Origin of the sequence: Nostoc sp. JL23, from assembly GCF_017115065.1 — a bacterium.
Taxonomy (GTDB): Bacteria; Cyanobacteriota; Cyanobacteriia; order Cyanobacteriales; family Nostocaceae; genus Nostoc; species Nostoc punctiforme_A.
This window is the reverse complement of sequence record NZ_JABXKN010000072.1, coordinates 1-115,343: the sequence shown is the minus strand read 5'-3', so window position 1 is coordinate 115,343 and position 115,343 is coordinate 1. Positions and strand designations below refer to the sequence as shown.

99 protein-coding genes and 3 pseudogenes (1 of these 102 running past the window's edge) are annotated in these 115,343 nt (G+C 42.2%); 61 read left to right on the top strand and 41 right to left on the bottom strand.

The window, feature by feature from the left end:
* A protein-coding gene (locus tag HWQ42_RS15215; protein WP_292813427.1) for an HAD family hydrolase crosses the window boundary here: on the bottom strand, positions 1 to 382 show its 5' portion. 284 nt of this gene lie to the left of the window's left edge; 382 of the gene's 666 nt are visible here — the first part of the coding sequence; its start codon is at positions 380 to 382; its stop codon lies off the left edge, out of view.
* Complete coding sequence (locus HWQ42_RS15210) at positions 383 to 1,384, bottom strand: ROK family protein (protein ID WP_292813425.1); 1,002 nt, start codon at positions 1,382 to 1,384, stop codon at positions 383 to 385.
* A 111-nt stretch (positions 1,385 to 1,495) separates the two neighbouring features.
* On the opposite strand from HWQ42_RS15210, the gene HWQ42_RS15205 reads away from it, so the two are divergent.
* Positions 1,496 to 1,717 carry a hypothetical protein gene (locus HWQ42_RS15205; RefSeq protein WP_292813422.1) on the top strand — a complete coding sequence of 74 codons (222 nt, stop codon included), beginning with the start codon at positions 1,496 to 1,498 and terminating at the stop codon, positions 1,715 to 1,717.
* 4 nt (positions 1,718 to 1,721) lie between these two features.
* On the opposite strand, the gene HWQ42_RS15200 is transcribed toward HWQ42_RS15205, so the two are convergent.
* Positions 1,722 to 2,474 carry a Mut7-C RNAse domain-containing protein gene (locus HWQ42_RS15200; protein ID WP_292813419.1) on the bottom strand — a complete coding sequence of 251 codons (753 nt, stop codon included), beginning with the start codon at positions 2,472 to 2,474 and terminating at the stop codon, positions 1,722 to 1,724.
* 406 nt (positions 2,475 to 2,880) lie between these two features.
* Between HWQ42_RS15200 and HWQ42_RS15195 the strand changes: the two genes are divergently transcribed.
* Both HWQ42_RS15195 and HWQ42_RS15190 read left to right on the top strand, forming a co-directional pair.
* Entirely contained in the window at positions 2,881 to 3,168 is a 288-nt protein-coding gene (locus HWQ42_RS15195) for a hypothetical protein (RefSeq protein WP_292813416.1), read from the top strand.
* Positions 3,169 to 3,509: 341 nt separating this feature from the next.
* The gene (locus tag HWQ42_RS15190) at positions 3,510 to 4,487 is read left to right on the top strand and encodes a sucrase ferredoxin (protein WP_292739638.1); all 978 of its coding nucleotides are present in this window, start codon (positions 3,510 to 3,512) and stop codon (positions 4,485 to 4,487) included.
* 167 nt (positions 4,488 to 4,654) lie between these two features.
* Here the strand turns inward: HWQ42_RS15190 and HWQ42_RS15185 are convergent, their stop codons facing one another.
* Positions 4,655 to 6,250, bottom strand: a complete 1,596-nt coding sequence (locus HWQ42_RS15185) for a helix-turn-helix domain-containing protein (protein ID WP_292739725.1) — start codon at positions 6,248 to 6,250, stop codon at positions 4,655 to 4,657.
* Between the two features lie 1,069 nt (positions 6,251 to 7,319).
* Here HWQ42_RS15185 and fdxB point away from each other — a divergent pair.
* The 7 genes from fdxB (at position 7,320) to HWQ42_RS15150 (ending at position 14,233) form a co-directional block, all read left to right on the top strand.
* A complete protein-coding gene (fdxB, locus tag HWQ42_RS15180) occupies positions 7,320 to 7,613 on the top strand; it encodes a ferredoxin III, nif-specific (RefSeq protein WP_292813413.1) in 294 nt (97 codons plus the stop codon).
* Between the two features lie 544 nt (positions 7,614 to 8,157).
* Positions 8,158 to 9,147, top strand: a complete 990-nt coding sequence (locus tag HWQ42_RS15175) for a cytochrome c oxidase subunit II (RefSeq protein ID WP_292813410.1) — start codon at positions 8,158 to 8,160, stop codon at positions 9,145 to 9,147.
* Positions 9,148 to 9,301: 154 nt separating this feature from the next.
* On the top strand, positions 9,302 to 10,990 hold the full coding sequence (ctaD, locus tag HWQ42_RS15170; protein ID WP_292739633.1) for a cytochrome c oxidase subunit I: 1,689 nt from the start codon (positions 9,302 to 9,304) through the stop codon (positions 10,988 to 10,990).
* Between the two features lie 427 nt (positions 10,991 to 11,417).
* Complete coding sequence (locus HWQ42_RS15165) at positions 11,418 to 12,017, top strand: heme-copper oxidase subunit III (protein WP_292813501.1); 600 nt, start codon at positions 11,418 to 11,420, stop codon at positions 12,015 to 12,017.
* Between the two features lie 107 nt (positions 12,018 to 12,124).
* Positions 12,125 to 12,610, top strand: coding sequence for a hypothetical protein (locus tag HWQ42_RS15160; RefSeq protein ID WP_292813408.1), 486 nt, complete (start codon positions 12,125 to 12,127; stop codon positions 12,608 to 12,610).
* A 283-nt stretch (positions 12,611 to 12,893) separates the two neighbouring features.
* Positions 12,894 to 13,505 carry a cupin domain-containing protein gene (locus tag HWQ42_RS15155; protein ID WP_292813405.1) on the top strand — a complete coding sequence of 204 codons (612 nt, stop codon included), beginning with the start codon at positions 12,894 to 12,896 and terminating at the stop codon, positions 13,503 to 13,505.
* 278 nt (positions 13,506 to 13,783) lie between these two features.
* The gene (locus HWQ42_RS15150; protein WP_094352666.1) at positions 13,784 to 14,233 is read left to right on the top strand and encodes an ArsC/Spx/MgsR family protein; all 450 of its coding nucleotides are present in this window, start codon (positions 13,784 to 13,786) and stop codon (positions 14,231 to 14,233) included.
* Between the two features lie 117 nt (positions 14,234 to 14,350).
* Here the strand turns inward: HWQ42_RS15150 and HWQ42_RS15145 are convergent, their stop codons facing one another.
* The 3 genes from HWQ42_RS15145 to HWQ42_RS15135 form a co-directional block, all read right to left on the bottom strand.
* Positions 14,351 to 15,430 carry a fatty acid desaturase gene (locus tag HWQ42_RS15145; RefSeq protein WP_292813400.1) on the bottom strand — a complete coding sequence of 360 codons (1,080 nt, stop codon included), beginning with the start codon at positions 15,428 to 15,430 and terminating at the stop codon, positions 14,351 to 14,353.
* Positions 15,431 to 15,651: 221 nt separating this feature from the next.
* The gene (locus HWQ42_RS15140) at positions 15,652 to 16,704 is read right to left on the bottom strand and encodes a fatty acid desaturase (protein WP_292813397.1); all 1,053 of its coding nucleotides are present in this window, start codon (positions 16,702 to 16,704) and stop codon (positions 15,652 to 15,654) included.
* A 198-nt stretch (positions 16,705 to 16,902) separates the two neighbouring features.
* Positions 16,903 to 17,724, bottom strand: a complete 822-nt coding sequence (locus HWQ42_RS15135) for an acyl-CoA desaturase (RefSeq protein WP_292813394.1) — start codon at positions 17,722 to 17,724, stop codon at positions 16,903 to 16,905.
* A gap of 88 nt (positions 17,725 to 17,812) precedes the next feature.
* On the opposite strand from HWQ42_RS15135, the gene HWQ42_RS15130 reads away from it, so the two are divergent.
* Positions 17,813 to 19,045, top strand: a complete 1,233-nt coding sequence (locus HWQ42_RS15130; RefSeq protein WP_292739615.1) for a methionine gamma-lyase family protein — start codon at positions 17,813 to 17,815, stop codon at positions 19,043 to 19,045.
* Positions 19,046 to 19,111: 66 nt separating this feature from the next.
* Here HWQ42_RS15130 and HWQ42_RS15125 read toward each other — a convergent pair.
* Positions 19,112 to 19,394 (bottom strand): annotated as a pseudogene (locus tag HWQ42_RS15125) (transposase family protein); the annotation flags it as partial.
* Here HWQ42_RS15125 and HWQ42_RS15120 point away from each other — a divergent pair.
* Positions 19,392 to 19,565, top strand: a pseudogene (locus HWQ42_RS15120) (IS5/IS1182 family transposase); the annotation flags it as partial. The pseudogenes HWQ42_RS15125 and HWQ42_RS15120 overlap by 3 nt on opposite strands.
* 205 nt (positions 19,566 to 19,770) lie before the next feature.
* On the opposite strand, the gene HWQ42_RS15115 reads toward HWQ42_RS15120, so the two are convergent.
* Complete coding sequence (locus HWQ42_RS15115) at positions 19,771 to 20,937, bottom strand: AI-2E family transporter (protein WP_292813392.1); 1,167 nt, start codon at positions 20,935 to 20,937, stop codon at positions 19,771 to 19,773.
* Positions 20,938 to 21,197: 260 nt separating this feature from the next.
* Between HWQ42_RS15115 and HWQ42_RS15110 the strand changes: the two genes are divergently transcribed.
* The gene (locus tag HWQ42_RS15110; protein WP_292739611.1) at positions 21,198 to 21,539 is read left to right on the top strand and encodes a hypothetical protein; all 342 of its coding nucleotides are present in this window, start codon (positions 21,198 to 21,200) and stop codon (positions 21,537 to 21,539) included.
* A 286-nt stretch (positions 21,540 to 21,825) separates the two neighbouring features.
* Positions 21,826 to 23,250: an LCP family protein gene (locus tag HWQ42_RS15105; protein WP_292739608.1), complete on the top strand. Its 1,425-nt coding sequence runs from the start codon at positions 21,826 to 21,828 to the stop codon at positions 23,248 to 23,250.
* Here the strand turns inward: HWQ42_RS15105 and HWQ42_RS15100 are convergent.
* The gene (locus HWQ42_RS15100) at positions 23,222 to 24,316 is read right to left on the bottom strand and encodes an anthranilate phosphoribosyltransferase family protein (protein ID WP_292813389.1); all 1,095 of its coding nucleotides are present in this window, start codon (positions 24,314 to 24,316) and stop codon (positions 23,222 to 23,224) included. The two genes, HWQ42_RS15105 and HWQ42_RS15100, sit on opposite strands and share 29 nt — an antisense overlap.
* Positions 24,317 to 24,766: 450 nt before the next feature.
* Here HWQ42_RS15100 and HWQ42_RS15095 point away from each other — a divergent pair, with 450 nt between their 5' ends.
* A complete protein-coding gene (locus HWQ42_RS15095; RefSeq protein ID WP_292813387.1) occupies positions 24,767 to 25,123 on the top strand; it encodes a tetratricopeptide repeat protein in 357 nt (118 codons plus the stop codon).
* A 205-nt stretch (positions 25,124 to 25,328) separates the two neighbouring features.
* Here HWQ42_RS15095 and HWQ42_RS15090 read toward each other — a convergent pair whose 3' ends face one another.
* From HWQ42_RS15090 to HWQ42_RS15075, 4 genes are all read right to left on the bottom strand, one after another.
* Complete coding sequence (locus HWQ42_RS15090) at positions 25,329 to 25,970, bottom strand: FHA domain-containing protein (RefSeq protein WP_292813384.1); 642 nt, start codon at positions 25,968 to 25,970, stop codon at positions 25,329 to 25,331.
* Positions 25,948 to 28,137: a substrate-binding domain-containing protein gene (locus HWQ42_RS15085; protein ID WP_292813381.1), complete on the bottom strand. Its 2,190-nt coding sequence runs from the start codon at positions 28,135 to 28,137 to the stop codon at positions 25,948 to 25,950. The genes HWQ42_RS15090 and HWQ42_RS15085 overlap by 23 nt, the downstream gene beginning before the upstream one ends.
* The gene (locus HWQ42_RS15080) at positions 28,130 to 28,810 is read right to left on the bottom strand and encodes a response regulator transcription factor (RefSeq protein ID WP_292813379.1); all 681 of its coding nucleotides are present in this window, start codon (positions 28,808 to 28,810) and stop codon (positions 28,130 to 28,132) included. The genes HWQ42_RS15085 and HWQ42_RS15080 overlap by 8 nt, the downstream gene beginning before the upstream one ends.
* 115 nt (positions 28,811 to 28,925) lie before the next feature.
* Entirely contained in the window at positions 28,926 to 30,047 is a 1,122-nt protein-coding gene (locus HWQ42_RS15075; RefSeq protein WP_292813376.1) for an ATP-binding protein, read from the bottom strand.
* Between the two features lie 838 nt (positions 30,048 to 30,885).
* Between HWQ42_RS15075 and HWQ42_RS15070 the strand changes: the two genes are divergently transcribed.
* From HWQ42_RS15070 to HWQ42_RS15035, 9 genes are all read left to right on the top strand, one after another.
* Positions 30,886 to 31,725, top strand: coding sequence for a Pvc16 family protein (locus tag HWQ42_RS15070; RefSeq protein WP_099100382.1), 840 nt, complete (start codon positions 30,886 to 30,888; stop codon positions 31,723 to 31,725).
* Positions 31,726 to 31,754: 29 nt separating this feature from the next.
* Positions 31,755 to 33,416, top strand: coding sequence for a phage tail sheath C-terminal domain-containing protein (locus HWQ42_RS15065; RefSeq protein WP_292739593.1), 1,662 nt, complete (start codon positions 31,755 to 31,757; stop codon positions 33,414 to 33,416).
* Between the two features lie 92 nt (positions 33,417 to 33,508).
* Complete coding sequence (locus tag HWQ42_RS15060) at positions 33,509 to 33,964, top strand: phage tail protein (protein WP_094331970.1); 456 nt, start codon at positions 33,509 to 33,511, stop codon at positions 33,962 to 33,964.
* Between the two features lie 22 nt (positions 33,965 to 33,986).
* Positions 33,987 to 34,481, top strand: a complete 495-nt coding sequence (locus HWQ42_RS15055; protein WP_292739591.1) for a phage tail protein — start codon at positions 33,987 to 33,989, stop codon at positions 34,479 to 34,481.
* Between the two features lie 11 nt (positions 34,482 to 34,492).
* Positions 34,493 to 34,840 (top strand): hypothetical protein, encoded by a 348-nt coding sequence (locus HWQ42_RS15050; RefSeq protein WP_292813374.1) that lies wholly within the window; start codon positions 34,493 to 34,495, stop codon positions 34,838 to 34,840.
* Between the two features lie 316 nt (positions 34,841 to 35,156).
* Positions 35,157 to 35,540 carry a phage tail assembly protein gene (locus HWQ42_RS15045; protein ID WP_292813371.1) on the top strand — a complete coding sequence of 128 codons (384 nt, stop codon included), beginning with the start codon at positions 35,157 to 35,159 and terminating at the stop codon, positions 35,538 to 35,540.
* The gene (locus tag HWQ42_RS35560; RefSeq protein ID WP_313931140.1) at positions 35,483 to 35,686 is read left to right on the top strand and encodes a DUF6760 family protein; all 204 of its coding nucleotides are present in this window, start codon (positions 35,483 to 35,485) and stop codon (positions 35,684 to 35,686) included. Before HWQ42_RS15045 ends, HWQ42_RS35560 begins: the two co-directional genes overlap by 58 nt.
* Positions 35,683 to 37,683, top strand: coding sequence for an FHA domain-containing protein (locus HWQ42_RS15040; RefSeq protein WP_292813368.1), 2,001 nt, complete (start codon positions 35,683 to 35,685; stop codon positions 37,681 to 37,683). The genes HWQ42_RS35560 and HWQ42_RS15040 overlap by 4 nt, the downstream gene beginning before the upstream one ends.
* A 193-nt stretch (positions 37,684 to 37,876) precedes the next feature.
* Positions 37,877 to 40,057, top strand: coding sequence for a CHASE2 domain-containing serine/threonine-protein kinase (locus HWQ42_RS15035; RefSeq protein WP_292813365.1), 2,181 nt, complete (start codon positions 37,877 to 37,879; stop codon positions 40,055 to 40,057).
* A 123-nt stretch (positions 40,058 to 40,180) separates the two neighbouring features.
* Here HWQ42_RS15035 and HWQ42_RS15030 read toward each other — a convergent pair whose 3' ends face one another.
* Positions 40,181 to 40,621: an Hsp20/alpha crystallin family protein gene (locus tag HWQ42_RS15030; protein ID WP_292813363.1), complete on the bottom strand. Its 441-nt coding sequence runs from the start codon at positions 40,619 to 40,621 to the stop codon at positions 40,181 to 40,183.
* An 852-nt stretch (positions 40,622 to 41,473) separates the two neighbouring features.
* Between HWQ42_RS15030 and HWQ42_RS15025 the strand changes: the two genes are divergently transcribed.
* Together HWQ42_RS15025 and HWQ42_RS15020 are read left to right on the top strand one after the other, a co-directional pair.
* Complete coding sequence (locus HWQ42_RS15025; RefSeq protein ID WP_292813361.1) at positions 41,474 to 41,869, top strand: hypothetical protein; 396 nt, start codon at positions 41,474 to 41,476, stop codon at positions 41,867 to 41,869.
* Between the two features lie 395 nt (positions 41,870 to 42,264).
* Positions 42,265 to 42,993, top strand: a complete 729-nt coding sequence (locus HWQ42_RS15020) for a hypothetical protein (RefSeq protein WP_292813358.1) — start codon at positions 42,265 to 42,267, stop codon at positions 42,991 to 42,993.
* 139 nt (positions 42,994 to 43,132) lie between these two features.
* On the opposite strand, the pseudogene HWQ42_RS15015 reads toward HWQ42_RS15020, so the two are convergent.
* The 3 genes and pseudogenes from HWQ42_RS15015 to HWQ42_RS15005 form a co-directional block, all read right to left on the bottom strand.
* A pseudogene (locus HWQ42_RS15015) lies at positions 43,133 to 43,873 on the bottom strand (transposase); the annotation flags it as partial.
* A 118-nt stretch (positions 43,874 to 43,991) separates the two neighbouring features.
* Positions 43,992 to 44,759, bottom strand: a complete 768-nt coding sequence (locus HWQ42_RS15010) for a circadian clock KaiB family protein (RefSeq protein ID WP_292739576.1) — start codon at positions 44,757 to 44,759, stop codon at positions 43,992 to 43,994.
* A gap of 167 nt (positions 44,760 to 44,926) precedes the next feature.
* On the bottom strand, positions 44,927 to 46,201 hold the full coding sequence (locus HWQ42_RS15005; protein WP_292813356.1) for a type IV pilus twitching motility protein PilT: 1,275 nt from the start codon (positions 46,199 to 46,201) through the stop codon (positions 44,927 to 44,929).
* Between the two features lie 734 nt (positions 46,202 to 46,935).
* Here HWQ42_RS15005 and HWQ42_RS15000 point away from each other — a divergent pair.
* Together HWQ42_RS15000 and wecB are read left to right on the top strand one after the other, a co-directional pair.
* Entirely contained in the window at positions 46,936 to 47,307 is a 372-nt protein-coding gene (locus tag HWQ42_RS15000; RefSeq protein ID WP_292813498.1) for a hypothetical protein, read from the top strand.
* Positions 47,308 to 47,568: 261 nt separating this feature from the next.
* Positions 47,569 to 48,681 (top strand): non-hydrolyzing UDP-N-acetylglucosamine 2-epimerase, encoded by a 1,113-nt coding sequence (gene wecB / locus HWQ42_RS14995; protein WP_292813353.1) that lies wholly within the window; start codon positions 47,569 to 47,571, stop codon positions 48,679 to 48,681.
* A 121-nt stretch (positions 48,682 to 48,802) separates the two neighbouring features.
* Here wecB and HWQ42_RS14990 read toward each other — a convergent pair whose 3' ends face one another.
* From HWQ42_RS14990 to HWQ42_RS14970, 5 genes are all read right to left on the bottom strand, one after another.
* Positions 48,803 to 49,393, bottom strand: a complete 591-nt coding sequence (locus HWQ42_RS14990) for a peptidoglycan-binding protein (RefSeq protein WP_292813351.1) — start codon at positions 49,391 to 49,393, stop codon at positions 48,803 to 48,805.
* A gap of 269 nt (positions 49,394 to 49,662) precedes the next feature.
* Positions 49,663 to 50,073, bottom strand: coding sequence for a response regulator (locus tag HWQ42_RS14985; RefSeq protein WP_292813348.1), 411 nt, complete (start codon positions 50,071 to 50,073; stop codon positions 49,663 to 49,665).
* 153 nt (positions 50,074 to 50,226) lie between these two features.
* Positions 50,227 to 50,979, bottom strand: a complete 753-nt coding sequence (locus HWQ42_RS14980) for a Crp/Fnr family transcriptional regulator (protein WP_292813346.1) — start codon at positions 50,977 to 50,979, stop codon at positions 50,227 to 50,229.
* Between the two features lie 80 nt (positions 50,980 to 51,059).
* On the bottom strand, positions 51,060 to 51,806 hold the full coding sequence (locus tag HWQ42_RS14975) for a Crp/Fnr family transcriptional regulator (protein WP_292813342.1): 747 nt from the start codon (positions 51,804 to 51,806) through the stop codon (positions 51,060 to 51,062).
* Positions 51,807 to 51,996: 190 nt separating this feature from the next.
* Entirely contained in the window at positions 51,997 to 52,734 is a 738-nt protein-coding gene (locus tag HWQ42_RS14970; protein WP_292813340.1) for a Crp/Fnr family transcriptional regulator, read from the bottom strand.
* Between the two features lie 822 nt (positions 52,735 to 53,556).
* On the opposite strand from HWQ42_RS14970, the gene HWQ42_RS14965 reads away from it, so the two are divergent.
* The 3 genes from HWQ42_RS14965 (at position 53,557) to HWQ42_RS14955 (ending at position 56,862) form a co-directional block, all read left to right on the top strand.
* On the top strand, positions 53,557 to 54,594 hold the full coding sequence (locus HWQ42_RS14965) for an NADP(H)-dependent aldo-keto reductase (protein WP_292813337.1): 1,038 nt from the start codon (positions 53,557 to 53,559) through the stop codon (positions 54,592 to 54,594).
* A 110-nt stretch (positions 54,595 to 54,704) separates the two neighbouring features.
* Positions 54,705 to 55,832: an aryl-sulfate sulfotransferase gene (locus HWQ42_RS14960; protein WP_292813334.1), complete on the top strand. Its 1,128-nt coding sequence runs from the start codon at positions 54,705 to 54,707 to the stop codon at positions 55,830 to 55,832.
* 358 nt (positions 55,833 to 56,190) lie between these two features.
* Positions 56,191 to 56,862 (top strand): glutathione S-transferase family protein, encoded by a 672-nt coding sequence (locus tag HWQ42_RS14955; RefSeq protein ID WP_292813332.1) that lies wholly within the window; start codon positions 56,191 to 56,193, stop codon positions 56,860 to 56,862.
* 83 nt (positions 56,863 to 56,945) lie between these two features.
* Here HWQ42_RS14955 and HWQ42_RS14950 read toward each other — a convergent pair whose 3' ends face one another.
* Positions 56,946 to 57,959, bottom strand: coding sequence for an NAD(P)-dependent alcohol dehydrogenase (locus HWQ42_RS14950; protein ID WP_292813329.1), 1,014 nt, complete (start codon positions 57,957 to 57,959; stop codon positions 56,946 to 56,948).
* A 368-nt stretch (positions 57,960 to 58,327) separates the two neighbouring features.
* On the bottom strand, positions 58,328 to 59,350 hold the full coding sequence (locus HWQ42_RS14945; protein ID WP_292813327.1) for a tetratricopeptide repeat protein: 1,023 nt from the start codon (positions 59,348 to 59,350) through the stop codon (positions 58,328 to 58,330).
* 253 nt (positions 59,351 to 59,603) lie between these two features.
* Here HWQ42_RS14945 and HWQ42_RS14940 point away from each other — a divergent pair, with 253 nt between their 5' ends.
* The gene (locus tag HWQ42_RS14940; RefSeq protein WP_292813324.1) at positions 59,604 to 59,738 is read left to right on the top strand and encodes a hypothetical protein; all 135 of its coding nucleotides are present in this window, start codon (positions 59,604 to 59,606) and stop codon (positions 59,736 to 59,738) included.
* 210 nt (positions 59,739 to 59,948) lie between these two features.
* Positions 59,949 to 61,829 carry an ABC transporter ATP-binding protein gene (locus tag HWQ42_RS14935; RefSeq protein WP_292732664.1) on the top strand — a complete coding sequence of 627 codons (1,881 nt, stop codon included), beginning with the start codon at positions 59,949 to 59,951 and terminating at the stop codon, positions 61,827 to 61,829.
* A gap of 291 nt (positions 61,830 to 62,120) precedes the next feature.
* Here the strand turns inward: HWQ42_RS14935 and HWQ42_RS14930 are convergent, their stop codons facing one another.
* The 3 genes from HWQ42_RS14930 to HWQ42_RS14920 form a co-directional block, all read right to left on the bottom strand.
* The gene (locus HWQ42_RS14930; RefSeq protein ID WP_292813321.1) at positions 62,121 to 62,822 is read right to left on the bottom strand and encodes an acetoacetate decarboxylase family protein; all 702 of its coding nucleotides are present in this window, start codon (positions 62,820 to 62,822) and stop codon (positions 62,121 to 62,123) included.
* A gap of 199 nt (positions 62,823 to 63,021) precedes the next feature.
* Positions 63,022 to 64,944, bottom strand: coding sequence for a molecular chaperone DnaK (gene dnaK, locus HWQ42_RS14925; protein ID WP_292732668.1), 1,923 nt, complete (start codon positions 64,942 to 64,944; stop codon positions 63,022 to 63,024).
* 448 nt (positions 64,945 to 65,392) lie between these two features.
* Positions 65,393 to 66,211 carry an SDR family oxidoreductase gene (locus HWQ42_RS14920; RefSeq protein WP_292732671.1) on the bottom strand — a complete coding sequence of 273 codons (819 nt, stop codon included), beginning with the start codon at positions 66,209 to 66,211 and terminating at the stop codon, positions 65,393 to 65,395.
* A gap of 698 nt (positions 66,212 to 66,909) precedes the next feature.
* Between HWQ42_RS14920 and HWQ42_RS14915 the strand changes: the two genes are divergently transcribed.
* The 4 genes from HWQ42_RS14915 (at position 66,910) to HWQ42_RS14900 (ending at position 76,139) form a co-directional block, all read left to right on the top strand.
* Complete coding sequence (locus HWQ42_RS14915) at positions 66,910 to 67,971, top strand: TIGR03032 family protein (RefSeq protein WP_292813319.1); 1,062 nt, start codon at positions 66,910 to 66,912, stop codon at positions 67,969 to 67,971.
* 5 nt (positions 67,972 to 67,976) lie between these two features.
* Positions 67,977 to 72,587 (top strand): tandem-95 repeat protein, encoded by a 4,611-nt coding sequence (locus HWQ42_RS14910; protein WP_334813499.1) that lies wholly within the window; start codon positions 67,977 to 67,979, stop codon positions 72,585 to 72,587.
* A 160-nt stretch (positions 72,588 to 72,747) separates the two neighbouring features.
* The gene (locus HWQ42_RS14905; RefSeq protein WP_292813316.1) at positions 72,748 to 74,433 is read left to right on the top strand and encodes an ATP-binding protein; all 1,686 of its coding nucleotides are present in this window, start codon (positions 72,748 to 72,750) and stop codon (positions 74,431 to 74,433) included.
* Between the two features lie 224 nt (positions 74,434 to 74,657).
* Positions 74,658 to 76,139 (top strand): HAMP domain-containing sensor histidine kinase, encoded by a 1,482-nt coding sequence (locus tag HWQ42_RS14900; RefSeq protein ID WP_292813314.1) that lies wholly within the window; start codon positions 74,658 to 74,660, stop codon positions 76,137 to 76,139.
* Positions 76,140 to 76,390: 251 nt separating this feature from the next.
* Here HWQ42_RS14900 and HWQ42_RS14895 read toward each other — a convergent pair whose 3' ends face one another.
* The 4 genes from HWQ42_RS14895 to HWQ42_RS14880 form a co-directional block, all read right to left on the bottom strand.
* Complete coding sequence (locus HWQ42_RS14895; RefSeq protein ID WP_292813311.1) at positions 76,391 to 77,632, bottom strand: amidohydrolase; 1,242 nt, start codon at positions 77,630 to 77,632, stop codon at positions 76,391 to 76,393.
* Positions 77,633 to 77,862: 230 nt separating this feature from the next.
* Complete coding sequence (locus HWQ42_RS14890; protein ID WP_292813308.1) at positions 77,863 to 78,630, bottom strand: phycoerythrobilin:ferredoxin oxidoreductase; 768 nt, start codon at positions 78,628 to 78,630, stop codon at positions 77,863 to 77,865.
* A gap of 50 nt (positions 78,631 to 78,680) precedes the next feature.
* Entirely contained in the window at positions 78,681 to 79,415 is a 735-nt protein-coding gene (locus HWQ42_RS14885) for a 15,16-dihydrobiliverdin:ferredoxin oxidoreductase (RefSeq protein ID WP_292732685.1), read from the bottom strand.
* 163 nt (positions 79,416 to 79,578) lie between these two features.
* The gene (locus tag HWQ42_RS14880; protein ID WP_292813305.1) at positions 79,579 to 80,157 is read right to left on the bottom strand and encodes a phycobiliprotein lyase; all 579 of its coding nucleotides are present in this window, start codon (positions 80,155 to 80,157) and stop codon (positions 79,579 to 79,581) included.
* 114 nt (positions 80,158 to 80,271) lie between these two features.
* Here HWQ42_RS14880 and HWQ42_RS14875 point away from each other — a divergent pair, with 114 nt between their 5' ends.
* Entirely contained in the window at positions 80,272 to 81,111 is an 840-nt protein-coding gene (locus tag HWQ42_RS14875) for a pentapeptide repeat-containing protein (protein ID WP_292813303.1), read from the top strand.
* A 207-nt stretch (positions 81,112 to 81,318) separates the two neighbouring features.
* Here HWQ42_RS14875 and HWQ42_RS14870 read toward each other — a convergent pair whose 3' ends face one another.
* A complete protein-coding gene (locus tag HWQ42_RS14870) occupies positions 81,319 to 81,981 on the bottom strand; it encodes a HEAT repeat domain-containing protein (RefSeq protein ID WP_292732691.1) in 663 nt (220 codons plus the stop codon).
* A 156-nt stretch (positions 81,982 to 82,137) separates the two neighbouring features.
* Between HWQ42_RS14870 and HWQ42_RS14865 the strand changes: the two genes are divergently transcribed.
* The 7 genes from HWQ42_RS14865 (at position 82,138) to HWQ42_RS14835 (ending at position 88,545) form a co-directional block, all read left to right on the top strand.
* Complete coding sequence (locus tag HWQ42_RS14865; protein WP_292813301.1) at positions 82,138 to 82,716, top strand: phycobilisome protein; 579 nt, start codon at positions 82,138 to 82,140, stop codon at positions 82,714 to 82,716.
* A gap of 546 nt (positions 82,717 to 83,262) precedes the next feature.
* Positions 83,263 to 84,126 carry a phycobilisome linker polypeptide gene (locus HWQ42_RS14860; RefSeq protein WP_292813298.1) on the top strand — a complete coding sequence of 288 codons (864 nt, stop codon included), beginning with the start codon at positions 83,263 to 83,265 and terminating at the stop codon, positions 84,124 to 84,126.
* A gap of 455 nt (positions 84,127 to 84,581) precedes the next feature.
* Positions 84,582 to 85,340: a phycobilisome rod-core linker polypeptide gene (locus HWQ42_RS14855; protein ID WP_292813296.1), complete on the top strand. Its 759-nt coding sequence runs from the start codon at positions 84,582 to 84,584 to the stop codon at positions 85,338 to 85,340.
* 255 nt (positions 85,341 to 85,595) lie between these two features.
* Positions 85,596 to 86,132 (top strand): phycobiliprotein lyase, encoded by a 537-nt coding sequence (locus HWQ42_RS14850; RefSeq protein ID WP_292732697.1) that lies wholly within the window; start codon positions 85,596 to 85,598, stop codon positions 86,130 to 86,132.
* Between the two features lie 99 nt (positions 86,133 to 86,231).
* Positions 86,232 to 86,861, top strand: a complete 630-nt coding sequence (locus tag HWQ42_RS14845) for a chromophore lyase CpcT/CpeT (protein WP_334813495.1) — start codon at positions 86,232 to 86,234, stop codon at positions 86,859 to 86,861.
* Positions 86,855 to 87,193 (top strand): CpeR family transcriptional regulator, encoded by a 339-nt coding sequence (locus HWQ42_RS14840; protein WP_292813294.1) that lies wholly within the window; start codon positions 86,855 to 86,857, stop codon positions 87,191 to 87,193. Before HWQ42_RS14845 ends, HWQ42_RS14840 begins: the two co-directional genes overlap by 7 nt.
* A gap of 344 nt (positions 87,194 to 87,537) precedes the next feature.
* Complete coding sequence (locus HWQ42_RS14835; protein ID WP_292813292.1) at positions 87,538 to 88,545, top strand: phycobilisome rod-core linker polypeptide; 1,008 nt, start codon at positions 87,538 to 87,540, stop codon at positions 88,543 to 88,545.
* 231 nt (positions 88,546 to 88,776) lie between these two features.
* Here HWQ42_RS14835 and HWQ42_RS14830 read toward each other — a convergent pair whose 3' ends face one another.
* On the bottom strand, positions 88,777 to 89,535 hold the full coding sequence (locus HWQ42_RS14830; protein ID WP_292813289.1) for a glutathione S-transferase family protein: 759 nt from the start codon (positions 89,533 to 89,535) through the stop codon (positions 88,777 to 88,779).
* A 188-nt stretch (positions 89,536 to 89,723) separates the two neighbouring features.
* Between HWQ42_RS14830 and HWQ42_RS14825 the strand changes: the two genes are divergently transcribed.
* Positions 89,724 to 90,638 carry a M23 family metallopeptidase gene (locus HWQ42_RS14825; RefSeq protein WP_292813286.1) on the top strand — a complete coding sequence of 305 codons (915 nt, stop codon included), beginning with the start codon at positions 89,724 to 89,726 and terminating at the stop codon, positions 90,636 to 90,638.
* Positions 90,639 to 90,906: 268 nt separating this feature from the next.
* On the opposite strand, the gene HWQ42_RS14820 is transcribed toward HWQ42_RS14825, so the two are convergent.
* Together HWQ42_RS14820 and HWQ42_RS14815 are read right to left on the bottom strand one after the other, a co-directional pair.
* Positions 90,907 to 91,761 (bottom strand): cyanophycinase, encoded by an 855-nt coding sequence (locus tag HWQ42_RS14820; protein WP_292813284.1) that lies wholly within the window; start codon positions 91,759 to 91,761, stop codon positions 90,907 to 90,909.
* A 425-nt stretch (positions 91,762 to 92,186) separates the two neighbouring features.
* Positions 92,187 to 92,390, bottom strand: a complete 204-nt coding sequence (locus tag HWQ42_RS14815; RefSeq protein ID WP_292813283.1) for a hypothetical protein — start codon at positions 92,388 to 92,390, stop codon at positions 92,187 to 92,189.
* A 331-nt stretch (positions 92,391 to 92,721) separates the two neighbouring features.
* Here HWQ42_RS14815 and HWQ42_RS14810 point away from each other — a divergent pair, with 331 nt between their 5' ends.
* On the top strand, positions 92,722 to 94,629 hold the full coding sequence (locus HWQ42_RS14810) for an acetate--CoA ligase family protein (RefSeq protein ID WP_292813281.1): 1,908 nt from the start codon (positions 92,722 to 92,724) through the stop codon (positions 94,627 to 94,629).
* A gap of 212 nt (positions 94,630 to 94,841) precedes the next feature.
* Positions 94,842 to 95,432: a thioredoxin family protein gene (locus tag HWQ42_RS14805; protein ID WP_292813278.1), complete on the top strand. Its 591-nt coding sequence runs from the start codon at positions 94,842 to 94,844 to the stop codon at positions 95,430 to 95,432.
* A gap of 89 nt (positions 95,433 to 95,521) precedes the next feature.
* Here HWQ42_RS14805 and HWQ42_RS14800 read toward each other — a convergent pair whose 3' ends face one another.
* The 3 genes from HWQ42_RS14800 to HWQ42_RS14790 form a co-directional block, all read right to left on the bottom strand.
* The gene (locus tag HWQ42_RS14800; protein ID WP_292813275.1) at positions 95,522 to 96,637 is read right to left on the bottom strand and encodes a sensor domain-containing diguanylate cyclase; all 1,116 of its coding nucleotides are present in this window, start codon (positions 96,635 to 96,637) and stop codon (positions 95,522 to 95,524) included.
* Positions 96,638 to 97,105: 468 nt separating this feature from the next.
* Complete coding sequence (locus tag HWQ42_RS14795) at positions 97,106 to 97,336, bottom strand: DUF6737 family protein (protein WP_292732713.1); 231 nt, start codon at positions 97,334 to 97,336, stop codon at positions 97,106 to 97,108.
* A gap of 58 nt (positions 97,337 to 97,394) precedes the next feature.
* Positions 97,395 to 99,014 (bottom strand): cyclic peptide export ABC transporter, encoded by a 1,620-nt coding sequence (locus tag HWQ42_RS14790; RefSeq protein ID WP_292813272.1) that lies wholly within the window; start codon positions 99,012 to 99,014, stop codon positions 97,395 to 97,397.
* A 339-nt stretch (positions 99,015 to 99,353) separates the two neighbouring features.
* On the opposite strand from HWQ42_RS14790, the gene HWQ42_RS14785 reads away from it, so the two are divergent.
* The 10 genes from HWQ42_RS14785 (at position 99,354) to HWQ42_RS14740 (ending at position 110,143) form a co-directional block, all read left to right on the top strand.
* A complete protein-coding gene (locus HWQ42_RS14785) occupies positions 99,354 to 101,009 on the top strand; it encodes a B12-binding domain-containing radical SAM protein (protein WP_292813269.1) in 1,656 nt (551 codons plus the stop codon).
* A gap of 233 nt (positions 101,010 to 101,242) precedes the next feature.
* Complete coding sequence (locus tag HWQ42_RS14780) at positions 101,243 to 102,046, top strand: SDR family oxidoreductase (RefSeq protein ID WP_292813266.1); 804 nt, start codon at positions 101,243 to 101,245, stop codon at positions 102,044 to 102,046.
* 126 nt (positions 102,047 to 102,172) lie between these two features.
* A complete protein-coding gene (locus HWQ42_RS14775) occupies positions 102,173 to 103,075 on the top strand; it encodes an MBL fold metallo-hydrolase (RefSeq protein ID WP_367119058.1) in 903 nt (300 codons plus the stop codon).
* 78 nt (positions 103,076 to 103,153) lie between these two features.
* Positions 103,154 to 103,759 (top strand): CDP-alcohol phosphatidyltransferase family protein, encoded by a 606-nt coding sequence (locus tag HWQ42_RS14770; RefSeq protein WP_292813263.1) that lies wholly within the window; start codon positions 103,154 to 103,156, stop codon positions 103,757 to 103,759.
* A 99-nt stretch (positions 103,760 to 103,858) separates the two neighbouring features.
* Positions 103,859 to 104,572 (top strand): 2OG-Fe(II) oxygenase, encoded by a 714-nt coding sequence (locus HWQ42_RS14765; RefSeq protein ID WP_292813261.1) that lies wholly within the window; start codon positions 103,859 to 103,861, stop codon positions 104,570 to 104,572.
* Between the two features lie 142 nt (positions 104,573 to 104,714).
* Positions 104,715 to 105,470: a phosphocholine cytidylyltransferase family protein gene (locus HWQ42_RS14760; protein ID WP_292813258.1), complete on the top strand. Its 756-nt coding sequence runs from the start codon at positions 104,715 to 104,717 to the stop codon at positions 105,468 to 105,470.
* Positions 105,471 to 105,668: 198 nt separating this feature from the next.
* Positions 105,669 to 107,324: a phosphoenolpyruvate mutase gene (gene aepX, locus HWQ42_RS14755; RefSeq protein WP_292813256.1), complete on the top strand. Its 1,656-nt coding sequence runs from the start codon at positions 105,669 to 105,671 to the stop codon at positions 107,322 to 107,324.
* A gap of 23 nt (positions 107,325 to 107,347) precedes the next feature.
* Entirely contained in the window at positions 107,348 to 107,788 is a 441-nt protein-coding gene (locus tag HWQ42_RS14750; protein ID WP_292813253.1) for a hypothetical protein, read from the top strand.
* 1 nt (position 107,789) lies between these two features.
* Complete coding sequence (aepY, locus tag HWQ42_RS14745; protein ID WP_292813250.1) at positions 107,790 to 108,950, top strand: phosphonopyruvate decarboxylase; 1,161 nt, start codon at positions 107,790 to 107,792, stop codon at positions 108,948 to 108,950.
* A 98-nt stretch (positions 108,951 to 109,048) separates the two neighbouring features.
* Entirely contained in the window at positions 109,049 to 110,143 is a 1,095-nt protein-coding gene (locus HWQ42_RS14740; RefSeq protein WP_292813247.1) for a 2-aminoethylphosphonate aminotransferase, read from the top strand.
* A gap of 71 nt (positions 110,144 to 110,214) precedes the next feature.
* Here HWQ42_RS14740 and HWQ42_RS14735 read toward each other — a convergent pair whose 3' ends face one another.
* Both HWQ42_RS14735 and HWQ42_RS14730 read right to left on the bottom strand, forming a co-directional pair.
* Positions 110,215 to 110,667 carry a cupin domain-containing protein gene (locus tag HWQ42_RS14735; protein WP_292813246.1) on the bottom strand — a complete coding sequence of 151 codons (453 nt, stop codon included), beginning with the start codon at positions 110,665 to 110,667 and terminating at the stop codon, positions 110,215 to 110,217.
* 321 nt (positions 110,668 to 110,988) lie between these two features.
* Positions 110,989 to 111,768 carry a cysteine hydrolase family protein gene (locus HWQ42_RS14730; protein ID WP_292813244.1) on the bottom strand — a complete coding sequence of 260 codons (780 nt, stop codon included), beginning with the start codon at positions 111,766 to 111,768 and terminating at the stop codon, positions 110,989 to 110,991.
* Positions 111,769 to 111,849: 81 nt separating this feature from the next.
* Between HWQ42_RS14730 and HWQ42_RS14725 the strand changes: the two genes are divergently transcribed.
* From HWQ42_RS14725 to HWQ42_RS14715, 3 genes are all read left to right on the top strand, one after another.
* Positions 111,850 to 113,250: an amidohydrolase gene (locus tag HWQ42_RS14725; protein ID WP_292813241.1), complete on the top strand. Its 1,401-nt coding sequence runs from the start codon at positions 111,850 to 111,852 to the stop codon at positions 113,248 to 113,250.
* A 129-nt stretch (positions 113,251 to 113,379) separates the two neighbouring features.
* Positions 113,380 to 114,906, top strand: a complete 1,527-nt coding sequence (locus HWQ42_RS14720) for a WD40 repeat domain-containing protein (RefSeq protein ID WP_292813239.1) — start codon at positions 113,380 to 113,382, stop codon at positions 114,904 to 114,906.
* A 101-nt stretch (positions 114,907 to 115,007) separates the two neighbouring features.
* Positions 115,008 to 115,304, top strand: coding sequence for a hypothetical protein (locus tag HWQ42_RS14715; protein WP_292813237.1), 297 nt, complete (start codon positions 115,008 to 115,010; stop codon positions 115,302 to 115,304).
* Positions 115,305 to 115,343 lie beyond the last annotated feature (39 nt).

The following is a 115,343-nucleotide window of genomic DNA, read 5'->3' as shown; positions in this document are numbered from 1 at the left end:
TGACACGCAAAGCTAACTTAATCTTTTTGGGTGGGCCACTGGAAGCAACGCAAATAGGTAGATTAATCTTGTCTAAAGCTGCTTCTATTCCTTCTACAGGAAGTAATTCACGCTCGAATGCTTCAGCAGTACGGGTACGAAGCTGAGTTACAAAATCTTGTGGCATCTTCTTACCAAGTCTTTGCTCAATGACAGCAACACAATCAGCCATTTTGCAACCCTTAAATAACAAAATAGCTTCTTCAAGTTTCATTGCAAGCCCAAACTCAGCGACAAATTTTACAAGAACGCGATTACCCAATCCTTCGCTGTCTACTAACACTCCATCACAATCAAAAATAACTAATTCTGTTTGCACTGATACACTCCACGCCTCACTCATTTACAAATTCGGAATTGTCATAGAAGCGATCGCCACAGCCCCCCACAAAGGCGCATCATCACCCAGCACCGCCGGCACAATTTCAAAATCAACCTCCGGTAAAGCCGTCTCCCGCGCCACCTGACGCACCACCCGCCAAAAATCCTCCCCCGCCTTCGTCACACCGCCTCCTAACACAAAGCGCTGCGGATTCATCAAGTTCGCCACATTGCCAATACCCACACCCAGCGCCCAAGCAGCCTTGTGTAAAACTTCCTTAGCCAAATCATCCCCAGCCGCCGCCGCTTCACTTACCAACTGTCCCGTCAGCAAAGTTAAATCTCCCCCCACTAAACCCCTCAAAATCTCTCCATCTCTGAGTCCTCCGCGCCTCTGCGGTACCCTCCGGGAAGCCGCTGGCGCGTCTACGTTTTCCAAAATTTCTCTAGCATTTTGCGCCATATAAGGCCCCGAAGCCAAACGTTCCACACATCCCCGCTTACCACACAAACAAACTGGCCCAGCCGGATCTACAACGATATGTCCAATTTCGCCAGCCATCCCACCAGCACCCCGCCAAGGCTGGCCATTGAGTATCCAACCACCACCTACGCCAGTGCTGACAGTTATATAAAACAGGCTATCGTATCCTTGACCAGCACCAAAGCGATGTTCTCCCAAAGCAGCAATATTAGCGTCATTATCTACATCAACAGGAACACCAAACTCCTCCTCTAATAAGGCTTTGAGAGGAATATTTTCCCATCCAGCCACATGATGAGATAGCCGCACCGTCCCCGTGGAAGCATCAACCGGGCCGCCAAAACTGACACCGATCGCAGCAGGTTTTGCGTCTTCTAGCAACGAGTAAATGAGCGATCGCATAATTTCCAAGTCAGTGCTAGCATTTGCACCTACTGGCGATAGACGACGTTCATAACGCAACCACTTTCTCGAACCAACATTTACCAATGCTGCCGCCAGCTTAGTTCCGCCAAAATCGAGAGCTAAAATTAATGTCATTCACTCACCTTTTATTACACCATCACACAACATAGTTTCTTTCTGAAGAAAGATGTTTGCACTCAAGATACATTTAACACTAGAAAAAACTACACTATTTTTTAATAACTCATGACACCCGATCAAACCGATCCACTTATCGATTTCTCTCACGCCAAAGAACCTCCTCGCTCTATTGATATCGATAAAGCTCAAGAGGCAGATCCTATTGAACCAGAAGAAGTTACTGGAGAGAGTAAGCAAAACCCTACTCCTGATGATTTGAATGGCGAAGATGAAGATCCTAGAATCGGAGGTAGTCAAATAATCAGTGGGAATATCTCAGCTGGGTAAATAGTTACTCACCTTTTTGTGAATTGAGTACTCCATCAATAAAGTGTTGCAATCGTTCATAATGTGAACCTTTCCAATAAATGCGATCGCAGTCTTGACAACGCTGGAATTGATCGATCTGCGATCGCACTTTTTCTGGCACTTGTTCAATAATGGATTGTTTATCTACACATTCTAATAATCCATTGCAACGCAAACACCGTTTAAATGGTGCAATTAATTTAAATAAGTCGAAGCGTTGTAGTACTTCTATAATTTGTTCTTGAGGGTTAGTGTTTCTAACGTAATACCCATGCGTTACCAAACTACGCATCAATAGACCCTTATCACGAGTCAAGAGAATCCGCTCTTGGCTAGAGGATATTTGGGCTAATTTCTCATCCTCGTAGTCATTGCGGTATAAGGTATCAAAACCTAAAAGTCGTAACGATGTCGCCAGCTTCCCCAAATGAATATCTAACACAAAGCGGATAATATTGAGCGGTTTTGGCAAAACAGAAATGCTTGGTATAATGACACTCCTAGCTGAAATTGGATAAACATTGATAGTATCTCCATCCGAAACTATGTAAGAAAAATTTACATATTCACCATTAACATTTATAAAATCAACTTCGGGATGAGGGACACCTAACGACTCAATCATGTCCTTAATTGAAGCTTTCTCCTCAAAAAAATGAGATATTTTCACCTGCTTGTGATGCCGTGGTAAAAAATGATTCAATTCTGCATGGAAGTAGAAATATGCGATCGCCATAGCCACAGATATTTGGATTACCCTACTGGCAACAATTTGTCACAATTGCAAAACTCTATCTATTGTATTGAAAAATCAATACTTGTTAAAGTGAGGTATATCTACTATAAAATGCCCATTTACCTTAATTGAAACCATAAAGATTCTCAAATACTTGCATTTATTATTGAGTTCAGTTACAGTCAAATCAGATGCCTATCATCAAACTCTGACATGAGCTTCAGGAAGTTAGATTAGGTAAAAAGGTAAATAACAAGATTGTCAATGTTGATGTCAGTGACGCTGTTAATAATTGGTCACTAGTTTTCAACATTGATTTATAGTGCATGAAATATGGGGCACTAAAGCATTTACCCCTAATTGGGTTGTTTTTATTTTTCCAATTTAATTGAGAATAATTCGCAATATGTATAAACTTATAGATATATTCAAAGCAGATAGGGGAGAAAGATTTTTAAACTCGTATTGGCTGATTCCGCATCGCTCTTTAGGAATATCTTCTTCAAAAGAAAGACAAAAAACTAGATTTTTATATGTAAAAACAGGATTGCTAACTAACTATATAAATAACTTTAGCAAAACTTTAAACAAGTATCTTATTGCCAGCAATGTTTTTGGTTGTAGTATCAGCTACATTGATATTGTCAGCAAGTTAATCCTTGGTAACTCTCCAAGTAGGTTTGCGTTTATCTAAAAAATTGAATTTATTTGATTTTACTCAAGAAAGCAAGTTCATAAAAACCGAGTTTCAGCAAGTGAAAATTTATAAAATACCAAAGAACAATAAAACTAGATACAAAATTAACGTCGCTCATACGGAAAAATCTATCTTGACACTATTTATCTTTATTGTGGAGAATTTATTAACCGGAAAGACCTCGATCAATAATGATGTTATAAAGTGGCTACCTAGTTTTAATAGGGAAATGAATATTGTTCTTTTTTATCTCCTTTAGCCAAGGATATTGTAGTGAAGAACACAAATGTATTTGGTAATACCTTTTGTCCATAAAATACGCTAATGAGTACAGCGAGATGAATACTTTTTTTTGTTCTGACGATTCACGGCAAATAGGAGAAGATGTTATTGGTAGCGCCACCAATTATCAAACTTATATTTTAGTTGAGTGTCCTTTACCTTGGACATCAGAAGCCTTTAATTCCAAATGGGTACCCCAGAATTTGAGGATTTTGGTAGAAGAAGTGAAGCGTACTAAACTACCGATTAGATTTCTTTTAATTGCTAATGATGTATCACACAAGGTAAATCACACTACACTTTTGATTTATCAAAAAGAAGAGGGTCTAAGTAATGGATACCATAAGCAAGAGTTTAAGCTAGCAAATATTGAGCAAGTAGCAGGAGTTGTCCAAAAGTGGATATGGGGTATCGATTCTAATTTTGAAGTCGAAACTAGTACAACTAGAGATATTTTAGTTTGTACCCACGGTAGCCATGATAAGTGTTGTGCGAGATATGGCGCTCCTTTTTACTTCCATGTGACAGCGAGTAATGCTGATTTGTGCTTAGATAATGTGCGAATTTGGAAATCATCGCACTTTGGTGGACATCGGTTTGCACCAACAGTCATAGACTTGCCAGAAGGAAGATACTACGGTCGTCTAGATCGAGATTCGTTTAGATCGATTTTGACTCGTACTGGTGATATTCAATGCTTAAATCAAGTCTATCGAGGCTGGGGAATTCTACCTGCTGCACTTCAGGTTTTGGAAAGAGAGTTAATCCTCTGTAAAGGATGGGATTGGTTTAACTACAAAGTTGCAGGCAAAATTTTAGAGCAAAGTTTAGACAATAGTACTATCTTAGCTGAACTTAGTTTTGAACAACCTTGTGGTTCTCTCTACACTTACCAGGCTAAACTTGTGAAAGATGAAACCAAGACTCAACAACTGAAGAGTTCATGTAATGCTACACGAGAGTTGGTAGTTACTAAATATGCTGTTGGTAGTTTTTGGATTACCTCTAGTAAGGTAATGAGTTATAGTACATAAAAGTAGAGAGAGAGTTTTTAAACGCAGAGGGACGCAAAGGGAAGCGCAGAGGAACGCAGAGTATTAATAAGTTTAGTTCGCTACGAATTAATTAAATACTGTATTTAGTATAACGCTACACAAATTCGTAATAAAATCTTTGTGTCCTTCTGCGTTTAAATTCCAAATCAAGATGAAGTCATATTTAAGACTTTTCGTAATAGTACTTGGTCTTCTAATTTGGCTTTTAAACGGCCATTTTCAATATCTCGAATCCAACTTTGGCTTTTACCTGTGAGTTTTGCCAATTCTCTTTGGGAAAGATTCAAATTTTTTCGCGCCTGCAAAATCTGTTCACCCAGTAAATCGTTTGTAGCTTTGGGCTTCTTTTTGGCTTTAGCAGTTCGCCGTTGCTTTTTTTCCGATTCTGAGATTTGCTGTTCCCATTCTGGTGGGAGTTCAAAAGCTAAAATCCGCGCATTCATTAGTAGATTCCACTTACCACGGGGGCCTGTGTCTGTGAGGCGAGTTTCAGCACCACCGTCATTAGTCCAAAATTCTAATGCTTCATCTGGATCTTCGGGAAGATCAATTAATTTCGCCCACAAAGGTTGAATTTCTGGTGGGTAAGTAACTGGATCGAAAAGCGGTTTCATTCCATAGTGATTGAGGATTTCCAAGTCGCTTTCAAAGGTTCGCAGTAGACGTTTGCGTTCTTCCCGTTGTCTGGATGCAAGGGCGACTTTTTCTTCACCGTAAGCAATACGTAGCAAGGTAGGAATGGTAATGCGTTGTTCTTTGCCCATTTTGGTTTTAAACAGCAACCACAGCATTAACCGAACTGCGCCTTCATGTTGCTGCCAAATACTCATAACTGTGGTTAGCAGCGTTTTAGGGAGACTGCCGTATTGATAGAATGCGGTTCGTTCCTTACATGCTTGTTTATTTAAGAAATATTGTGCCCATAAGCCTGCTTTTACTTTAAAAGTTAGCCCAATCAGATATTTGCATCCATGATTGTCTTCTTGGAAGTGGTGCTGAATATCTACTAAGTGCCATAAGCGGCTGCTGACAAGAGAGAATCCGTTAATTCGACCTTGTTGCGGCCAGTCAATGGAGATAATCAGGGAGCAAGCTTGCTGGACAAGATTTTTCATTAAAGCTAGCTTGGCAGCTTTGCTCAAGTCTTTGCGTTTCTCCATCCCCAAATATTTCTCGATTTGTCGTTCATCGATCGCAAATTCTTGCTCCCAAGGTTGCTCTAAAGCTGTGGCATAACCTGCAAAAATTAGATGTATGCAAGCGGCTCTGATATCAAGCCCTTCAATTGCTGCTATATCGGTGGCTTTGTCATTAACTTGGAATGGATCTTGGATGTGAAAAGCGATCGCACCTCGTCCTTGATTGACTTGTCGGCTGTAACTGATATAGCCTTCTTCATCGGTTTCCCAATGTAGGGATGTGCGTTGCGCTAGTACATTACAAGCTTCCCAAATTGCGATCGCTGAAGCAAATGGATTATTCTTACCATTAGAAAACAAGTCTAAGCTGCTAGCATCTCTTGGTTCAACTTTGCATCTCCCCTTTTTCGCCTGCCAAGGAATAGGAGAATTAGTTGGACAAGCTATTACACATTGTGGTTCTGAATAATAGCCCTCACAATTATTACAAAGACCAGGATCAACCCAGTATTCATTGTCCTCTATTCTGATTGCACCCGTAGGACATTGGGGGCGGCAGTTGTCACATCCAACGCAACTGTTGTTAGGAATTGTATAAGGCATTTGGCTCTTTTCCCACTCTAATCGTTGAGATGTCTGGCTCAGGTCTCCCCTAGATGAGTCCTGTTTATTCATGACTCCCTACCACATGATCTTTCTAGTGAGAATAATCTTTTCTCACTACGTTCGATTCCCACATCCACTTGTTAAAATCGCATCTTATTGCCAGCTATTTAAGACTTTGAAAACAGCCTAATAAAACTTCTTATTAACTATACATTTCATGAAAAAAATGATTATTTTGTTCGTCTTGAGCTTAGGAAAAAATCTTAACATTTATTTAATTAGGTAATTAATGAACATTTTAGCTTTGACCATAAAACCTTATGCAAAGTATTTTTAGGAAATGTTTAAGCCTCCTGCAATTGAACGCCCTCTGATTTGTTAATAATTTTAATATTTAAGGCATCATAATATTCTGCCATAAAGTTTACAGTTCCTTTATAAATTAATTCTGTGTATTCAGATGAAATAAGAATATTGCTTTTGTCACCATTTAACTAAATATTTAAATCAAAATAAATTGAAAATTGTTGCTTTCTAAAATACATATTGCATATATCAAAATGTAACTGACGAACATTTATTATGGTATATATGTATACTGTTTATATAATTTTATTTGCCTAAATCAAAAAATATTTGAAAAAGAATATCATTACTCTTAGAGATATAGTTGCATTTGCTGGAAATAATAGTTAAATCAGCAGCTATAAATCAGATAGACATGAAGCTTTACGGGAGCATCTCAATGAGTGTAAAAACACGCCTGCCCTGGCGAATGGAATTCGCTACTCATGGGCTGCTACCTATAGTCAGACATTAAGCCTCTGACTCAATGAATGCGTTTATATGTAGAGCATGGGAACCAGGAATACTAAATATTCATAAGAATGATTTGCAATAAATTTTATCTATAAATTGAAATAAAAAACAATTCAGCATTGTGTTCAAAGTCATCGAAAATTTATATGATAAAAGTAATTTTTGAATACAAAAAAATAAAAGATTAGGATAATATGATGATTAATGCACAAACAGATTGACAGGCAAAATTGCTGAGGATTTATTCATGGCACAACTAACAGGTTTGACATTTGGCGGTAAGGCTTGGACACCAAAATTTGCTCAGGAAATCGACAAGGATAAATGTATCGGCTGTGGCAGATGCGTTAAAGTATGTGGCTACAATGTGCTTGGTTTGAAAGCACTCAATGAAGAAGGCGAATTTGTGCAAGATGAAGATGATGAAGAAATTGAACGGAAAGTAATGGCAGTTACTTCTCCAGAAAACTGTATTGGTTGTGAAGCGTGTTCACGGATTTGTCCGAAGAATTGCTACACCCATGTTGCAGTAAATAATTAAGGTATTTGGAGTTAGTCAAAATTTTTGTTAATTCAAGGAGGCACTGTTTGTAAAAAGCGAAAATGCGCTAGGCAAGGTAACTTGAGGGGAATACTAAGTGTTTACTGCAACTAATAAATAGTTCACGGTAAACAATCCGTAAATCGGAAAATGTTAACTATTAACAAATTTAAACTTGCTGCTAATATAGCCTAATCAATATTAGGTCAACAGTGCCCTCTTGGAATAACTAGCTTTTTTGAAAGCAGGGGGCTAACTTTTTCATAGGAGTTGAAATATAATTTGTAATTTTCTGGGGGAAAGATATGGAAAAAATCTGGAATTTTCCCCCTTTTTTTATGGCTGCACGTTAGAAAGTTAATAAGTGAAAAGGAAATAGGAAATGGGGAATAGGGAATGGGGAGTAGGTAACAATGCCCAATGCCTAGTGACGGCAGTTGCTCCACTTGGGGAGACCCCAAGACCGCACTGCCTACCCAATGCCCAATGCCCAATTCTCAGAAAATAACACCTCAAAAGACGGTTTACAAAGCAGGTAGCATGTATGCAACAAGTTCCTGTTTCACTATGGACTCTGGTTGCTGGGATAGTAGTTACAGCAATCAGCATTTGGATTGGTCAAAACCACACTCTCATGCCGGTGCAGGCATCGTTACAAGCGCCTTTGGTAGACGGTTTTTTCAACGTCATGTTTACCATTGCGATCGCACTCTTCTTGGTGGTAGAAGGAACAATTGTAATGTTTTTGATTCAGTTTCGTCGCCGTCGGGGTGACGATACCGATGGCGTGCGAGTGGAAGGCAACGTTCCCTTAGAAATCTTTTGGACAGCAATTCCCACAGTGATTGTCCTCGGCTTGGGCATCTACAGTGTAGATGTTTTTAATCGAATGGGCGGCTTTGAGCCTGCCGGTCATCCTCATTCAGCAGCTCATGTTGCTCATATACCGGGAAGTGCGATTGCTGCTACACTCAGCGATACTTCTGAAGCAACAACTGCCCCGACAATCGCCCCGACAATTGGTATCGGTGCGTCTCCTCAAACCCTAAACAAACCAGCTGATTTAGTTGTTGATGTCAAAGGGATACAGTACGCCTGGATATTTAATTATCCCGATAGTGGCATTACCTCTGGGGAATTGCACATACCCGTCGGTGCTGATGTGCAACTCAACCTTTCAGCACAAGATGTAATTCATTCATTCTGGGTGCCAAACTTTAGGCTGAAGCAAGATGCGCTTCCTGGTATCCCTACCGAACTGCGATTTGTCGCCACCAAGCCAGGTACATATCCCGTAGTTTGTGCTGAGTTGTGCGGTGGTTATCACGGTTCAATGCGGACACAGGTAATTGTCCACACACCAGAAGAATATGATAGCTGGCGGACAGAAAACCAGATTGCTCAACAGCAAAACCTAAATCAAGTCGTTGCAGTTAATCCAGCCGACTTATCAACATCAGAGTTTCTCGCGCCCCACACCCATGAGATGGGAATTAGTGCAGCAACTTTAGAGTCATTGGTCATTGGTCATTAGTTATTGGTCATTGGTCATTAGTCATTGGTCATTGCTCATTGGTCATTAGTCATTGGTAACTGACAAATGACAACGGACAAATGACAACGGACAAATGACGAAGAACAAATGACAAAGAACAAATGACAAATGACAAACGACAAAGGATAAAAATATGACGCAGGTAGAATTTCCACGAAATACTCCACCAGAAGAAAATAAACCGAAAATGGTGACTGGCCACACCTCCCATCCGAAGGCGTGGAAATGGCAGGACTATTTTACATTTAATGTTGACCACAAGGTTATTGGTATCCAATACCTGGTGACGGCGTTTGTGTTCTATCTCATCGGCGGACTGATGGCTGTTGCTCTCCGTGTGGAATTAGCAACACCAGATGCAGACGTACTCGACCCCAATCTGTATAACGCTTTCATGACCAATCACGGGACGATCATGATCTTCCTGTGGATTGTCCCAAGCGCCATTGGGGGATTTGGTAACTATTTAGTGCCCTTGATGGTTGGTGCCAGGGATATGGCGTTTCCAAAGCTGAACGCGATCGCCTTTTGGTTAAATCCACCAGCAGGTGCACTCATTTTAGGTAGTTTCATTTTTGGTGGTTCGCAATCTGGTTGGACAGCTTACCCACCTTTGAGCTTGGTGACAGCACCAATCGCTCAAACTATGTGGATATTAGCGATCGTTTTGGTAGGAACTTCTTCAATTTTGGGTTCACTGAACTTTGTGATCACCATTTTGATGATGAAGGTTCCCAGCATGAAATGGGATCAAGTACCCCTATTTTGCTGGGCAATCTTGGCTACCTCACTGTTGGCACTTCTCTCCACACCTGTATTAGCAGCCGGTTTAGTTCTGCTGTTGTTTGACCTCAACTTTGGCACCTCCTTCTTTAAACCAGATGCAGGCGGTAACGTTGTAATTTATCAACACTTGTTCTGGTTTTATTCTCACCCGGCAGTGTATTTAATGATTCTGCCCATCTTCGGCATCATGTCGGAGGTAATTCCAGTTCACGCCCGCAAACCAATCTTTGGTTATAAAGCGATCGCTTATTCTAGTGTAGCCATCTGCGTTGTCGGTTTGTTCGTCTGGGTACACCACATGTTCACCAGTGGCACACCCGGCTGGATGCGGATGTTCTTCACTATCTCCACTCTTATAGTTGCAGTTCCCACTGGCGTGAAGATTTTTGCTTGGGTTGCTACCCTTTGGGGTGGTAAAATCCGCTTCACAGGTGCGATGCTTTTCGCCATTGGCTTGTTATCAATGTTTGTCATGGGCGGCTTAAGCGGTGTGACGATGGGAACAGCCCCCTTTGATGTTCATGTCCACGACACATATTATGTAGTAGGACATTTCCATTACGTTCTGTTTGGCGGTTCCGTGTTTGGCATCTACGCCGGTATTTATCACTGGTTCCCCAAAATGACCGGACGAATGCTGAATGAAAACTTGGCACGCATTCACTTTGCCCTTACCTTCATCGGTACTAATCTAACCTTTTTACCCATGCACGAGTTGGGTTTAAAAGGAATGCCGCGAAGAGTGGCAATGTATGACCCCCAATTTATCGACCTTAATCAAATTTGTACCTTTGGTTCATTTGTTTTGGCGATATCGGTAATTCCTTTCACCATCAACATGATCTACAGTTGGCTGAAGGGGCCTTTGGCTGGTGATAATCCTTGGCAAGCTTTGACCTTAGAATGGACAACTAGCTCACCACCCGCAATTGAAAACTGGGAAGTATTGCCTGTTGTGACTCATGGCCCTTATGACTACGGTCATGGTCATAGTACAGAAGTACAGCCATCTGCAACACCGGAAGCTAGTGCTTAGTTCGTAGAGTGAGTGATGCGATCGCTCTCAAGGTGACTGCAAGTTTTATTCATTTGAGTTCAGAACATGAAAGGCCGAGTTCAGAACTCGAAAGGCCGAATTCAGAATATGAAAGGCCGAGTTCAGAACATGAAAGGCCGAGCTTAGAACTCGAAAGGCCGAGCTTGGAACTCGGAACTCCGAGCTTAGAACTCGAAAGGCCGAGTTCAGAACTCAAAACTCCGAGCTTGGAACTCGAAACTCCGAGCTTGGAACTCAAAACTTGAGCTTCAGAACTCGAAACTCGGAATTTTGAGAATTCCTGAACAAGTCAAGAGTTAAGTTAAACAAGGATTTTGGATGAAGAATGAAAATTTTGCCGCTTCAGACTTCATTCTTCATTCAAGCTTCCACAACAGACACAGTAGATAATATTGTCAAAAAATCTATGACTATAGCTACAACCACAAGCGAAGATCACAGTGCAGGACACGAAGAACATCCAGATTTAAGGGTTTGGGGACTTTTGACATTCCTCGCCTCTGAATCCCTGATGTTTGGAGGATTTTTTGCCACCTATTTATTTTTCCGTGGTACTACAGCGGTTTGGCCTCCAGAAGGAAGTGAAGTAGAACTACTTGTACCGACCATTAACACCATTATTTTGGTGTCTAGTAGTTTCGTGATTCACTTCGGTGATACAGCAATTAAAAAGAATAACCTCAAGGGAATGCAATTGTGGTATGCAATTACTGCAATCATGGGGGCAATTTTCTTAGGTGGTCAGGTTTATGAGTATTCAACATTAGGATACGGAATGACTACCAACGTCTTCGCCAACTGCTTTTATATCATGACTGGGTTCCACGGTTTGCACGTTTTTGTGGGACTGTTATTGATATTACGTGCATTGTGGCGATCGCGTCTTCCCGGTGAATATTCTGCAACCAATCATACTTTCATCGAAATGACAGAAATTTACTGGCACTTCGTAGACATTATTTGGATTGTTTTATTCACCTTGGTGTACGTTCTTACTTTGTTTTAACAAAAGTTAGGAGTGAGGAGTGAAGAGTTAAGAATTTATAACTTCTAACTCGTAATTCACAACTTCTAACTCCTAACTCCTAACTCCTAACTCTCCAGGACTTTATTATGCAAGCTAATACAAACCAATTCTCATGGTTCCAGGTTCCAGAAGACATTAAAAACTTATTAGTTTTAGCTGCACAAAACTGGGAAAATACATCAGAATCAGAAAAATATATTCAACAAGCTTTAGCACAAACTGGTGAAAATACAGATGTCTTGGTAGCAGCATATAGATTTTTCTATTATAAAAATAATTATTCTCTTGCATTACAAACAACAGCCAAATTATTAGATAAAATTAAAGAACTAGAAAAGTTTCCTGATGACTGGGAGCAACTTAAGCCGATACTAGTCAGTCGCAAAGAAGAACCACAAATTCGATTGTACTTAAATGCTTATGCTGCTTCTGGATTAGTACTAGCAAATTTAGGAGAAATTGAGGAAGCAAAAGAAATCAGCACCAAAGTCAAAGAAATAGACGAAAAGCATGATTTTGGTGCCGGAATTCTCCTGGATATTTTGACACGTCCAGCAGAAGAAGATGATTAATTAGTCAATGCACTTCTCTACAAGAAAGAGTGGGGGTGCGTAGAGACGCGATTAATCGCGTCTGTAAAACAACCAATGCCCAATGAATGCCCTTTTTGTGAAAAATCATGAACAATTGGTTATCTACCAGATCGTATTCCTCTTACTCCCTATTAGGAGCAGCTACTGATAGTAACTCTATCTTTCCTCCTATCATTATACCTACTAAACTTCCTGTAGGTAATATTCCTAATGTCTCTCCGATCCTGATCGTCCAATCTTCTCCGTTATCAATTTAAAAGTTATGAAAGGTAGGGATTGGCTGCTAACGGGGGATGGTCAGTATCAAGCTTGTAAATCTGTAAGAGCCTGGGATTTATTGAGAGAAAATTATCGCCTTTATCGGTTTTTAACTGAGGTGGAAGATGTTCTCAATAGCGGGGATGATGAAGTCAGTTGTCTGCCAGAAATTCGGATGCTCGTAAGGCGCTTGATAGTAAATTCCTACTGGGTACGAAGTCAACGTTTAGAGCCTTCACCCAAAACGGGAACCTCTGTTTTACTCCTATACGATGAATTGGGTTTTCCCTTGACTGTGCAAACAGTAACATTTGCACCGGGAACCCAATCAAACATTCATAATCATGGGACATGGGGAATAGTCGCGGTGCTAAAAGGTCAGGAAAAAAATACTTTTTGGCGACGCACTAATAGCCCCGAATTTCAGGACAAAATTGAAGCAACGGGAGAGGTAACTCTATCCCCAGGAGACATTATTAGCTTTACTCCCGATGCAATTCACTGTGTAGAAGCAGTGGGTGATGAACCAACTGTGACTTTTAATATCTACGGTGAAACCGATCCGAATCAGAGATTTGAGTTTGACCCGATTAAGTATAGTGCTAAAAACTTTTAGCATCACGCAGTAGGGGCGCACAGCCGTGTATTGGTGTCAACTTAAGCTGAAACTGAAACTTCTTTAAAAACTCGTTTCTAGCCTCTGCTGGAAATGCAACTCAAAAGCGGCTCTGCCGCCAGCAAGAGAGGCGGAGCCTCAAGAACGAGCATTCCCAGTCGGAGACTGGGAACGAGGCAATCTAAAAGCTAGTTCTAGACTTGCTTTCACGTTAAGTTGACACCAATGATAGCCGTGCGTCCCTAGAAACGAATCGTATTCTACTAAGAGGTAGTTAAATGGCAAGAGTAATTTTCTATAGCAAACCAGGCTGTAAAGGTGGTACTAAGCAAAAAGTTTTGCTCACAGCTGCTGGTCATGAGGTGATACCACAGAACCTGCTAACAGAACCTTGGACAGTTGAACGGTTGCGCTCATTTTTTGGCGATCGCCCCGTAGCCGAATGGTTTAATCCTTCCGCCCCAAAAGTAAAATCTGGTGAGGTGGTTCCTGAAAAAGTGGATGAACAAACGGCTTTGGCGCTGATGCTGAAAGAACCACTGCTAATTCGCCGTCCTTTGTTAGAAGTAGGCGAACAGCGTGAGGTAGGATTTGATGTCCAAAAGATTGATACTTGGATTGGCTTACAAGCTGTGGATGAATCTTTGCAAGAAATCAGCGACAAGCTTTTGAAGCAAGATTTGCAAAACTGTTCCCACGGTCATGGTCATCATCACCATAATCATTAGGATGGCTGTAACCATCATGATGAACAACATCAAAAGCAAGCCAGCTTAAGTTATTAGACTTCTTGCATGAATCAAAAGCCCTCTCCCAAGCTTGGGAGAGGGCTTTTGAAATTGGCTCTAGTCTTTAGCTAACTTGTTGTTGGATGTGTAGTAAACCCTACTACCACTATCAGGTACAAAATGGCAGCTGACACATGAACGCCATAATGACTTCCAAATTGGTTCTTCCGATTTGTGGAAATACTCACCCATCACTGGTTTTATTGCCTCAGTTGCCTTCAGCAAATTGTAGTGAGGGATGTTAAGGAATATATGGTGAGCAACATGAGTACCAATATCGTGATGGATATGATTAACCAAACCATAATCACGGTCAATACTAGAAATTGCGCCTTTCAGGAAAGTCCAATCTTCTCCACGATACCAGGGAAGCTCTGGCTCAGTGTGGTGCAAGAATGTCACCAAATCTAGCCAAACTATGAATACAAGGTAGGGCACAGCATAATATTTCAGCAACCACATCCAACCCCATTGGTAGGTGAGGAAACCTAGCAAGCCTACCATGCCAATCAAAAGTACAGTACTAGTGATGACATCCCATTTTTCCGATGGCTTGAAAAGCGAACTGCTGGGCATAAAGTGCGAGCCTTCTTTATTAGGAGAACGCTTAAACAGATACACAGGATAAGCCAAGAGAAAAACATAATACCTGCCTATCTTTTGGGCTAAAGGCATCTCCTTATATTGTGATTCCGTCACAGGATACCAGCTTTCATCGTTATCGATATTGCCAGTATTTTTGTGATGGGTTCTGTGGCTGATCCGCCAACCATGATAAGGAACAAGTATTGGTGTGTGAGAAAGATGTCCAATCAAATCATTGAGCCATTTCTGCTTAGAAAAAGATTGGTGTCCGCAGTCATGCCCGACTACAAACAAAGCCCAAAACATCGTTCCTTGCATTAGCCAGAAAATCGGGAAGAAAAGCCAAGAATCCAGGTAATTAGCTACTGCATAAAGCAGACCGATAATCAGGATGTCACGAAAGAAGTAAAAAAGTGATTTTGTTACATTGGGCTGAAAGCATTCAGCAGGGATTGCAGATTTTAAATCTTGAAGAGTGAAAGGTAATTTAGTTGTATCCTCAGACGTTTCACCGCTAAGAGGATTGTTGAAACTGATGGTATCTAATTGCACTGAATTCTTTTGTTAGATATAAATCGGAACTTGATTTTGAGACAAGATAATCTAACCTCTAGGATGCCCACGAAACTAGCGATCGCTAACACCAAAGAAGATAAATTTTGGCAATTTACCTAACAATTTTTAGTTAGTAAAAAGTCGCCAAATTCTATTTAAACACAGCATAATAAACGCTCTCGTTGAGTTCAAGAGCGTGAGTGTAGTCACAGCGCTATTTATCGCTCTGTATAATGTTCGTCGAAAGTCTTATAGCCAATATCAGTTGTGTATAGTTGACACTGGTCTGTAATCTGTTTCATTAAAGGCCAAGAAAACTGACACTCATCATGTAGATAAGGCTCCCAATTTTCTTTGATGCTGCTGTAAGCTAGCCGCAAATTATAAGAAGGAATCGCAGTGGAAATATGATGAGGGACATGAACATTAATATCGTGGCACAGGACTTCTACCCAACGTGGATAATCACAATGAATAGTTCCAGATAGCTGTGCTAGAGCCTCGTTCCACTTGTTCGCTGTCGCAAAAGGAACATCTGCGGCAGTGTGATGAACAATAGTAAAAGTACTCATCCAAAAATGGTAAATCATCCAGGGTACTAGCCAAAACTTGACAAATCCCCAGATACCAGTTGTAGCGACCAGAAGCGGGAAAGCGATCGCTGCAAATACAACTACTACAGCCACAGACAGCTTGATACTCGATTGGTCTTTCGTTTTGAAGTTCCGCCAATCAAAATGCACCACAGCCCAATGTCCAATGGAACCTACCCACCAGAAGCGTTTACGCATGAATAGTTCAAAAGCAGACTGTCGGGTTTTATCCCAATTTTCAAACACTTCTGGTCTAATTGGATGCCAAGCGTTATCCTCATCCAGCTTGTTGGTATGAGTATGGTGGTAATTATGCTTAATCCGCCAACTATGAAAAGGGTAAATCAACGGCATCATGAACAAATGCCCCACCAAATCATTTACCCAACGACGTTTGGCAAAAGACCTGTGACCACAATCATGGCCAATTACAAAAAAACCTGTTAAAGCAGTGCCCGTAAAAATCCAAGCTAGGGGCAAAAGAAACCAAGGAGTGATAATCAGGCTGTAATAGCCCAAGGCGACTGCCAAGACACTCAGCAGGACTTGTGTCCAAGCTTTGCGACGGTTCTGCTGAAAACATTCGCGTGGCAGGGTTTTGACAATATCTTTGAGCCGAAAGTCGGAATTACTAGGCTCGTCACTTAGTTTCTGGCTATTAATTATTGATGTAGTCATGGACACCTAAAAAACAACAAACTCCTCCACCAAGTCACCAAAAAGTAACTTGCCGTAAAAATTCTTCACATTAGCGCTTCGGATTATAGCAACCTAACCGACACAAGCGCACCCGTAAGTAAATAGCTTTTTGAAAAGTTAGGAGTTAGAAGTGATGAATTATGAGTTAAAAAGGCTACACATCCTAACTCCTAACTCTTAACTAACTTTTGTTGGGGCCAACTTCACATTAGTAGCCAGACCAACTGCTTGTAGCAATTGAACTGTCATCCAGGTTAAATCGATTTCCCACCATTCCAGCCCATGACGAGCTGAGTATTGAAAAGCATGATGGTTATTATGCCAGCCTTCACCGAAAACTAGTACGGCTACCCACCAGCAATTAGTCGATCTATCACCAGAATCATAGCTCCGATAGCCAAATTTATGAGTCGCGCTGTTCACCAACCAAGTGCAGTGGTAAACCCAGACAATGCGAACAAAAATTCCCCAGACAACGAATGACCAGCCACCCAGAAGCAAAAGCAATACACCTAGAGCAACCTGGATCAAAATGAAATATTTTTCTAAAAACTGATAAACTGGGTCTTCGGCAATGTCTTTGGTGAAACGAGGAACATCAGCGTGAGCGGGACAATAGTGAATCAGCCAATCCATGTGGCTCCACCAGAAGCCTTTATTAGAATCATGGGGATCGGCATCAGTATCCGAGTGTAAATGATGGATACGATGTGTCCCTACCCACTCAATTGGGCCTCCTTGACACGAGAGTGTGCCGAAGAAAACCAAGAGATACTCTAGCCACTTGGGAGTTTGAAAGCTGCGGTGGGTGACAAGGCGGTGAAATCCTAGAGTCACTCCTAAGCCACCTGTTATCCAGTACAGCAAGAAACCCACACCAACTGCTGTCCAGCTAAAGTTACCAGGAACAAAGGCAAATAAAGCGCCAATGTGCAGTCCAATGAAAAACAGGGTATTAACCCAGTTAACTTGAGGTTTGGTTGAAGTAGCAATTGTCATGCAGTAACCTGAATTTGAATTTTCCAGCCTAGTCTGTGGGATTTTAAAATCCGCATATCTATAATTTAATTTTTTGAACGAGGAACTGATGAACAGCTTAGAACAGCTGCGGCAAGCAGAACAGGCACTATTAGAAATTTTTTCTGGAATTGACACTCAGGTCAAGCATAATCTAAAACGAGTGCTGGATGCTTTTCGTAATCACCGTGTAGGGGCACACCACTTCGCTGGTGTAAGTGGCTATGGCCATGATGATTTAGGACGAGAAACTTTAGATAAAGTTTTTGCCGAAGTTATGGGTGCTGAAGCTGCGGCTGTACGAGTGCAGTTTGTTTCGGGAACTCATGCGATCGCCTGTGCTTTGTTTGGTGTTCTCCGTCCTGGAGATGAAATGTTAGCAGTGGTCGGTTCTCCTTACGATACGCTTGAAGAAGTCATTGGTTTACGGGGTCAAGGTCAAGGTTCCCTTATCGAGTTTGGCATAAATTACCGCCAATTGGAGCTAACCCTAGAAGGAACTATAGATTGGCAAGCAATAAGAACTAGTGTGGCTGAAAATACTCGTTTAGTCTTAATTCAGCGCTCTTGTGGCTATTCTTGGCGTCCTAGTTTATCAATTGCCGATATTGAAAAAATCGTCCACTTAGTCAAACAGCAAAACCCAAACACCGTTTGCTTTGTAGATAACTGCTACGGCGAATTTATTGAAACCAGGGAACCCACAGATGTAGGTGCTGATTTAATAGCAGGGTCATTGATTAAAAATCCTGGTGGCACCATTGTTAGCGCTGGTGGTTATGTCGCTGGTCGCGCCGACTTAGTAGAAGCATCTGCTTGTCGCCTCACGGCTCCCGGTATTGGTAGTTATGGCGGCGCTACTTTTGACCAAAATCGCCTGCTATTCCAAGGTTTATTTCTGGCGCCGCAGATGGTAGGAGAGGCAATGAAAGGGACTTATCTTACTGGTTATGTATTTGATAAACTCGGTTATCCAGTAAATCCTGCTCCCCTAGCTCCTCGTGGAGATGTGATTCAGGCAATTAAACTCGGTTCTGCTGAAAAGCTAATTGCTTTCTGTAAAGCTATACAACAGCATTCTCCTATAGGTTCCTACTTAGACCCTGTTCCAGATGAAATGCCGGGGTATGAGAGCCAGGTCGTCATGGCTGGGGGGACATTTATTGAAGGGAGTACTTTGGAATTATCAGCAGATGGTCCTTTGCGATCGCCGTATGTAGTTTATTGCCAGGGGGGGACTCATTGGACTCATGTAGCGATCGCACTGGAAGCTGCGATCGATGCAGTTGGCAGTAACGCGTAGCACATATTAGAACTCTTGCATAAATATTTTGTGGTATGATTAAAGGTTCTTCTAATTTCAGTTTTATCGATTAAGTTTTCGATTATATTTCTTCTGGTCTGTTGTTAACTTCTTCCCTTTCGGTTTTTTAATTGGTGTTTCGCTTAATTGATGAATTTTAGTGATTCCTTGATAGCCTTTATCCGCTATCACTTTGAGTAATTCTCCAAATCTTACACCACTGGTTTTAAATAGTTGAAAATCCATGAATTTTCCCAAAACCATGCGCTAAACAAATGATTTGACTACTTTTGTGATGGATAATTACTTGCGTTTTTAACGTATTCTTCAAGAGTTTGCCACTAAAAAAGAATTAGCCAGAATCAGAGTTTTAGGTGAGCATATCAATCGGAAGTTGAAGGTGTTTAAAATTTTGTCCCTTACTTATAGAAATCGCCGAAAAAGATTTAGTTTGAGGTTTAATCTGATTGCTGCTCTCTACAATTACGAGCTTCTTCTCCCCCAAACCCAATCTTCCTGACCGACTTTTGCAAGAGGTCTAATATATGGTTTCTGTTTTGGCAGCTGCTCTCCCAAACTCAACACTCTGCTCAAATCCACCTGTCAATAGGGTTTGAGACGCGCTAACTCTGACCATAAAAGCAATAGCTTTTTGCCCTTTCCCTTGCCCCTTACCGTTTTTTATAAATAACTGATGATACACTTCTTGCTCCTGCCTTCTTGTATTAAGGCAATGTCGGTTCAGAAATGCTCAAAGTTTTGTTGGCGTCAGCTTTCGAGGACTCATTTGCTGGAACGGATGCAGTTATTTCCCCAATGCCGCTGTCGTTTGTCCCACTACCAGGACGCAAGGCACTTAAAGCAGTCTTAATCACAACAGCTGTAGGTACTGCCACAATTACACCCAACAGTCCGCCAATTCTTGCCCCTGTTAAGACCGAAATTAAAATCCAAACTGGATTTAAACCGGTAAAACTGCCTAAAATTCGAGGGGCAATTAAGTTTTCGAGAATTTGCTGTACAATTACCGCTGCGATCAACACTCTCACACCCATTGAAAAATCTTGCAACGCGACCAACAGTGTAGTCAGGGCGATGCCTACAGAACCGCCAAAGGGTACGAGAGCCATTAGACCAATAGTTAGTCCAAATAGCAATCCAAATGGCACTTTCAGCCACAAAAAGGTAGGAATAAGGGCTGAAGCCATACAGGTAGATAAAATCAACTGGGTGATGAAGAAATTTTGGAAGCTTAAGCGGACTGTTTTGGAGAAAGGCTCGCGAAATTTATTAGGTAGCCATTCGACTAAACTTTGCCAGAGTTCACCCCCGTGCTGTAAAAGATAAAAAGTCAAGACCATCGTCAAGAGAATATCTAGCAGACTAGTAACTGTGAGTACAGCCAGATTTAAAACTTGTCCAGCGATCGCTTGTAATTGTCCTTTGACGCGATCGTTGATTTGCACTACCAGAGCATCAAGGTTAATCGGCAAGCCAAAAGTCTCAGCTTTTTCGTTTAATATCATTAACTGAGAGCGTCCAGAGTCGATCAGCTCTGGCAAACGAGCCACCAGTTGTTCAGCTTGGGTAAGAGCCAGGGGAAAAAGTGTCACACCCAACGCCAATAAAATCGATAAAGCCAAGAGAAATACTAAAATAGCAACTTGCTCTCGCTTCGCACCATGATGCTCCATCCAGCTCACGGGGTAGTTGAGCAGAAATGCTAGCACTGAGGCTCCAACTAAAATCACTATGAGAGAATGGAAATAATTAAAGAATACCGAAAGTGCCCAACCATTGAGAACTAGCAGCGGAAGGAATAACGCGATCGCCCCGATTCGCGCTATTGGTGTGAATCTTTGCCACCAGTCGAGTAGCTTGCGTGTCTGCATTTTGAGCTGATTGGAATAGAACTAAATGAAATTTTTCTTTACAGCTTATTATCTCTAACTATATGAGTCTTATTCATCCTTCTAGTTTAGGAGTTAGACTAACCCCAATGAAGAATTTTGAACCAAAAGAGAATGGGGAGTGGGGAATGGGGAACTCGGGGCCCCCTCTGGGGATTAGGAGCAATGGGGAGTGGGGAGCAGGGGAGCAGGGGAGCAGGGGAGCAGGGGAGCAGGGGGAGAATAATAATGCCCCATCCCCAATGCCCAAAACACAGTTGCTTTTACATTTAGTTCCGATCGTCGGCTTTTTTCCATCCTTGTGGACGCTCTATCGGGGCCAGGGTAGTCGGGAACAACTTGCTATTAGTCGTCTGTCTATTGCTTTGGCACTTACTTGGTTGTTGAGTTATCTATTATTAGCTACCGGAGCAGCAGCTTCAGATTTTTTTCCGCTACGTCTATTTATCCTCAATAGCTTTCTCACGTCAGGTTACTTTTTAGTAAGTATTTGGTTGATTTTGCGCCTAATGCAGGGCAAATCTAGTCGTTTACCAGGGTTTAGTAATTTAGCTGAACGAGTGCTTGGCAAGTATTTATCTTAATTTTTTATGGTGATAATTTATCGGTGTTTTTACTGATTTTTGAAAATTTTCTGGCTGATTTCTCTATATATCTAGTCAAATCCAGTTTATTATTGCCATACTTCAGTAAAACATCTCCAGGTTGTCCCAAAAAAAGAATAAATGCTGCTATAAGTGTTGTGGTTGACACTACATTAAAAAAGTTAGCACCGATAATTAAGAGTTAGCTATTATGGGTTGATTTGTTTAGGTGTTTTTAGTCTGCAAAATTACTGAATTTGATTAGTGAGTAAGTGTGAGGAAGTCTGTGACCATTCAAAGAAGTTCGGCGGAAGAAAACCAGTCGGGAAAAGCCTCAAAATCCAATAAAAAAATTCCCCAAAACTCGACATCAGGACGTTGGCTGTGGTTTTGGGTAGGTATGAGTGGTATTGCGATGGTATCAGCAACTGCGGGGGCGCTTTTGGCGGTGTCTTTGACCAGTACGCCTTTGCAACAAGCGCAGCTAACTCCAAAGGATGAGGCGGCTTTTGATAGCGATCGCATTTCTGGAGGTGTGCTGCGATTTTCAGAATTAACTCGTCCAGTGAATCTTTTGGTGATGGGAATGAGCGTACTTCCCCCAGATATCCAAAACCCTCCTGAAGATACCAAAAATCTCAAATACCTACCCCAAGTCAACTCTTTTGATGGTCTTTCCGATGTGATGCTCTTGGTCAAATTTGATCCAGAGACGAAAAAAATAAATATGCTCTCCATTCCCAGAGATACCCGCACACAAATAGAGGGTTATGGAGTGAAAAAAATTAACTCCGCCAACGTTGAAGGCGGGCCAGCTTTGACTGCCAGAACTGTTAGTAATCTCTTAGGAGGAGCGGGAATCGATCGCTATGTCCGAATTAACGTTTTGGGAGTTGCCAAGCTGATTGATGCTTTGGGTGGCGTGACTGTCTACGTCCCTAAAGATATGAAATATCAAGATGATTCTCAGCATTTATACATCAATTTGAAGGCTGGTAAGCAGCATCTCAATGGCGAGCAGACATTGCAATTGCTGCGTTTTCGCCATGACGAACTCGGTGATATTGGTCGGATTCAGCGCCAGCAAATGGTCATGCGTGCTTTGATGGAGCAAACACTCAACCCAGCTACTGTTGCTCAATTACCTAAAGTTCTTGATGTAGTAAAAGAACACATTGATACTAACTTGACGGTTGAAGAGTTAGTGGCGCTAATGGGTTTTGGGGTGCGGACAAATCGCTCTAATATGCAAATGTTAATGCTGCCAGGTCGCTTTAGCGAAAAAGGCGAGTTTGATGCTAGCTATTGGTTGCCCAACAAAGATGGGATTGCGAAACTGATGGCTCAACACTTTGGTTTGGAGTCAGAACAGGAACAGCTGGCAACTACAACTAACCCCCGCTCTTTACGTGTAGCAATTCAAGATAGTACAGGTGGCGATCGCTCTAACCTGCAACCGTTAATTAGAGCCTTGGAAAAATCTGGATATCGCAATATCTATGTGGCCAAGGCATGGGGTGAACCTCTAGACGTAACTCACATTGTCGCCCAACAAGGAGATGGCGACAGTGCCGAATCAATTCGCAGCACATTGGGATTTGGAGAAGTGCGGGTGGAAAGCACTGGCAACCTCGGCTCAGATATCAGTATCCAGGTAGGTAAAGATTGGTTGGAACAAAAATCTATTTTGGAGAAGTCGTTGACACCTTAAAGGGTATATCTGCTGACACTGAATTTACTACTTGGCTCAGTTCTTGGAGTTTAGCTGCTACTACACCATTGGTTAATAATTCTTCTGCTTTAGCTAAACCCTCTGCCATATCTGAACAAATACCACTCCGCCATAGATAAAATCCGCCATTCCACAAGGCTGTTTGCATCAATTCACCTGGTTTACCTGCCAAAACCTCTTGAATATTCGCCACCAGTTCTTCAGTAGTTCCAAGGGGTACGTTTTTGGTAGTAAAGCCGTAATCGCGCGGTACGAGGTGCAATCGTTCTACCTCTTGGGGTGCTACGGATGAAGATAAGCTGATGATTGCAGTGCGATCGCGCGGTAAGTCGCAACTACCTTCTAATCCTTTGACTAATGTAAATTTTGTCACTCCTCGTAGTCCGAGAGCTATCTGAAACATCCCTTCTGTTGGCGGATGGACAAACCCAGCAATTACGTGAGCATCGCCAGCATAAGGACACCAGATTAGCTCCATTGTCGCCAACGGCGGACGTTTGCCAAGTTGGTCGCGGTACTCCCAAATAGTTGTAGTTAAGGGAAAATGCTGAGGTAGATAAATAAAGCCGATTCCCGTTTGCTCAAACACTTGTTGGGTTTGTGCTAAGGGTAAGGTAGTCCAATCGACTCCTAAACCCTGCCAAATATCTATCAGAGGTAAGCCGTACTTCGTGGGTAGGCGATCGCCACCATGCATTACCACTGGTTGTCCAACTGCGGCAAGTAATAAAGCTATGACGGGACTAATTGGTGCTGTACGTGTCCTACCATCATAAGGGATGCCAAGAGCGATCGCAGGTCGCCCAGAGGCTATAGGTTGCAGTTTTGGCCCCAGTTCCTCATAAGCATCCAACATTCCGGCTAACTCTTCTCCCGTTGGACGCTTGATTCGATGAGCAATCAAAAACGCCCCAATTTGGGCTGGTGTGGCTTCACCCAGCAGCATCATTTTAGTAGCGGTGGCTGCTTGGGCGCGAGTTAAATTCTCGGCTGTGTGGTTTCCACTGCCTACTTTTTGCAGAAATTCCCGAAATAGATTGCTCATTTTTCCTTTGTCCTCTGTCCACCGTCATGTGTCCATTGTCCTTTGTCTTTCGTGATAATCGAAAAATGACTCATGACCGAATATTGGATTTTGGATTTAACAAAGAAATGCGAGTTCGACGAACTAAAAATAGCAGGATGTAGAGCAGATAAGTCTTTGGGGTAGATGTCAATAAATGGTTGTTAAGGCAAATAAGTATAAGCAGTCAAACCCGCAATTAAGTTGACAATTATATTGAAAACACTACGATGTCTAAAGTCCGTAAAATGCCTTGAAAATCAGGATTTACAGTCAGGTTTAGCTTCTAATTTCATTATTAAGCCGAAAACGCTAAGAATAACAACTGCTATTATTTCCCAACAAAGGTTTCAAGCGATTTACAGAGGTATTTGGCATACTATCTACTGAAAAACCAAAATTTTTATACTTCTACAGAATCAATGGGAAGCCGTGATCGCACATTACCAAAAATCCCAAGAACTCCAACCTAACTCCATCGAAGCAGAAGTAATTTTGGCAAATGCCCGCTACGCTCAGGGAACATTACCCCCAGATAAGCAGCTGCATTACGCCACCCTCAACTATGAATTGGGTAGCAAACGAAAACAGGTAGGTGATTTCAAGGTTGCGATCGAATACTATCGCCAATCCATCACAATGCAGCCCACTCTAGCAGAAGCTCACTATCACCTCGGCATCGCATTCCAAAAACTAGGAAGCTTGGACGATGCGATCGCACATTACCAAAGCGCCCAAGCCCTTCAGCCCGACTGCCTTGAAGCAAAAGTGAGTTTAGCGAATAGGTAAATACCCCACCCTCCCTTTAGTAACTACGGTGTACATACAAGTCCTAAAAACCTAGCTTAATATTTTTCTCGTTCCCAGTCTCTCAATACGGTTCGGTTCAGGTTTTTTGATGAAAATTTTAGATCGCAAAGATGCGATAAATCGCCGTCTTTACAAAACGACTGATTATTGTAGAGGCGGCGATTCATCGCGTTTCTGTGCAAAACTACACTACATATATAGTGAAATTAACTAGGTTATCTTGACCAAATCGCAGTGAATCGCCGTTGAGTAGGCGATACTGCATACCGGGAGTCAAAGGATTGTTGTTTAAATAAATACCATTTGTACTCATATCAACAATCATATAAGAATTTTGCGACCAGTCCCAATCGACTCGCGCATGACGACGAGAGACTATTCCCTCACTGGGAATACCGGTTAAGTCAATTTCTGGCGGCGCTATTCCTGGACTCTGACTGCGGCGACCAATATAACCGCCTTCTCCAATGAGGTGAAATTCTCTGCCAGTGCTATGAATCAGTTTTAAGGCTGGCGCTCTTTGAGGTGGAGGAGTATAAACAGGTGGTGTTGGTTGATAGGAAACTCGTGGCTGATAGACTGTTGAATAATCAATGGGGGCTTGTTGGGGAGCTTGGTAGTTAGGTTGCTCTGTAGGCGGTCGCTGATACTGAACAGGTGGTTGACTAGGTTGTTGTTGAATAGGCGGAGGTTGACTAGGCGGTTGTGGTGTAGGGGAAACTACATTACCCAGAGGAGTGGAACACCAGGGACAAACCTTAGCATTGTTAGGCAGGGCGCGGTTAAAATATTCGCAACTAGGATTAGGGCACCGATTTGCAGGCATAAGAATTTATATCATCAGGCATAGGTTGTAAAGCTACAAGACCTACTTTACTAAGTAAACACTGACCCTGACGAGTAGTTAGCATCTGGGCAAATGTAGAACCACCAGCTAGGCGGTTGCTGTCTTTAGGGTACACTACAAAAATAGGGTATCCCAAGGGGTAGCTTTGGAAAGTTGTGACATCAACATAATAATCATCATGTTGACACAAATCATCTGAGGGATTTATTGAGCGACGATCGCGCTTTTGAAACAGAGGTTGAATAGCCGACTTTTTAGGATCTGCGATCGCTAGAGGATAGCCAGTACACTGACTCGAAGTTTTACTGATAATCCCAAAACTGATAATACCAGTAGTTCGCCCATCTAAAGTTTCACTACGTATTAGATTTTGGGTTTTTGTTGTATCAAGTTTAGTAACTTTCGCTGCAAATAAAGCTTCGTCTTGAGGGGCATTTTGCAGAACTATTTGTTGAAATTTACTGATTGCTTCCGGTTCAGTTGGGGCAAAAGGTTTCACCGGCAGATTTGGAAGTTTGGGATTAATCTGCTGCCAATTAGTAATTTTACCTGTGTAAATTTGACGCAATTGCTCAATATTGATTTGCCCCCCAAGAGCATTGGCAAGATTTGAGTCTCTTTTATTAAATGCGACAAAAACAAGTAACCCATCATAGGCTACTGCTTTTTTCGCAAGTTTATCTGTAATGTTGTCTACCAAACTAGTAATTGCAAAATCTTTTTTGTTTATTTGGACTTCTTCGATACTTTTAATCGGATTATTTATATTTGATGACAAAACAGATTTATAGTCAAATGTTGCTGTTGCATCTGGCTTTGGTTTGGTCAATAAATCTCCTAAACGACTGTTGTCCACCAATTGCGTTAAAACAAAACTCCATGTACTCTCTTTTTCTCCTGTGTAGGTAAATTGTCCAGAAGGAACGTTGGGTACTTCTGAGAAATTCCGCACAAGTCTAGACCATTGGATATATTGATTAGGATTATCTGTTTTCCTGCCCCAAAGCCAATACCAAATTCCGCCACCAAGTAGTAATAAAAATAGGATTAATAGCAAAATTAAGGGCGTTGGCAAAGGCTTTTTTATTTCTTGATAACCTGGCGATCGCAGTGAACTTGAACTTTTAGCACGATCTTCTTGAGGAAGTTCTAGTATTGCTTTACGAGCCGCTTCTGCACTCTCAAAAGGAGTTTCCAGCCCAATTAAACGATAAAGAAAGTGCTTTAAATTGCTATCGGTATCCGGCCATTGTTGATTATCTCTAGGGTCGAGAGGCTGGTTAGATGAAAAATTAGTTGTTCGCCCTACCCATAAATAAAAGGCTAATAATCCTAATGATTCTATATCTTGGTCAGGTCTGGCGGGAGCAGGTTGAGGAATAATTGGGGGAATAAATAAGTTTTCCCAGATAGCTAAATCACAAAAATATATAGAAAATTTATGATTATTTTCTACTTTAATTAAAGTACTGTCTAAATTGATATTGCCGTGAGTAATACCCAGTTGTGTTTGATTGGAGGGAAAACGCAGCTTTTGAGTGTGGAGAAACTGAAGAGTTTGTAAACCTTGATTTAGTACTTCACGCACCTCAAGAGATGTCATTGCTCCCTTTTCTATGAGATGCTTACCTAAAGTTTGGGATGACTCGATTCCTTGAATAATTAAATAACAACGCTCTCCTTTTTCATCTGCGATCGCTTCTTTAGTTTCCACCAGACGGAAATTTTGAATTCGACTATCGGCTAAACTTACCCCACCCACCCGTTTAAAAGTCTCTTTCCGCTTTTGAGTCTCACTTTCATTAAAAGAACGATTGGGGAGCAGGTATTCTTTGATGATTACAGGTTGTTTGTCTTTAAGCTGAACACCTGAGTATAAACGGCCTAAACCCCGCACACCGACAAAACTAGCTATTTGATAAGTTCCCTGACTTCCTTTAATCTCAGCCTCCTGTGGTAAAGTTGCTGGAAAACCACATTCCAAGCAAAACTTAGCACCCTTGATTTGCTGCGCCGTTTGGAAAGGGCGATCGCAACTTAAGGGAGAATTGTACGAGCAGGGGTATTCTTGATAAAAAGATTCAAATGAAGCCATATCCAAAAAGTTTCGTGAATTGCGCCGACTACTTCCGTCGCGCTCAAGCATGAACTAATCCTAGCTTGAGGGCAGTCACAATCGCTTGAGTCCGGCTAGTAACCTTCAATTTTTCAAAAATACTGGTGAGATGTGCCTTAACAGTAGCAACTGTTACATACAAATGTTTAGCGATTTCTTCATTAGAAGCACCTTGAGTTAACCAGTATAAAACCTCTTGCTCTCTTTCCGTTAAATGCACCTCATGACATGCTTTTACACAAGAGTCTGAATAAGCTTGAAAAAACCGGAAAAATCGACTAGCAACTTCTGAAGGTAGATAAATTTCCGACCTAGTTACAGTGTCAATAGCTTCACACAATTGGGTTGCCACACGATTTTTAAACACATAACCTGCGGCTCCTCCCTGCATCGCTCTAAAAATCCAGTCGTCTTCTTGATGAGCCGACAATACTAAAACTTTGCCAGTGTAACCAGCTTCTTTAAGACGTGCCAGAACTGTAATTCCATCACATCCTTTCAATTGCATATCCAGCAAAATTAAATCTGGACACTTCTGAGTTGTAAATTTTAAAACCTGCTCAACAGAATCTGCATCACCCATCACTTCTACAGGTAATGCAGAATTAATACTATAAAAATTTAGGAGAGTACGTAACCCTTGACGGAAGCGTTCTTCGTCATCTACGAGTAAAACTGAAAGTTTTTTACGATCGTTAATCATATTTTTATGATGTTAGCATTCGCATAGCCTCTCGTAGAGAAGCGGTAGTGATTCTAAGTACTCCTGTAAAGAAGCAAGCTAGCAAGAGCGTCTTCCTAAAGAGCTTTATTATGAATTAATTCACGCTTTTTGGTCGAGGCAAAATCATCGAAAACTGTGCCCCACTTTCTAATAAAACTTGCGCCCAGATACTTCCTTGATGATCTAGAATAATTTTTTTAGCAATAGTTAAACCCAGTCCTGTGCCTCCTTTCCGTCGGGAATAAAATGGGGTAAATATTTTTTGTAAATCCTCTTGAGACAATCCTGGCCCTTGATCGGAGATTTTAATTAAAACTTCATCTTGAAAAATTTGCCAGCTACAGGTAATAGTTCCTGAATTAGGACTAAAATGCGCGGCATTACTGAGGATATTATCAAAAACTTGTTTCATTTGTAATTTGTCTATCTTCAGTATTGTCGATGTATCGGGGATCGATATTTGAAGTTTTTTCTGACTAATTATAGGTTGCAGATTTGTGATACTTTCAGCCACCAAACTTCTTAAATCTTGAAACGTTACCCTTAACTTTGAACTTTGACCGCAATCAATCAGTTCGTTTAAGTTAGTATCTAAATCTTGTATACTTTCGCCGATGATTGTTGCTTGCTCTTGCCAAGGGCTATCCTCTAAACCTAAGCAGAGATTATGTGCATACAATCCTATAAGTCCTAGAGAGTTACGCAATTGATGACCGACTCGATGCAAGATATCTTCTAGGAGTTTAATTTCAGTTTTTTGTCTGCCATAGTCCAAGGAAATATCTACATACTTACTCAGCAGCATAGCAGAGCGTTTTACATATAGTTGTAAACTCGACGAGAGAGGCTCATGAGTAATGATTTGAATATATTCAGGTTTTTGATTTCTATAGGATATGGGGCAAATGTAAGAAATGGATGAAAAGTCTTTAAGTTTAAATTCCTGTAAAGTCAAAGTAGGCGGAAAATCTGTAAGCCATGCTTCTGAACGCAAATAAGCTAAAGTTTTTGAGGAAAAAGGAACTTGGTCTTGGCCATAATTTATCACCTCTTGATTAGCTCTCAATAATGAATCATGATAGACAATCCGAGCGAAAAAAATTGGATACTGACTAGTTAACTGCTCAGACTCAAGCTGACAAAAGCTTTGGATGTCTGAGGAACTCAAATAATTCGAGCCATTGTCTAGTTTTTGGACAGAAAAGCCTAGTGTCATAGCTTCACTCGCTTTTTGCAACCAAATATTTTTACTCTTCTGCTGACCAGTATAAAATTATGCAGTCTCAGGAATGTTTATTTTTTTGTTAAGTTCTCTTTTGAGATAATTCATACAAATAATTATTAAGGTTTGTATTGACATGTGTATCAAGCTAACTTTGCTATGTAAACAAGTTTGTAGTCAGGACTAAAGTCCTGATGTTAAACACTGAAATGCTTACTATGTACCCAAGCTTTCGTTAGCTTAATGGACTACTTGGGTTGGCTTTTCAGCCATTAGTGTCAAGTTAAGATGAAATCACTGGGGTCAACTAGTATAGCTAGGGACTGGGGACTGGATGAAAAGTCTTTTTGTGTTTAGGTTTTATCCTCCTCAAATTAAAATTGAACAAAAATAATAATCGGCTGCTTGAATTCAATAAACGGCTGCCCGAATTCAATAAACGGCTGCCCGAATTCAATAAACGGCTGCCCGAATTCAATAAACGACACCCCGAATTCAATAAACGACACCCCGAATTCAATAAACGACACCCCGAATTCGATGAACAACTGCCCGAATTTAATAAACGACACCCCGAATTCGATGAATATACCTTTGAAATTTGGGCTTCTGTCTTAACTTGACACTAATGCTTTTCAGCCCACCCCACAAGAAAAAATGTAGTGTGTCTAATTAAGAACTGCTCCAGATTAATCTACAAACTGAAGTTGCTGCTTTACGGATTCTTGACCCAATACGCCATTTCAAAATATCGACAAAAGTCTAATTAACTTTAGAAGCCCGATACATATACTGTAGATGCATCTGGATTAGCTACCAGCAGAACACCTTCATGCTTATCTTCGTTCTTCAAACTTTAGCCGAAATTCTAGCTGGAGGAACCTCACTTACTAGTACAGAGCAAATTGACTTTAGCCATCCTGGTAATCGAAGGGAAGAGGGAGCAGGCCCGACTCTCAATTTGTATATTTTTGATATACGTGAGAGTAAGCAGGTACAACATTCTGGCAGGCAAGTAGAACGCAAGCTAACACGCGCTCTACAACCTGCCACTGTAAATTGGGCACCCGCTTGGTTTGATGTTTCGCTGCTATTAACAGCCTGGGATAGAACAGCTTTAGGTGAGCATCACTTTATTAGTGAGGCGTTGACTGTGCTGTTGCGCCATCGCACCTTGGAAGAGGAGTTTTTGGTTCCTGAATTACGGGGCTATGGTAATTTGAACATGACAGTTGCCCTAGAGCCACCAATTGAGATTGGCTCTTTATGGAGCGCTCTCAGTGTGCCATTACGTTCAGCCTTATATTTGACAGTCACAATACCCTTCGAGCCACAACCGACTCCAGTGCCTTTGGTTTGGGAGCGAATTTTCAATTTGCGAAATCAATTGTCTCGCGATAGTGACAGTCTAGTATTAACCAGGCGAGTTGCGATCGCGGGTATTGTCAAAAGTGCGGTGACAAATTTGCCGCTGGTAGCGACAGAAGTGGCTGTGAGAGGAACTGACAAGTCCATATCAACTACTAAAGAAGGGCTGTTCTTCTTTGAAGACCTTCATTTAGGTAATTATGTTTTGACTCTGAATCATCCTGGCTATTTACCCCAAAACGTCAATGCATTGGTAGATAACCAAAGTAATACTTTCAAAGAAATATTTCTAACTCCTGAATAATTAGATTTTTACTGACTTGGAGAAACTTCATGGCTAGACTTGATTACTTTGCTCCTGGTGTTTACATTGAAGAAATTGACCGGGGTAGCCGACCAATTGAAGGTGTTAGCACAGCAGTTGCCGGATTTGTAGGTTTTACAGAAGACGTTCGTGGTGGGGCTGAATTATACAAGCCCATGCTAGTAACCACTTGGACGCAATTTTTAAACTACTTTGCGCGTCCCAACTCTGACGGCTTCACCGACTTCAACGCTTATTTACCCTTTTCAGTCTACGGCTACTTTATGAATGGTGGCGGTCGTTGCTGGGTAACAAGCATCGGAACTCAGTTACCAGGCGCACCCAAACCCGCGACTCCAGAACCAGCTAACTTACGAATCAACGCTCGAGGTAATCGTCCAGCCCTGCGTTTTACTTTGCGCCCTGAGCAAGCAGCAGGCGGATTAGTAAATATCGTTATTATAGATGGTTCACCGCGTGCCCTACCTGAAGGTACTGAAGGAGAAGCACCTCCAAATACGGGCGAGTATTTCACCATCCAAATTCGTCGCGGAGATGAACTTTTAGAGGAATATGAGAATTTGACAATGAACCGCGAGCCTAATGGTCAAACGGCAACTTATGCGCTGGCGGCATTGAGAAATTCGATGTATGTCACTGTAGAAGACATAACTCAAAGTGGACAGCCTTTAGCTCGTCGTCCGGTTAATGGTCAATATGAACTAGCGCCACCCATTGTTGCTGCCACACCCGATAGATTTTCACAAAATTTAGAAGGGGTTCGAGACGATCGCACCGGGGTACGCGGTATCTTTGAAGTTGATGAAATCACAATGCTGGCTTGTCCTGATGTGATGCGGGCTTATCAAGAGCAGGTGCTGAATTTAGATCAAGTTCACGGTATCATCGAACTGATGATTAGTATGTGCGAGGGTTCTGCCAGTGGCGATATTCCCAACCCGCCCAACCGGATGGTTGTACTTGATTCGCCACCGGAAGCCGTCAAACCGCAACAAGTAGTGGAATGGTTGAATAGGTTTAACCGTCGTTCGATGTTTGCGGCCCTTTATTATCCTTGGATTAAAGTACCGAATCCACGCGATCGCGGTAATCCAATTTTAGTACCTCCTTGTGGTCATGTGATGGGTGTTTGGGCCCGCACCGACGAAACCAGAGGAGTTTACAAAGCCCCTGCAAATGAAGTTCCCAGAGGCGTAATTGGTTTGGGTTATGACACCAACTTCCGCGAACAAGAATTATTAAACCCCTTGGGGATAAATTGTATTCGCAGCTTCCCCAATCGAGGTATCCGCATTTGGGGCGCACGCACTTTAGTTGAGCCAGATAAAACAGAGTGGCGTTACATCAGTGTGCGTAGATTAATTAGCTATATCGAAAAATCCCTAGAACTGGGGACTCAGTGGGTAGTTTTTGAACCGAACGACCAAGATTTATGGGCGCGTGTCACCCGCACCGTCAGTAACTTCTTAGAGCGTATCTGGCGTGAAGGTGCTTTATTTGGTGCATCTCCAGCCCAAGCATTTTATGTCAAGTGCGACGAAGAATTGAACCCACCAGAAACCAGAATTTTAGGACGTTTATATATTGAAGTCGGAGTTTGTCCCGTCAGACCAGCTGAATTTGTTGTTTTCCGCATCAGCCAATGGAATGGCATTGAAGATAGCGAATAGACCAAGAATTCTCCTCTTGTAGAGACGCGATTTATCGCGTCTCTCCCCATTGCCCATTTCAAAATTAATTACACACAAAGGAGTCTAAAAGTATGGCAGGCGAATTTTTAACCTCTTGTAAGTTTTACTTTGAAGCTGACGGAATTACTGATAAATTCATTAAAGAAATTAGCGGACTAGGCGTTGAAAATACACCAGCGCAAGAAGTTCACGGTTCATCTAAGGGCGCTAAACTAATGCGTCAAGCTACACCAACTGTTGTTAAATTTACCAACATTACAGTAAAAGTCATCGCCACTGATGATATAGACCTTTATAAATGGTATCAAGACTGTAACGAAGATATGGGAGACCCTCGGAAGTGGGCACAGAATCGTAAGACTGGTTCAGTGGTTGCTTACGACCAACAAGGCTCTGAAAAAGCACGCTGGAACATTGTCAATTGTTATCCCTGTAAATACACCGGGCCTACCTTAACAGCCTCTGGTGGTGATATGGCAAATGAGACTGTTGAATTGGTTCACGAAGGAATTAAACGAATCAAATAATTAGCATTTGCAGTAATTAACAGTGGTACAATCCGCAAGCCGAATTCCAGAAGTTCTGACAGCCCATCGGTTCTATTTAGAACTGACACTAGAAGGTCAAAACGATGCCAATTGTTTCTTTTTGGAGTGTCAAGGCTTTAAAAGAACACAAGAGGTTATTGAAATTACTGAAGTCACTTCTCAAACCTGGGGTACAAAAGGGCAATCAAAAGGTCAGGTGGTGAGAACTAAGCTTCCTAGCAATCCCAAGAGTGGTAATCTGATTCTGCGTAGAGGTACCACCAACTCTATGGATTTTTGGAAGTGGTTTGAGAAAGTCGAAAAGGGTAATTGGTCTGAGCAACGTAGACTTGTTGCTTTGTCTATTTATAATCAGGCAAATCAAGAAGTAGCTAGATTTGAGTTAGCCGGTGCTTGGCCTGCAAGTTACAAGATTGCCGATGTCAACGCCCGCAGCCATGACATCGAAATTGAGGAGGTGGAGGTTGCTTTTGAGGAATTTAAACGCGTGAAGTAATTAGGAGGAGTATGTTTCCTACAGAGTTTGAATTTACATTGCCAAAGGGGTATCTAGACTCTGAAGGCAACCTCCACCGCAAAGGTGTAATGCGGTTATCAACGGCGATAGACGAGATTGCACCCTTGCGTGACCCACGCGTTAAAGCTAATCCCGTTTATGCCACAATTATTATCTTGTCGCGAGTGATTACCCACTTGGGTGCTTTATCAGAAGTGACCCCTGCAATCGTGGAAAACTTTTTTTCTCAAGATTTAAATTATCTCCAAGATTTTTACCGTCGAATCAATGGCTTGGAAGGCGAAACTTCCATACCGGAAGATACAGTAAATGCTCCCGAAGCACTTCTTCATAATTGAATTGGGCATGGGGCATGGGGCATGGGGCATTGGGCATTGGGAGTAGGGAGCAGGAGGCAGGAGAGCAGAGAGCAAAGACTCATTAATGGAGTTCAAAGCCTCATTAATGGAGCTAAAAGACTCATTAATGGAGCTAAAAGACTCATCCCCTATTCTCAATGCCCAATGCCCCATGCCCAATAATCAATGACCCTATTCTCAATACCCAATGCCCAATACTTCTCTACGAGAGGCTGCGCCAACGACTTCGCGGTAGTTGAGCGCAGTCGAAACTCAGTACAAGTGCCCAATGCCCAATGCCCAAATTAAATAACCTATGCGCCGTAAAAAGGATACTCTCTGCACAGAATTTGCTTTTACTCTTCCTAGAGGATTGAGTGATGGCGAACAACGAGTACATCGTCATGGGGTGATGCGTTTAGCCACCGCCAAAGATGAAATTTTGGTGCAACAAGAGCGCAAAGTTCAGGAAAATCCGGCTTACGGTGTCTTGGTAATGCTTGCAAGGGTTATCACTCGCTTGGGCAGTTTCAATTCTGTTAGCCCTGATTTACTTGAAGAACTACTCTTACATGACATTGCCTATCTCCGAGAATTTTACAATCGAATCAATCAACAAGGCAATGTACACATTCCGACACAATGTCCCCACTGCAATACTCAATTTTCAGTGGAGCTAGAACTAGCGGGGGAGTCGTAAGCTACCCCTCTGATACTTTATATGAGGAGGTAGCTTTTATTGCTTATCATTTCCACTGGTCACAAGATGATATTTTAAATTTAGAACATACTACCCGTCAGCGCTGGGTAGCAGAAATCAATAAAATTAACCAAAAATTAATATGAAAGTAAAAGTTAGCTACTCACCAAATCTAAGTGAAGTCAATGAAGTTGACCTGACCACAGAAACCCCAACGAGAGGAGAATGGCTAATAGGTCGTTCTCCTGATTCTGATTTACTCCTAGACAGCCCTGATATCAGTCGGGTACATGCTAAGTTTTTTGTTAAAAATGGAAATTACTACTTTTCTGACCTTGGCAGTAGAAATGGCTCAATATTTAATGGAAAACAAGTCGAAAAAGATCGACCATATTCTTTGAGTGATGGAGATGTTATTCGGATTGCAGATTATGTTTTGATTTTAGAAGCAGTTGCCCCCGTTTATGAGCAACCAGAGACAGTCTTTAGAATTATAGATCCTTCACTGTTTTCTCGGCCGCGATCGCCTGAAAATGTCAGCGCTGCCAATGTTGTTAATCCAGTCCCGGAGGTAGTTAGCGAAGTTCCACCACCAATTAGTCAAGAAGTAGAAACACCTGAAATTAATGCTCCTTCCCCAGAAATTAGCGAAATTGAGGAAGTTGTTGCTACTCAATCTGATGATGTCATCCCAGTTGCTGAGATAATCACCCCTGAAAACATCATTCAGCCACCAGAAGCAGTTAGCGAAGTTCCACACGATGTTCGTAATGAAATTGTGGATTTGCGGACATTAGTTACACCAGAAGTCAGCGCCGATAGTGAGGAAGTAGAGGTTCCAGAAGTCAGCGAAGCCTCAGAAGTTTCTTTGACTGAACCTGATAACGCCATCGCTGCACCTGAAAACATCATTGAAACTCCCGAAAATGAAAGTGTCCTTCCAGAAGCTAACCACGATGAGGCTATAGATTTTGAAGCAACATTGGCAACAGAATCTACTTTCGTGCAACAGCGTGATACAAGTGCTATTCCAGAAACTACCTATGACGAGAATGCAGAGTTAGAGGCAGCACTAGAAGCAGAAGTCACCTTTGTACAGCCACGTGATATTTTCAACGAAGTTCCTGCACAAAGCGCCACTCCAGAAACTACCTACGATGAAAATGCAGAGTTGGAGGCAGCACTAGCAGCAGAAGTTACCTCCGTACAGCCGCGCGATATTTTCCACCCTGTATCTGAGGAGGAGAATAACATTCCCGAAGCTACTCACGATGAAGTAGTAGATTTGGATACGCCAGTCGTAGAAGAAGTCAGTGAAGTTGTTGAAAACGAAGAGATTCAGCCACAAGAAGCATTGAGCCAAGTTACACAGGATATAGATGAAGCGATAGATTGGGATACGTCAGTTACAGCAGCAGACAGCGCAGATGTTGACGAATTAGAACCTACTTCTGCTGTTGATGAAACAGTCAATGAAGTTTCTGAAACATTGACTGCGCCTGATGAGAACATTGCAGAAATTTTCAGCAGTCAAGACATTGATTTGAGTAATACAAGTCCTGAAGAAGTCAGTGTAGATGTTGATGATGTTTCTGCACAAGTAAGTGAAGTTTCTGACTCAGCTGATATTCAATCTTTGGAAACAACAGAAAGTGGAGCTACTGATAGCATCAGTCAAACTATTGAAGAATTTCCTGAAGTAGAAGAAGCTCATTTTGATGAAACTCCAGAAGAAACAAATGTTAGTGAGTCTCCTCAAGCAATCATTGAAAGAAATATAGTACTGATTGCTCATGAAAGCAAAAAATCAGAACTTGCTGAATTGGTTTCTGAACATCAGGAATTTTTCTCGCAGAGCTTTACAATTACTTGGCCATCTGTTAGTGAAGTCTTACATCAACAGGCAGGAATAACGATTAGTCAACAAACCCCCGCACCAACTTCTGGAGGATATCAAACAATTGCTTCATTGGTTGGAGCCGGAGAAATTGTAGCAGTTATTTTCCTGCGAGATTTGCTGCAATCTCAGCCTGGTCAAGCAAATGAAGAAGCACTGTTAAGATTATGCACTATTAATCAAGTTTTATTGGCTACTAATTTGTCAACAGCAGAGGCGATTGTGCATTATCTCAAACACATCTAACAATTCTAAATGAGTTATGAACAAAAATATCCCCGACTTCTTAAAGAAGTCGGGGATTTGAGCATTTTGGTGTTTAAAAGTAAAATATGATTACTATATTTTTTGAAAAGTTGCAAATTGCGTAGAATAATTTCAATATTAAAAATTAATCTCAAAATATACGTATATTTTAAGGTAAAACCTATTTAAAAAAATGGTTGTAACTTTTAAAAGTTTATTTAGACAGCCAGTTATTCTTTCAAGTGCGATCGCAACACTTCTGTTAATAGGCATTCAAAAACTGGGGGTTTTCGAGCCTCTAGAAATGAAAGTCTACGACCAAATGATGCAATTACGTGCCGACTCAGGCCCAGACACTCGTTTATTGATTGTCGCTTTAAGTGAAAAAGATATCCAAAAATGGAATTGGCCCCTGTCTAGCGAACTTCTAGACCGGCTGTTAGGCAAACTTGAAGAATATCAACCGCGAGTCATTGGTCTAGATATTTTTCGTGACTTACCAGTACCGCCTGGTCATGACAAACTACTGCAACGCCTACAACAGAGCGATATCATCATTCCTATTTGCAAACATTCTGGTTCTAACAATCCGGGAATAGCGCCCCCAAAAGGCGTTGAAGCAGAGCGAGTGGGATTTAATGATGTCGTAGAAGATACTGACGCTACAATTCGCCGCAATCTATTATTAGTAAGTGCAGAGGAATCCGATTCTTGTCAAAGTACCTATTCTTTTAGCTTACAACTAGCACTCAAATATTTAGAAGTTGGAGGCATCCAACTAGAATTTACCCCCAAAAAGGAACTACAACTACGTAATACTATATTTAAACCCCTGCAAAGTAGTGCTGGCGGCTATGAAAAAGCAGATACCAATGGCTACCAAATCCTGCTTAATTACCGTTCTGGTCATCAGGTTGCCCAGCAGGTAACTATTACAGAAGTACTTGCAAATCAAGTTAAACCAGATTTAGTTAAAGACCACATCGTTTTGATTGGTTCAACAGCTAATAGTTTAAATGATATTTTTAATACGCCCTTTGCTAGCGGTAAATCAGATAATTCTGGCAAAATGGCCGGAATTGAAATTCATGCCCACAGCGTTAGTCAAATTCTCAGTGCTGTTCTTAACAAACAGCCTCTATTTTGGTTTTTGCCTGAGTGGGGTAAAGTCCTTTGGATATGGGTATGGACTGTAGTTGGTGGGTTGCTAGTATGGCGGATTCAACATCCGCTAGGCTTAGTATTGGCAGCAGCAACAGCCCTTGCAGTGTTATTTGGAGCCAATTTTGTCATTTTTACCCAAGCTGGATGGTTCCCAGTCATACCTCCGGCGTTGGGGTTAGTATTTACCGCCGGCAGTGTCCTTGCCTATAGTGCTTATCAAACCAAGCAAGAGCAAAAAGAAATTACCCAACGGGTTCAAGAACACCAACAATTAATTCTAGAATTGCAAGGTCTTTTACGGCAGCGCGGCAACGCCTCAAATGAGGCACCAACAGTAATTGCTGATTCCATCGGGCAAGAAATTTCACTAGGCACACTACTAAATAACCGCTACAAAATTACTCAACCCTTGGGTTCTGGAGGATTTAGCAATACTTATTTAGCCGACGATATCCAGCGTCCTGGTAATCCGCAGTGTGTGGTCAAACAGTTGCGACCTCCTCGCCAAGATGCAGAATATTTAAATGTTGTCAGACGCCTATTCGACGCTGAAGCAGAAATTTTAGAAACTTTGGGTAAGCACCCACAAATTCCTCAACTCCTAGCTTTTTTTGAAGAAAATCGGCAATTTTCTTTAGTGCAAGAATTTGTTCGAGGACACGCTATGGATAAAGAGTTAACTGCTGGGAAGCAACTAAAACAAGCTGAAGTTGTGGAAATACTCAAAGAAGTTTTAAACGTGCTTGTTTTTGTTCATAGCTATGGCGTAATCCATCGAGATATCAAACCTAGTAACTTAATTAGGCGAGAATCAGATCGGCACATTGTTTTAATTGACTTTGGCGCTGTTAAGCAGATTCAACCTCAGCAGCAAGAAGCTCAAACAATTTCAATTGGCACTCCTAATTATGCACCCTCTGAACAAATGAGTGGGTTGCCAAAACTCAACAGCGATATTTATGCGTTGGGAATTATGGGAATACAAGGTTTAACTGGGGTAGAACCCAGAGAGTTTCGTAGAGACACAAATACTGGTGAAATAATTATCCAAAGTGTAGCTGATGCTAATCAACAGATTTGGCAACATTGGCGCGAATTAACTGATGCTACAGACGAGTTGGTTATGATTTTAAATAAAATGGTACATTTCGACTTCACTCAACGATATCAGTCAGCCGCAGAGGTGCTTAAAAATCTCGAAAGTCTTTAGTACTTTTTTCTCAACACTAAATTACTTAGAAAAAAGCTTGGTCACTCGCATGACCAAGCTCTTAACTATTTCAATCAATCATTGGAGGTAAAGTAGTCTGATCGCAAACCATTAGTTAGCAGGTTATTCTAAATTAACCTTGACAACTTTGTTTTTTTCTTGCTCAGTTTTAGGCAGTATTAGATTCAATATCCCATTTTTATAATCTGCCGTAACCTTAGTGTTTTGAACCCGAACTGATAGAGGAATTACGCGTTTAAATTTCCCGTAATTAAACTCACTTCTAGTAACACCTTTTTCCTCTGTTTTTGTTTCAGACTTCCGCTCACCGCTAATGTGAACAGCGTTTTCTGTGACTTCCACATCCAGGTCTTTAGCTTCCAGCCCTGGCAGTTCTAGCTTCAGATGAATTGCATCTTCAGTTTCTTGGATTTCAGCAGCAGGAACATTGCTTAAGTCTCTGTCCAACAATACAGATGCTAATCCCGTGTCTTGAAATAAACTATTAATTAGATCTTGTACAGTGTCAATTTGATTTGAAGTATTTAAACGAATTAGTGTCATAACTATTCCTCGCAGTAATTAGCTTTTATTTAATCAGTATTGCACTTCAATTCGTGCTTACATATTCATACTATGTAAAATTTAGCTTGATGTAAATTCGGTTATTAGCACTAATTTATTGATGATTACCGTCCTAAATTAGACATACAAAATAGATTACGGTTTACTCTAATTTGTGTGTTCGGGAAACCGAATAGATAAATTAGATTCAATCATCCTTAACTAATAAATCTGCTGTTGAAGGGGATAGTGCAGAAATACGATGCCTCAGTTGGGCTATGCCTACAACTGAGTAACAAGGCTGCAAAAATCAATACAGTTCAGTTAAGCAAAGCGCAACCCAACAAAGCCCAGGAAATGTTAGGTTTCGTTCCTCAACCAACCTACACAGTTTAAGACTTTTGGCGCTAACCCAAGCGTATTGCTGCATAAATTTTTAGATAACCTCAGTTAAATATATATCTGTTCAAGTTTTTCCTGAACTTAACTCTCAATTTATCAACCAACACAGCATCAATAATGAAACTCTTTCCCTTGCTAAATTTTGCGCAACTTCTTAATCCTAGTACAACACGGCGGAAATAAACCACCCCTTCGGGAAGCTACGCACAGCGTCTCGTAAGAGTTGGACGCAAAAGACGCAAAGATAAGAAAGAAGTCCTTAAGCCAAGCGTATTGGGGTCTTAGCAACTTTGAATGAACCGTAGGATGCGCTCGATTAAATCACCCGAATGGGTGAGGAAAAAATCAACCGTTCAGGTGAACTGGGTGCAGGAAGTTAAGACAGATAAAAAATAAGACTCTATTACTCAATAACACTAATTGCACTTTACTATAACTAAGGATAATCCTATGAAACTCTCTATCTTGATAGATTCTGTACTCATTGTTACTTCTATTGCTTTATTGCCTGGAATCGGTAGCACTCAAATAGCTACTAGCAATAGTGGCGAACCTATAGCTATCAATTCTAACAATTCATCTACTCATTCTACTAATGTCAGCTACCTAAAAGATTTTGATGCTGCATTTATAGCTTCTCAAGGTAATCTGAAAACACAGGATATTCCTAGCGGTAGTGCTTTGGTATCTCAATACCAAACAGGAAATGTAACTGCACTAAATGTGATTAAGACCGCTGTCAACGCTAAAAATTTACCACCACAAGCTTTGAATGATAAAGGTTATCTAAACGCTATCGAGTCGCAGCTGACATCAGACGATAGTACTAATGATTTCTCTTACTAAGTATAGACTTGCAGAGGTTCGTAATGGATTTATGAAATGCTGTACTATCATCTGATTGCTTTGACAAGAAAATGCGTAACCGAACAGGAAAAGCTGCTGTCTCCCCCTAATCACCATCCCATTCACAAAAATGACTTTATACCCCTCCAACACCTTGGAGGGGTTTTTAGTTAGTGCTACGGTTGCTACTTGCTCTAGCGTCATCCTATGCACAGTAGCACTGGAATGCTTTCTGCTTCCACAAAAGCGTAACTTATCATACTTTTAGAAAAAAGGGACGGGTCATAAATTATTTACTGTTCTATCAAATTAACGTTGTTAAGTTACTCAGCAGGTGTAGTTTTCACCTCCAGGCTGTGTTAGATATTGTAACGCGAAACAGGAGTATAGATACGTTGCTAAAGCTTTCTCCCGAATCTCCTTTATTTATTGTATTAATCATTATTAGTTTTCTAGTAGTAACTTTGTCAACTTGGTTATCATCTAAACCATTCGTTTTAAAACCATTTGGAGTTAATGATATTGTCCAGTTACTCACATTACAATTATTTATTTCTTTATTGCTAGAGCGTTCTTTAGAAGTTTTTATAACTACTTGGCGTGGCCCATTCGTTGAACAACTAGATATTAGTATTCAGCAAGAAAAGGCTCTAATTTCTGAGAAGATAAGACTTATGGAAGTACAACAGAACCAATTCCCTTCTTTAGAATCAAATCAAATCAGTGGACTTCCACCAGAAGGAATGAGTTTAGAACAGCAAATCATCCAAAATTTTACACAGAATCAACAAGATTCATTAAAAATTTTCCAGCCACAAATGGATGATATAAATGAAAAAGAACGCCAAAGAACAGCCTATAAATCTGATACACGGACAATTGCTCTATGGACATCCCTTTTATTCGGTCTTTTAATGAGTGCAATAGGTGTTCGCTCAATTGAACCACTTGTAGTTATTGATTTAGATAATCCCATACAAGTAGTTATTTTCCGTTGTTTAGATGCACTGCTGACAGGAGGTTTAATTGCAGGAGGTAGCGAGGGAATTCATAAGCTCATAAAAGTTTTTATCGACTTTATGGAAGCTACATCTAAACAAATCAAAAATCAGGGGTCGTCTTGATGAAATTATGAATACGGGATTATATTACCAAAATTATGCTAATGAAAGTAATATCTATTCTAAATATAAAGTACCATCTTCCCATAAATAATCTTTAATTTTTACAAAATTTTTATTTAAGTTTTTTAATAAATCTGTTTTAGATGAAACCTGAACTCCTTCCAGTTTTGGACAGGGGTGTTTTTTCCCGATAACCAATCTCGTAGTCAGCGGCTTGTTGCAATAAAGTTAAGATTTGCTCCTTAATATCTTTGACTAATTCAATAAACTCATAACGCGCCAGAGTGCCATCTCTAACTCGATGCCATAACTCAAATAATTTCTCCTGCTGTTTAATCAGCGCAATCCCTAATCCTGCAAAGACTCCAGAACGTTCTGAGATTTTGATAAATTCCCGTCGTAGATGCGCCCAACATAATTGCCGACGTTCCAGTTCTACCCAGTTGTATGCACCGTGACGGTCGGAATTTAAAATCCTCCCAAAGTTTTCACCCAACAAGTTTTCAGCCGCTTGGGTGCAACGAGTTAGGGCAATTTCAAAAAATGTGACTAGGGGGAGCCACTGCGTTGCGCGGCTTTGCCGACTTGAAGCATGTGGCGTTGTGACAGCAACCCATAGCCAAGCCTTTCTTTGTTGGGGATTACAACCGTCGAGATTAGCTTGATTAAAGCTCGTTTCATCTGCTCCTACAACCTTTGAGCAATGGATGTATTGTTTTGCTTCATCCACATAAGTCGTAACTGCATCGCTAGCTTCAAACCTGAGTTTGTTTACGGTTCCCAGTGATATTGCTATCCCAAACACTTCTTGCATTGCACTTTGTACCATCCTTTGACTATTGCGATACACTCCACTCAGCAATGCGACAAGTGCTACTACTCTTACTCCATAACCACTTGTGACTTCACACTACCAGATTCTGGTTGCAGTTTTTTACGATCGCCCTGCTACCCCCTGAACGCTTACCGCGCACTTGGCAAAAAACTAGTCTGATTACCTAAAATTTTTCCTTAGCAGCTAACATCTGTAAAATCTTTTCTACATGATCCAACTCTCCAACGATTCGCCGAATTGGGTGAGGCCAAACCTTGACAAGGGTAGGAGTTGCAGAAACCTGATTTAGTTCTGCTTGTTCTGGATGACTTAAAACATCAATCACCTTCAGAGTATAAGGATGTCCGAGCGATCGCTCTAACAATTCGTGTAAATTTTGCAGAATGCGTTCAGTAGAACTGCTATGTCCGGCAACAAACAACCGGAGAACATAGCCTTGGGTGATGGCTTCTTTTTTTTGTACAATTACTGGTTGGTGATATTTTGGCACAGGTTCAGAAAGGTCTAGACGGACAATTAAATCGTGATCTTCCCAAAGCTGCCCAAATGATGAACGATAGGTTGTTAACACCATGCGATCGCACAATCCTTCTTGCCAAGGAGCTGCTTGCCATACTAATTCCCCTGTGCCAAAAACAGCATTAAGCAAAGTTTGGTGTCTAATTACAGCCGGATAAGCTTCAGCAAAAGTTCGCACTTGTTGAGTGCGCGGATCTAACCAATTGTCAATAGTTGCAGTATAACAAGGCACTAAAAAGTGCGGTGGCTCTGGTAAATCTAGAATTTCTTGCAAAGCCGAGCACAAATGCAAATGCCATCGACCTTGCTTGCTAGGGTCGATGCAGTAAATTAAATCTCCTCCAGGTGTAAATAGCGCAATGCCTTTAAACAGCTGGGGTGTAGATAGTTTGTTTGTTGTCAAGTTATTCACAGAGGTTAGGTTAGGGAACTAAAAGTAAAAATTCTCTCTTTTACCTTAGCTATAACCTCAACCAGGATCGCAAAGATATTTGAGATTGGGGAGCAGGGGAGAAGAGTTTTCCCCTCTGCCCCGCACACCCTGCTCCTCTGCCTCTTCTCCATCCCCAATCCCCAATCCTAAACTCGACCTCGGAGAAACTGTGCCATTTCGTTAGGAGTTGGTGACATTTCTAAAGCAGTTTCTTCAGTGATTCGTCCGTCTTGATAGAGATTGAGCAATGACTGATTCATCGTAATCATGCCGTCAAAGCCGGCTTGTTTCATCAGCTCGCCAATTTCATCATACTTACCGTCTTTGATCCATTCTTTAATCGCCTCAGTATTGATCAGCACATCGTGGAAAGCAGCCCGCTTACCGTCAGTTGTGCGACACAAGCCTTGAGCAATTACTGCGACTAAAGACTCAGAAATCGCTACCCGCATTGCATCCTGTTCTTCACCAGAATAGAGGTTAAGAATCCGCTCAATGGTTTTGACCGCGCTATTGGTGTGCAGGGTTCCCATGACTAAGTGACCAGTCTGAGCGGCTTTTAAGGCGGTGTTAACTGTTTCCTTGTCCCGCATTTCCCCTACCAGAATCAAATCTGGGTCTTCCCGTAAAGCTGCTTTCAAAGCGTTGTCAAATTTCCGGGTATGCATTCCCACTTCCCGCTGTTTGACTAAAGACTTGCGGCTTTGATGGACAAATTCTATCGGGTCTTCAATGGTGATGATATGTTTGGCCATTTCCTTATTGATGTAGTCAATCATCGCTGCCATTGTGGTGGACTTACCAGAACCAGTGGGTCCCGTCACCAAAATTAAACCTTTATGGTGATGACAAATATCCCGAAAAATCGGAGGTAATCTCAACTGTTCCATAGTTAAGATTTTTAGCGGAATCAACCGCAACACCATTGCAGGCCCTTTAAGGGAGCCAAAAACATTAATCCGCACGCGAGCAAATTCGTATTGAGTTGCTCCGTCAAATTCTAAGGATTCTTCAAAGCGCTGAATTTCTCCCTCACTCATTACCTCCCGCAACCAACTCATAAAAGTTTCTTTATCTGTTTCTGGATAATCTCCTGATTGAATTTCTCCTCGGCTGCGGAAGCGGGGTGATTCTCCTACACCCAAGTGCAAGTCAGAATATCCCTGGTCGTAAGCTTCCCTGATTAACTTCTCTAAAGTGGGCCCTGCAATGCTGTTTTGAGGGCGAACTGAATTAGGTATTGGCGGTGGACTACCTGGACGATGACCTGCAACAGGTGGATTAGTGCCCCTATCCATTGACATATCGAGTGTTTGTGTCATCTGCCGCTGCGTACTAAAGGTTGGCGTTGGCGGTGGTGGCGGTGGCAAATTACGTACGGCGGCAGAGTTAGAATTTAATGGAGATTGTGGTTCTGTCATATATCTTCACATTTGGCAGTTAATAAAGTTGAATTAACGAGAAGTAAAGTCACTTGCTTTGATGACTTTTGGAGAATGCTTGTCTACAAGCCTTAGCGGTGATAGAAGGCGATTGAAGCTCTAGAACCACGGTCAATCTATTTCATCCACCTCAATTGGTATCTTTTATTTCCTAAGATTTGACTACTCAGAATATTTAGATAGATTATTTAACCTATCTAAACTGGTTTAACACACGTAAGGAGTCAAAACGCCTCAGTAAATACACACTGGTTAAAAAGTATTTTTTAATGCTTCTGTTTCAAGGTAAATATTCTCATGACTTAGATGAGAAATTTATCTCAGGCATGGGCACGAATTGCTAGCAATTAACAGTACAAATACTAGGCAGTTCATTTATTCAGCCCGTCTAGGAATTATGAGAAAGACTACTAGTTTTTATAAGAAATGTTAAGTTGAAGAGGAGTAATATCGTGGGGATCAAAGTTAAAAGCTCGTACCTTTTAGGTTATATACCTGAAGGTAGATGCAGTAAACAAGTTTTTTTAATAGATAGAAAGTTGAGTTTATATTCATAATTACGAAAAATTAACTGTAAACTTTAGTAAACAAATGCTCATTTTCTCAATTAGTTTTTATATACTGAATTTCACTGAAGAACAATTCAGTTTACTCGTGAAAAGCGAGAAATGACTGAAATTAAAATTTGTTGTGTATTTTGGGAGGAAAAGTCAATGGTTTCTGCTCAAAGCTCTAATCAAGGAAAGACCTACTCCTTGTTGATGATTAAAAGCTTTTTAATATGGACTTTTACATTAGCAGTATGTTTGTTGGTTGTGGGTTTTCCACTAGTTGTCTTGATGGCTACGGTCGGATGTCTGTTGTCGATTATCTTACAATCTGTGATGCCTGTTAGTGCGGTTTTGCTTGTAGCAGGCGCTCTAATAATCTTTAATGTCATGGCAGTTGTATTGGCTGCGGGTGTGCTAACTGTTAAGGGAGTTCATCCTAGTGAAGTTAAATGGTTAAGCTGGCTGCATGGAGAGGCAGACCAAATGCAGGCTACTGTTTACGCTGCTTGCCCTCTAACTTGTGAGATTAAATAGTTATTACAGGTTAATTAGACAAACAGTGCGTCTGCCCGGTTAAGCCGGGTTTTTTCATGGGTTTTATAATGTGAACTTTTAAATAGTCATTACAGGTTAATTAGATAAACAATGCATTTGCTCGGTTAAGCCGGGTTTTTTTATATCTTGTGTGATTTATCCATTAATATTTATGGTTTATGTAAGGATTGACCGCCGACTATTGACCATAGACCATTGACTATAGAGGATTGACTATAGATGGCAAATTACAGTTGACTAATGACTAATCAAAAACGCGTTTGCATTATCTTAGGTACTCGCCCGGAAGCGATTAAACTCGCTCCAGTTATTCAGGTTTTCCAGAAGTCTTCAAAATTTCAGTTGCAAGTAATTCTCACTGGACAGCATCGGGAGATGGTTGAGCAAGTTATGCAACTGTTTAATATCAAGGCTGATTATAACTTGGAAATTATGCAGGTTCAGCAATCTCTAAATGACATTACTTGCCGTAGTTTACAAGGATTAGAGGCATTATTCAAGGCGGAAAAGCCAGATTTCGTAATTGTGCAGGGAGATACTACCACTGCTTTTGCCGCAGCTTTGGCAGCTTTTTATCAAAAAATTCCTATTGGTCATGTAGAAGCAGGGTTAAGAACTGATGATATCTTCAATCCTTACCCAGAAGAGGCTAATAGGCGGTTGATTTCTCAAATTACTCAGTTGCACTTTGCGCCGACTCCTTGGGCTGTGGAAAATTTGCATCGTTCTGGTGTTTTGGGTGAAATTCACATGACGGGTAACACTGTAATTGATGCATTGTTAAATGTCGCTGCAACCCAAGTAGTTTGCGATGTCCCAGGCTTAGACTGGGAATCATATCGGGTTTTGTTAGCAACAGTTCATCGTCGGGAGAATTGGGGAGAACCTCTGTTAGCGATCGCTCAGGGCTTTTTACAAATCTTAGACAAGTTTCCTGATACAGCTTTGCTCTTACCATTGCACCGCAATCCGACAGTGCGAGTCCCATTGCAGGAACTTTTAGGGAATCATCCCCGGATTTTCTTGACAGATCCTCTAGATTATGGCGAATTGGTGGCAGCAATTGGGCGATCGCATCTTTTGCTCACTGACTCTGGTGGCTTGCAAGAAGAAGCACCTAGCTTGGGAAAACCAGTGCTAGTTTTGAGAGACACCACCGAAAGACCAGAGGCTGTTGTCGCTGGTACAGCCAAACTTGTCGGCACTACAACTGAGAAGATTGTTGCAGCCGCTGCTGAGTTACTCAGTGACTCAGATGCTTATGAAGCGATGGCAAACGCAATTAATCCCTTTGGGGATGGTCATGCAGCAGAGCGCATTTTGCAGATTGTCCAAAATTACATTTATGGGTAAAAAAGTTCGTAGTAAGGACTAAAGTCGTTATTTTCTAAGCACTAAAGTGCTTACTACAAACCCTCAAAACTAGTTTGACAATATTTACCAAACCACGAGATTTTTTAAGGGTGGCTTCTGGCTAAATACCCAGAGATGCTCGAGTTTCGGGGCCTACAACACCATCTACAAGTAAACCTTTACTTTCCTGAAAGCTTCGGACTCGGCTAACAGTTTCTTGACCGTAAACTCCATCAACCCTGAGATTACCTAAAGCTGTTTGCAGGTCTCTGACGAGCTGACCTTTTGAACCAGGGGTAAGAATCACCGAACCACCAACACCACCGGGTCTAGTCACAGGACGATTGTTAGGTCTATTACCAATCCATCGCGCAAAAACGTATCTACCTGTAGAAAGTCTGGCAAAACCGTTTTCATATCGTTCAATGGCTGGAAGTGTTGCGCCATTTGGTACACAGTCCACATACGAGTAGTTGCTGCTTGGGCCGGAACGGACACGTAAACAACTGCCGTTAGTCTTTACATACGCAGCCGAACTCACTTGAATCTGGGTTACAGCAGCAAATAATACACCAACACCAGCTAAAGCTAACCAAGCTGAAGATTTAAGCAGTTTTTTCCAATTGAATTGAGGTTGAGGAAGATTATACTTAGTGTTTCCAGATGCCTCTTCTTGAGCAATAAACATCTGGGAATAAGCAAGATATTCCATAATGCACTCCTTAATATGAAAAAATGAGTACTCGCAGAGAATTACTTGATCGTTCTCTGTATTTATTCTTAGTATATTTTATATCACTGTGTTTTTAAAATTTTTTATTGATAGCGAAATTAAGAAAAAATAAAATTAGTCAAAAGATTCGTAAAAAATGCGATGTCTAAGACGGGTTAGCTCGTCGTAGATATCGCATTTTGAAAATAAATAAAATTTAGTTAAAGCATTGTTGCTTAGTGGCTTGTCTTTTATTGCATCTAAATATGTCAAACGTATTGTTTGGTTCTAGTTAAAGTAGCAACCATAGAAGTTAACTCGTCTAAGTCTATCGGCTTGCGTTGGTGTACATCATAACCTGCTGATAATGCACGTTTACGATCGTCCTCGAAAATAGATGCCGTCAGAGCGATCGCTGGAATTTTTCTACCCCGCTTTGCTTCCAAATTTTTGACCTTCGAGAGTAGTGAGTAGCCATCTTCATCGGGTAAGCAAATGTCACTAATTAGGATGTCTGGCTTAAAAGATGACATTCTTTTTAGAGCCTCGTCTGCTGAAGCAGCTGCAATCACTTCTGCTCCCTCTAATTCAAAAAGGAAGGTAAGTAATATTCTCGTATCACTATCGTCATCAACAACGAGCAATCGCAGACCTTGAAAAGACATTGATTGATTAGACATTCTTCTTACCGCCCTATAGCTCAAAGAATTTAAGTAGCAATCACATCAAAAGGCACGTGTTTGTAAATGCTATTTGTTGCCTACTTTACTAAATATTAAAGGAACTAATTAGCAAGCGTCTGTCCGGTGTCGGACATAGTAACTTAAAATAATTCATTGGCGATGTCTACGACGGGCTACGCCTACGCGTCTTAGCTGATTCCCTAGCAACCGAGCAAATTCGTTTTGGATGACTCCATAACACTCGCAGGAAGTTGCTTCCAAATTCTCTCGGTTCAGGATGTTAATTTGACCACGCTGATAGCGAATCATTCCGGCTTGGCTGAGGGTGCTAGCCGCTACTGTCACACCAGAGCGCCTTACACCCAGCATCTGGGCGATAAATTCTTGCGTCAACGGAAATTCTTCTGATTCCAAACGGTCAGAGACTGTGAGCAGCCAACGAGCCAGCCGTTCCTCCAATGTATGAAGACGGTTGCAGGCACATGATTGTGTAAGTTCGGTATATACAGCTCGTACATAGCGCAGCAGCAGCTTTTGAATAGCTCCGCCCCGATTGAATTCGCTTCTAAATACATCAGCATCCATCTGCATTCCAGCACCCGCAACTTGGACAAACGCTTTTGTGGTTGTTGTGTTGCCTCCTAAAATTACTGGGATACCTACCATACCTTCATTGCTCACGATCCCAACTTCCACTGTCGAACCATCTTCCATAATAGTGACTATAGAAATCACTGCGTGTTGGGGAAAATAGACGTGTGTGATGGGTTCTCTTGGTTCATAAATGACTTGCCGAGTGGGAAGCGAAACTAACTTTAGGTGCGGAGCAAGACGCTCATAATCACTAGTTGGCAAAGCCGCGAGTAACTTATTTACTTGCGGCTTCAGGGTGTTGTCGCTCACTGAATATTAAAAGAGAAATTTGCTCATAATATTCTAAATTAAGTTACTTTTGCCAGTCTGTTCGGTTTCGTACACCTAACTCAAAAAAATTTTCTGGCTCGGTTACTGGGCATGAAGCCCAGTAACCGAGCAAATTCCTTTTGTATGACTTGATAACACTCACAGGAAGTTGCTTCCAAATCCTCTCGGTTCAAGATGCTAATATGACCACGTTGGTAGCTGATCATTCCGGCTCGGCTGAGGGTGCTAGCCGCTACTGTCACACCGGAACGCCGTACACCCAGCATCTGGGCAATAAATTCTTGCGTGAGTGGAAAATCTTCTGATTCCAGACGGTCAGAGACTGTCAGTAGCCAACGAGCCAGCCGTTCTTCCAGTATATGGAGACGGTTGCAGGCAACTCCTTGCGCCAGTTCAGAGTATACAGCTTGTACATAGCGCAGCGACAGGGTTTGAATAGCTCCGCCTTGATTAAACTCGGCTTTCAGTATATCTGCATCCATCTGCATAGCAGCACCCGCAACTTGGACAAACGCTTTTGTAGTTGTGGTGTTGTCTCCTAAAATTACTGGGATACCCGCCATGCCTTCATTACTTACTATCCCAACTTCCGCCGTTGAGCCATCTTCCATAGTGGTGACTATAAAAACCACTGCTTTATCAGGAAAATAGACGTGTGTGATGGGTTCGGCTGCTTCGTAAAGGACTTTCCGTAATGGGAGCGCAACCAGTTTCAAATGGGGAACAAGACGTTCATAATCACTGACTGGCAAAGCTGCGAGAAACTTATTTGGTGGTTGCTGAAAGAGTTTTTTATCTAATGACATTAAAAGCCACTCTCCTTAAAGGTAGGTGACTTTAGAAAAGACAGATCAGGGCACAAGGAAAGGATTAAGGTTCTGATCCTAATGTCAAAAGGTGTATTCGCTAAAGAAACACGGGGATAATCTAAATAAATCTTAAATGAATAAACTTCTTCGAGTCTGTACGGTTTGGTACATTGAAGCTGAAAAAAAATTATTTTCGCCGTTTATTGGGCAATAAGCCCAATAAACGGACATATTCATCTTCTATAATCTGATAACATTCGCAGGAGGTTTTTTCTAAAGCCTCTCGATTCAGGATGTTAATCTGACCACGGTAGTAGGTGATGATTCCGGCTTCACTCAGGATGTTAGCTGCTTCGGTGACACCAGAGCGACGTACACCTAGCATCTGTGAGATAAATTCTTGCGTGAGTGGAAATTCTTCTGATTGCAGACGGTCAGAAACTGTTAGCAGCCAACGAGCTAGCCGCTTTTCTAGCTTATGAAGACGGTTGCAGGCAGATCCTTGTGCTATTTGAGTATACATACCTTGCACGTAGCGCAGCAACAGGCTTTGAAGGGCTGTACCCCGATTAAACTCGCTCCTGAGTATATCCGCATCCATCTTCATCGCACTGTCTGGAATCTGCACTAATGCTGTTGTGGTTGTAATGTTGTCTCCTAAAATTACCGGGATACCCACCATACCTTCATTGCTCACTAAACCAGCTTCTACAGTCGAGCCATTTTCCATAGTGGTGATCATAGAAACCACTGCCTTATTAGGAAAATAGACCTGTGCGATCGGTTCGCCTGCTTCGTAAAGTATTTGCCGATTTGAGAGCGAAACTAGCTTTAGATGGGGGACAAGGCGTTCATAATCACTGGCTGGCAAAGCTGCCAGCAGCTTATTTGCTGGTTTATCAAGGGTATTTGTGTCTAATGACATTGGGATTCTCCTAAATGTAGCCGTCTCTAGAAAAGACAACTCACGGCATAAGGAGAAAATCAAGAGTCTAGCCTTAATGTCAAAAGGTGTATTCCCTAAAAAAACTTTAGTAAGAGAGTGAGGTTTTTATACTTGTATTTATAATATCACTAAATGAGTTGTCTCTAAGAACAACAAATCCAAATACATTAACTTAATTGCATTTGCGATCGCATAAATTAAATGAAATTATGTTCGCTAATCATATTGCTATATACATGAGCGTCATTGGAAGCGATCGCAGCAAAAAATTCCTGGTTATGCAAGTCATTAAAACCCTAAATCTTTTTCATTGCTACCAAATGCTGTTAACTCTCTCAGATATGTTGAGTATATTTTCATTACCATAAAGACAAGCTATTTGTAACTAAGCATATTAATATTTATTAAGACTTTATTCTAGAATAATCTGAAGATTTTTAATATACTACTGCAAATCTACCGATTTATTGTACTATATATCTAGCTTAAAACAGCCCATTTCACAAATACTCAATAAAAACAAGTATTTTCTACTACATATTTAAAATTTTTATTACTCAAAACTAACTTACTTATCTGGTTAATCTATGCAATAATATACAACTGTGCTTATTAACTACGTTTTGTCTACCGATTTAAAGTAGTATATATAAATATTCGCTGAAAAATTTATATTGGCTTAGTACCAAATCCAGTATTGGTTGAAGCTAATTTACTTAAAAAATAATAATTACCTTGACAAAATGCAAAATCTCTAACAAAAATATCACTATTGAATTGACTGAATAACAACACAGAAATATGAAGTATAACCAACTTGGCAAGAGTGACTTAAAAGTTTCTGAAATTTGTCTGGGTACTATGACTTATGGACAGCAGAATACTATTGAAGAAGCCCATGAACAACTAGATTATTCTATTGCCCAAGGAGTCAACTTTATTGATGCAGCAGAGATGTACCCTGTCCCAACAAGTGCCGAAACTTATGGATTAACTGAAACTTACATTGGGGAATGGTTAAAACGTCAACAAAGAGAACAACTGATTATAGCTACTAAAATTGCTGGCCCTGGTCGAGGTTTTAAATGGGTACGTGGAGGAGCCAAAGCAATTGATCGTGATAATATCAAACAAGCTGTAGATGATAGTTTAAAAAGATTACAGACAGACTACATTGATCTGTATCAAATCCACTGGCCAGATCGCTATGTGCCACGGTTTGGGCAAACAGTGTTCGATCCGACTCAGGTGGGAGAAACGGTTCCCATCGCTGAACAGCTAGCAGTTTTTGACGATGTAATTAAGGCTGGGAAAATTCGCTATATCGGTTTGAGTAACGAAACACCTTGGGGAGTTGCCCAGTTTAGTAATGCTGCTAAACAGTTAGGATTGCCCAAAGTTGTTTCGATTCAAAATGCTTACAACTTGCTGAATCGAGTATTTGATGGAGCCTTAGCAGAAGCAGTTTATCACGAAGAAATTGGGTTACTAGCTTATAGTCCTTTAGCATTTGGCTTCTTGACTGGCAAATATCTCAACGGCAAACCAGAGAAAGCAAGAGTCACTTTGTTTGAAAATTTTGGTCAGCGCTATCTGAAACCGAAAGTCAGTCAAGCTGTATCAGCTTATATAGAAATTGCCAAACGCCATCAACTAAGCCCTGCGCATCTAGCTTTGGCATTTGTGCGGAGTCGTTGGTTTGTGCCTAGCACAATTATTGGTGCTACGACACTGGAACAACTTAAAGAGAATTTAGAAAGTGTGGATGTAGTTCTCAACAAAGACATTTTGGAAGAGTTAGATATAGTTCATGCTCAGTCGCCAAACCCAGCACCATAAGAGTGCTGAGTAGTGAGTGGTGAGTGTGAATTGTTCAGGAATGAGTAGAGATAAGCGATGCACTCTGTTTTAGTTCTTAGATTCACAACTAGATATTTAGTAGGTAGGATATGACTTTTACAGCAATATCAGTTGACCAAAATACTATTCGTCGTCGGGGTACTGGTTTAAGAGCTTACAATCCCGAAAAAGTATTTAAAGGATACACACTTTTCACACCTCTGACAGGTCAAGGTGAAGTCTACCTTCTGAACTTGGAAGGCGAAGTAGTACACCAGTGGAATCTGCCTTATCCACCAGGGTTATACGGTTATCTTTTGCCCAATGGCAACCTTTTTTATAATGGTAAGACTCCACCAGAAGAACCCCTACGTTTTGCTTTATGGGCTGCATTCAAAAGTGGCGTTGTTTTAGAAGCAGACCCCAAGGGAAATATTATCTGGGAATATAAGCATCCAGATCATCATCATGATGGACGCAGATTAGCTAATGGCAACACAATTCTACTCGCCATAGAAAAGATACCTCAGTCTTTAGTTCCTCGCATCAAAGGCGGTGTAACAGGTACAGAACCAGATGGTAATATCTATGCTGATGTGCTTTATGAAGTGACTCCAGCAGGTGAAATCGTTTGGACTTGGCACGCCCACGAACACCTCGATCCAGATATATTTACGATTACACCCCAGGATCATCGACATGAATGGACTCATGGGAATACTGTCGGGGAACTCGCTGATGGCAACATTATAGTGAGCTTTCGTAATATCTCCACAGTTGTCATTGTGGATCGCAAAACTGGAGAAATCATCTGGACGCTGGGCGATGACGTGCTAGCACAGCAGCACTTCCCGAACGAACTAGCCAACGGTAATATCCTGATTTTCGACAATGGCGCACATCGCCGTAACATTGCTCTCAATTTTTCCCGTGTGATTGAGGTGAACCGTAAAACCAAAGAAATAGTTTGGGAATACACCGACAATCCGCCCCAAAATTTCTTCAGTTCTTATATATCAGGAGCGCAACGTTTGGCCAATGGCAATACCTTAATTACAGAAGGTGCTTATGGTCGAATATTCGAGGTGACAGTTACAGGGGAAATTGTTTGGGAATACATCAATCCCCACTTTGCAGTTAGGAATATTCCAGGTGAGAAGTCACCGGTAACTCGTGGAGAGCAAAATACAGTCTTCCGCGCCTTTCGTTATGCACCTGAAGAAGTGCCCTGGCTTTAGTAGTCTGTCAAGTCTAACTAAACGTGAGTTCGATGAACCTCTCCCTCCCAACCTCCCTCTCCGAAACGGAAAGGGAGGAGCAACGAAAAATTCAGCTTTTTGCTCCCCTCTCCGTGTCGGAGAGGGGCTGGGGGAGAGGTCAAATAAGACTTGTGGAACTCACGTTAACTAAATGGATGGACTTTAGTCCTTACTACGAACCTCTGATTATTAAAAGTTTGGTTAGTGTCGAGAATTTTGCACGCTACATTCGCTTCAAAAGGATTTTGTGACACTAACAATTTAAGATTTGGGATTTTGGATGAAAATTCAATTCCCAATGCCGATTAACAAGTCCTATTTACCAAGGAACTTAAACATGGCCCAAATCAAGGTATACAGTGCAGTTGTTTGTCCTTATGCTCACCGTACCCGCTTGGTACTCCAAGAGAAAGGCATCGACTTCGATTTGATTGAGATTGATTTGCAGAATAAGCCTGAAGGATTTAGCAAAGTTTCGCCTTATGGTAAGGTGCCTGCAATAACTCATGACGAGAACCGAGTTTGGGAATCAGCGGTAATTAACGAATATCTCGATGAGGTATTTCCCAATCCACCACTGTTACCCAGCAGCCCCATTGCTAGGGCACAGGCTCGCATCTGGATCGATTTTGCGAACACTAGATTCGTTCCCGCTTTTTCTACCCTGCTGCGGAGTTCAGATCCCCAAAAACAAGAAGAAGCTAAACAGGAACTATCTAAACACCTGGAATTTATTGAAAAGGAAGGTTTCGCAAAGCTTTCTGGGGAAGGCCCTTACTGGTTTGGTGAATCCATCAGTTTGGTTGATTTTACCTATTTCCCCTGGTTTGAGCGCTGGGCTGCACTGAAGCATTATCGCAGCTTTGGAATACCAGAGGAATTTACCCGTCTACGCCAGTGGAAACATGCTTTGAAAGAGCGTGAATCTGTAAAAGCGATCGCTCATTCTAAGGAATTCTACATCGAGCGATATGCTAAATTCGCTGCGCCTACTCTCGCTGCTGTTTAAATGTAATTCATAATTATGTTTCAAGTGGGAATTTAAATTTCCACTTGAAACATAATTGAAACATAAAATTAAATTCTTTAAAATTACGAATTATAAATTATAATTTTACCGAAGTGAGCGGCACTTTTGAGGTAATGATAAGCTTCCCGTGCTTCAGTAAAGGGGAAAGCTCGATCGATAATTGGTTTGATTTGATGCTGTTGCATCGCCTGATTCATCGCCTCAAACATTTCTCGACTGCCAACATAAATCCCCTGAAATGTTAAACTCTTAAAAAGTATTGGCATGGGGTCAACCTCATTTCCTCTGCCCGATAATACGCCAATAAAACTAATACGTCCCCCAATACGGACTGCTTGTAACGATTTTGGCAGAGTACCTGCACCGCCTACTTCAATTACATGATCTACACCTGTGCGATTGGTTAATTGATAAACTTGCTTTTCCCAATCTGGTGTTGTTTTGTAGTTGATTGTCTCGTCAGCACCAAGCTGTTTAGCTCGTGCCAATTTCTCATCACTGCTAGAAGTAATAATCACTCTAGCACCATGTATCTTGGCAAACTGGAGAGCAAAAATTGAAACCCCCCCAGTACCGAGTAATAAAACACTATCACCTGCACCAATATTGCCTTTTGTCACTAGTCCGTGCCAAGCTGTGACTGCTGCACAGGTTAAAGTTGCACCTTCAATATAGGATAGGTGGTCAGGTAATATTACTAAACCATCTTGGTGTAATACGACATACTCAGCTAGCATTCCATCGATACCGCCTCCGAGATCGGATTTCATTTTCTCTTTGGTTAAAGAGCCATAAATCCAGTCTTGGAAGAAAATACCAGCGACGCGATCGCCTATTTTCACCCGTGTTACACCTTCCCCTACCGCCACAACTTCTCCCGCCCCGTCCGACATGGGAATTAACGGATATTTCTGTCCAGTGCCGTAAGCTCCTTCAATAACCAGCAGATCGCGGTAATTTAAGGATGTTGCCTTCACTTGAATCAGAACTTGTCCAGGTGCGGGTTTTGGTTCAGGGCGATCGACTAATGCCAAAGCATCAATTCCGGCGTTGCTTTGAATTTCGTAAGCTTTCATAGATTTCCTTTTGTCAGTAGCTTAAACGCCACAGTACAAGACTAGGCTATCGCCAATCGTCTAGTGCGAAAATATCTGATACCATTTCACGAAATTATTGATACAAATCACTTCCTCTGCTCCTCTGCTTCCTCTGCTTGCCCATGTGTATCATTTTTTAAGTGAAACGGTATGAGCGATTGATCCCGATATGATTGATACGTCATTGTTCTAGCTACAATACCAAACCCATAGCTAGGGTGAAAAACAATGTAGAGACGTAACGCTGCTACATCTCTACAAAGGTTTTGGATAACGCATATTTAATTTCACCAGTAGGGACGCACACTGCGCCCCTAGATCGTCGGTTTCTAACCGCCCTTTGAATACTACAGAGAATTTATGAACTGGTGTACTTTTTCTAAAAGTGGCTGATATTCTATTTGCTCTGCTAACTCTTGGGCATTTTGGTAGCACGATCGCGCCATTTTTTTACGTTTCGTGGTGGCGTAAACGCTTCCCATATTTAGCAAAGTTGAAATTTCTCCGAGATTATCGCCCAGTTCTTGATAAATCACAATGGCTTGCTTGTAGAACTTCATTGCTTGGCGATGCTCTGCCAGGATGCTGTAGGTAAAACCAATATTGTGAAGGGTTGTTGCCTCACCAGAGCGATCGCTGATTTCTCGTCGTGTCAAAAGAACTTGATAGTAGAGCAATAGTGCTTGTTTCGGTTTTCCTACATCGCTATAGATTGAGGCAATATTATTTAAAGTGGTTGCTTCACCAACCAAATTCTTGATAGCTCGTTGAATTGGTAGTGCTGCTTGAAAAAATTCTAGAGCTTCCTCAAACTTGCCTAAGACGTTGTAAGCAAACCCAATACCATTTAGGGTTGTGGCTTCACCAGAAAAGTCACCTAACAATCGGCGCATCCTCAAAATTTGGTGTTGTAGCAACAGTGCCCGTTTTGGTTCTCCTAAACGCGTATAAATTAGCGCGACATCATTAAGAGTAGAAACTTCACTTTGAGTATCTTGCGATCGCCTAAATATTGGTAGTGCTTGTTCAAAATATTTTAACGCTTGCGAAAAGCGTCCAAGACGGCTACAGGTAGAACCCAAATTGCTAAGTGCAGTTGCTTTTGCTGGCGCGTTGCCAATTTCAACAGCAACCGAAAGTGCCTGATGAAAGCGCTCTAATGCTTTTTGAGGTTGCCAGCAACTGAGGTGAGCTAAACCAAGGTCGTTTAATGTATAACCTTCTCTGGCTCGGTCTGGAATTGCTCTAGCCAAGTGTAAATTTTTGGTTGCAAGATCGAGAGATTCTTGAAATTTCCCCCGTTGGTAGTAGCGGTTTGCTTCATCACGACGTTGTTCCCATTCTTTGACTTGATTTAAAGGTTGCGTCATCTGACCTCAGTTGCATTCTGCGATAAGTAGGTAGGACATCTCTTGGGAATAAACCCCTCTTAGGTTTCCCAAATTTTAACCTTAATCTTCTATCTTTAGATATAAGACGTAAATAGAGAAGTATGCTATTGTGTCATACTTATAGGAATATTTATGAAGCAATTAATACAAATACTGTAGGGGCGCATCGCAGTGCATTGGTGTCAACTTAACGTGAAAGTCAGCCTAGAAAAAGCTTTTAGATTTTGTCTCCTTGTCTCGTTCCCAGTCTCCGACTGGGAATGCCGTCTTTGGGGATGCTGTCTCCCTTGCTGGCGGCAGAGCCGCAATTGAAGTGCATTTCCAGCCCAGAAGCTGGAAACCAGATTTGACAAGGCTTTTAGCTTAAGTTGACACCAATGATAGCAGTGCGTCCTCAGATTCTCTATTTATTTCAAAAGTCGGGAATCTTGTTGTTACATCGTTATTTTCAACTCAACCGTTGCCGCAACCACAAGGCCAGTAAAGGTTCTATCTCAGGCATGGTATCAGAGTCGGAAGATAAACGCTACTTTAAACAAGCGTGTTTTTTTCCAAACATTAATATAATGCTCTTACTATGAGCATCTACCAATCTCTCAAAAAATCTTATACACCAGATCGTCGGCGTGAAAATGACTGGCGGTTGTTTTTGCGTTTAGTGCCTTATGCTCGTCGTAACGGACGGCTACTGGCGCTGTCGATGTGCCTACTCGTACCGATCGCACTAGCTAATGCCTTACAACCTTTCTTGATCGGCCAAGTAATCTCCCTGATTCGTAATGAATCAAGCACTTACGAATTTTTCAGGAATCGTCCCTTCTCACAAGGGCTAAATATCCTAGAAGGATTATTGGTAACTGCGATCGCCATCCAATTGATGTTGACAGGTTTCCAAGGTTATATAGTCCAAAAGCTAGGGCAACAAATCACCGCAGCAATTCGCCAAGACTTATTTCACCATGTGACATCTCTAGCAGTGCGCTTTTTTGACCGCACACCCGTAGGTAAATTAATTACCAGAATCACCAGCGATGTAGAAGTGTTAGGCGATGTCTTTTCTACTGGAGCAGTTGGCATTATATCCGATTTGTTTTTAATGCTGGTGACTTTGGGTTTAATGTTTTCCATCCAGTGGCAACTTTCTTGCTTGCTGGTATTGATGCTGTTACCAACTAGTTGGGTAATTGTTTACATTCAAAAACAGTACCGCAAAGCCAATTACAAAGGACGAGAAGAACTTTCGATCCTGAATTCACAGCTACAAGAAAATGTGCTTGGTATTAACGTCGTACAGTTGTTCCGTAGAGAAAAATTTAATGCCGAATTGTTTCGTGCGACAAACAGCAACTACACTCAGCAAATGGATAAAACCATCTTTTATGATTCATTTGTTTCAGCAACCTTAGAATGGATTGGACTGATTGCGATCGCAGGTGTTTTGTGCGTGGGTGGTTGGTTGCTGTTGGAAAAAAACTTGACTTTCGGGACTTTATCGACATTTATATTATATGCCCAGCGATTATTTGACCCTTTAAGGGCTTTTGCCGAAAAATTTACGGTAATTCAAGCTGGTTTCACTGCCATTGAACGCGTAGGCGATATATTAGACGAACCGATAGAAATTCGCGATCGCGCCAATGTCCGCTTCTCAATATTTGATGCGAAATTTGGCTACATCGACGAAATCCTGGCAAATCTAGAATCCCCAGACCTCACTTCCCCCCCAGAACTGGGAGAGATTCGCTTCGATCATGTCTGGTTTGCTTACAAAAATGATGATTACGTCATTAAAGACTTAGATTTCACCATTCATCCTGGTGAAAAAATTGCATTAGTCGGCCCCACTGGTGCGGGTAAAACTTCAATTATCCGTCTTTTGTGCCGCCTCTACGAACCCACCCAAGGACGCATTCTCATAGATGGCGTTGATATTCGGGAAGTACCACAAGCAGAACTGCGGCGTTACATGGCAGTAATTTTACAAGAAGGGTTTTTGTTTGCTGGCGATGTTAAAAGTAACATTTCTTTAGGAGATGGCTACACCATTGAACAGATTCAACAAGCAGCCGAAGAAACCAACATTGCCCATTTTATAGAAGAATTACCTCAAGGTTATGATACTCAACTTCGAGAACGGGGCACAAATATTTCTAGTGGTCAAAAGCAACTTTTAGCCTTTGCGCGGGCTGCCATTCGCAGTCCCCAAATTTTGGTACTAGATGAAGCTACTGCTAGTTTAGATGTTGGCACAGAAGCTTTAGTTCAAGAGGCATTAAACCAGCTTTTGCTCAGACGTACCGCCATTATTATTGCTCACCGCTTGTCTACGATTCGTAATGTAGACCGGATTTTTGTTCTCAAGCGTGGCGAATTAATCGAACAGGGAAGTCACGAGCAACTACTGCAACAGGGAGGGCTTTATGCCACTTTACATAACTTGCAGATGTTGGGAAGTTAGTATATTTTATAATCCCAAGGTGAAAATTAGCGATCGCAACGTTCGCAGCAGGCATTGCCTAAAATGATGTTGTTATTGAAAGTGCGATCGCACAAAATAATACCAATTTGAAAAAAAGAATGCGACAAATAGATCATTTGTAGAGACGCGATTCATCGCGTCTTTAGCCAAGGATGTGTTGCAATCATTAATTGAATTGGTATAATTAGGTCATTGCTATTACTAAATTTTATTAAGAATCCATTTCGGTTAAGTGTAAAAGGCTAAGAGAAAAGGGGAAAGAAAAAACCTTTAACCCTTACCCTTTTCCCTTTTCCCAAAATCCGATTCCGAATTAAAAATGCCTAACCGAGAAGTATTCATACCCATCTGACCTACAACTTTTGGCGCATCAACCCGCAAACTCATCTGCTCACAACGCACACTTAACCAAGGCTGACCTAAACCTATTCCAGAAAAAGGACTTTCAGCGGGGATTTCTAACCTAGAACCAATCAAACCTAATACAGACTCCACTTCAGCAGGGAACATCAGCAAATCGGCACCCTTGGCGCTGAAAGCAGAAGCACTTAACCACTGTCTCCATGCCAAGCTTTGTTGATTATAGTTAAGACTACACAATCTCTGATTTCCCTGATGTACAGTAACATACTTTCCTTGTTCCCAGGTAAACTCAGCTAGTTCCTTTGGTAGTCCCCAAATTTCTCGACCACCAGCCACCGAATCAGCATTATCTACATAAATATGAGAAATCCAAGCGCCGATTTTCCTCTGGTAATTAATCAAAGCTGGGACAACAATTAACTCACTATACTCCAGTACTGAGCCTGACCCATAATGAGATAAATACACGCTAGCGAGAGTTTTACCAGGCCATACAGAAACAATGTCTAACTCTAAGGGAATCAAAGGGCGCACTTGGTCAATATTTACCAAATGCAGAGTTTGGATAGCATAGCCTTGAAGTGTCCAAGGTGCTTGTGGATATGGCATAAGGGAGTTAGGAGTTGAGAGTGAGGAGTTAGGAATAAAGTTAAGAATTAAGATCAAGAGTTACCAATATTAGTTCTAGTCTAACTCCTAACTCCTAATTCCTAACCCCTAACTTCTAAAAAAAATCCCCACCCAGGCATTTGCCTGAATGGGTAATATGAGGTCGAACAAAACAATCTTCCCAAAAGAAGTAGAGGAATTATTTGCTCTCTGTAAAATCAGCGTCAATCACATCGTCGCCGTTACTTGAACTAGAGGAACTGCTACTATCTTGAGGTTCACCACCAGATGTAGCACCGGCACCGGCACTGGCACTAGCACCCGCTTGTTGATAGATGTTGCTACCAACAGCGAATAACGCTTGTTGCAATTCTGGAGTGAGCTTCTTGATTTGCTCATCGTCTTCTTTAGCAACTGCTTCCCGCACTTCTTTCACTAAACCTTCGACTTTAGTCTTGTCAGCATCGGGAACTTTATCGCCCAACTCTTGTAACTGCTTTTCAGCTTGGTATGCCAAAGAATCGGCTTGGTTCTTGCGTTCAATCTTTTCACGCCGCTCTTTATCAGATGAAGCGTTCTGTTCAGCTTCTCTTACCATCCGGTCAACGTCATTTTTATCCAGAGTGGAAGCGCCGGTTATGCTGATGGACTGTTCTTTACCAGTACCTTTGTCCTTAGCGGTGACGTTAAGGATACCGTTAGCATCAATATCGAAGACCACTTCAATTTGAGGGACGCCACGTGGTGCAGGAGGAATACCATCGAGGCGGAAGGTTCCCAAGCTCTTGTTATCGTTAGAGAATTCGCGTTCACCTTGGAGAACGTGAATTTCTACGTTAGTTTGTCCATCCACAGCAGTAGAGAAGACTTCCGATTTCTTCGTGGGAATTGTGGTGTTGCGGGGGATAATTTTGGTCATCACGCCGCCCAATGTTTCCACACCCAAAGATAGAGGTGTCACATCTAACAGCAAGATGCCAGTTACATCACCAGCCAGTACTCCGGCTTGAATCGCTGCACCAACTGCTACAACTTCATCAGGGTTAACGCTTTGGTTGGGGTCTTTACCCAATACCTGCTTCACAATCTGGTGGACTGCGGGAATCCGGGTAGAACCACCAACTAATACCACTTCATCAATATCGCCTTTAGTTAACTTGGCATCCCGGAGGGCGTTTTCCACAGGAATACGACAACGGTCAATTAAGTCAGAGCAAAGTTCTTCAAATTGAGCGCGAGTCAGGGTTGTATCCAGGTGCTTGGGACCATCCTGAGTAGCGGTGATAAATGGTAGGTTAATTTCTGCTTGGGTGACGCTAGAAAGCTCAATTTTGGCTTTTTCTGCGGCTTCCGTCAGACGTTGTAAAGCTTGTTTGTCTTTCCGCAGGTCAATACCTTCGGCTTTTCTGAACTTCTCAGCTAAGAAGTCAACTATTTTTTTATCAAAGTCGTCACCACCAAGGTGAGTATCACCAGATGTGGCTAGTACTTCAAAAACTCCGTCTCCTACTTCCAGCACGGATACGTCGAAGGTACCACCACCAAGGTCAAATACGAGAATGGTTTCATTACTCTTCTTGTCAAATCCATAAGCCAAAGATGCAGCTGTCGGCTCGTTGATAATCCGCAGAACTTCAATCCCGGCAATTTTCCCAGCGTCTTTTGTCGCTTGTCGCTGGGAATCGTTGAAGTATGCGGGAACAGTGATTACAGCTTGGGTTACAGTTTCACCCAGGTATTTGCTGGCATCTTCAACTAGTTTGCGAAGAACTTTTGCAGAAATTTCTTCAGGAGCAAACGGTTTACCAGCGATTGGACAATCTAATTTGACATTGCCGTTGCTGCTGAGGACTTTGTAAGAAACTTCCGTAGCTTCGTTACTAACTTCATCGTAGCGGCGACCGATAAAGCGTTTGACAGAGTAAAACGTATTTTCGGGGTTCATCACCGCTTGGCGTTTGGCGATTTGGCCAACCAAGTTGTCACCATTTTTCGCAAATGCGACTACTGATGGCGTTGTCCGAAAACCTTCAGCATTAGCAATTACTGTGGGTTTACCACCTTCCATCACTGCCACGCAGGAGTTCGTTGTTCCTAAGTCAATTCCAACTACTTTTGCCATTTTAGGTGCTGGCTCCGTATAACTACAAATGAATGAATGAGAATATAAAGCACTAAATTTTGAACCAACAGGGTCAAGAAATCAGCCAGTTCAGCATGAATACCTTTGATTCGGCCTTCCTGGGGTTAAAACTCCAGACTAATGCTGATATATATACTGAAGCTTAGTGGTAGCCAGTCCATGAAGGGTGGTTTCCCGAACCTTTCTTGGGACGGTTAAACTAACTAAATTGTGTGTTTAGTTGGTTCATGGATTTATTTGTCTTCACTCTGTCTAATGTAGGAGAATTAATACTTTCAGCAATTAGGGTGAACCGTAACGTCCGAGTGGTGTTTGCCGTCTTTTGAGGCAATAAACTACAGAAACACTGAGGATTGGGCATGGGGCACGGGGTATGGAGAGAGAATAATAACTCAGCACTCAGTACTCAACACTCAGCACTCAGTAGTTACTCAATCCCAGAAAAAAGAGTTTTCCAGTCAATCACAGGTGGTCTTTGTCCTTGGTTGACTATTTCAAAAATTTTCTTAGAACTACTTGGTTGAAAAAGGCATTCTACACAAGCGTTTGCGACATCAATCCGGCTGGCATCACCCGAAAGTGTATCCCCAGTGCCTATGACCACACCGTATTTACCCCCAGTTTTTGCCTTAAGGAGGGTGTTGAGGTCGTATGAGGTATAGGGCCCGTCAATGAGGCGTCCTGGGCGGATAATGGTGTAGGGCAATCCAGAATTAATAATGGACTCTTCGCCTTTTTGTTTGGCATCCAACACGCCAAAACCATTAAGAATACTAAAAGGAAACTGATTTTTACGGAGAATTCCACAAGAAGAGACGAAAACGAATCGCTTCAAATTCTGGGGTGCTGCTGCTACTAGATTGCTGGCACCTTCAGCATCGATTTTTGCCGGACTATTTTTTGCTTTTGCTTCACTAGATTTGGGATTAAGGAAAATAATTCCCCATTCAATCAAGTTCGGGGATTGGTCAAACTCCCATCGCGCAGAGGGAAAGGCAGTAGTTCCAGTACAATTTATGATGTGGGTAACACCTGGCATTGCAGGTGGCAGTGTAGCTGGCTGGCGGATATCGCCAACGACAATTTCCACTTTTTGGTTAAACATCTCTTCAGCTTTTGCAGCATTGCGTGTCAGAACGCGAACTTTTAAACCCTTTTCGAGTAACTTGCCTACCACTAATTGCCCGACTCCACCTGTAGCACCAGCAACTAGTACCAAATCTTTAGCTGAATCAAAAGAAGTCATAAAGTGCCCTTGAGATAGTCTATTGCTAATCTACCTAAAAAATACGATGTCTACGACAAGCTATGACGCTCGATAGCGCAGCGTTAGCGACGCAAAAGCGTCTGACTCGCTAACGGATATAAAGCTTGGATGAACGTGATTATTGCTTCTGCAAAGATGTTCTCAAGTTATATATAAAAATATTTTATGTATATTTTAGCACAATTCTATATCACAAAATTATTACTGGCACAAGAGAAAATTGGGCTTTTGTCAAAAGACAGGCGAAATTTGACAACGTATCAAGTTTTCAAGAAGCGAACGAAATACATTTGTAAAAAGAATAAATTTCAGTTGATGTTTTAATGATGATGTATAAGAATTTACAGAGAGTTAACTTATGAAGATTGGGTAAAGAAGTTTGCCTGACTTTACTTCAGTGATAATACAAGAGGTAACAAGGAACGAGGAGCCAACATTGTTATAAGAGAAGACAGCAGGCAGGAAGATAGCGCAGTGTAAAGCCTTCTCTTCTCCCAAAGGGAGACGCTACGCGTAGCTTGCTTCCACAAAGTGGTACGAGAGGCTTGTCTGCGACACGCTATGCCAACGCCAACGGTATGGCTTCTCTACGAGACGCGAACGCTTAGAGCGAGTCCGCGAAGGTCGGGCAGAAAGCATTAGGAAAGAATTATGAACTTCCTCGCTGGGAAAAAAAAATGAATCAAAATCCTGTAGCTGCTTCCTTGGAGTTGAATGCTTCTCGCCAGTTTACTCCGTGGCTGTTTGAGCAAAATCTGAGTCTGGCCTTTACTACCTATCAAGCAGGTAAATTATTTTTCATCGGCTTACAATCTAGCGGCCAACTATCTGTATTCGAGCGCACCTTTGAGCGTTGCATGGGTTTGTATGCCCAAGATAGTAGCTTATATATGAGTTCCCTATATCAACTGTGGCGCTTTGAAAACATCTTACAACCAGGACAAGTTCACAACAACTATGATGCTGTCTATTTGCCCCAAGTGAGTTATGTGACTGGAGACTTAGACATCCATGATATTGCCCTGAGTAATTCTCAAGTAAATAATGAACCACAGCATCTAATATTTGTCAATACCCTATTTAGCTGTTTAGCCAAAGTTAGTCAAACCCACAGTTTTATTCCCCTGTGGCAACCGCCGTTTATTAGTAAATTGGCAGCAGAAGACAGGTGTCATCTCAACGGGTTAGCAATACGAGATGGTCAGCCCAGATATGTGACTGCTGTGAGTCAGTCGGATGTGGCAGAAGGATGGCGGGACAGGCGAGCTGATGGTGGTTGCGTCATTGATGTGGAAAGTAACGAGATACTCATCAGAGGACTTTCCATGCCCCATTCCCCTCGATGGTATAAAGACAAGCTGTGGTTACTTAACTCTGGGACAGGAGATTTTAGCTACCTAGACTTGAAACGGGGCAGCTTTGAACCTGTGGCATTTTGTCCAGGATATATGCGCGGTTGTGCATTTCATGGCGACTTTGCGATCGTTGGAGTTTCTCAGCCCAGGCATAACAAGACTTTTAGTGGTTTGCCTCTAGACGAAAAATTATTTCAAAAAAATGCTGAACCTCGCTGTGGGCTACTGGTAATTGACCTGAAAAGCGGTGATATTGTGCATTCCCTGCGAATGGAGGGAGTCGTACTGGAATTATACGACGTGGTGGCGCTACCAGGGGTGCGTCGTCCAATGGCGATCGGCTTTAAAAGTGATGAAATTCGGCGGATGGTGACGATGGGATGAGAGATGTGAAATTTCAAGTCTTTACAGCCGACAAACAACACAACGAAGGAGAATCAACAACAATGGTTAATGCAGTTTTAAATCTATCCGAGCTTAATGGCAGCAACGGCTTTGTGATTAACGGCATTGATGAACCTGACCGCTCAGGTTATTCTGTCAGCAGTGCGGGGGACATTAACGGCGACGGCATCGACGACCTGATTATCGGGGCATATCGTGCCTCCCCCAACGGTCAGCGTGATGCAGGGTCAAGCTACGTGGTCTTTGGCAGCAATAGTGACTTTGAAGCTAGCTTCAACCTCTCGTCCCTCAATGGCAGCAATGGCTTTGTGATTAACGGCATTGATTCAGGTGACCGCTCAGGTATTTCTGTCAGCAATGCAGGGGACATTAACGGTGACGGCTTCGATGACCTGATTATTGGCGCATCTCCCGACCTTAACAGTCAGAATAGAGCAGGGTCAAGCTACGTGGTCTTTGGCAGCAATAGTGGCTTTGGAGCTAGCTTCAACCTCTCGTCCCTCAATGGCAGCAATGGCTTTGTGATTAACGGCATTGGTGCAAATGACGGCTCAGGCGTTTCTGTCAGCAGTACAGGGGATATCAACGGTGATGGCTTTGATGACCTGATTATTGGGGCAGGTAATCCCTGCTACGTGGTCTTTGGTAGCAATAGTGGCTTTGGAGCTAGCTTCAACCTCTCGTCCCTCAATGGCAGCAACGGCTTTATGATTAACACTGACTTCTCAGGCACTTCTGTGAGTAGTGCGTGGGATATCAACGGCGACGGCTTCGATGACCTGATTATTGGGGCAAGAAACGCCTCCCCCAACGGTCAGTTTTTTATAGGGTCAAGCTACGTAGTCTTTGGCAGCAATAGTGGCTTTGGAGCTAGTTTGAACCTCTCCTCTCTCAATGGCAGCAACGGCTTTGTGATTAAGGGCATTGATGCGGGTGACCGCTCAGGCAGTTCTGTTAGTAGTGCGGGGGACATCAACGGCGACGGCTTCGATGACCTGATTATCGGGGCATATCGTGCCTCCCCCAACGGTCGGTATAATGCAGGGGAGAGCTACGTAGTGTTTGGCAGCAATAGTGGTTTTGGAGCTAGCTTTAAGCTCTCGTCCCTCAATGGCAGTAACGGCTTTGTGATTAACGGCATTGGTGCAGATGACGGCTCAGGCGTTTCTGTCAGCAGTGCGGGAGATATCAACGGCGACGGCTTCGATGACCTGATTATTGGGACAAATAGTATCGACTACGGCAGTCAGTTTCGGGCAGGGCGGAGCTACGTGATTTTTGGTCGCAGCAGTGGTTTCGGTGCTGGTTTCAACCTTTCATCTCTGGATGGCAGCGAGGGTTTTGCAATTAATGGCATTGATTCAGGCGATCGCTCAGGCAGTTCTGTGAGTAGTGCGGGGGATATCAACGATGACGGCTTCGATGACCTGATTATTGGGGCATATCGTGCCTCCCCCAACGGTCAGATTAGTGCAGGGGAGAGCTACGTGGTCTTTGGTTTTGCATCTCCTACACCTATTAATAAACCTCCTGTTGTTGTTAATGACACGGCTACCACCGACGAAAACACTGCCGTTAACATAGAGGTCTTAGCTAACGACAGCAACTCCCTAACAGTATCGGCTATCGATGGTAGGGCAGTTGTTGTTGGTACTGCCATTACCCTGAGTTCTGGTGCCTTAATTACCCTTAATGCTGATGGCAGCTTGACCTATAACCCGAATGCTTCATTTGAGGTTTTGGCTGTTGGTGAAAGCGGCACTGACAGCTTTACATACACCACCAACAATAATGGCAGCTTGACTAACACAGCTAGCGTTAACTTGGCCATTAACGGAGTCAATGACGCACCTCAGATTACTTCAGTTTTTAACCCCTCGTCCTTCAATGGCAGCAACGGCTTCGCGATCAACGGCATTGATAAATATGACAACTCAGCCGGTTCTTTCAGCAGTGCGGGGGACATTAACGGCGACGGCATCGACGACCTGATTATCGGGGCATCAGGTGCCGACCCCAAGGGTCAGTATGATCTGTATAGTGCAGGGGAGAGCTACGTGGTCTTTGGCAGCAATAGTAGCTTTGGAGCTAGCTTCAACCTCTCGTCCCTCAATGGCAGCAACGGCTTTGTGATTAACGCCATTGATGTGGGTGACTTCTTAGGCAGTTCTGTCAGTAGTGCGGGGGATATCAACGGCGACGGCTTCGATGACCTGATTATCGGGGCAGAAAGTGCCGACCGCAACGGTCGGTATCGTGTAGGGGAGAGCTACGTGGTCTTTGGCAGCAATAGTGGCTTTGGAGCTAGCTTCAACCTCTCGTCCCTCAATGGCAACAACGGCTTTGCAATCAACGGCATTGATTCGGGTGATGAGTCAGGCAGTTCTGTGAGTAGTGCGGGGGATATCAACGGCGACGGCTTCGATGACCTGATTATCGGGGCAGAAAGTGCCGACCGCAACGGTCGGTATAATGCAGGGCAGAGCTACGTGGTCTTTGGCAGCAATAGTGGTTTTGGAGCTAGCTTCAACCTCTCGTCCCTCAATGGCAGTAACGGCTTTGCGATTAACGGCATTGATTCGGATAACTTCTCAGGCGATTCTGTCAGCAGTGCGGGGGACATCAACAACGACGGCTTCGATGACCTGATTATCGGAGCAAAAGGTGCCGACCCCAACAATCGGTATAATGCAGGGGAGAGCTACGTAGTGTTTGGCAGCAATAGTGGCTTTGAAGCTAGCTTAAACCTCTTGTCGCTCAATGGCAGCAACGGCTTCACGATTAACGGCATTGATGTATATGACTTCTCAGGTAGTTCTGTCAGCAGTGCAGGGGATATCAACAGCGACGGCATCGATGACCTGATTATCGGCGCACCTAATGCCCCCAGCGCTCAGGATAGAATAGGGTCAAGCTACGTGGTCTTTGGCAGCAATAGTGGTTTCGGTTCTGATTTCAACCTCTCGTCTCTCAATGGCAGCAACGGCTTTGCGATTAACGGCATTAATCTATATGACTACTCAGGCAGTTCTGTCAGCAGTGCGGGGGACATCAACGGCGACGGCTTCGATGATCTGATTATCGGGGCAGAAAGTGCTTCCCCCAACGGTCAGAATAGAGCAGGGGAGAGCTACGTGGTCTTTGGCAGCAATAGTGGTTTCGGAGCTAGCTTCAACCTCTCGTCCCTTAATGGCAGCAATGGCTTCGCGATCAAGGGACTTGATGAGGGTGACTACTTAGGCCGTTCTGTCAGCAGTGCGGGGGATATCAACAATGACGGCTTCGATGACCTGATTGTCGGGGCATTAGGTGCCGATAATGTAGGGGAGAGCTATATAGTGTTTGGCTTTCAGACTGCCGCTACTACTAACGAAGATACCGCCGTTAACATCCTTGCTAGTAATATCATCCGTAGATACACAGATGCAGATGGCGATACTTTAACTATTAGCGATTTCACCAACCCTACTAATGGCACACTGGCACTTAACGACAACAACACTCCAGACAATCTCGGCGACGACTTTTTCATCTACACCCCCAATGCCAACTTCAACGGCAGTGACAGTTTCACTTTCACTGTCAGCGATCGCAATGGCGGTACCATTACTAGTACTTTCAATCTCAATGTCAAACCCGTCAACGATGCACCTGTGGCAGCCAATGATACCATCTCCGGTGGCAATGGCAATAATACTTTTGTCTTCCGCCTTGGCGATGGTGATGACACTATCACCGATTTTGCTGGAACTGGTATTGGCTCAAATCCATCAGCAACAGCGATTAGCCAACTGGATACGTTGCAATTTATCGGTAGTGGTTTAACTGCCGATAAATTGCAACTTACTCAAAATGGTAATAATTTAGAACTCACCTTTTTAGATGCGGCTTCTACGAGAGTTACTCTGCAAAATTTCCAATTAGAAAATCTGGATAATGTGCCAGCAAATGGTTCACGACCAGCAATTGGTAATATACTGTTTGATGCACAGACCAGTGTAATTGACAGTTTTGATGTCTTCAATGCCAACTCCACTCAAACTAATCTTTTTAACAAGAACACTGTTACCTTCCTCAATGACCTTAACAATAACGTCGCGGGTTTTGATAACTCTAACGATCTAATTAATGGTCAAGGTGGTAACGACATCATTAATGGTAATAGTGGTAATGACCTCTTGCGGGGTGGAAAAGGCAATGATACTCTGGTGGGTGGCAGAGACAATGATGTTCTCATCGGTGGTATAGGTGCTGACTTTTTCGTTTACAACAGCAATGTTGAGTTTACTAGCACTGTTGTTGGTGTTGATGCGATCGCTGATTTCAACAGTTCTGAAGGTGACAAGATTGTACTGGATAAGACTACCTTTGGTGCGCTCGCTTCTGCTGCGGGAACAGGTTTTAGTAATCTCAATGATTTTCAAATCACTAATTTAGCGGGGACTAGCACGGCAAAAATTGTCTACGATCCCGTGAATGAGCAGTTATTTTACAACCAAAATGGCAGCGCGGCTGGTTTTGGCAGTGGTGGTTTATTTGCAACTTTAACTGGTGCGCCAACTCTCACGGCATCAGATTTTGTGTTGCAAGCATAGTTTGCCCAAAACGGAGTTCCAAAAAGAACCAGATTAAAGATTTGGCTAATGGCTGTTGATTCTGTAACTTTCAGGCTGATAAGTGGGAATTTTAGGAAAAGGGCAAACTCCCGAAAACTGAATTAGCACAGTAGTCAACACTTGAGGTTTTGAGCTAGGAATGAAAATTAGTCAAAAATTAATTTTGGGTACTCTAGGAATGGCTACTCTCTCAGGAATTATTGGTGCGATTAGTGCTAATCAACAATTGAATATAGCTAAGTATCTTGCTCAACAAGAAGCCGAAGAAGTTGCTGGACTACTGGGATATTTCGTCAGTTCCGATCTTGAAAAGCACGTAATGCGATCGCAAGATCAGATGCTAGCCCATCTGCAAGAGCATGTCCAATCGCTACACAAGCAACGTCAGCGCGATCTGGAGATTGTAGACCGTAATAAAATCATTCTGGCAGATGTCGTTGCGGAAGATATCGGTACGCGATTAGATCACGATCGCAATAATGAAGTTGGTCAAACTATTCAAGATGGGATACCCAGAACCTATATTGAGACCAGTCCTGAATACCCAAATGGAATTCACTTGATTGCTGTTGCTTTTAAAACTAGCAAGGGTGAAACAATGGGTGCAGTAATTTTGGAGTACACACCACTTTATAAAGCAGCACTAGCAATAGCCCATAAAAATATTTTTGTCACGTCTGTCATCAGTTCGGGATGTGGTATTTTTGCATTATTAGTAGGTTATCTGGTCTCCAAAACGATCTCAAAACCGATTAAAAAACTCCAGCAAGCTGTGATGAATCTGGCTGAAGGTAAGCTAGATACCAGAGTTAATATTTGCTCTCACGATGAGATTGGCGAGTTAGCTACCTCGTTCAACAAAATGGCAGACGATCTCCAATATTCTAGAGGTGAGTTGGTCAATGCTAACGAACAATTACGAGACAAAATTAGCGAGCGCCTACAGGCAGAAGCAGAACTTCAACAAGTTCTGAAACACCTGAAAAAAACCCAAATGCAATTAATTCAATCGGAAAAAATGTCGAGTCTGGGTCAACTAGTGGCAGGAGTTGCTCATGAAATCAACAATCCAGTTAATTTTATCTACGGCAACCTGCAACACACTGATGATTACACTCAACAGTTGCTGCTGTTAATTAAGCTATATCAAAATTATTATCCTAACCCAGAGCCAGAAATTAAAAATGCTAACGCAGAAGCAGATATTGAGTACCTAACAGAAGATTTGCCTAAGATGTTAACCTCAATGAAGATGGGGGCTAAACGCATTCGGGAAATTGTTCTCAGTCTCCGAATTTTCTCTCGTTTGGATGAAGCTGAGTTCAAAATGGCTGATCTCCATGAAGGAATCGACAGTACTCTGTTAATTTTGCAACACCGTCTAAAGCTACAAAATAATCGCCCTGAAATTAAAGTGGTTAAAGAATATGGTGCAATACCTCAAATCCAGTGTTTTGCAGGGCAACTGAATCAGGTATTTATGAACCTCTTGGCAAATGCAATCGATGCTTTAGAAGATTGTTTCCAAAAAGAACTTTGTCCAAATCCCTTGATTCGCATTTCTTCTGAACAGGTAAATGAAAATGTAATTATTCGGATTGCTGATAATGGAATAGGAATTCCCCAAGAAATCCAGTCGCGTTTATTTGACCCTTTTTTCACCACGAAAGCAGTTGGGAAGGGGACTGGCATGGGTCTATCAATAAGTTACCAGATAATTACTGACAAGCATGGTGGATCTTTGCAATGTATTTCATCACCGGGACAAGGTGCAGAATTTGTAATTACAATCCCAATTCGAGTAGCGAAAGCAGCACAATCATAGTCGGCGATCGCCAGGCCTATCGGTAAAAGTCAGTGCCAATGTTTTTCAGCCCCTAAGTGCGTAGGCGTAGCCCGTCGTAGACATCGCAGTTAGAGGGGAATTTCCCCTGAATTGTTCGGTTCTACCACTGTCACCAGTATACAAATAGCTATAACCTCTTAGATAGTAGTGAAATGTCTAACTTAGACGCTGTTAGTCGCTCTTGAATTAAGGGGTGAAAGCCTGTGTACCAATGGATATTGCCAAGCCTGAGCGAAATCTTGGCTGAAAATCAATCAAGTGTGGCAGAATGTTCACCTGCTAAAGCAGAGCAGCAGTGGCGTATCAGCCTCGCAGCGACAGAACATTTGCTATTAAATACTTTAGCAGACCCTTCAGTTAACACAACCCAAGGATTAGTTTTAACTGCACCAGCACCCTTATTTAGTCAACCAAAATTGACTCAAAGTTTACAAACAGTAACTTTTACAGCAAAACCATTTAACCCCTTGGCGCTGATGCCATTTCAGATGCCGGGTGCAATCGCGTCTGTAAATGAAGAGATTGCTCCCCATGAATCGGTACTTCCTTTACTACCTGCCGATCCTCTAGGTACAGAACAGTTTTGCTTAGTTTTTACAGATAAATTTAGATTAGTGCTGGTTTTAGCAACCCACAAAAACGGTAAAAAAACTTTTTCATTTTCTTTTGAGCCAGAGATAGTGCAGCAGGCTTGGCGATCGCTAGGGGCACGGGTAATGCTGGCTAATCCAGAATTTTTCGCGCGCTTGGACGCATTAGTAGAACAGTATTCTCCGGTAGCACCAGACTACCCCATGATGATTCACTTTAGCCAGTTGTTGCTTCAAGAATTAACAGAACCAGAAGAGACTAGAGACTCTTCACTAGGGACTGGGGAAGAAGTAGGGGAGCAGGGGAGCAGAGGAGCAGTGGAGCAGGGGAGAAGAGTTTTCCCCAATCCCCAATCCCCAAATCCTGATGTAGAATTGCTCCAAGCCTTCGCTCACGAAGTCCGCACACCTTTAACAACTATTCGCACCATGACTCGTCTGCTGTTGAAGCGGCGAGACTTAGATGCTAGTGTGATCAATCGCTTAAAAGTTATCGATCACGAGTGTACCGAGCAAATTGACCGCATGGAATTGCTGTTTAAAGCCGCAGAACTAGAAACTACTGCCTCAGCAAAATCGTCAAAGACTCAACTCACACCGATGTCTTTAGATCAAGTGTTGCAGCAGAGTATTCCTCGTTGGGAACAAGCAGCGCATCGGCGGAACTTAACTTTAAATGTTGTTTTACCCCAGCAACTACCGACAGTGGTAAGCAATCCTACCATGCTGGATCAGGTTCTCACTGGTTTGATGGAAAATTTTACTCGCAGCTTACCCGCTGGCAGCCATATTCAAGTACAAGTTATCCCAGCTGGAGATCAACTGAAGTTACAATTATCGCCTGAATTCCGGTGCAAAGATTCAAATAAAGCCACTACATCTGCAACACCACCAATTCGCAAGGCTCTAGGTCAACTGCTAATGTTCCAACCAGAAACAGGTACGATTAGTTTGAATATCGCTGCAACCAAGCATTTGTTTCAGGCGATCGGTGGCAAACTAATTGTGCGTCAACGTCCACACTATGGGGAAGTGATGACGATTTTCCTGCCTTTAGAAGTTAGCACTAAACAGAAACCGATAGTCACGAATTAGAGATATAGCCATCCTAAATGAGATTGTGAAAATTTTTGTTATGGTCGTCCTTGGTCATTTGTTCTTTGTCATTGGTGACTATAAAGCAATACAGTTCAGTTAAGCATTTCTTTCTTCTCTTTGCGTCCTTGGCGTCCTTGGCGGTAGCCTGCGGCAAGCCGCTTTGCGTCTACGTTAAAAAAATTGACTTTTACAAAGAGTTTTAGGCTTAACTGAACCGTATTGGACTATAAAGGACAAATGACAAATGACTAATGACATGAAACAAAGTACTTTTCCACGCATCTAACAAATATTTCCACACCCATTGCCAAGGCGGTTTCGTCAAAATCAAACCGGGGATGATGATGGGGATATGCTAAGTCTTTCGCGGGATTAGCAGAACCGAGAAAAAAATAACAACCAGGAATCTCTTCTAAGAAAAATGACATATCTTCAGCAGCCATAGTTTGGCATTCTGGCACAATACCCACAGGAGTTTCTACCACTTCTTCTGCTACAGATCGCACTAGTTCTGCTATTTTAATATCATTAATTACTGGTGGATAAAGTGACCAATATTCTAAGTCATAATTTGCACCATAACTCTGACAAATTCCAGCAATAATTTGCTCGACACGCTGGTTAAAAAAGCCTTTCAAACTAGGATTAAAATACCTGACAGTAGCACTCATTCTCGCTGTATCAGCAATTACATTGCGTTTAGTTCCAGCGTGAAGTTCTCCCACTGTCACTACTGCTGAATCAATGGGATTAACATTCCGAGCGACAATAGTTTGCAAGGCATTTACAACTTGGGCGGCAACAACAACGGAATCAACAGTTTGATGAGGTAGTGCGCCATGTCCACCTTTGCCCAAAATTGTGCAGTTAAAGCACTCCACTGCTGCCATCAATGCGCCAGCCCGCACACCCACTGTTCCTAAAGGCAAATTATTCCACAAGTGCAAACCAATAATCGCGTCAACATCAGGATTTTTCAGGACTCCAGCTTCAATCATCGGCTTTGCGCCTCCTGGTGATTCTTCCGCTGGCTGAAAGATAATTTTCACAACACCGGAGAAGTCTTGGCGATGCTGTTGGAGATAATAAGCTGTACCTAAAGCGATCGCTGTATGTCCATCATGTCCACAAGCGTGCATCACTCCACTATGCTGCGATTTGTACGGTACTTCGTTGAGTTCTTGGATTGGCAAAGCATCCATATCCGCGCGAATCGCTAAAACTTTTGGATTTTGGATTGTTTCTGAAACTTCCCTTTTTCCTTTGATGGTGGCAACAATGCCAGTGTGGGCAATGCCAGTTTGATGCTCAATTCCCCATTCTTGCAGCTTTTGTGATACAAACTCAGCAGTCAGTTTTTCTTGAAAACCCAACTCTGGTTGTTGATGCAATCGCCGCCGCCACTCTACTAATTGCGGTTGCAATGAGCGAATCGAAAGTCGGATGCGAGATAGATCAACCGAAGAAGGATTGGGAAAGGTGGAAACCATTATGAAGACAAACTAGTTTAAGTACAGCTAATACCAATTTGAAAAAGAATGCAACATATTATAAGATTCGTCGCCAAACCTTCCCAAGACATCGGGGTAGGTGCGCATCAGTGGATCATGTCGCAAAAATTTTTTGAATTGGTATTACTGAGATTATTTTCCTAGTTTAACGTGACTTAGATAAGTCTTCAGTAACGAGGTACTCAGCACTGAGTGCGGTCAAAGAGTCTCTAGTTGATGGCTGTTAATTTTCTCTCTAGGTCAAATAAAAAGCCGTGGATATACTCTTCAGTCCATTCGGCACCATAGAAGCGTTTAAACATTCCTCGTGCTGGGTCTTTTTCAGCCCGATATCGCAGGTATCGCAGTTGGGCTTGCTCAATGGCTACTAAATTTTGGGAATCTGTTACAGGTTCTGCCTGCTCTACGAAATCGAGATAAGCTTTCAAATAGTCTTTGAAAGCAGCAAACACCTGAGTTTCTACTACAGCCGTTTCTTGGGGACGAGTCCACAAAAAAGCAGGAGAGAAAAAAGGCTGTGCTTCTTCGGGAAAATCTCCTCCCCAAGATAGATGTTGTTGATGGGTGTGGAAAATGGGCAGAATTGGTTCGGTATATTTCGCCTGATATGCTAAATCATCCCGAAATAGCGGCTGCATATCCAAAGCAATTAGATGTCCTCCTGGCAATGTCACCAAATCTGCCCCAAAAAAGGGCAAATCGTAGTTGAGGCGCGGAAAAATCACAAAATTCAGCACTTGCAGCGAATTGCCGCCCTGTACGTGAGCTGCCCGAATTTGCCGCAATTTTGCAGTTTGAAAGGCATAACTGGTGGTGACAACCTCTTCCTGATTCTTTCCCTTGCCCACAACAGCACTCTTAGACTCAAACCCAGTGGGGATAGGATAGGGCTGTAAATCCAAACGCGATCGCATATAGGCGATCGCATAATCGAGAAATGGTTGATAAAGCGTCACTTCGCTTCGCTCCAAATTCAAAATTCAAAATTCAAAATTAATAATCCCCAATACCCCATACCCAATGATGCTTATCTTTTGCTGCCACTAACTGCTAGGGGGACAGCATCTTCAAATAAGAATTCATAGAGAAAGCGCTCTGCCCATTCATGACCAAAGTAGCTGCTAAACAAACCAGATGCGGGATCGCGGTCTGCACTATATTGGTCATAGTCTTTTTGGGCTTTGATAATCCGCTGGATATCTTCAGGGTCTTGGAGCGGTTTGGCATCTCCTAACATTTGCCAATACAAGTTTAAATAATCTTGAAAAGCTTCAAAGACTCGCGTTGATACTGTTTCAGGATCGGTTTTGGCAAACAATAGGTATTTAGAAAAATACTGGTTGGCATCGTAAAACTTCATTTCTAAGTTTTGCGCCAAATCTGGGTATTTATCATGGAGAGATTTCAGCGGAACTATATATTTTTTTTGATAATCTTCATCCTGAAACAAAGGCTGAAAATCAAGCACAATTAGATTTTTGACTTTGCCAAAGGATAAAAAATCAATCCCTAACAGAGGTAGATCGTAGTGATTACTCGGATAAACCACGCTGTTAAAAATTTGGGCACTTTCCCCAGCATCAATATAGGTATAGCGAATTTTCCGCAACTCTTGAGATTGGTAACACCAACTGCGAATAGTTGCTGGGTTTCTGCCGCGATCGCTAACTTTGAATTCCAAACCAGGAGGAATGACCCTACTTTGTAAATCAAACCGCTGAAATAGCTCTTTTTCTAAAAATTCCAGGAAAGGCTTATACATGGAGCATGATTTGTTAACCCTTGCATGAAAATAAGTTATGGCAATCATGCACGTCTCATTTATGAGAAACAAAGCAACATTCCTTAATGGGGCATTGGGAATTGGGCATTGGGCATTGGTATGAGTTTAGTAATATCCCCTATTCCCTATTCCCCATTCCCCCCTAACGCCTAGCATGATTGCGACTGATCATTTGCTCCAAAACTTCTTGGGAAACACACCGACGCTCGGAACAATAAGTCATCAAGTTGATTCCGTTCATCATTCGTACTGTACTGACTCTGACACGAAAATCATCCGTAACAAACCAACAACGTTCCTGACCTTGATTGTTGTCATAGTCAGTATCAATTGTCAGCACTCCATCATCAGCAAACCGATATCGGCTCACAACTGGAATACTCTCAACATAGCCTTGGTTGCGAATCAGTTTTCCAGAACGCCTCGTTTCGTCGGGAACATCAACCAAAATCGCAGCATTATCGGTATTCGGTAGCCTGGTATCTAGGTTAGCCTGCCATGCAAAGCTAGCACCGCTTGTTGCTTTACTAGGATCTATCCCTTGGGCTTTACAAACTTCTTGGACTTTCGGATCGTCATTTCCCATGACTTTAATAATCAAATTTGACTCCCCCGACTCATCCGCCGCCGAGTCAAAATGATGAACGGCGCGTTCCGTAAACCATATACCCTCACTTTTACGGAAGAAGTCGATCATTGTCAAAGGCGGTATTATATGCATCTGTTTTGAAACCTCGTTTTATCAAATTTTGGCGTTATTAATACTAGTGATGAGATGAAGTCCCGATTTAGCTAAAGTGTAGAATAACTCCAAAAGTGATATTTTAATCAGCTGATGACAAATAGTGAAATTCAACTTATTACAAGCGTTCGCCCCAGTCCAACTCCAGAAATCTTAACAGCCCTCAAAAAAGGAATCCCTGTGGATTCGGTAGAGTTGTCCCAATTCAATCTAAAGGAAGTCGATTTCCGACAAGCTAACTTGAGTAAAGCCAAGCTATTAGGAGCCGACCTCAGTGAGGTGGTATTAAGTAATGTCGATTTGAGTGGTGCAGATTTGCGAGGCGCTAATCTGCGAGGAGCCGATTTGAGTGGGGCTAATTTGCACGGAGCCTATTTAAACCGTGCTGACCTCCAACAAGCAAATCTCAGTGGCGCAAATTTGGAGGGAGCCAAACTCCAAATAGCGCGTTATGATTCACAAACGAAATGGCCCGAAGAATATAACTACAAAGCTTCGGGAGCGGTAGGACCGGGTGCTAATCTCAATGGTGCTTTTCTGAATACAGCTTCTTTACGAAATGCAGATTTACAAGGTGCTAATCTGCGTGGAGCCTACCTGAGTGGCGCTGACTTGACAGGAGCCAATTTGCAAGGCGCTTATTTGAGTGGTGCTGATTTGACAAAAGCTTATTTGACAGGGGCTTGCTTACGAAATGCTCGATTGACTGGAGCCGATTTGCGGGATACAGACCTGCGAGCGACCGATCTCAGTGATGCAGAGATGGAGCATCTTCTCAGTATCGCTGGGGCAGATTTTACTCTTGCTCAAGGACTTACAGAAGCAACTAAAGCCATGCTTTCTAGCCGTCCATATTCAGAACTTGATGTTTGGAACGCCTATACGCGCACAACAACTCGTGAGAGTTTGAGTGCTTCACCAATACAATCCTGAGTAATGAGTTCAAAGTTGTGAGTTCAAAGTTATTATGATTTTGATCGCAATAATTGCATTGCGAACAAACTCACGCCGCTAAGTAAGTCGGCATAATAAAACCAAACTGTGTAAAGGAAAGTAAACAAGGCTCAAACTCTCTTTTCCCCTGCTCCCTACCCCCTGCCCCCTGCCTTATCCCAACGATAATTATTTACGCCGACTTAGTTATTGTGGCAACAAGTCTTCTAAAGCAGCTCCAACAACTCGGTGATCTTCATCCTGTCTGAGTTGATTTAGGGCTGCTTTAGCTTGCGGCTCATCAAATCGTTTGAGGGCATAGCTAACTCGCACCCGCATTCGCCAAGATTCATCATTCACCAACCTTAGTATTTGAGATAATGCCGCAGTATGTTGGCTAGAATCAGCCAGTAAGCCAAGTGCATCAACAGAAGATTCCTGAACTGTGAAATCTTCATCTTTTAAACCCTGAACGCATATATCAAATAGTTCTTCAGGGCAATCCATTTCAGCGATCGCAGCCAAAATGCTCCGCCTAACTAGCCAGTGGTCATCCTGATAATATGCCAAAACTAGATGAGAAACTGCAACTCTGCCAAATAGCGATAACGAATTTGCCGCCTCAGCCCGCACGTTGGGAGTATCATCAAATTTCATAATTTGCATCAAAGCTGCAAAAGATTCCGCTGATTGTTGATTACCCAAACCCCTAGCCACAAAAGAACGCACTAGAAATTCTGAGTCACGAAGTTTACTGGTGAGCAGAGGAACTGCAACTTCTGATTCATAACCATTGAGGGCAGCGATCGCCTTCAAACGATGGTGAAAATCTGGGTTCTTCAGTTCAGCTTGGATTTTATGGATTTCCATAAGTGCATTTGGTACAGCTATTCTTTATTTTAGGGCATTGGGCATTGGGCATTGGAAAAGAAGAGGCAGGAGACAGAAGTTCTTTAATTTTGAATTAATTTGTCCCCCTTGTCCCCAGCCCAATCCCCAATGCCCCATGCCCTATCCCCTAAATCAATGACTCAATTAAGCGAAACCGTTAAAGAATTAATAGCCAAAGCTAGAATTGTCAGCTTTGCTGGGTGGGAACAGTCCCATCCAAAAGAAGCGATCGCTATATTTCAAGCTGCGGATGATGCTTTTCGCTACCTAAGCGATGAAGATTTATTGCAGATTAAAACCTTGTCAGCCAATAATTCTGAGTTGATTCCTGTTGCTCAATTGTTACGCGATCGCGCCACCGAAATCGTTGATGAATCTAGGGAACAAGTGTTGGCAACTTATACCGAAATTATCCAGCCTGGAGGCGGTCTTTATCCAGCTGAACGCGCCCAAGCTTGCTGGCGAGATTTTTGGCATTTTCTTCGCTGCATTACTTATGGCATAGCAGGTGGCCACACTGAATATACAAATTCTACAGGACTGCACTATATGAATTTGCTCTATCAGGAATTACAAGTTCCATTGGATGCAATGATTTTAGGCTTAAAAAGCATCAAGGCTGCTAGTTTGAAACGCTGCCAAGGCGATCGGCAGCAAATTGCTCCCTATTTTGACCATTTAATCAGCCAACTAGCTACTTTCCAAATTCGATAATTGAAGAAGAATTCAGGAGTCAGAATAACTCTCGTGGGAGTCTTGTCGTACCTCTACAGGAAAGCAAGCTACGCGCAGTCTCTCGTAGAGAAGTGTCTCACAGAATTCAATTCTGAATTCTGAATTCTGTTTTATTACGCTAAAACTCTGACTAAGAGAGAATTTTAATTAATTTTACATTGCGTAATATAGTTGGATTTATTCATGCCCACTTATTGAGATAAACTTCAGTGACTCAGCGCGATTAATACTCTGGCTCAAGGGAATGGGATAGTACCATCACTTGTATCCCAATCGCAAATTCAATACTAAAAAAAAGCTAAAACTTTTTGAAACTATTATTTAACTTAACAAATTTTAATAAATATGGTTTCGGCATCGTATCACAATGTGTAAGGACAAATGATGCAAAAACTTAAAATCATCACGACTAATAAGGATTTAAAGTCTGTATGTCCCCTACTTTGTCACAATGATGTAAAGTTTTTTAACATCTGCTGAATATCCTTCTCATAAAATTTAGTTGTTAACTGGGAGATAGTTTGAATGGCTTTTGGACCAGCATCACGGTTAGGGGTCGCTCTGTTTGAAGACACCGATCCCATTGATCTGTGGCCAAGTCGCTCTAATGAGGAAGTTGAAACCGTAATTAGAACTGTCTACAAGCAAGTTCTAGGCAATGCTTATGTAATGGAGAGTGAGCGGCTTTCCGTTGCTGAATCTCAACTCAAACGGGGTGAAATTAGCGTTCGCGGGTTTGTGCGTCAAGTCGGGAAGTCGAAACTTTACCGTTCGCGGTTTTTTGATAGCACCCCTCGCTATCGGGCGATTGAATTAAATTTCAGACATTTCCTTGGTCGTGCGCCATTGGATCTAGAAGAAACGCGTATACATAGCACTATTCTGGATACAAAGGGCTTTGAGGCTGAGATTGATTCCTATCTAGACAGCGACGAATACCAAGAAACTTTTGGGGAAAACATTGTGCCTTATATTCGGGGCTACAAAACCGAAGCTATCCAGGGTTTGGTTCAGTTTACCCACTTATTCCAATTGGTACGTGGTTCCTCTAGCAGCAGCTTGAAAGGTGACTTAGCTGGCAAACAACCAAAATTAAACAGTCTGCTAATTCAAAGCACGCCTACTCCTGTAGTTTCACCAGCCAGTAAGGGTGCTGCATTCCGCAACCCAACATCTACTCCGAGGACTCGTCAAGGTGTGGGATCTGGTGATGATGGTAAGGTATACCGGATTGAAGTCACTGGCTACAAGGCAAATGTGGTAAATAGCATTTCCAAATTTCGCCGCAGTAACCAAGTCTTTTTCGTGCCATACAATAAGCTTTCCCAAGAGTATCAGCGAATTCACCAGCAGGGCGGTGCGATCGCTAGTATTACCCCTGTCAACTAAAGAATCGAAATTGGGGATTTAGAGATTAGGGACTGGGAAATAATTATGCTGTACTCAGTTTCTAGTCTTTCAATCCCCAGTGTTAATCATTCTATGATTTACACATAACTACACACGCTCAAGGGCAATACTCTGCAAAAAGCCGCTTTGCGTAGCTTGCTTCTACCTAGAAGTATGCAGATACATAAAATTGCCTTACTTGAAAAGAATGATTTTTGGCTATTGTTTGCGTAAATCCAGATCGCTCAAAAGTTAGCCAAAGCGATCGCTAATCTGGGGTTTGACCAATTCTGCTGTCAGTTGTCAAAAACGAAGATATTTAACACACTTTCACAAACTAAAGTTTTACAAAAGCTAGTCAGTAGCAAAAATAACTGACAACTGATGGGAAATTCTACCCCTTGTAGAGGTAGGATGCTCGGAAATTTAATTAGCGTTTTTCAGGAGATACTTCAATGTCACTTTGGGCTATTGATTCACCTACTGTTGAACTCCGTCCGAACACCAGCGAAAGTGAATTACAAACACTGATTCGGGCAGTTTACAAACAGGTTTTGGGTAATGCTCACTTGTTGGAAAGTGAGCGACTAGCCAGTGCTGAATCGCAATTGCGCGATCGCAAAATCAGCGTCCGTGAATTCGTTAACACCGTTGCCAAATCAGAACTTTATCAATCCCTGTTTTTCAACTCTTCTTCTCAGTATCGGTTCATTGAACTGAACTTCAAACATCTACTAGGGCGTCCTCCTGCCGATCAGGCAGAAATTTCCGAACACGTCCGCATCTACAACGAACAGGGCTATGATGCTGAGATCGAATCCTATATCGATAGCAACGAATATCAGCAGAATTTTGGCGAGAATATTGTTCCTTATGTTCGCAGCACCAGTTCCCAAATCGGAATTAAGAATGTTACCTTTAACCGCACCTTTAGCTTAGTCAGAGGATTCGCTAGCAGTGATAGCGATCGCAAAGCCAAACTGATCGGCGATATTGGTTCTAATTTACCCACATCCATCAAGGCTCCCGCCGCTGGTTCTAGTGTTAGCAGCACCGATAAACGCTTCTTGATTAAAGCTGTCAAAGGTGCAGGTAATTTCCGTACTCGTCTGGGCAATCTCGAATATATAGTTAACTACAACCAACTGTCTGGACAAGTGCAAAACATTCATCGCACAGGCGGCAAAATTATCAGTATCACTGAAGTTGCTTAGATTTGTCTAAGTAAGAGAGTAGGGACAAGAAGACAAGGAGACAAAAGAAAACTTCTAATTCCTAACTCTTGTACAGACGCGATTAATCGCGTCTGTACTCCTAACTCAGCACGGGCTAAACGCCCCGCTACCGCTAACAGCACTCTCAAATGCAGTTGTGGTCAAGCAGGCTAACATATAGACTAGGAGAATAACTTTCTTTTTTACCAAGATATCTCTTGGACTTTAAGCTACTTTTTTAAAATCACTTTTCTAATGGAAATTACTGAATTTTTTGAACTTTCGATTGGACGATGGCGATCGCAGCGTAGCGCTCATCATTTAGCATTCGCCCACTTTGAAGAAGTATTGTCTAACATTGAAATTGAGTCTTTATCCACCAACGATCCAGCAGTGGTGGCAATCTGTCAATTGTATGACACTGAACTAACCCGTATCACTCAACCCTTTCGGATGACTTGGGAAGGTGAGTCAGACTGGGACGATAAACCAATCTCTGGCAGTACTGTACTAGTACCAATTCCCGATGTCGAAAATCCTTCTAGAGGCAAACTCCTGCGGGATAAGGGATACGCTGAAACAATTCCAGCAGTGGCTAAATATCATCTGAGTGACGATGGTATTTTCACCCTTTTAACAGAGTATGAACTCGCTGCGGCTGAGGAGCGAATTTGGTTTGCTAACCCAAATCTTCGATTTCGGGTAGCAATGATTAAAACCAGTGATGGTAAAGGGGTGACAACAGCTTCCTTTTCTTCAGAAATTCGCTCTTTGTCAAGTTCAACAAGTTAGCAATATCAGGTTAAAACATAAAAAGAATACAAGCTCCTAAATTTATTTATGGGGATTGTAATGTCTGAAATTTGAATTTTGAATTTGGAGCGAAGCGACGTGACGATAGCGCCCAGCGAATCTAGCACCAACGCTAGCGATTTGCTCACCTTATCCTGTTGGATGGCAGGAGATTTTAGCAACTACCAGCAATCTTTTGCAAATCCCCAACTTTACGCCCACATTCACATTTATTTTCGTCCTTTACCATTGGAATTTTTTTCTGGTATCGGTTTTTATTCTGAACAAGCTTATGACCACGATTTATGGACACCCTATCGTCAAGGAGTACATCGACTAGTAAATTGGGGCGATCGCATCTATATCGAAAATTACAGCTTGAAAGATCCTATGCTTTATGCAGGTGCAGCTCGTGAATTAGATATCCTCAAAACCATTACCCCAGAAAGCATCGAACGGCGTTATCACTGTTCAATGATTTTCCAACGAGAAGGTGAAATGTTTCGAGGCAGTGTGGAACCAGGCAATCAATGTCTGATTCAACGCAATGGATGCCAGACATATCTTGTCAGCGAAGTAGAAATAACCGAGCGTACTTGGATAAGTCTAGATAAAGGTATGGATATTGAAACCCATAAACAAATATGGGGATCTACCGCTGGGCCATTGCAATTTGAAAAACGGGAAAGTTTTGCTGATGAATTACCTGCGGTGAGCGCATTATGTTGATTCAGCTTGAATCTGTTAAAACCAAAATGTTGCCTCCACTGGCTGAAAGAAAGATGCGCTGCTGGATTCGCAGCCGCCATTTGATTTGTTCGGGTAATTTTTTTATATTCGAGACATTAGAATATACAACGATTGAGAGATTCTCTGAATGCGTTGCTTCTTTAGGAGGGACAGTAATATCCGTTGACCCCATTAATAAAATCTGGATGGGCGATCATCGCCAAGTTATTTTATATCAGGCAAAAGCTAGTTTACATACACCTCATCATACTTTGAAACAATACTGGATAAAATACGGTGGTTTCTACACTAGATTTGATGAGCGTGCTTGAGAGTTACTATCCTGCGGAAATTATTCTGACAGACATCTATACTCCAATTCAAAATTAAGTTCTGAATTTTAAATACTCCCCAAGGGGGTTGACGGCTAATTGTTAATGTCTAGTTGCTAATTATCGATCGTGATTAGCTATTAGTTATTAACAGTTAGCCGTCTAAGTTTGTTAGAAAATGTAACTAAAAAACTCCCCGAAACTTGATAAGTTAATATCAATAACCAGTAATTAGTAAATCTTAAGTAGGGACTGTTATGGCTTTGCATTTTAGTATTGCCATCCTGCTATAGAAATTTTATTTTACTTGACAAATTAGTTCCTCTTACCCACAATAACCCAATATGCAGACCTTCTTAGACGAAGAAACCAGACGACGCCAATATCAAGCATTTCCCCAAACAGAACCCATCGAACTGTGGAATACTGCTTCAGTTGATGACATTGAAATTGTAATTCGAGCAGTTTATCGGCAAGTGTTGGGTAATGCCTACATCATGGAAAGTGAGCGGCTCGTAGTTCCAGAATCCCAACTCAAGCAAGGTATAATCGATGTGCGTGAGTTTGTGCGTCAGGTTGCCAAATCAGAGTTGTATCGCTCCAGATTTTTTGATAATGTTTACCGCTACCGGGCAATTGAACTGAACTTTAAGCACCTACTCGGACGCGCTCCCGATGACTACTCCGAGACGACACATCACAGCAACATTCTAGATAAGAAAGGTTTTGAAGCGGATATTGATTCTTATCTTGATAGTGACGAGTATCTAGATGCCTTTGGTGAGAACATAGTGCCATATTACCGGGGTTATAAAACTCAAACGGGCAAAAAGATATTGGAATTTACCAATATGTTACAATTGGTGCGGAGCAATTCTAGCAGTGATAAGAATTTAGCAACAAATAATGAACCTCAACTGGTGCGATCGCTAATTACCAACGCTCCTTACGGTAGACAGAAACTCACGGATATTAGTGCATTGCTGGCTGAAATATTCAAGCCCAAGCCAGAAACTGCTCCTCCAGTTAATACCTTTATTCCAGCTACCACAGCAGCCGAACAAAGCTTGCGGCAAAAGATTCAAGAGCAAGAAAGCCAGATTGCAACTTTGCAACAACAATTAGCAGACTTACGACCATTTGCCAGCATCGGTACAACAAAATTTAGTAGTAGTTGGCAGTCTTCCAGTTTACCCACCAGCACAGGTGAATATACATCTTTGCAACAGCAAGCTGACGCCCAAGAAAAACAGATTGCAGCTTTGCAAGAGCAAATTGCTGATTCCCGGCGGTCTGCGACAATTGGAGAAGCCCGATTGAATAAGTGGCGCAGTCGCGTTTTTAATGGCTAATTTCTCTAGTGTTTAGTTTTATCGGGTGGGTTAGGCAAGTTTAACTCACCCATTTTTTCACTACGAACAAATAAACTACTTTAACCCTAATTCGAGAAGCTGCTTGCAGGAAAGGGAGACAAAGCGTAGCTTTAGCGGGGTGGGGTTCTTCAGATTTAATAAGTAATTAAGGGGACAAGCTTCCGATGTAACACTATGGGCAATAGTGTTATATCTATACTTTTGCGCTAGTCAGCCAGTCGGTTGCTTGCCAGTGAAAACAGCTAATTGAGCGGCGAAAGCACGCTTGAAGGCGGGTCGCGCTTCGCCACGGGCGACATAGGTAGAGAGATTCGGATAGTCGTCCAACATACCCGAGTCTTTCAACCTGAGCAGCACTTCCACCATCATAAGGTCGCCTGCGCTGAATGCGCCATCGAGCCAGTCGGCATCTCCAAGGTGACTGGAAAGTTCTAAGAGCCGGTTACAGATGCGACCTTCGACGACACGCAGGCGCTGTTCGTACCAGGCCTGATCACGCTCTAAGTACGTGGCGATTTCTCGATCAACGATTGGCGGCTCCATCGTGTTAAGTGCGGCAAACATCCATGCGATCGCTCGCGCTCGACTATTCGCATCGTCTGGCAACAGCCCTGTATGGCGCTCCGCGATATGGAACACGATCGCCCCCGACTCGAACAGGGCGAGATCACCTGACTCATAGGTTGGAATTTGCCCGAAAGGATGAAGCGCACGGTGCGCGGGTTGCTTCATCTCACTGAACGAAACAAGACGAACGTTGTAAGGTTGGCCCACTTCTTCGAGCGCCCAGCGAACGCGCATGTCACGCGCCAGTCCCTTGCCGCCATCAGGCGACCGTTCAAAGACGGTAATAGTGGGTGTCATTGGAAGGGTCATGGTGATTTCTCCTTTTGGTCCAATTTTCTGCTTTGGGTGTGTGTTCTGTCCGGCAAGAACAGCAACTCTAGATATCAGCATCAAAGCTGGCATTAAAAGCACCGGCGGAACTATCGCAAAAAGACAGATGTAACACTATTATCAATAGTGTTACATTTTGCGCTTGTCATGCTTTAGTCTAAACTCCAGTCACTAAAGATTTCCTGATATTTTCCGAGTAAGCTTGAAACAACAAATAATCAGAAAGTGTCTGAATTATTGTTCTAATAGACTTACAACTTATGAAAAAACCTATAGTTTATCGATACCGTACTTATGGACTAGTTGGGTTAATATCCTTAAGCGCTGTATTAACTACACCTACATCTGCCTTAACACAATTGGCAGGCGATTCCTCAATTGGGCAAACTCCTATCCCTGCTTCTAACTTAATCTGGCCAACGAAAGGGTTTATTTCTCAAGGCTTCCGCAAATATCAACATGAAGGCATTGATATTGCAGGGTCGTCTGGAACTCCTGTTGTTGCTGCGGCATCCGGTACAGTTCTTAAAGCAGGTTGGGATAATTGGGGATTAGGAAATGCCATAACTATTAAACATCTCGACGGCAGCATTACTGTTTATGGCCACAATCGCCGTTTGTTGGTGAGCAAAGGTGAACAGGTCATTCAAGGTCAAATTATTGCCGAGATGGGATCTACAGGCAATAGTACAGCACCTCATCTGCACTTTGAAGTTCATCCAAATGGTCGAATAGCAATTGACCCCCTTCGTTTGTTGACATCCGTAACTGCAAGTGTTGGCTCCGGTTCTAAAGTTCAGCAAGTGGATAACTCGAACCGCCCAATCTCACTATCCCCAGTAGCAAATCAAGTTTCACCTTCACAGCCAATTCCAATAGGTTTTGCACCAGTAAGCGTTGATACTAAATGCAATGGAGTTACCATCATTGAAGGTGAGACTGCAAGCATTCGTGTAAAAGTCTGTGAAGAAAATGGTCAGTTATTTTATATTGGGCAATTGAAGCAAAACCCAAGCAAGCCTATAAAGATAACAGCTTTGAATATTGGTAAAAGTAGCTATCGAGCAGATAATGGGAGTTTTTATTATTTAGTCACTCCAGAAAAAGTGGAAGTTTGGCGAAATGGCAGTCAGATTCGTTCTGACAGTTTTTATAGTTTAACGAAATCGCCTTGATATTCTTCTTGATATCCCCTGCCTACCAAAGGTTGAGGCAGGGGTATTACAGCGATTAGTTGAAGAAGAATGCAGAATGCAGAAATCAGAATTCAGAACTCAGAATCAAGATGCTCTCTACGCGCCTCTTCTCCCAAAGCGAGAAGAGAAGGCTTTACGCTGCGCTATCTGCCAGTTGTACAGAATTCATTCTGACTTCTGACTCCTGACTTCTGACTCCTGAATTCTGTTCGATAAAACTTTCAGTTTAAATACACTTAACTTTTAGTTAAGTGTTAACTGAAGCAAGTGGTTGAGAGCCATTTGGCACAGAGACATTATTTAGGATAGGCTGACGAGTTTTCAGATCAAATTTGAAGCCATGTGGCAAAATATGAAGCTTTGCTCCACAAATCGCCAAAGACTCATCCTTCAAAATTTCGCCCATATTGTTATATGTAGCTTCTGATTCATCAACAATCGTAACGGCACCTGCACCAATTACTTCAATTTGGTTATCTGTTACTACCATAGCGGTATTTTCGTCAATCCCAAATCCTAAGACAGCAGGTTCTAGTATTAAAGCTGAAATCAAGCGTCCCAAGCGTCCACGCTGAGAAAAATGCTGGTCAATTACTACCCCTGGTAAAAATCCCATACCTGGGCCCATTTCAACAGTTTCAATCCGAGGATGTGTCTGCGAATCACCTTCCACAATCATTTTATCTGGCATCACAGCAGCTCCGGCACTTGTACCTGCAATCACTACGCCTTCAGAAAAGCGCTGGTGAATTGCCGCATCGATTTCGGTGTCCTTGAGGATGCTGGTAATACGAGCTTGATCTCCCCCTGTAAAAAATACCCCAGTTGCTTTCTTAATAGCTTCCAATGCAGTAGATGAAGATGCATCTTCACGGGTTTCTGTATCAATAATGCGAACAGTTTCAGCTCCTAGACGCTCAAACACTCTGATGTAATTTTCTCCTACTTCTCTTGGTAGTTCTGTTGCTGCTGTCAGAATTACAATATACGCCTTTGTACCCCCAGCGCGTCGTACAAAGTCCCGCAAAATTACAGAATCTCCCTCTTTATCTTCGGCTCCCCCAATAATTACTAACTGCCTTTTAATATTACTTTCCACCATGATGACCCCTGGGATTTGAGTTAATAAATTTCACTAAAACATGACAATTCAATGTATCAAATCATCCCTTTGATAGATTCCTTGATAAAAGTAGGATTAACATTTGCGTAGACACATACCCCTACGGAGAAGCTACGCGGAGCGTCTGTCTGCGACACGCTGCGCGTTCGCGTAAGCGTCCCGCAGGGAACGTAGAGAAGCGGCTTGTCGTTAAACGTTGCAATTAGACCAAACAAAATATTTTTCTGAAAAATTATCTAATTTTTCATTCACTAAATCAAATCTACAACGTCAACTGCCTCTAAAAATATTTTCTAGAGGCATTATTGGCTATATTGCTAATTGTCGATTGGAGATTTATCGTGCAATGTGAGTAATTGGTATCGACTTTAGCTAGATGGAATTTAGATATCTAATGACAACTCCTAATGAACCCGACTTCTATAAAGTAAGTTAGTTAAGAAAAACCGTGCTTGTTCTAGTGGGAGATGTCTGGGTTTGCCTTGGTAGACAATTTGATACTCATCCATGTCTGCCCCATCTCCATGTCCAGAGATCAGCTTTTGGTGAAAAGCTTCATCAGCAAGTTCTCGAATCTCATCTCTTAGAGCAGCTTGTGTGCTATTCATAACTTTGCTGTTTTTTTTATGCTGTCTTTTTAATGCCTCATATTTACTTATACGATTTGTTGGATGAGTGTTGCACCTTTCAAAAGTTATATCTTTGATTCTTCATCAGGATGAATTGACTGTTCTTGATTTCTGGCAGCAGATTGGAGATTTAATTATGCCTTAAGATAGTTAAAAATGCTTAGTAATAGAGTTACCTTGGGTTCGGATTAGCTCAGTGGCACAGCCATCACTCTCCAAAATTAACCTGAGCTAATCTACAATCAATAAGTCTGAGTAACCACAATTCAGCATTAAAATTTTAGGGTGTTTAGCCGAAGGTTCGTAATCAATGGTTCTACAAAAAAGCAGTGAATTAGTCCGCATTAATGCTAGAAGAACAGATGTATTCGATATTTTCAACTTCAAGCATTACCTTGGCCCCAACCCTTATTTAGATGTAGGGGCGCTAGTATTTAATTTTGCTCTAATTGACTCTAGAGAGCCTTTGCCCATCGAAGATTATATTGCCAAAATTGGCGATCGCTATCCAAATCTTCGTGATCAAACCTACGAATCTTATGCCCATCTCTTTGCCCAAGTTGTGTCCGAAACCGGAAAATTGGACATGGATTTACACCTTAACCGCTGGAGTGTGAAGCCATATCCAAATCTCACGCGAGTTAGCATACAATCACTACATGAACGCACAACTAGAGAGGTAGTTTACTTTGTTTGGGATTGGTTTGAAGCCATTACCCAAGACGAAGACTTTGCCTTTGATGAGCAGTTGGTGAAGTTACAAGATAGATTTCGCGCATCTGTCTACGGTGGCCCCACAGTTTACGCCTTATTGCGAACAGCTTATGAGAAAGGTATCCCCGCCTTTTATTTGTGGGAAGAAGGATTGATGCAATACGGCTTAGGAAAAAACCATGTCCGGGGCGTAGCAACAACATTTAACTGTGATAGCCATCTAGATTCGGAGTTTACTACCCGCAAAGATGATTGTAAGGCATTTTTGAAAACCTTGGGTTTCCCAGTGCCTGAAGGCAGTATTGTCTTTTCCGAGAAAGAAGCCTTGGCAGCAGCAAGAGAAATTGGCTACCCAGTGGCAGTTAAGCCAGTGGTAGGTCACAAAGGAATTGGCGTTACAGCTGATGTGCAAGACTCAAAAGAACTGATATCTGCTTATAATCGCTCAGTGGCAGCGATTCCCGAAAATCAGCAAACCCGAATAATTGTTGAGAAAAGCATCACAGGATCGGATTTTCGTATGTTGTGTGTCAATGGTCGATTCGTCGCCGCCACAGAACGCCGTCCAGCATCGGTTGTTGGTGATGGGTATTTAACGCTTGCAGAGTTAATTCGCCAAGAGAACCGCAAACCTGCACGTTTAGACACGCCAACCTCGCCGATGAGTAAAATTCAGATTGATGAAGCGATGGAACTCTACCTAGACGAACAGCGCTTATCATTAGACAGCGTGATTGAGAAAGGACGCACTGTTTACCTGCGTAAAGTCGCCAATCTTTCAGCCGGAGGTATGAGCATTGATGCAACCCCGACAGTTCATGATGACAATATTATCTTGGCGCAAGATATTGCCCAACATTTCCAATTGACTTGTCTAGGAATTGATGTTATCACCAAAAGTCTTGCAGAATCTTGGAAATCCAGTAACTTTGCTATCTTGGAAATCAATGCTGCACCAGGCGTTTTAATGCATCTTAAACCTTCTGTTGGTGAAAGTGTTGATGTGCCTTCTCATATTTTAGAAACCTTTTTTGAGTCGGGTGCAGATGCCAGGATACCAATTATTACCTTTAACAAAATCTCAGTTGAAGAACTGCAAGCGACGATTGACCATATCCTTTTGCAACATCCCAATTGGACAATAGGTGCTGTTTGTCGTGATGCCGTTTTTGTGAATCGCTCGAAAAAAGTATTAAGCAAAGATTACAACACTAATGTTCAAACTTTGCTGCGTCATCCCAAACTTGATTTACTAATTGCCGAGTACCCTGAAGACATCCTCGAAGAACAGGGCGTATTTTACCAGAATAGTAATATCGTAGTTTTGGATAATCCCACCGAAACCGAGATGATTTTGGTGCGGGATGTTTTCGATGGTTCAACTGTGGTGATTAGAAAAGGCAACGATATTTCTATTCGTCGCAAAGGGTTAATTGAAGATTATACTTTGGGTGAAGATGAACCATTTACGCGGGTTTATTTGAAGGAAACTGGAGCTTTGTAAGTTAAGTAAATAGGCGCTTCGGGATTGGAAGCAGGGGAGCAGGGGGCGCAGGGGAGAAGTAGCAGTAAGTCTTTCTTTGCCCTTTGCACCTCTGCCTCTTGTGCCCTATGCCCAATTCCTAGTTCAAGCTTCCAAAGCTGGAGAAATTAAAGAATGGCTGGAGTCGGCTAAACTAAAGAAGAAATTGCTTAATAAGTATTAATAATTCTGTTATGAGTACTGATTCACCTGTTAATTCTCCCGAAAAACCTGAATCTACATTCGGGAAGCGTCTGAGAAACTTCTTAATTGTAATGGTAGCGATCGCACTTAGCGTTTCCCTCGTCTTAGGATTGCGAACTGAAACAACCTCGGCAACTCTAGCCAAGTTAAGCGAGAATTCCACACCGTTAGAAGTAGCAATCAGTAACGGCAAACCATCTCTAGTCGAGTTTTATGCTGATTGGTGTACTGTCTGCCAGAAAATGGCACCAGATATTACTCAACTAGAAACAGAGTATGCTGACAAGATGAATTTTGTCATGCTGAATGTAGATAATACCAAGTGGCTGCCGGAAATGCTGAGATATCGAGTGGATGGAATTCCCCATTTTGTCTTTTTGAGTCAGCAAGGAGAAACCATCGCCCAAGCCATCGGCGATCAACCCCGAACGATTATGGCAAATAATTTAGAAGCTTTGGTTACTGGTTCGTCTCTCCCTTATGCTCAAGCTAGCGGCAAAGTTTCCAAATTTTCAGCCCCAGTAGCACCAACGGCGAATCAAGATGATCCCCGCAGTCATGGCAGCCAGGTAGTAAATTAAAATAATTCGTAATTCGTAATGACGCTCCTGCGTCGCTAACGCTGCGCTAACGTAATTCGTAGTTAAAGACTGTTATGTAATGGGATATTCTATGTAAGAGATTGCCGCTTTAACCGCTTTTGAGCATACATTAATTCGTCAGACCTAGCGATTAGTTGTTCTAGTGACATATTGCTGTCTGGTGAGTACCGCTCTATGCCGATACTCATCGAAAGTTTATAGCTACAGTTTTGCTGTTGATTAAAGTTGGCGATATTTGTTTGTAGACGCTCTTGGATACTATCAGCATCCTTAAAGTAGCTAGAGATGAAAACAATGAACTCATCCCCACCCAAGCGGGCAACAATATCTGAGTTCCGAAAAGTTTGCTTAAGTAATCGACCAGCATCAATAATCAAGGCATCTCCTATGTCATGACCAAGGGTGTCGTTAATCTGTTTTAGTCCATCTAAATCAATGAACATAACCCAGCAACACACTTTCATGCGGTAAGCAATTTTCAACTGCTGTGCAGCCATTAGGAAGAAAGCACGTCGGTTATGCAAACCTGTTAGTTCATCGATCAGCAATAACTGTCTTCCTTCGATCTCTGCTTGTTTGCGGTTGCGAACTTCCTGAATGAGTTCCATTTGAGCGATCGCCTGACGACTTAGGCGGCGCAGTGCATCTAACTGCTGGTAAGTTAGGTGATGAGGAATACTATCCAGAACACACAACGTCCCAATTGCAAAACCATCAGGCGTAATTAGAGGGACACCAGCATAAAAACGAATTTTGAGATTACCTTTGACTAAGGGATTGTTATTAAAGCGATCGTCTTTAATGGCGTTGGGAACCACTAATATATCTTCTGGTTGAAGAATGATATGGGAGCAAAAAGACCCATCTCTGGGTGTTTCGCTATTTGTTAGTCCAACCTTAGATTTAAACCATTCGCGATCGCTATCAACAAAAGTAATTAAAGCAATTGGAGTCTTACAAATATAGGCAGCAATAGCAGTTAGGTCATCAAAAGCTTGTTCGGGTAGGGTATCTAGAATATTGTAGCTCACCAGCGCTTTGAGCCTTTCTGCTTCATTATCAGGTAGAGTAACAACTTGAGTTTTCACAGATGAGTGTCTAAGCCTTAGCGAGGAAAGTCTGGAACGTTGTAAATTTTGGAACAACCGCAGCATTACCTTTCCAGCAACAAGGCTGCGTGACATTAACATTTCTGCAACGAAAATAAATATTCGGTTGAATATACAGAAATATTCTATTATATGATGTTCTTCATGCCTTTGGTTTGCTCTGTTATTCATGTCATCCTAACTTTACCTGTGCAAATTCCCTAAGTAAGTATGTAGATACTTACAAAGTCTTTTGCCCAAAGCCAACTTGAAAAGTATCAATATCAACTAAAAATTATCAAAACTTATTGTATTGTTAGATTTATTCATCATTTATTAATATGTTTGATACTACTAATTTTTTATACGTACATAAGTTACGAGCGAACATAGGGGCGCAAGACCTTGCGCCCCTAGCAATGTACAAATAATTTGGGATAATTTATTTTCTGTTAATCTCTTAGAAATCGGTTCGCAGAACTTCTTCTCACAATTTGCTGGAGTGATCGCTTTTACAGCACAGTCTTACTCATCTCTGCATATCTATGCAAAGATAATACCATATTACTCTTTATACGACTCCAAAATTCCACTGCGAATCATTAGTTGTGGCCAAAAAAACACAAAAAATACCATCCATGTTCCTATAGGGATGGAAACGAGAACTGTTAGCCAGATAGTTTTAAATAATAACCAGCTACCACCAATCAGTGTTACACCTGTGAGAATTATAGACCAGGGTTGACACCACCAAGGTTTATAGTTCCAAGGATTTATGGGCTTTTGTTCAGACATTAGTTTTATTTAGTCAAACTCCAAATATTCTTTTAACAATTATGATTGTTTTAACAGATTAAGTTTTATCGTACTCTATTTTTCCATAGTCAAGTTTGATAATTCGGTCTGCTAAATGAAAATAGCGATCGTCATGGCTAATCACTAACACTGTTTTACCCCGCGATCGCAGTTCTGGGAGAAGTTGAGTGTAGAATATTTCTTTGAATACTGGATCTTGATCGGCTGCCCACTCATCAAATAGATAAATTGGTCGATCTTCTAAGTAAGCTGTCAGCAAAGCTAGGCGTTTCCGTTGTCCTTGAGAAAGAGAAGTGGTAGAAAGTTGCCCATTTTCAACTTTCACTTTATGGTCTAGTTGCAGTTGTTTTAAATATTTTTTCGCTTGAGCGTCCAAGTCAGAATTTTTTAATCCCAAAAGTTCTTCAAATAAATAAAAGTCGGAAAATACCACAGAAAAATGCTGGCGATACCATTCTCGATTCTGTTCGTTAATTAACTCCTCATCAAACCAGGCTTCGCCGTTTTCTGGGACATAAAGCCCAGTAATTAGTTTGGCTAATGTAGATTTACCGCTACCATTACCGCCGACTATAAAAACTAATTCTTGAGGATAGAGTGTTAGATCGATGGGCCCAAAAATAAAGCTATTGTCTTCTTTATCTGTGTAGTAACTGTGAGTAACACTTTTAAATTTTAAGCTGTGCCAGTCAGATTTCAGGGCAGGTGGAATAGTGGATATTTCAGTTCGACTAGCTAAAGATAAACCCAGTGATTCGATTTTTTGTAAAGCAATACTGGCTTTGCTCAATAGAGGAAGTTTACTGATAATGTTATCCATTGGTAACACCAAGTAAGTGAAAGTCAAAATATAGCCAGAGAGAGTTTCGGGATTGATGGTGAGCAGATTCGGCAGCACGAATAATACAAAACCGAGAGCAAAAAAGAATATGAGTTGACCCCAGCTTGAAGTTATGGCAAAAAGGCTTAGACCATTAACGTTGTGATGACGAAACTCGTTAGCAGTTGATTGTAGTTTTTCTTCTAAAAAGTCTTCACGCCGCTTGTAATTTAGTTTGAGTTCCTTGACTCCTTCGGTAATAGTGCGAAAATGTTTAAACAGATGATCTTCATCTTCACGAGCTAGAGCCAGCAATTTCCCGCCTCTATTGAGTAGCCACTGACAACTAGCGATCGCAACTACTGAAATACCACAAACCATCAACAATACTAACCAAGAAAGCCAGGTTATATACGTTATACAACCCAGGACGATCGCTAAATTAATAAATATAAAAGGCATCTGATAAACAGCATTAGCCACCGCCTGAATATCTTCTGTTAAAGTTGCCAATAATCGAGGATTCCCTAAGCGTTCTAGATGACTCAACTCGGAAGCGAGAATCTGGCGACTCAAACGCATCCGTAATTGCAAAACTGCATTCTGAGAAAGACGAATCAGCATCACTTGAGAAATGATACTGGTAATTAGTGCAACAATTGCCAGCCCCGCAAAACCCCAAATTATCGATGTGAGGCGGGAAGCACTACCACTACTTGCAGCATGGCTAATTAAGGCAATCAAGCCAGCACTACTACCGCCACTCAAAAATCCAGTAGCGATCGCGATCGCCACCATCCCCCACGAAGAACGCAAAAGAAAGTAAATCAAATTCATGACAAATGCCTGTACCCATTTGGACACAACAAAAAATGAAAATCTTTCTTTTTATGTCCCATGCGCGATTTCCATAATTGTTGTTTGCCAACCAATTAAATTTGCATTGCTAGGGTAGATTTTATATTTTACCAGTTAAACACCCCTTCACATATCACCATGAATCAGGCACAAGGTAAGATTGGGCGATTTGTAATCGCTAGGACTTTGTTTTGAGCAAAAATACATTTCTAATTCGTTCTGTCTCCTGCCTTTCTTTGGTAAGCTAGTTGGAATTACAGCTAATTATGTCAATAAACTGTCAAATTACCTGCTCAGTTTTCCAGGGTGAAATTTGCGATGACTGTAAATTTAAAGTCTTTAGAGAACCAAATTAATGTAGCGGGCAATTCTCAAACCGCTTCTATCACTCAAGGAACCCGCTACGTTCCTTCGCACCATCGACGCATTCTGTGTATTTTTCCCAAGTACAGCCGCTCCTTTGGTACTTTTCATCACGCTTACCCACTCATGGGTAGTGTCCGGGCTTTTATGCCACCTCAAGGTATTTTAATTGTGGCTGCTTACTTACCTAAAGAATGGGAAGTCCGGTTTATTGATGAGAATGTCAAGTCAGCAAGTAGGGCTGATTACCAATGGGCTGATGTGGTGATTGTGAGTGGAATGCACATCCAAAAACCACAAATTAATCAAATTAATGAACTTGCCCATCGAGCGGGGAAAATTACTGTTGTGGGTGGCCCCTCAGTATCTGGGTGTCCAGAATATTACCCTGATTTTGATATTTTACATTTGGGTGAATTGGGAGATGCAAGCGATCGCATGATCGAATATCTCGACCAAAACTCTCAACGTCCCCAATCGCAAATTCGCTTTGAAACCAAGGAACGTTTACCTTTAACAGAGTTTCCCACCCCAGCTTATCATTTGCTGAATATCAATGATTATTTCCTGGCAAATGTCCAGTTTTCTAGCGGTTGCCCTTATCACTGCGAGTTTTGTGATATTCCCGAACTCTATGGCAACAGTCCTCGGATGAAAACGCCAGAGCAAGTAGTTGCGGAGTTAGACGCAATGCGACAATCAGGCAATTTAGGGGCAGTGTATTTTGTCGATGATAACTTTGTTGGCGATCGCCGCGCCGCTATGAAGTTACTTCCGCACCTGATTGACTGGCAAAAACGCAATGGCTACCCTATCCAGTTTGCCTGTGAAGCAACGCTCAACTTAGCTCAAAGTCCAAAGCTGCTGGAAATGATGCGCGAAGCTTATTTTTGCACAATCTTTTGTGGCATCGAAACACCAGAACCAAATGCCCTCCATGCGATTTCCAAAGACCAAAATCTGAGTATGCCAATCTTAAAAGCCATTCAGGTTTTAAATAGCTATGGTATGGAAGTAGTATCAGGAATCATCATCGGGTTAGATACAGATACACCAGAAACCGCAGACCGAATTATCGAATTTATCCGGGCATCGCAAATTCCCATGTTGACAATTAATCTGCTTCATGCATTACCTAGAACTCCATTATGGCGGAGGCTAGAAGCAGAAGGACGACTTCTCTTTGATGAAAGCCGCGAATCAAATGTTGAATTTTTGATGCCCTACGAGCAAGTTATTGAGATGTGGCGGCGCTGCATCACAACTGCTTATGAGCCAGAATTTTTATATCAGCGCTTCGCCTACAACATGGAACACACCTATCCAAATCGCATCGAAGTTCCTAACAGCCCCTCTCGGACTTCTGCGGCTAATATTCGCAAAGGTTTAACTTATTTAACTAATATTTTGGTGCGGATAGGCTTATTTAGTAACTATCGTCAGACTTTCTGGAAAATGGCCAAGCCAGCATTGAAAGCAGGTAATATTGAAAACTTGGTTCACGTTGGACTTGTAGGACATCATTTAATTAAGTTTGCCCAAGATTGTGCCAAAAATGAAGAATCAGCTTCATTTTATTCCCAGAAAATTGTTACGAAAGTTCGTAGCTAACATCACAATCAAAATAAGTTTTGAGAGGCTAAAAGTCTGTTAGAGGTATATACAGAACTGTAAAAAAGTAACCTTGAAGATACACTCGCGATACTTCCTGGGAAAGACGCAATCATAATGCTACCTGCCTAAGATTGTAAGGTTTGAAAGCCCACAGTCCATGCAATTATTTGGTAGCGAGAAAACCATAGCAAGCGAGTGTGGAGCAGTTACATAGGAAGTTTTAGATGGTTATGAACAGTTCATTGACCCGACCCCTGGCTGTCGTGACAGGTGCCTCCAATGGCATCGGTTATGAACTCGCAAAACAGTTTGCCAAAAACGGCTTTGATCTGCTAGTTACAGCCACCGGAGCAAGTATTGACGAAGCGGCTATTGCCTTCGAGGGGCTGGGTGCTAAAGTTGAGACGGTGCAGGCTGATCTGGCTAGCTATGACGGTGTTGAGAGTCTCTACAACCAGATTAAGGCAACTGGGCGACCAGTAGATGCGATCGCTATCAACGCAGGTGTTGGTGTCGGCGGTGATTTCGCCCGTGAAACCGACCTGAAGGACGAACTCAATCTGATCAATGTGAACGTTGTATCCTCTGTACATCTTGCCAAACGAGTGGTAAAGGATATGGTTGAGCTGGGCAAAGGTCGAATCCTTTTCACGTCGTCAATTGCCGCCCTGATGCCCGGCCCGTTTGAGACAGTCTACGCCGCCTCCAAGGCGTTTGTGCATTCCTTTTCGGAGGGACTACGCAACGAATTGAAGGACACAGGTGTTACCGTTACCGCGCTCATGCCTGGCCCGACTGATACCAACTTCTTCCACCGTGCAGGTATGGACGACACAAAAGTTGGTGCAGATCAAAAGGACGACCCGGCTGAGGTCGCCAAGCAGGGTTTTGAAGCCTTGATGGCAGGTAAGGATCACATCATCGCCGGTTCGCTTAAAACGAAGCTTCTGGCGAATGTTAGTAAGGTTTTACCTGATACAGTCAGTGCTGAACAGCACCGCAAGCTCAGTGAGCCGGGGTCAGGCAATAACTAATTTGCTACCTAATCAAGCGAATATGCTCAGTTAGCACTCATTTTAAGCGGGGTGCGATCGCCTGGGATAACGGACTTCCAAAAAATAAATTATCCCAAATTATTTGCACATCTGTAGGGGCGCCAGATGTTCTCCCCTACTCACTTTGACTGTCAAAGTCGTAACGGAGGATTTATGCAAATTCATCATCTCAATTGCGGCTGCATGTGCCCAATTGGTGGCGCCCTCTTCGATGGCTTCAGTCGCGGCCCGAAAGCTCATCTAGTCTGCCACTGTCTGCTGATTGAGACAGAGCAGGGACTTGTTCTTATTGATACGGGCTTCGGACTGCGCGATATCAAATCGCCTTACTCCCGCCTCAGCCCGTTCTTCATTCATTTCAATGGCATCGAGTTTGATAAAAAATATACGGCACTCGATCAAATTGAGCGGCTGGGTTTTTCCGCGCAAGATGTGCGTCATATTGTGCTTACCCACCTCGATTTCGATCATGCCGGTGGTCTAGAGGATTTCCCGGAAGCAACCGTACACGTAATGCAGACTGAGATGGAAACCGCCCAGGATCGGCATGGCTTCATTGCTAGACGCCGCTATCGCCCAGAACAGTGGGACGAGGTTAAGCACTGGAAGTATTATTCGGCGGGAGGCGAACCTTGGTTCGGTTTTGAAGCAGTGCGTAATCTCGACGGACTACCGCCAGAAATTCTCCTCATCCCCCTTGCTGGTCACACACGGGGTCATGGTGGTATCGCCATTGATACACCAGAGGGTTGGCTTCTACATGCAGGTGATGCCTACTTTTATCGGCACGAAATGGACTCAGCCAAAAGACGCTGCACGCCAGGTTTACGCGCCTACCAATGGATGATGGAAGTGGATCGCCAGGCTCGATTGCTTAATCAAGATCGGCTACGCGTATTATCAAGCGATCGCAATAAAGGTGTGCGCCTCTTCTGTAGTCATGATGCTATCGAGTTCAAAGCATTCGCTGACCAATCTAGCGCTCAAAACTATAAAGTTCATCAATAAAAATCTATAACTTTAGATGGATGTGGTAATTTGCAGTGTTAGAGATATTCAAAGACCACATTAAATCCAAGTTCATCTATGATCGCAAAGCCTTGGGATGCCCAACTTGCTTACTGGCTAATTCGACCTCTAAAAGACAGTTGGGTAAATCCTAATCATCTCACCACAGTACGACTTGTGACAGGGTTAGTGGCGGCTGTCGCCCTCGCAGTTGGTGATGCCATTTGGGTTAACATTGGGGCATGGCTATTTGCTTTATCCAACTTTCTCGATCATACGGACGGTGAATTAGCTCGTTTGAGTGGGAAAAGCAGCAAATGGGGACATCAATATGACCTTGCTAGTGACGCTATCATCCACATTCTATTGTTTGTGTGTATTGGATATGGTCTTAGGGAGGGAAAACTTGGTTGGTGGGCGTTGGTGATGGGGATAGTATCTGGCGTGTCTGTTGCTTGTATCTTTCATTTGCGAAACCAAATGGAACAACGTTTAGGTAAACAAGCCAGCCGTCAGCCAAATTTCGCCGGCTTTGACATTGAAGACGTACTGTATTTGTTTCCCATCGTTCCCTTGCTGAATGGACTAGAGCCGTTATTAATGGCAGCGACAATTGGTGCGCCAACCTTTGCTATATGGGTAATTTGGCAATTTTGGACACTCCCGCAGCCGGAATCAAACTAATATAACGGGGCATTGGGAAGAAAGCTAAAAAAACAGGCTTTTTAGCTGATTGAATGGTATGTTTATTTTTGCAATCCTGATATTAGGATCAAATTATCAATGGAGCTTCAAACTGAAATTGATAAAGCTATAGCGGCTGTTAATTACCAGAAACTTCAAGCTGAGTTTCAAGCACAGAATGAATTGTTGGTGCTTGAGAACTTTCTCCCTAACTCCATCATTGACCAATTTTTGGCGCTGTTGCCATCTTTGCAACCTGCTATTAACCGCAACTATATTCCCAATCATAAAAAGGGTGGTAGTATCAGCCGCTATAGCTTAGACAGCCTTGCTCCGATTTTCGGAGAGTTTTATCAACTCAGTGCCTTTTTCAAGTTTCTCAACCAAATCACGGCAGAAAAACTCCTTGCCTGTCCTGATTCAGATCCCCATACTTACGCGCTGTACTATTACACTGAGCCTGGAGACCATATCCAGTATCATTACGATACCTCTTATTATCACGGGAAACGCTATACAGTGTTGCTTGGTTTGGTTGATAATTCATCCAGTAAGTTGGAATATCAACTCTACAAAGATATTCCAGAACGGGAAACACAAACGCGATCGCTCTCTTTAACTCCTGGTACTCTAGTCTTATTCAATGGTGACAAACTTTACCACAGAGTTACTCCTTTGGGCGACAACGAACAGCGCATTGTCTTGACTTTGGAATACGTCACCGACACCCGCATGGGTATGGTAAAACGTTTTGTCTCAAATATGAAAGATGCGATCGCCTATTTTGGTTTTCGCCAAGTGTTTCGCTCTTAGCACCACCATCTTACATCCCTCCTGCCTCCTCCATATTAAGAATTAATTAACAAATATTGTCTTGAGCAAAAAACAGTCATTATAAAATACTGGGAAAACTTCCAGATTTACTGGTGTCTAAGCTACTGTTGGTGATTTGACGATGAAGGCAATTATCTTAGCTGCTGGCGTTGGACGACGCTTAGGTAAAGACGGGCAAATCCAACCCAAATGCTTACTGAAATTTAACGGCAAATCTCTACTAGAGCGGCATTTTAACTATCTCCGTCATTACCAAATTGATGAAGTAGTGATTGCTGTGGGTTATCAAGCACAAAGAATTCAGGATGAAATCAAAGCATTAGGAGCCGAAAATTGGGTCAGTACAATTTATAATCCTGATTATACTAAAGGCAGTGTCATTAGTCTTTGGACTGTACGTCAGCATTTAGTTGCTGGCGATGACATATTATTAATGGATGCAGATGTATTGTGCGATCGCCGCATCATCGAACGATTGGTAAAGACAAATATCCCCAACAGCTTTTTACTAGATCGGGATTTTGAACCGGGAGATGAACCCGTGAAGCTTTGTGTTAGAGATAATTATCTAGTGGAGTTTCGTAAACAAGTAGCTCCTGGTTTAACTTATGATTTTGCTGGTGAGTCAGTGGGATTCTTTCGTTTTGAAAGTGCTGTTGCTCACCGTCTTGCGATTCGCACAGAACAATATGTTGCAGACGCACGCGATAATGAACCTTATGAAGAAGTAATTCGGGATCTATTATTAGAAACTCCAGAAACATTTGGCTACGAAGACATCACTGAATTACCTTGGCTCGAAATCGATTTTCCCCAGGATATTCAACGTGCCCAAAATGAGATTTTACCTCAGATAGAAGTCGCAGAAAATGTCTGAAAATATCTTTATTTATAGCAGTTTTGGTTTGGATACATTACAGTTTGACCTCTCTCCAAACCTCTCTCCTAAAAGGAGAGAGGCTTTGAATCTTACCCCCCTTCCCTTGTAGGGAAGGGGCTGGGGGTTAGGTCTGTATTCCATGCAATTGAAAATCGCTAGCCATATTATTTATATAGGTTGAAAAAAGCAGAATAAATGCATCAAATATTTGCACCCAATGACACCTCTGCAAAATTAAATAAGTGTGCCCAATTACGGTTATTACTAGAATCGCCTCAACTCGACTTCATCATGGAAGCTCACAATGGGATTAGCGCCCGGATTGTGGAAGAGGCGGGATTTAAAGGAATTTGGGCGAGTGGATTAGCTCTTTCAGCTCAATATGGCGTTCGAGATAATAATGAAGCCAGTTGGACTCAAGTTGTAGAAATGCTAGAGTTCATGTCTGATGTCACCAGCATCCCGATTTTATTAGACGGGGATACTGGTTATGGCAACTTTAACAATATGCGTCGCTTGGTCAAAAAGTTAGAACAGCGAGGTATTGCTGGAGTCTGTATTGAAGATAAGCTTTTTCCCAAAACCAACAGCTTTATCAACGGGAGTCGCCAAGCTTTAGCTGATATTGATGAATTCTGCGGCAAAATTAAAGCGGGTAAAGATAGTCAGACAGATCCAGATTTTTGCATCGTCGCCCGACTTGAAGCTTTGATCGCCGGCTGGGATCTTTCGGAGGCGCTGCGCCGAGCTGAAGCTTACCATGCCGCCGGAGCAACCGCGATCTTGATTCACAGTAAATCATCGCGCCCCGATCAAGTGCTAGCCTTTGCTAAAGAATGGGCGGGTCGTTCGCCGTTAGTGTTTATACCGACTAAATATTACAGCACGCCTACCGATGTTTTTCGCAAAGCTGAAGTTAATTTGGTCATCTGGGCAAACCATCTGATTCGAGCTGCTGTTGCTAGTATGCAAGCGATCGCGCGTGAAGTAAAAGCCAGCGAAACTTTAATCAACATTGAAGATGATATTGCTCCGGTAAAAGAAATCTTCCGGCTACAAGGGGCGGATGAACTCATAGAAGCTGAAAAACGCTATTTCAACAACGGACGACAAAATACCCAAGCGATCGTTTTGGCTGCTAGCAGAGGCCAAGAATTAGCCGGATTGACGCAAGATAAGCCAAAAGTTATGTTACCCCTTGGAGGTAAACCTTTACTCAGGTTGTTGGTGGACAAATTCAAGAAACTTGCCATCAATGATATTACCGTTGTCGCCGGTTACAAAGCAGAAACGATCGATGTTCCGGGGACTAAAGTCATCCGCAACCCAGATTATGAAACAACAGGAGAATTAGCATCCTTAGCCGTAGCTCAAGCTAGCTTTGGCGATGAGATGCTGGTGCTTTACGGCGATTTGCTATTTAGAAGCTACATCCTGCGAGATTTATTAGAATGTCCCGGAGAAATTGTGGCTGTAGTTGATTCTGTGGCCAACAGCAAATCTGTTAGCGGTTCACCTGACTACGCCTATTGCTCAATTCCAGACGATCTTTCTTTGTTTGGACAGGATGTCAACCTGTTGGATATTTCTAAAACCACACAAACGCCATTAGGAAAGTCTAGCGGCCGCTGGATTGGGATGTTGCGCTTACGGAGTCAAGGTAGACAATGGGTTAGTGAAGCACTCAATGAATTGCAAAAACGACCGGAATTTAACAGTCTGGGTTTGCCAGAATTATGCAATTATTTAATCGAGCAAGGCAAACCGATCAAGGTGCTTTATATTCGCGGTAACTGGTTAGATGTTAATTCTTTAGATGATCTTGACCTTGCTTTTCAATTGAAACAATAGGAGTGGGGCATTGGGCATTGAGCATGGGGAATTCAGAGGTCGAAGTTCCGAGTTCAGAGGTCGAAGTTCCGAGTTCAGAGGCTGAAGTTCCGAGTTCAGAGGTCGAAATTCCGAGTTCAGAGGTCGAAGTTCCGAGTTCAGAGGCTGAAGTTCCGAGTTCAGAGGTCGAAATTCCGAGTTCAGAGGTCGAAGTTCCGAGTTCAGAGGCTGAAGTTCCGAGTTCAGAGGCTGAAGTTCCGAGTTCAGAGGTCGAAGTTCCGAGTTCAGAGGCTGAAGTTTCGAGTTCAGAGGTCGAAGTTTCGAGTTCAGAGGTCGAAGTTCCGAGTTCAGAGGTCGAAGTTCCGAGTTCTCAGGCTGAAGTTCCGGGTTTTGAGGTCGAAGTAATAATCTTTCCTATCAACTCTCTAGTCCCCAATCCCCGTTCCTCACTCCCTACTCCCTACTTTCCACTCCCCATCTCTTAATATGATCCAGGCAGAAGAATTTGTAGAAACTGCGCGTAATTTTGGCTTTGGGTGGTACACTGGCGTACCATGTTCCTTTCTCACGCCTTTTATTAACTACGTCATCAATGACGTTCAACTTAAATATATCTCCGCAGCCAATGAAGGAGATGCTGTAGCGATCGCAGCTGGAGCCGCAATTGCTGGTAAACCTGCTGTGGTGATGATGCAAAACTCTGGTTTGGGGAATGCAGTTAACCCGCTAACCTCCCTCACTTACATCTTTCGGATTCCATTGCTGCTGATTTGTACCCTGCGAGGCGATCGCGTGTTGCAAGATGAACCGCAACATCAATTAATGGGGCAAATCACAGAGAAATTGCTGCAAACAATGACTATACCTTGGGAATTTTTTCCCACAGATGCAGCACAAATAGAACCCGTTCTGCAAAGAGCCACAGGCTATATGCAACAAGAACGTTGTCCTTATGCTTTAATTATGCGTAAAGGAGCGATCGCCCCCCATGCCCTCACTCGTTCTTCTATCCCCGAACGAGAAAATAGTGCTAGCGCTCATATTCAGAAAAGCTTTTTTCGAGATAACAAAAAACAACGCATTTCTCGCAGCGAAGCATTAGCTCGGATTGTAGAACTTACCGATCCAGAAAACACTGTAGTAATTGCCACAACCGGATACACGGGACGCGAACTCTTTGCTAGTAAAGACAGCGCTAATCATCTTTATATGGTCGGCTCGATGGGCTGTGCTTCCTCAATGGGGTTAGGATTATCCTTAGCACGTCCAGACCTCAAGGTAGTAGTAATTGATGGTGATGGGGCAGCATTAATGCGAATGGGTAATTTTGCTACCATCGGCACTTATGGCGGTGCTAACTTGACCCATATTCTTTTAGATAATGAAGTCCACGATTCCACAGGCGCACAAGCCACCGTCTCTGCGGGTATTTCCTTTGCCAAAATTGCCGAAGCGTGCGGTTACGGCGTGACATTAGCCGGAGATGACCCCGCCCTTTTAGATGCTTTATTTACCGCAGATGCTAACACCAGACCTAAATTCGCTCATTTAAAAATCCGTCCCGGAACTTTAGAAAAGCTACCCAGACCCAACCTCACCCCGGAAGCAGTTTTACAACGCTTTATGAACCATATTGGTAATTCGTAATTAATAAATTCAAAGTACAAACTCTTAATTTATTAATAACAAACGACCAATGACCAATGACCAATGACCAATGACAAATGACAAATGACAAATGACAAATGACAAATGACAAAATGATTTTACTAAATCCCGGCCCCGTCAATTTGAGCGATCGCGTCAGAAACGCCCTGTTGCGTCCTGATTTGTGTCATCGTGAAGTAGAGTTTTCCCAACTTCAAACCAGAATCCGCGAACAATTACTTCAAGTTTATGGTCTTGGAAGCGATCGCTGGGCAGCAGTTCTCCTCACCGGTTCTGGAACCGCCGCGATGGAAGCGATGATCAGCAGTTTAGTCCCAAGCGATGGGAAATTACTAGTAATTGAAAACGGTGTATATGGCGAACGACTTTCCAAAATCGCCAAAATTCACGGTATTAATTACATCACACTTTCCCATCCTTGGGATGCCGAAATAGATATCAAGGCTTTAGTGAAACTCCTGGATGAAAACCCCGACATCACCCACCTTGCTGTCGTCCATCACGAAACTACTACCGGCCGCTTAAATAATTTGGCGGAACTTGCGCAAATTTGCCAAGAACGCCGCATCAAACTATTAGTAGATGCAGTCAGCAGCTTTGGTGCTGAGGAATTCAATTTTGCAGATTGGGGAATTACCGCTTGCGCTGCGACAGCGAATAAATGTCTGCATGGCGTCCCCGGAGTGTCTTTTGTCATCCTGCAACGGGATGCACTGCCGTCAGTAGACACAATTCCCCGCACCTTATATTTAGATTTAGCAACCTATTACCAGCAACAAGAACGAGGTGGCACACCTTTTACCCAATCAGTACAGACATTTTATGCCTTAACAGAAGCTTTGCAAGAAATGGCAGAAGCAGGGGGTTGGGGTGCTAGACACAGCCATTACAACCAACTTGCCAGCTTAGTTAGAGATGGGTTAGCCTCAATGGGAATTAAACCTTTACTTCCTCTTGGCACTTCATCCGTTGTCTTGAATGCCTACTACTTGCCAGACGGTTTCAGATATGAAGAATTTCACGACGAATTGAAAGCACGAGATTATATAATTTATTCTGGACAAGGAAATTTAGCTCAATCAATCTTCAGAGTATCAACAATGGGAGCCATTACCCAAGCCGACATGGAACGCTTTGTTGGCGTTGTTAAACAAATTATTGGTAATTCGTAATTAAAGTGAGTTCTCTCGTTCCCATGCTTTGCATAAAAACGAGGAACAAATTACGAATTACGAATTACGAATTATTTTAACAGGGCATCAAATCTCCCTATTACTGCCATATCTTCTTCATCTAACTCTGCCGGAATCCCACTGCGAATCAATTCCGAAAAGTCTTCATTGGGAATCATCACAGTCAACGTGTACAAGCGAGTAGAACCAGTATTTTTAATCAAATGAGTACCAGTGGGAGGCACTAATAAACTATCTCCAGCTTTGATCTTGGCACTCTTGCCGTCACATATAGCGATCGCTTTCCCTTTGAGAACGAAAAACATTTCCACCGCCCACTGATGGCGATTTGGGGGTGTTTGTCCACCAACATCAAAAATTTCTATGCAGCAAGTCAAAGAAGTATTAGCATTTGTTGAATCGAAGATAATTGCTAATCGATTCGAGGCGTCGGGACTGATGCGATATACTTGGTAATCTTTGCTAGATTTGATAACCGGAATTACACAACGAGTAGCGTACATTTATTTATCCCCTCTGAAGTTATCGATGGGTATGAAAATTCCTAAAATCCGAGTCCTGAATCACAAAATTTTAGATTTTAGATTTTAAATTTTAGATTTTGGATTAAACGCTCACACCGTAACCCTCCGGGGAAGCAAGCTACGCGTAGCGTTCCGCAGGAAAGTCCAAAATTTAAAAAAGTCTGAAAGCAAGGGAATTTAAACGCGAGAACAAATCTAAAATCTAAAATTCTTAATCGTTCGCGCAGCGTCCCGTAGGGAAGAAAGAGCATTAATGCATGGGATCAATCTAAAATCTAAAGTCCAAAATCCAAAATTGATTCACTCCTCACCATTTTGCAGCGCTGTTAAAATTCCTTGCGAGTCAGTGACAAAACCGAAGCATTGCTTGACATTATACAATGTCGCCAGCCAACAATATTCAGGAGAAGTAGTAGCGGTGCAATCTTTAACCAACACGCAGTCATATCCTAAGAAGTTCGCATCACATAAGGTGGTTAGCACACATTGATCGGCATTAACACCAGCAAAAAATAATGTTGTCTTTCCCAAATTCCGCAAGATACTATCTAATGGTGTATCTAAGAACGCACTCATACGATATTTATCCACACGAATATCTTCGGGTATCTGTTCTAGCTCGTCTACTACTGCCGCAGCCCAACTACCTGCCATGAGTACTCTAGCACCATTGCTTGGTAGTGGATCGCCCAATCCCACACCTTCCCCTGTGGGATTATAGACGTGGCGCGAACTAGCACTAATATTGAGCAAGTCGGGACGATTCCCCCAATTTATCCAAATGACTGGAACACCAACCTCACGCAGTTCTGGAAGTAAGTTGTTTAAAGGTTCAATAGGCTGACGCGCTGGAGTTACATCCACGCCGATATGCGCTAACCAACCATCAGGGTGACAGAAGTCGTTTTGCATATCAATGACGAGGATAGCAGCTTTTGCCAAGTCTAGGCGCAGGGTTTTAGTTTCTGTTGATAAGATAACGGGTTGTGGGGGCTTTTGAGGACGAGTGATATCTGCGATCGCATCATTCACTGTCCACGCATTTGGTGGAACTCCCAATGTCCGTAATGGTAAATTCATAAAATTCTAATGCCCAACACCATTTTCTATTTTGTAACTTGAAATTTGGTTGAGAATACAATTACTTAATTAAGGTTAAATATGGCGAATTTCACTATCCAGAATGTTTTGATTGCCCTCAGTGATGATTATGCAACGGTAGATGTACAGATTGTAGATGGTGCGATTGTAGCCATTGCCCCCAATCTACAAGTAATTGGCACTGCCATAGATGGCAAAAATAAACTACTGCTACCTGGCTTTTTCAATGCCCACACCCACTCATCAGAGATGTGGCAACGCGGGATCATGTCAGTTTTCCCTTTAGAATTATGGTTAGCGGAACTCTATGATTTTGCCCCCCTCGATCCCGAACAAGTTTATCTCAGCGCCTTGGGAACGGCGGTAGAAACCTTACTTTCCGGCGGGACGAGTGTAGTAGATCACCTGGTGTTAATTCCCGGACTTGAGTTAGAAACGATCGCCATTGCCACTCGTGCTTACAGAGAAGTGGGAATTCGTGCTTTTATCGCCCCCTTAATTCAAGATGAATCCCTCAGCGCAGGTATGCCATCTGGAGAATCAGCCCAAACTCATGAACCTTATTTTCGCTCAACTGCGGCAACATTGGAAATCATCGAAGAAGCAGTAAGGCAATTTCATCGCCCAGATGAGGGTATAAATATTTTAGTTGCACCAACAGGTATTCAATTGTGTACTGATGCTTTATTTGAAGGGTGTACTGAGTTAAGCGATCGCTACAATCTTTGTCGTCACTCCCATTTACTCGAAACCAGGGCACAGGAAAAACTCGCTCAAGAAAAGTACGGTTGTACTGCTGTGGAACATTTAAAAAGAATCGGATATTTGAGCGATCGTACAACACTTGCCCATTGCGTTTGGTTAAATGATGCTGATATCGCCATCCTCGCCGAAACTCAATCTACAGTCGTCCATAATCCCTTAAGTAATCTGCGTTTAGGTAGTGGCATCGCCCCAATTTTAAAATATCGCCAAGCTGGAGTAAATGTAACTTTTGGTTGCGATGGTGCTTCTAGTAATGACTCTCAAGATTTGCTAGAAGCCATCAAAATGGGTTCTATCTTGCACAACGTTACAGACTCAGATTATCAACACTGGATTACGCCCAGACAAGCAGTGGAAATGGCATCTTTGGGAGGCGCAAAGGGGCTGAATATAGCAGATAAACTCGGTTCTTTAACTGTAGGTAAACAAGCCGATTTGGTACTTTATGATCTCACAAATTTATCATTATTACCCCGTACAGATCCTATTGGTTTGCTAGTTTTAGGGCGTCCTACTAATGTTATCGATAGTGCTTGGGTTAATGGTAAGCAAATTGTTGCTAATGGCAAAATTACCACAATTAACGTTGATGGATTACGACAAGAATTATTTAATCGTAGTCAATGGGAGACAAAACGCAAGTCTGAAACCGTCGCGCAAATTGAGTCTCATTATCGCACGGTTATGGGGTTGTAAAATACATAGCACATATAATATTTGAAAACTTAGCACTTATTACTCCTACCTACGTTAAATCACTTAGCGATTTGGGAACCCTAAGAAAAGAACTTAATTGTTTGAATAACAAAAAGCTTGGAAGAACGTATGAGTCAAGTATGGTATCACGTTTACACTTTTAACGGTAACTCTAGCTGGTTCGGTGGTGTACGCTCCATTTCCTTCAACCCAATTCGTCAAATTGTTGCTTTTGGAAGTGATGACAATACCATTAAATTATTGGATCTCAAAAATGGTCAAGTTTTGCCTAATCCATTTGGGTATACAAAATCTGTTCGCTCTATTGCCTTTACTTCTAAAGGAAACGGTTTAATTAGTAGTGGTGATGATGCAATTATTAGAGTTTGGGATTTGACGACATTTCAAGAATTATTGACTTTTAACTCTCACTCTAAGGCAGTTACGTCTGTTGCATTAGTTCCTAATTATAACTACATTGTGAGTGGAAGTGACGATCATACGGTCAAAATTTTCAGTTTAAAGGAAATAAAAGAAATTAAAACTCTTAGAGGACATTCTAGTTATGTACAATCTGTTGCGGTAAGTTCTGACGGTGAATTAATCGCAAGTGGTGGTTGCGACCATAAAGTTAAGATTTGGAAAACTAATACATATGAAGAAGTTTTTTCTTTTGAGGTTCATTCAAATAATGTACGTGTAGTTGCATTCAGTCCTGATGGAAAAACACTTGCTAGTTGTGATGATGATGGAGACATAATTTTGTGGGACTTACAAATTGGATTATCTAAATGCACTATCCAAGGATATTCTAAAAGCGTGCGTAGTTTAAGTTTCAGTTCTAATGGCCAGTTCCTTATAAGTGGTGGTGATGATGGATACATTAAAATTTGGCATTTGATAACAGGTACTCTAGCTTCTTCTTTTCATGCCCACTCAGCAGGAGTCAGTTCGGTTACTTTCTGTCTCAATAATCAAGTAATTTTAAGTAGTAGCTGGGATAAGACAGTTAAACTATGGGTTCTTGAAACAGCAATTCCAAAGCCTCCAAAAGTTGGTTTATTTGAAAGGATTTTTGGCAAAAAGCAGCCTGAGCCAGAACTTGTTTCATCATTGCCCAATTTTATTCTTCAGCAAGTTCGAGGAAGCAATCAGGAAGTAAACCAGCCCACTATTACTTCTGTTAGCAGCAACTTTGAAACCGAAGCTTATACCTTTCGATGGGAAGCTTCCCAACTTCCTATCAGGAATCCCGAATTATCTTTAGAGGATTGGCATCGCTTATTGAAAGAGTGGAAATGCAAGGAAGAAGAACGAAAAAAGGGACAACGTGCAAAAGAGAGGCTTCGCCTGCGAGAGGAACGTTTGAAATTAGAAAAACAAAAGGAAGAACGTCTCAGAAATAAGCAGCAATTGCAGACACAGAAACTTAGACAAGAACAGCAAAAGCAAGAGGAGCGATCCAAAAAAGTAAGCCAGCACCAGACTAGCAATAATTCTTGGGGTAACAGTAACAGTAACAGTACATCTAAGTCTTGGACTACAAACAATTCCTGGGGCAATAATTCATCCAACAAGTCAAGTGGAAAAGTTTACGTGCAGGGTTATCGTCGTAAGGATGGAACTTCGGTTGAAGGATATTGGCGTAACAAATAGGTGAAGATGGAGTATTGTTTTGAACACTGGTGTGAGCGATTGCACTTCTGTTACCCATTGTTTGTGGTTAAAAATCCACAAAGCTAATTATGCTTTTACAGATGAGTAAATTTCACAATTGGTTTTGGGAAATCAAAGAGTGCGGACAAGGGCCTCATTACTACTTCAGTGCCACTTTTGCTCCGTCTGATGCTGAACGCCTTGCGGCTTTGGTGCGGCAGCATCCACTGTCTGGTTTTGAGCACTGCTACTTTGTTGGCAAATTAATCAATGCGCCATGTGGAAATTCCAATACTCCAGGTTCTTACGATTTGTATGTTGACCAGAGCAACTATGCTGAAGTTATGTTGGGTATACAAAGAGATGAGCCTACAGGGGAAATGCACCTTATTTCCTAACAAAAACTAATAAGGATTTCAAAGTCATCTATACAAGTG

What these genes read in the sequence shown, in the direction of transcription:
- HWQ42_RS14835 (WP_292813292.1), top strand. Translation starts at nt 87,538, where the DNA reads ATGCAGACCTTCTTAGACGAAGAAACCAGACGACGCCAATATCAAGCA.
- HWQ42_RS15210 (WP_292813425.1), bottom strand. Translation starts at nt 1,384, where the DNA reads ATGACATTAATTTTAGCTCTCGATTTTGGCGGAACTAAGCTGGCGGCA.
- HWQ42_RS14920 (WP_292732671.1), bottom strand. Translation starts at nt 66,211, where the DNA reads ATGACTTCTTTTGATTCAGCTAAAGATTTGGTACTAGTTGCTGGTGCT.
- HWQ42_RS14800 (WP_292813275.1), bottom strand. Translation starts at nt 96,637, where the DNA reads ATGTCACGCAGCCTTGTTGCTGGAAAGGTAATGCTGCGGTTGTTCCAA.
- HWQ42_RS14985 (WP_292813348.1), bottom strand. Translation starts at nt 50,073, where the DNA reads ATGTCTAATCAATCAATGTCTTTTCAAGGTCTGCGATTGCTCGTTGTT.
- HWQ42_RS35560 (WP_313931140.1), top strand. Translation starts at nt 35,483, where the DNA reads ATGTCCCCACTGCAATACTCAATTTTCAGTGGAGCTAGAACTAGCGGG.
- HWQ42_RS14805 (WP_292813278.1), top strand. Translation starts at nt 94,842, where the DNA reads ATGAGTACTGATTCACCTGTTAATTCTCCCGAAAAACCTGAATCTACA.
- HWQ42_RS14915 (WP_292813319.1), top strand. Translation starts at nt 66,910, where the DNA reads ATGAATCAAAATCCTGTAGCTGCTTCCTTGGAGTTGAATGCTTCTCGC.
- HWQ42_RS14815 (WP_292813283.1), bottom strand. Translation starts at nt 92,390, where the DNA reads ATGAATAGCACACAAGCTGCTCTAAGAGATGAGATTCGAGAACTTGCT.
- HWQ42_RS15025 (WP_292813361.1), top strand. Translation starts at nt 41,474, where the DNA reads ATGAAACTCTCTATCTTGATAGATTCTGTACTCATTGTTACTTCTATT.
- HWQ42_RS14775 (WP_367119058.1), top strand. Translation starts at nt 102,173, where the DNA reads ATGTTCTCCCCTACTCACTTTGACTGTCAAAGTCGTAACGGAGGATTT.
- HWQ42_RS14875 (WP_292813303.1), top strand. Translation starts at nt 80,272, where the DNA reads ATGACAAATAGTGAAATTCAACTTATTACAAGCGTTCGCCCCAGTCCA.
- HWQ42_RS15080 (WP_292813379.1), bottom strand. Translation starts at nt 28,810, where the DNA reads ATGATTAACGATCGTAAAAAACTTTCAGTTTTACTCGTAGATGACGAA.
- HWQ42_RS14960 (WP_292813334.1), top strand. Translation starts at nt 54,705, where the DNA reads ATGACTTTTACAGCAATATCAGTTGACCAAAATACTATTCGTCGTCGG.
- HWQ42_RS15065 (WP_292739593.1), top strand. Translation starts at nt 31,755, where the DNA reads ATGGCTAGACTTGATTACTTTGCTCCTGGTGTTTACATTGAAGAAATT.
- HWQ42_RS14990 (WP_292813351.1), bottom strand. Translation starts at nt 49,393, where the DNA reads ATGGAATATCTTGCTTATTCCCAGATGTTTATTGCTCAAGAAGAGGCA.
- HWQ42_RS14785 (WP_292813269.1), top strand. Translation starts at nt 99,354, where the DNA reads ATGACTGTAAATTTAAAGTCTTTAGAGAACCAAATTAATGTAGCGGGC.
- HWQ42_RS14955 (WP_292813332.1), top strand. Translation starts at nt 56,191, where the DNA reads ATGGCCCAAATCAAGGTATACAGTGCAGTTGTTTGTCCTTATGCTCAC.
- HWQ42_RS14840 (WP_292813294.1), top strand. Translation starts at nt 86,855, where the DNA reads ATGTTGATTCAGCTTGAATCTGTTAAAACCAAAATGTTGCCTCCACTG.
- HWQ42_RS15100 (WP_292813389.1), bottom strand. Translation starts at nt 24,316, where the DNA reads ATGAGCAATCTATTTCGGGAATTTCTGCAAAAAGTAGGCAGTGGAAAC.
- HWQ42_RS15110 (WP_292739611.1), top strand. Translation starts at nt 21,198, where the DNA reads ATGCCCAAAACACAGTTGCTTTTACATTTAGTTCCGATCGTCGGCTTT.
- HWQ42_RS14795 (WP_292732713.1), bottom strand. Translation starts at nt 97,336, where the DNA reads ATGTCTGAACAAAAGCCCATAAATCCTTGGAACTATAAACCTTGGTGG.
- HWQ42_RS15070 (WP_099100382.1), top strand. Translation starts at nt 30,886, where the DNA reads ATGCTTATCTTCGTTCTTCAAACTTTAGCCGAAATTCTAGCTGGAGGA.
- HWQ42_RS14720 (WP_292813239.1), top strand. Translation starts at nt 113,380, where the DNA reads ATGAGTCAAGTATGGTATCACGTTTACACTTTTAACGGTAACTCTAGC.
- fdxB (WP_292813413.1), top strand. Translation starts at nt 7,320, where the DNA reads ATGGCACAACTAACAGGTTTGACATTTGGCGGTAAGGCTTGGACACCA.
- dnaK (WP_292732668.1), bottom strand. Translation starts at nt 64,944, where the DNA reads ATGGCAAAAGTAGTTGGAATTGACTTAGGAACAACGAACTCCTGCGTG.
- HWQ42_RS15160 (WP_292813408.1), top strand. Translation starts at nt 12,125, where the DNA reads ATGCAAGCTAATACAAACCAATTCTCATGGTTCCAGGTTCCAGAAGAC.
- aepY (WP_292813250.1), top strand. Translation starts at nt 107,790, where the DNA reads ATGATCCAGGCAGAAGAATTTGTAGAAACTGCGCGTAATTTTGGCTTT.
- HWQ42_RS14935 (WP_292732664.1), top strand. Translation starts at nt 59,949, where the DNA reads ATGAGCATCTACCAATCTCTCAAAAAATCTTATACACCAGATCGTCGG.
- HWQ42_RS15075 (WP_292813376.1), bottom strand. Translation starts at nt 30,047, where the DNA reads ATGACACTAGGCTTTTCTGTCCAAAAACTAGACAATGGCTCGAATTAT.
- HWQ42_RS14930 (WP_292813321.1), bottom strand. Translation starts at nt 62,822, where the DNA reads ATGCCATATCCACAAGCACCTTGGACACTTCAAGGCTATGCTATCCAA.
- HWQ42_RS14870 (WP_292732691.1), bottom strand. Translation starts at nt 81,981, where the DNA reads ATGGAAATCCATAAAATCCAAGCTGAACTGAAGAACCCAGATTTTCAC.
- HWQ42_RS15195 (WP_292813416.1), top strand. Translation starts at nt 2,881, where the DNA reads ATGTATAAACTTATAGATATATTCAAAGCAGATAGGGGAGAAAGATTT.
- HWQ42_RS14820 (WP_292813284.1), bottom strand. Translation starts at nt 91,761, where the DNA reads ATGGTGGAAAGTAATATTAAAAGGCAGTTAGTAATTATTGGGGGAGCC.
- aepX (WP_292813256.1), top strand. Translation starts at nt 105,669, where the DNA reads ATGCATCAAATATTTGCACCCAATGACACCTCTGCAAAATTAAATAAG.
- HWQ42_RS14715 (WP_292813237.1), top strand. Translation starts at nt 115,008, where the DNA reads ATGAGTAAATTTCACAATTGGTTTTGGGAAATCAAAGAGTGCGGACAA.
- HWQ42_RS14830 (WP_292813289.1), bottom strand. Translation starts at nt 89,535, where the DNA reads ATGCCAGCTTTGATGCTGATATCTAGAGTTGCTGTTCTTGCCGGACAG.
- HWQ42_RS14965 (WP_292813337.1), top strand. Translation starts at nt 53,557, where the DNA reads ATGAAGTATAACCAACTTGGCAAGAGTGACTTAAAAGTTTCTGAAATT.
- HWQ42_RS14950 (WP_292813329.1), bottom strand. Translation starts at nt 57,959, where the DNA reads ATGAAAGCTTACGAAATTCAAAGCAACGCCGGAATTGATGCTTTGGCA.
- HWQ42_RS14860 (WP_292813298.1), top strand. Translation starts at nt 83,263, where the DNA reads ATGGCTTTTGGACCAGCATCACGGTTAGGGGTCGCTCTGTTTGAAGAC.
- HWQ42_RS14975 (WP_292813342.1), bottom strand. Translation starts at nt 51,806, where the DNA reads ATGTCATTAGATAAAAAACTCTTTCAGCAACCACCAAATAAGTTTCTC.
- HWQ42_RS14740 (WP_292813247.1), top strand. Translation starts at nt 109,049, where the DNA reads ATGACAAATGACAAAATGATTTTACTAAATCCCGGCCCCGTCAATTTG.
- HWQ42_RS14880 (WP_292813305.1), bottom strand. Translation starts at nt 80,157, where the DNA reads ATGCATATAATACCGCCTTTGACAATGATCGACTTCTTCCGTAAAAGT.
- HWQ42_RS15175 (WP_292813410.1), top strand. Translation starts at nt 8,158, where the DNA reads ATGCAACAAGTTCCTGTTTCACTATGGACTCTGGTTGCTGGGATAGTA.
- HWQ42_RS14905 (WP_292813316.1), top strand. Translation starts at nt 72,748, where the DNA reads ATGAAAATTAGTCAAAAATTAATTTTGGGTACTCTAGGAATGGCTACT.
- HWQ42_RS14760 (WP_292813258.1), top strand. Translation starts at nt 104,715, where the DNA reads ATGAAGGCAATTATCTTAGCTGCTGGCGTTGGACGACGCTTAGGTAAA.
- HWQ42_RS14735 (WP_292813246.1), bottom strand. Translation starts at nt 110,667, where the DNA reads ATGTACGCTACTCGTTGTGTAATTCCGGTTATCAAATCTAGCAAAGAT.
- HWQ42_RS14895 (WP_292813311.1), bottom strand. Translation starts at nt 77,632, where the DNA reads ATGGTTTCCACCTTTCCCAATCCTTCTTCGGTTGATCTATCTCGCATC.
- HWQ42_RS15115 (WP_292813392.1), bottom strand. Translation starts at nt 20,937, where the DNA reads ATGCAGACACGCAAGCTACTCGACTGGTGGCAAAGATTCACACCAATA.
- HWQ42_RS15165 (WP_292813501.1), top strand. Translation starts at nt 11,418, where the DNA reads ATGACTATAGCTACAACCACAAGCGAAGATCACAGTGCAGGACACGAA.
- HWQ42_RS14850 (WP_292732697.1), top strand. Translation starts at nt 85,596, where the DNA reads ATGGAAATTACTGAATTTTTTGAACTTTCGATTGGACGATGGCGATCG.
- HWQ42_RS15060 (WP_094331970.1), top strand. Translation starts at nt 33,509, where the DNA reads ATGGCAGGCGAATTTTTAACCTCTTGTAAGTTTTACTTTGAAGCTGAC.
- HWQ42_RS15085 (WP_292813381.1), bottom strand. Translation starts at nt 28,137, where the DNA reads ATGCTTGAGCGCGACGGAAGTAGTCGGCGCAATTCACGAAACTTTTTG.
- HWQ42_RS15190 (WP_292739638.1), top strand. Translation starts at nt 3,510, where the DNA reads ATGAATACTTTTTTTTGTTCTGACGATTCACGGCAAATAGGAGAAGAT.
- HWQ42_RS15045 (WP_292813371.1), top strand. Translation starts at nt 35,157, where the DNA reads ATGCGCCGTAAAAAGGATACTCTCTGCACAGAATTTGCTTTTACTCTT.
- HWQ42_RS15030 (WP_292813363.1), bottom strand. Translation starts at nt 40,621, where the DNA reads ATGACACTAATTCGTTTAAATACTTCAAATCAAATTGACACTGTACAA.
- HWQ42_RS14790 (WP_292813272.1), bottom strand. Translation starts at nt 99,014, where the DNA reads ATGAATTTGATTTACTTTCTTTTGCGTTCTTCGTGGGGGATGGTGGCG.
- HWQ42_RS14855 (WP_292813296.1), top strand. Translation starts at nt 84,582, where the DNA reads ATGTCACTTTGGGCTATTGATTCACCTACTGTTGAACTCCGTCCGAAC.
- HWQ42_RS15130 (WP_292739615.1), top strand. Translation starts at nt 17,813, where the DNA reads ATGAACAGCTTAGAACAGCTGCGGCAAGCAGAACAGGCACTATTAGAA.
- HWQ42_RS14810 (WP_292813281.1), top strand. Translation starts at nt 92,722, where the DNA reads ATGGTTCTACAAAAAAGCAGTGAATTAGTCCGCATTAATGCTAGAAGA.
- wecB (WP_292813353.1), top strand. Translation starts at nt 47,569, where the DNA reads ATGACTAATCAAAAACGCGTTTGCATTATCTTAGGTACTCGCCCGGAA.
- HWQ42_RS15040 (WP_292813368.1), top strand. Translation starts at nt 35,683, where the DNA reads ATGAAAGTAAAAGTTAGCTACTCACCAAATCTAAGTGAAGTCAATGAA.
- HWQ42_RS14750 (WP_292813253.1), top strand. Translation starts at nt 107,348, where the DNA reads ATGGGGAATTCAGAGGTCGAAGTTCCGAGTTCAGAGGTCGAAGTTCCG.
- HWQ42_RS15155 (WP_292813405.1), top strand. Translation starts at nt 12,894, where the DNA reads ATGAAAGGTAGGGATTGGCTGCTAACGGGGGATGGTCAGTATCAAGCT.
- HWQ42_RS14765 (WP_292813261.1), top strand. Translation starts at nt 103,859, where the DNA reads ATGGAGCTTCAAACTGAAATTGATAAAGCTATAGCGGCTGTTAATTAC.
- HWQ42_RS14865 (WP_292813301.1), top strand. Translation starts at nt 82,138, where the DNA reads ATGACTCAATTAAGCGAAACCGTTAAAGAATTAATAGCCAAAGCTAGA.
- HWQ42_RS15150 (WP_094352666.1), top strand. Translation starts at nt 13,784, where the DNA reads ATGGCAAGAGTAATTTTCTATAGCAAACCAGGCTGTAAAGGTGGTACT.
- HWQ42_RS14825 (WP_292813286.1), top strand. Translation starts at nt 89,724, where the DNA reads ATGAAAAAACCTATAGTTTATCGATACCGTACTTATGGACTAGTTGGG.
- HWQ42_RS15035 (WP_292813365.1), top strand. Translation starts at nt 37,877, where the DNA reads ATGGTTGTAACTTTTAAAAGTTTATTTAGACAGCCAGTTATTCTTTCA.
- HWQ42_RS14780 (WP_292813266.1), top strand. Translation starts at nt 101,243, where the DNA reads ATGAACAGTTCATTGACCCGACCCCTGGCTGTCGTGACAGGTGCCTCC.
- HWQ42_RS15205 (WP_292813422.1), top strand. Translation starts at nt 1,496, where the DNA reads ATGACACCCGATCAAACCGATCCACTTATCGATTTCTCTCACGCCAAA.
- HWQ42_RS14945 (WP_292813327.1), bottom strand. Translation starts at nt 59,350, where the DNA reads ATGACGCAACCTTTAAATCAAGTCAAAGAATGGGAACAACGTCGTGAT.
- HWQ42_RS15200 (WP_292813419.1), bottom strand. Translation starts at nt 2,474, where the DNA reads ATGGCGATCGCATATTTCTACTTCCATGCAGAATTGAATCATTTTTTA.
- HWQ42_RS14725 (WP_292813241.1), top strand. Translation starts at nt 111,850, where the DNA reads ATGGCGAATTTCACTATCCAGAATGTTTTGATTGCCCTCAGTGATGAT.
- HWQ42_RS15090 (WP_292813384.1), bottom strand. Translation starts at nt 25,970, where the DNA reads ATGCCTGCAAATCGGTGCCCTAATCCTAGTTGCGAATATTTTAACCGC.
- HWQ42_RS15005 (WP_292813356.1), bottom strand. Translation starts at nt 46,201, where the DNA reads ATGACAGAACCACAATCTCCATTAAATTCTAACTCTGCCGCCGTACGT.
- HWQ42_RS15000 (WP_292813498.1), top strand. Translation starts at nt 46,936, where the DNA reads ATGGTTTCTGCTCAAAGCTCTAATCAAGGAAAGACCTACTCCTTGTTG.
- HWQ42_RS15140 (WP_292813397.1), bottom strand. Translation starts at nt 16,704, where the DNA reads ATGACTACATCAATAATTAATAGCCAGAAACTAAGTGACGAGCCTAGT.
- ctaD (WP_292739633.1), top strand. Translation starts at nt 9,302, where the DNA reads ATGACGCAGGTAGAATTTCCACGAAATACTCCACCAGAAGAAAATAAA.
- HWQ42_RS15135 (WP_292813394.1), bottom strand. Translation starts at nt 17,724, where the DNA reads ATGACAATTGCTACTTCAACCAAACCTCAAGTTAACTGGGTTAATACC.
- HWQ42_RS14770 (WP_292813263.1), top strand. Translation starts at nt 103,154, where the DNA reads ATGATCGCAAAGCCTTGGGATGCCCAACTTGCTTACTGGCTAATTCGA.
- HWQ42_RS14730 (WP_292813244.1), bottom strand. Translation starts at nt 111,768, where the DNA reads ATGAATTTACCATTACGGACATTGGGAGTTCCACCAAATGCGTGGACA.
- HWQ42_RS14970 (WP_292813340.1), bottom strand. Translation starts at nt 52,734, where the DNA reads ATGTCATTAGACACAAATACCCTTGATAAACCAGCAAATAAGCTGCTG.
- HWQ42_RS15050 (WP_292813374.1), top strand. Translation starts at nt 34,493, where the DNA reads ATGTTTCCTACAGAGTTTGAATTTACATTGCCAAAGGGGTATCTAGAC.
- HWQ42_RS14885 (WP_292732685.1), bottom strand. Translation starts at nt 79,415, where the DNA reads ATGTATAAGCCTTTCCTGGAATTTTTAGAAAAAGAGCTATTTCAGCGG.
- HWQ42_RS15185 (WP_292739725.1), bottom strand. Translation starts at nt 6,250, where the DNA reads ATGCCTTATACAATTCCTAACAACAGTTGCGTTGGATGTGACAACTGC.